General features: G+C 64.4%; 101 protein-coding genes (2 of these 101 running past the window's edge). 42 read left to right on the top strand and 59 right to left on the bottom strand.

Annotated features, from left to right (window positions below):
* On the bottom strand, nt 1-7,004 hold the 5' portion of the coding sequence (locus tag LDJ84_RS09230) for a retention module-containing protein (RefSeq protein WP_226046246.1). The gene continues 1,828 nt to the left of window position 1, outside the view; only the first 7,004 of its 8,832 coding nucleotides appear in the window; the start codon lies at nt 7,002-7,004; its stop codon lies beyond the left edge, outside the window.
* A gap of 549 nt (nt 7,005-7,553) precedes the next feature.
* Here LDJ84_RS09230 and LDJ84_RS09225 point away from each other — a divergent pair.
* From LDJ84_RS09225 to LDJ84_RS09215, 3 genes are all read left to right on the top strand, one after another.
* Nucleotides 7,554-8,843: a TolC family outer membrane protein gene (locus tag LDJ84_RS09225; protein ID WP_376784723.1), complete on the top strand. Its 1,290-nt coding sequence runs from the start codon at nt 7,554-7,556 to the stop codon at nt 8,841-8,843.
* A gap of 177 nt (nt 8,844-9,020) precedes the next feature.
* Nucleotides 9,021-11,183 (top strand): type I secretion system permease/ATPase, encoded by a 2,163-nt coding sequence (locus LDJ84_RS09220; RefSeq protein ID WP_024765252.1) that lies wholly within the window; start codon nt 9,021-9,023, stop codon nt 11,181-11,183.
* A 5-nt stretch (nt 11,184-11,188) separates the two neighbouring features.
* Nucleotides 11,189-12,541 carry an HlyD family type I secretion periplasmic adaptor subunit gene (locus LDJ84_RS09215; protein WP_024765253.1) on the top strand — a complete coding sequence of 451 codons (1,353 nt, stop codon included), beginning with the start codon at nt 11,189-11,191 and terminating at the stop codon, nt 12,539-12,541.
* Nucleotides 12,542-12,740: 199 nt separating this feature from the next.
* On the opposite strand, the gene soxR is transcribed toward LDJ84_RS09215, so the two are convergent.
* Nucleotides 12,741-13,226 (bottom strand): redox-sensitive transcriptional activator SoxR, encoded by a 486-nt coding sequence (soxR, locus tag LDJ84_RS09210; RefSeq protein ID WP_024765254.1) that lies wholly within the window; start codon nt 13,224-13,226, stop codon nt 12,741-12,743.
* A 74-nt stretch (nt 13,227-13,300) separates the two neighbouring features.
* Between soxR and LDJ84_RS09205 the strand changes: the two genes are divergently transcribed.
* A complete protein-coding gene (locus LDJ84_RS09205) occupies nt 13,301-13,657 on the top strand; it encodes a hypothetical protein (protein ID WP_024765255.1) in 357 nt (118 codons plus the stop codon).
* A gap of 51 nt (nt 13,658-13,708) precedes the next feature.
* Here LDJ84_RS09205 and LDJ84_RS09200 read toward each other — a convergent pair whose 3' ends face one another.
* From LDJ84_RS09200 to LDJ84_RS09185, 4 genes are all read right to left on the bottom strand, one after another.
* A complete protein-coding gene (locus LDJ84_RS09200; protein ID WP_024765256.1) occupies nt 13,709-14,152 on the bottom strand; it encodes an acetyltransferase in 444 nt (147 codons plus the stop codon).
* Between the two features lie 178 nt (nt 14,153-14,330).
* The gene (locus LDJ84_RS09195) at nt 14,331-15,941 is read right to left on the bottom strand and encodes an ABC-F family ATP-binding cassette domain-containing protein (RefSeq protein ID WP_226046245.1); all 1,611 of its coding nucleotides are present in this window, start codon (nt 15,939-15,941) and stop codon (nt 14,331-14,333) included.
* A gap of 363 nt (nt 15,942-16,304) precedes the next feature.
* Entirely contained in the window at nt 16,305-16,898 is a 594-nt protein-coding gene (locus tag LDJ84_RS09190; protein ID WP_193453031.1) for a tRNA-uridine aminocarboxypropyltransferase, read from the bottom strand.
* Nucleotides 16,895-17,791, bottom strand: a complete 897-nt coding sequence (locus tag LDJ84_RS09185) for a LysR family transcriptional regulator (protein ID WP_024765259.1) — start codon at nt 17,789-17,791, stop codon at nt 16,895-16,897. Before LDJ84_RS09185 ends, LDJ84_RS09190 begins: the two co-directional genes overlap by 4 nt.
* Nucleotides 17,792-18,079: 288 nt before the next feature.
* Between LDJ84_RS09185 and speB the strand changes: the two genes are divergently transcribed.
* The 6 genes from speB (at nt 18,080) to LDJ84_RS09155 (ending at nt 25,079) form a co-directional block, all read left to right on the top strand.
* A complete protein-coding gene (speB, locus tag LDJ84_RS09180) occupies nt 18,080-19,039 on the top strand; it encodes an agmatinase (protein WP_024765260.1) in 960 nt (319 codons plus the stop codon).
* A gap of 16 nt (nt 19,040-19,055) precedes the next feature.
* Nucleotides 19,056-19,466 carry a YybH family protein gene (locus tag LDJ84_RS09175; protein WP_084358897.1) on the top strand — a complete coding sequence of 137 codons (411 nt, stop codon included), beginning with the start codon at nt 19,056-19,058 and terminating at the stop codon, nt 19,464-19,466.
* Nucleotides 19,467-19,491: 25 nt separating this feature from the next.
* Entirely contained in the window at nt 19,492-21,006 is a 1,515-nt protein-coding gene (locus LDJ84_RS09170; RefSeq protein WP_024765262.1) for a purine-cytosine permease family protein, read from the top strand.
* 132 nt (nt 21,007-21,138) lie between these two features.
* Nucleotides 21,139-22,518, top strand: a complete 1,380-nt coding sequence (locus LDJ84_RS09165; RefSeq protein ID WP_024765263.1) for a sodium:solute symporter — start codon at nt 21,139-21,141, stop codon at nt 22,516-22,518.
* 97 nt (nt 22,519-22,615) lie between these two features.
* A complete protein-coding gene (locus LDJ84_RS09160) occupies nt 22,616-24,217 on the top strand; it encodes a 5-guanidino-2-oxopentanoate decarboxylase (RefSeq protein WP_226046244.1) in 1,602 nt (533 codons plus the stop codon).
* A gap of 136 nt (nt 24,218-24,353) precedes the next feature.
* On the top strand, nt 24,354-25,079 hold the full coding sequence (locus tag LDJ84_RS09155; RefSeq protein WP_196913347.1) for an MBL fold metallo-hydrolase: 726 nt from the start codon (nt 24,354-24,356) through the stop codon (nt 25,077-25,079).
* A gap of 56 nt (nt 25,080-25,135) precedes the next feature.
* Here the strand turns inward: LDJ84_RS09155 and LDJ84_RS30670 are convergent, their stop codons facing one another.
* The 4 genes from LDJ84_RS30670 to LDJ84_RS09140 all read right to left on the bottom strand — a co-directional run bounded on the left by LDJ84_RS30670 (nt 25,136) and on the right by LDJ84_RS09140 (nt 28,808).
* A complete protein-coding gene (locus tag LDJ84_RS30670) occupies nt 25,136-25,270 on the bottom strand; it encodes a PA1414 family protein (RefSeq protein WP_255302825.1) in 135 nt (44 codons plus the stop codon).
* Between the two features lie 173 nt (nt 25,271-25,443).
* Nucleotides 25,444-26,382: a DMT family transporter gene (locus LDJ84_RS09150; RefSeq protein WP_065084309.1), complete on the bottom strand. Its 939-nt coding sequence runs from the start codon at nt 26,380-26,382 to the stop codon at nt 25,444-25,446.
* 183 nt (nt 26,383-26,565) lie between these two features.
* Entirely contained in the window at nt 26,566-27,663 is a 1,098-nt protein-coding gene (locus LDJ84_RS09145) for an extracellular solute-binding protein (RefSeq protein WP_038803404.1), read from the bottom strand.
* Between the two features lie 104 nt (nt 27,664-27,767).
* Nucleotides 27,768-28,808, bottom strand: coding sequence for a histone deacetylase family protein (locus tag LDJ84_RS09140; protein WP_024765266.1), 1,041 nt, complete (start codon nt 28,806-28,808; stop codon nt 27,768-27,770).
* 251 nt (nt 28,809-29,059) lie between these two features.
* Here LDJ84_RS09140 and LDJ84_RS09135 point away from each other — a divergent pair, with 251 nt between their 5' ends.
* From LDJ84_RS09135 to LDJ84_RS09125, 3 genes are all read left to right on the top strand, one after another.
* Nucleotides 29,060-31,519 carry a DUF3772 domain-containing protein gene (locus tag LDJ84_RS09135; protein ID WP_170859921.1) on the top strand — a complete coding sequence of 820 codons (2,460 nt, stop codon included), beginning with the start codon at nt 29,060-29,062 and terminating at the stop codon, nt 31,517-31,519.
* A 199-nt stretch (nt 31,520-31,718) separates the two neighbouring features.
* Nucleotides 31,719-32,765 carry a class I SAM-dependent methyltransferase gene (locus tag LDJ84_RS09130; RefSeq protein WP_024765268.1) on the top strand — a complete coding sequence of 349 codons (1,047 nt, stop codon included), beginning with the start codon at nt 31,719-31,721 and terminating at the stop codon, nt 32,763-32,765.
* Nucleotides 32,766-32,897: 132 nt separating this feature from the next.
* Nucleotides 32,898-33,464 (top strand): hypothetical protein, encoded by a 567-nt coding sequence (locus LDJ84_RS09125; RefSeq protein WP_170859919.1) that lies wholly within the window; start codon nt 32,898-32,900, stop codon nt 33,462-33,464.
* Nucleotides 33,465-33,539: 75 nt separating this feature from the next.
* Here the strand turns inward: LDJ84_RS09125 and LDJ84_RS09120 are convergent, their stop codons facing one another.
* Complete coding sequence (locus LDJ84_RS09120) at nt 33,540-33,755, bottom strand: DUF3079 domain-containing protein (RefSeq protein WP_024765270.1); 216 nt, start codon at nt 33,753-33,755, stop codon at nt 33,540-33,542.
* 24 nt (nt 33,756-33,779) lie between these two features.
* Here LDJ84_RS09120 and LDJ84_RS09115 point away from each other — a divergent pair, with 24 nt between their 5' ends.
* Nucleotides 33,780-34,316 (top strand): hypothetical protein, encoded by a 537-nt coding sequence (locus LDJ84_RS09115; protein ID WP_226046243.1) that lies wholly within the window; start codon nt 33,780-33,782, stop codon nt 34,314-34,316.
* Nucleotides 34,303-34,869 (top strand): hypothetical protein, encoded by a 567-nt coding sequence (locus LDJ84_RS09110; RefSeq protein WP_226046242.1) that lies wholly within the window; start codon nt 34,303-34,305, stop codon nt 34,867-34,869. The genes LDJ84_RS09115 and LDJ84_RS09110 overlap by 14 nt, the downstream gene beginning before the upstream one ends.
* Before the next feature lie 24 nt (nt 34,870-34,893).
* Here LDJ84_RS09110 and LDJ84_RS09105 read toward each other — a convergent pair whose 3' ends face one another.
* The 3 genes from LDJ84_RS09105 to LDJ84_RS09095 all read right to left on the bottom strand — a co-directional run bounded on the left by LDJ84_RS09105 (nt 34,894) and on the right by LDJ84_RS09095 (nt 38,309).
* Entirely contained in the window at nt 34,894-35,913 is a 1,020-nt protein-coding gene (locus LDJ84_RS09105) for an AraC family transcriptional regulator (RefSeq protein ID WP_024765271.1), read from the bottom strand.
* A 224-nt stretch (nt 35,914-36,137) separates the two neighbouring features.
* Nucleotides 36,138-37,319 carry a vWA domain-containing protein gene (locus tag LDJ84_RS09100; RefSeq protein ID WP_226046241.1) on the bottom strand — a complete coding sequence of 394 codons (1,182 nt, stop codon included), beginning with the start codon at nt 37,317-37,319 and terminating at the stop codon, nt 36,138-36,140.
* A gap of 144 nt (nt 37,320-37,463) precedes the next feature.
* Nucleotides 37,464-38,309 (bottom strand): AAA family ATPase, encoded by an 846-nt coding sequence (locus tag LDJ84_RS09095; protein ID WP_015476360.1) that lies wholly within the window; start codon nt 38,307-38,309, stop codon nt 37,464-37,466.
* A gap of 231 nt (nt 38,310-38,540) precedes the next feature.
* Between LDJ84_RS09095 and LDJ84_RS09090 the strand changes: the two genes are divergently transcribed.
* The 5 genes from LDJ84_RS09090 (at nt 38,541) to LDJ84_RS09070 (ending at nt 42,857) form a co-directional block, all read left to right on the top strand.
* Complete coding sequence (locus LDJ84_RS09090) at nt 38,541-38,930, top strand: hypothetical protein (protein ID WP_054908188.1); 390 nt, start codon at nt 38,541-38,543, stop codon at nt 38,928-38,930.
* Between the two features lie 18 nt (nt 38,931-38,948).
* On the top strand, nt 38,949-39,149 hold the full coding sequence (locus LDJ84_RS09085) for a helix-turn-helix transcriptional regulator (RefSeq protein ID WP_226046240.1): 201 nt from the start codon (nt 38,949-38,951) through the stop codon (nt 39,147-39,149).
* Between the two features lie 80 nt (nt 39,150-39,229).
* On the top strand, nt 39,230-40,204 hold the full coding sequence (gene cysK / locus LDJ84_RS09080) for a cysteine synthase A (protein WP_226046239.1): 975 nt from the start codon (nt 39,230-39,232) through the stop codon (nt 40,202-40,204).
* A gap of 211 nt (nt 40,205-40,415) precedes the next feature.
* On the top strand, nt 40,416-41,510 hold the full coding sequence (locus tag LDJ84_RS09075) for a polyamine ABC transporter substrate-binding protein (protein WP_024765275.1): 1,095 nt from the start codon (nt 40,416-40,418) through the stop codon (nt 41,508-41,510).
* Between the two features lie 441 nt (nt 41,511-41,951).
* A complete protein-coding gene (locus LDJ84_RS09070) occupies nt 41,952-42,857 on the top strand; it encodes a DMT family transporter (RefSeq protein ID WP_037009640.1) in 906 nt (301 codons plus the stop codon).
* A gap of 101 nt (nt 42,858-42,958) precedes the next feature.
* On the opposite strand, the gene LDJ84_RS09065 is transcribed toward LDJ84_RS09070, so the two are convergent.
* On the bottom strand, nt 42,959-43,864 hold the full coding sequence (locus tag LDJ84_RS09065) for a DMT family transporter (protein WP_226046238.1): 906 nt from the start codon (nt 43,862-43,864) through the stop codon (nt 42,959-42,961).
* An 84-nt stretch (nt 43,865-43,948) separates the two neighbouring features.
* The gene (locus LDJ84_RS09060) at nt 43,949-44,446 is read right to left on the bottom strand and encodes a GNAT family N-acetyltransferase (RefSeq protein WP_226046237.1); all 498 of its coding nucleotides are present in this window, start codon (nt 44,444-44,446) and stop codon (nt 43,949-43,951) included.
* A gap of 141 nt (nt 44,447-44,587) precedes the next feature.
* Here LDJ84_RS09060 and aceK point away from each other — a divergent pair, with 141 nt between their 5' ends.
* Nucleotides 44,588-46,324 (top strand): bifunctional isocitrate dehydrogenase kinase/phosphatase, encoded by a 1,737-nt coding sequence (aceK, locus tag LDJ84_RS09055; protein ID WP_226046236.1) that lies wholly within the window; start codon nt 44,588-44,590, stop codon nt 46,322-46,324.
* A gap of 68 nt (nt 46,325-46,392) precedes the next feature.
* Here aceK and LDJ84_RS09050 read toward each other — a convergent pair whose 3' ends face one another.
* The gene (locus LDJ84_RS09050; RefSeq protein WP_024765279.1) at nt 46,393-48,297 is read right to left on the bottom strand and encodes a potassium transporter Kup; all 1,905 of its coding nucleotides are present in this window, start codon (nt 48,295-48,297) and stop codon (nt 46,393-46,395) included.
* Nucleotides 48,298-48,541: 244 nt separating this feature from the next.
* Here LDJ84_RS09050 and rimO point away from each other — a divergent pair, with 244 nt between their 5' ends.
* Genes rimO through LDJ84_RS09035 form a run of 3 tightly spaced genes read left to right on the top strand, consistent with a single transcriptional unit; the run spans nt 48,542 to nt 50,755 of the window.
* Entirely contained in the window at nt 48,542-49,864 is a 1,323-nt protein-coding gene (gene rimO, locus LDJ84_RS09045; RefSeq protein ID WP_170859918.1) for a 30S ribosomal protein S12 methylthiotransferase RimO, read from the top strand.
* 53 nt (nt 49,865-49,917) lie between these two features.
* Nucleotides 49,918-50,379 (top strand): DUF1456 family protein, encoded by a 462-nt coding sequence (locus LDJ84_RS09040; protein ID WP_024765281.1) that lies wholly within the window; start codon nt 49,918-49,920, stop codon nt 50,377-50,379.
* Nucleotides 50,380-50,386: 7 nt separating this feature from the next.
* A complete protein-coding gene (locus LDJ84_RS09035; protein WP_084358888.1) occupies nt 50,387-50,755 on the top strand; it encodes a DUF2784 domain-containing protein in 369 nt (122 codons plus the stop codon).
* Here LDJ84_RS09035 and LDJ84_RS09030 read toward each other — a convergent pair.
* Nucleotides 50,703-52,286, bottom strand: coding sequence for an ArnT family glycosyltransferase (locus LDJ84_RS09030; protein WP_226046235.1), 1,584 nt, complete (start codon nt 52,284-52,286; stop codon nt 50,703-50,705). The two genes, LDJ84_RS09035 and LDJ84_RS09030, sit on opposite strands and share 53 nt — an antisense overlap.
* Nucleotides 52,287-52,458: 172 nt before the next feature.
* Between LDJ84_RS09030 and LDJ84_RS09025 the strand changes: the two genes are divergently transcribed.
* The gene (locus tag LDJ84_RS09025) at nt 52,459-53,232 is read left to right on the top strand and encodes an SDR family oxidoreductase (protein WP_170859916.1); all 774 of its coding nucleotides are present in this window, start codon (nt 52,459-52,461) and stop codon (nt 53,230-53,232) included.
* Between the two features lie 57 nt (nt 53,233-53,289).
* Entirely contained in the window at nt 53,290-53,988 is a 699-nt protein-coding gene (tsaA, locus tag LDJ84_RS09020) for a tRNA (N6-threonylcarbamoyladenosine(37)-N6)-methyltransferase TrmO (protein WP_169887349.1), read from the top strand.
* An 8-nt stretch (nt 53,989-53,996) separates the two neighbouring features.
* Here tsaA and LDJ84_RS09015 read toward each other — a convergent pair whose 3' ends face one another.
* Entirely contained in the window at nt 53,997-54,299 is a 303-nt protein-coding gene (locus tag LDJ84_RS09015) for a putative quinol monooxygenase (protein WP_024765286.1), read from the bottom strand.
* Nucleotides 54,300-54,359: 60 nt separating this feature from the next.
* Between LDJ84_RS09015 and LDJ84_RS09010 the strand changes: the two genes are divergently transcribed.
* Nucleotides 54,360-54,773, top strand: coding sequence for a VOC family protein (locus tag LDJ84_RS09010; RefSeq protein WP_054908175.1), 414 nt, complete (start codon nt 54,360-54,362; stop codon nt 54,771-54,773).
* 172 nt (nt 54,774-54,945) lie between these two features.
* Here LDJ84_RS09010 and fpr read toward each other — a convergent pair whose 3' ends face one another.
* Nucleotides 54,946-55,722: a ferredoxin-NADP reductase gene (fpr, locus tag LDJ84_RS09005; protein ID WP_170859915.1), complete on the bottom strand. Its 777-nt coding sequence runs from the start codon at nt 55,720-55,722 to the stop codon at nt 54,946-54,948.
* A gap of 223 nt (nt 55,723-55,945) precedes the next feature.
* On the opposite strand from fpr, the gene LDJ84_RS09000 reads away from it, so the two are divergent.
* Nucleotides 55,946-56,872 (top strand): LysR family transcriptional regulator, encoded by a 927-nt coding sequence (locus LDJ84_RS09000; RefSeq protein ID WP_024765289.1) that lies wholly within the window; start codon nt 55,946-55,948, stop codon nt 56,870-56,872.
* 109 nt (nt 56,873-56,981) lie between these two features.
* Here the strand turns inward: LDJ84_RS09000 and LDJ84_RS08995 are convergent, their stop codons facing one another.
* Together LDJ84_RS08995 and erdR are read right to left on the bottom strand one after the other, a co-directional pair.
* The gene (locus LDJ84_RS08995) at nt 56,982-57,353 is read right to left on the bottom strand and encodes a diacylglycerol kinase (RefSeq protein ID WP_024765290.1); all 372 of its coding nucleotides are present in this window, start codon (nt 57,351-57,353) and stop codon (nt 56,982-56,984) included.
* Nucleotides 57,354-57,460: 107 nt separating this feature from the next.
* Nucleotides 57,461-58,111 carry a response regulator transcription factor ErdR gene (erdR, locus tag LDJ84_RS08990; RefSeq protein ID WP_024765291.1) on the bottom strand — a complete coding sequence of 217 codons (651 nt, stop codon included), beginning with the start codon at nt 58,109-58,111 and terminating at the stop codon, nt 57,461-57,463.
* Between the two features lie 266 nt (nt 58,112-58,377).
* On the opposite strand from erdR, the gene LDJ84_RS08985 reads away from it, so the two are divergent.
* A complete protein-coding gene (locus LDJ84_RS08985) occupies nt 58,378-59,262 on the top strand; it encodes a DMT family transporter (RefSeq protein ID WP_024765292.1) in 885 nt (294 codons plus the stop codon).
* A 159-nt stretch (nt 59,263-59,421) separates the two neighbouring features.
* Here LDJ84_RS08985 and LDJ84_RS08980 read toward each other — a convergent pair whose 3' ends face one another.
* Entirely contained in the window at nt 59,422-60,138 is a 717-nt protein-coding gene (locus LDJ84_RS08980; RefSeq protein ID WP_065084302.1) for a tRNA-uridine aminocarboxypropyltransferase, read from the bottom strand.
* A gap of 303 nt (nt 60,139-60,441) precedes the next feature.
* On the opposite strand from LDJ84_RS08980, the gene LDJ84_RS08975 reads away from it, so the two are divergent.
* Both LDJ84_RS08975 and LDJ84_RS08970 read left to right on the top strand, forming a co-directional pair.
* Nucleotides 60,442-60,849, top strand: coding sequence for a quorum-sensing-regulated virulence factor family protein (locus tag LDJ84_RS08975; protein ID WP_024765294.1), 408 nt, complete (start codon nt 60,442-60,444; stop codon nt 60,847-60,849).
* A 9-nt stretch (nt 60,850-60,858) separates the two neighbouring features.
* Nucleotides 60,859-61,074: a DUF3820 family protein gene (locus LDJ84_RS08970; protein ID WP_024765295.1), complete on the top strand. Its 216-nt coding sequence runs from the start codon at nt 60,859-60,861 to the stop codon at nt 61,072-61,074.
* Between the two features lie 40 nt (nt 61,075-61,114).
* Here the strand turns inward: LDJ84_RS08970 and LDJ84_RS08965 are convergent, their stop codons facing one another.
* Nucleotides 61,115-63,520, bottom strand: a complete 2,406-nt coding sequence (locus LDJ84_RS08965; RefSeq protein ID WP_065084301.1) for a xylulose 5-phosphate 3-epimerase — start codon at nt 63,518-63,520, stop codon at nt 61,115-61,117.
* Nucleotides 63,521-63,645: 125 nt separating this feature from the next.
* Here LDJ84_RS08965 and LDJ84_RS08960 point away from each other — a divergent pair, with 125 nt between their 5' ends.
* Together LDJ84_RS08960 and LDJ84_RS08955 are read left to right on the top strand one after the other, a co-directional pair.
* Entirely contained in the window at nt 63,646-65,067 is a 1,422-nt protein-coding gene (locus LDJ84_RS08960) for an MBL fold metallo-hydrolase RNA specificity domain-containing protein (RefSeq protein WP_024765297.1), read from the top strand.
* A 165-nt stretch (nt 65,068-65,232) separates the two neighbouring features.
* Nucleotides 65,233-66,306, top strand: a complete 1,074-nt coding sequence (locus tag LDJ84_RS08955) for an LOG family protein (RefSeq protein WP_226046234.1) — start codon at nt 65,233-65,235, stop codon at nt 66,304-66,306.
* A gap of 52 nt (nt 66,307-66,358) precedes the next feature.
* Here LDJ84_RS08955 and recX read toward each other — a convergent pair whose 3' ends face one another.
* From recX to LDJ84_RS08940, 3 genes are all read right to left on the bottom strand, one after another.
* The gene (gene recX / locus LDJ84_RS08950; RefSeq protein WP_037016497.1) at nt 66,359-66,823 is read right to left on the bottom strand and encodes a recombination regulator RecX; all 465 of its coding nucleotides are present in this window, start codon (nt 66,821-66,823) and stop codon (nt 66,359-66,361) included.
* Nucleotides 66,824-66,828: 5 nt separating this feature from the next.
* The gene (recA, locus tag LDJ84_RS08945; RefSeq protein ID WP_038803401.1) at nt 66,829-67,884 is read right to left on the bottom strand and encodes a recombinase RecA; all 1,056 of its coding nucleotides are present in this window, start codon (nt 67,882-67,884) and stop codon (nt 66,829-66,831) included.
* A gap of 85 nt (nt 67,885-67,969) precedes the next feature.
* A complete protein-coding gene (locus tag LDJ84_RS08940; protein WP_024765300.1) occupies nt 67,970-68,482 on the bottom strand; it encodes a CinA family protein in 513 nt (170 codons plus the stop codon).
* Between the two features lie 82 nt (nt 68,483-68,564).
* On the opposite strand from LDJ84_RS08940, the gene mutS reads away from it, so the two are divergent.
* Both mutS and fdxA read left to right on the top strand, forming a co-directional pair.
* On the top strand, nt 68,565-71,138 hold the full coding sequence (mutS, locus tag LDJ84_RS08935) for a DNA mismatch repair protein MutS (protein WP_226046233.1): 2,574 nt from the start codon (nt 68,565-68,567) through the stop codon (nt 71,136-71,138).
* 65 nt (nt 71,139-71,203) lie between these two features.
* Nucleotides 71,204-71,527, top strand: coding sequence for a ferredoxin FdxA (gene fdxA, locus LDJ84_RS08930; RefSeq protein ID WP_015476292.1), 324 nt, complete (start codon nt 71,204-71,206; stop codon nt 71,525-71,527).
* 431 nt (nt 71,528-71,958) lie between these two features.
* On the opposite strand, the gene rpoS is transcribed toward fdxA, so the two are convergent.
* The 8 genes from rpoS to LDJ84_RS08890 all read right to left on the bottom strand — a co-directional run bounded on the left by rpoS (nt 71,959) and on the right by LDJ84_RS08890 (nt 78,985).
* Entirely contained in the window at nt 71,959-72,963 is a 1,005-nt protein-coding gene (gene rpoS / locus LDJ84_RS08925) for an RNA polymerase sigma factor RpoS (protein ID WP_038803400.1), read from the bottom strand.
* Between the two features lie 95 nt (nt 72,964-73,058).
* Nucleotides 73,059-73,907 (bottom strand): peptidoglycan DD-metalloendopeptidase family protein, encoded by an 849-nt coding sequence (locus LDJ84_RS08920; RefSeq protein WP_024766057.1) that lies wholly within the window; start codon nt 73,905-73,907, stop codon nt 73,059-73,061.
* Nucleotides 73,908-73,980: 73 nt separating this feature from the next.
* Nucleotides 73,981-74,616: a protein-L-isoaspartate(D-aspartate) O-methyltransferase gene (locus tag LDJ84_RS08915; protein WP_088418250.1), complete on the bottom strand. Its 636-nt coding sequence runs from the start codon at nt 74,614-74,616 to the stop codon at nt 73,981-73,983.
* A gap of 25 nt (nt 74,617-74,641) precedes the next feature.
* Nucleotides 74,642-75,400 carry a 5'/3'-nucleotidase SurE gene (surE, locus tag LDJ84_RS08910; RefSeq protein WP_024766059.1) on the bottom strand — a complete coding sequence of 253 codons (759 nt, stop codon included), beginning with the start codon at nt 75,398-75,400 and terminating at the stop codon, nt 74,642-74,644.
* Nucleotides 75,388-76,446 carry a tRNA pseudouridine(13) synthase TruD gene (gene truD, locus LDJ84_RS08905; RefSeq protein ID WP_024766060.1) on the bottom strand — a complete coding sequence of 353 codons (1,059 nt, stop codon included), beginning with the start codon at nt 76,444-76,446 and terminating at the stop codon, nt 75,388-75,390. The genes surE and truD overlap by 13 nt, the downstream gene beginning before the upstream one ends.
* Entirely contained in the window at nt 76,443-76,916 is a 474-nt protein-coding gene (gene ispF, locus LDJ84_RS08900) for a 2-C-methyl-D-erythritol 2,4-cyclodiphosphate synthase (protein WP_024766061.1), read from the bottom strand. The genes truD and ispF overlap by 4 nt, the downstream gene beginning before the upstream one ends.
* A 59-nt stretch (nt 76,917-76,975) precedes the next feature.
* Complete coding sequence (gene fghA, locus LDJ84_RS08895; RefSeq protein ID WP_024766062.1) at nt 76,976-77,827, bottom strand: S-formylglutathione hydrolase; 852 nt, start codon at nt 77,825-77,827, stop codon at nt 76,976-76,978.
* Nucleotides 77,828-77,872: 45 nt separating this feature from the next.
* Complete coding sequence (locus tag LDJ84_RS08890) at nt 77,873-78,985, bottom strand: S-(hydroxymethyl)glutathione dehydrogenase/class III alcohol dehydrogenase (RefSeq protein WP_024766063.1); 1,113 nt, start codon at nt 78,983-78,985, stop codon at nt 77,873-77,875.
* A gap of 216 nt (nt 78,986-79,201) precedes the next feature.
* Here LDJ84_RS08890 and LDJ84_RS08885 point away from each other — a divergent pair, with 216 nt between their 5' ends.
* The 3 genes from LDJ84_RS08885 to yedF all read left to right on the top strand — a co-directional run bounded on the left by LDJ84_RS08885 (nt 79,202) and on the right by yedF (nt 81,604).
* Complete coding sequence (locus LDJ84_RS08885; protein ID WP_024766064.1) at nt 79,202-80,095, top strand: LysR substrate-binding domain-containing protein; 894 nt, start codon at nt 79,202-79,204, stop codon at nt 80,093-80,095.
* A gap of 68 nt (nt 80,096-80,163) precedes the next feature.
* Nucleotides 80,164-81,390, top strand: coding sequence for a selenium metabolism membrane protein YedE/FdhT (gene yedE, locus LDJ84_RS08880; protein WP_024766065.1), 1,227 nt, complete (start codon nt 80,164-80,166; stop codon nt 81,388-81,390).
* Nucleotides 81,356-81,604 (top strand): sulfurtransferase-like selenium metabolism protein YedF, encoded by a 249-nt coding sequence (yedF, locus tag LDJ84_RS08875; RefSeq protein ID WP_024766066.1) that lies wholly within the window; start codon nt 81,356-81,358, stop codon nt 81,602-81,604. The genes yedE and yedF overlap by 35 nt, the downstream gene beginning before the upstream one ends.
* Nucleotides 81,605-81,759: 155 nt before the next feature.
* Here the strand turns inward: yedF and ispD are convergent, their stop codons facing one another.
* The 23 genes from ispD to rpsB all read right to left on the bottom strand — a co-directional run bounded on the left by ispD (nt 81,760) and on the right by rpsB (nt 107,438).
* Entirely contained in the window at nt 81,760-82,458 is a 699-nt protein-coding gene (gene ispD / locus LDJ84_RS08870; protein WP_024766067.1) for a 2-C-methyl-D-erythritol 4-phosphate cytidylyltransferase, read from the bottom strand.
* Nucleotides 82,455-82,739, bottom strand: a complete 285-nt coding sequence (ftsB, locus tag LDJ84_RS08865; RefSeq protein WP_017521200.1) for a cell division protein FtsB — start codon at nt 82,737-82,739, stop codon at nt 82,455-82,457. The genes ispD and ftsB overlap by 4 nt, the downstream gene beginning before the upstream one ends.
* Before the next feature lie 63 nt (nt 82,740-82,802).
* Nucleotides 82,803-84,092, bottom strand: a complete 1,290-nt coding sequence (gene eno, locus LDJ84_RS08860; RefSeq protein WP_226046232.1) for a phosphopyruvate hydratase — start codon at nt 84,090-84,092, stop codon at nt 82,803-82,805.
* A gap of 104 nt (nt 84,093-84,196) precedes the next feature.
* Nucleotides 84,197-85,042: a 3-deoxy-8-phosphooctulonate synthase gene (gene kdsA / locus LDJ84_RS08855; protein ID WP_024766068.1), complete on the bottom strand. Its 846-nt coding sequence runs from the start codon at nt 85,040-85,042 to the stop codon at nt 84,197-84,199.
* Between the two features lie 2 nt (nt 85,043-85,044).
* A complete protein-coding gene (locus tag LDJ84_RS08850; RefSeq protein ID WP_024766069.1) occupies nt 85,045-86,673 on the bottom strand; it encodes a CTP synthase in 1,629 nt (542 codons plus the stop codon).
* A gap of 171 nt (nt 86,674-86,844) precedes the next feature.
* Nucleotides 86,845-88,164, bottom strand: a complete 1,320-nt coding sequence (gene tilS / locus LDJ84_RS08845; RefSeq protein ID WP_084358877.1) for a tRNA lysidine(34) synthetase TilS — start codon at nt 88,162-88,164, stop codon at nt 86,845-86,847.
* A 69-nt stretch (nt 88,165-88,233) separates the two neighbouring features.
* Entirely contained in the window at nt 88,234-89,184 is a 951-nt protein-coding gene (accA, locus tag LDJ84_RS08840) for an acetyl-CoA carboxylase carboxyl transferase subunit alpha (RefSeq protein WP_065084293.1), read from the bottom strand.
* Between the two features lie 113 nt (nt 89,185-89,297).
* Complete coding sequence (dnaE, locus tag LDJ84_RS08835; protein WP_024766072.1) at nt 89,298-92,828, bottom strand: DNA polymerase III subunit alpha; 3,531 nt, start codon at nt 92,826-92,828, stop codon at nt 89,298-89,300.
* Nucleotides 92,829-92,982: 154 nt separating this feature from the next.
* Nucleotides 92,983-93,594 carry a ribonuclease HII gene (gene rnhB, locus LDJ84_RS08830; protein ID WP_024766073.1) on the bottom strand — a complete coding sequence of 204 codons (612 nt, stop codon included), beginning with the start codon at nt 93,592-93,594 and terminating at the stop codon, nt 92,983-92,985.
* A complete protein-coding gene (gene lpxB, locus LDJ84_RS08825) occupies nt 93,594-94,736 on the bottom strand; it encodes a lipid-A-disaccharide synthase (RefSeq protein ID WP_226046231.1) in 1,143 nt (380 codons plus the stop codon). The genes rnhB and lpxB overlap by 1 nt, the downstream gene beginning before the upstream one ends.
* A gap of 2 nt (nt 94,737-94,738) precedes the next feature.
* Nucleotides 94,739-95,515 carry an acyl-ACP--UDP-N-acetylglucosamine O-acyltransferase gene (gene lpxA / locus LDJ84_RS08820; protein WP_024766075.1) on the bottom strand — a complete coding sequence of 259 codons (777 nt, stop codon included), beginning with the start codon at nt 95,513-95,515 and terminating at the stop codon, nt 94,739-94,741.
* Nucleotides 95,512-95,952 (bottom strand): 3-hydroxyacyl-ACP dehydratase FabZ, encoded by a 441-nt coding sequence (gene fabZ / locus LDJ84_RS08815; protein ID WP_024766076.1) that lies wholly within the window; start codon nt 95,950-95,952, stop codon nt 95,512-95,514. The genes lpxA and fabZ overlap by 4 nt, the downstream gene beginning before the upstream one ends.
* Nucleotides 95,953-96,000: 48 nt before the next feature.
* Nucleotides 96,001-97,062 carry a UDP-3-O-(3-hydroxymyristoyl)glucosamine N-acyltransferase gene (gene lpxD, locus LDJ84_RS08810; RefSeq protein ID WP_038803399.1) on the bottom strand — a complete coding sequence of 354 codons (1,062 nt, stop codon included), beginning with the start codon at nt 97,060-97,062 and terminating at the stop codon, nt 96,001-96,003.
* Nucleotides 97,062-97,565 (bottom strand): OmpH family outer membrane protein, encoded by a 504-nt coding sequence (locus LDJ84_RS08805; RefSeq protein ID WP_024766077.1) that lies wholly within the window; start codon nt 97,563-97,565, stop codon nt 97,062-97,064. The genes lpxD and LDJ84_RS08805 overlap by 1 nt, the downstream gene beginning before the upstream one ends.
* A 48-nt stretch (nt 97,566-97,613) precedes the next feature.
* Entirely contained in the window at nt 97,614-99,989 is a 2,376-nt protein-coding gene (gene bamA, locus LDJ84_RS08800; protein WP_024766078.1) for an outer membrane protein assembly factor BamA, read from the bottom strand.
* 73 nt (nt 99,990-100,062) lie between these two features.
* On the bottom strand, nt 100,063-101,415 hold the full coding sequence (gene rseP, locus LDJ84_RS08795; RefSeq protein ID WP_024766079.1) for a sigma E protease regulator RseP: 1,353 nt from the start codon (nt 101,413-101,415) through the stop codon (nt 100,063-100,065).
* Between the two features lie 16 nt (nt 101,416-101,431).
* Entirely contained in the window at nt 101,432-102,622 is a 1,191-nt protein-coding gene (gene ispC / locus LDJ84_RS08790) for a 1-deoxy-D-xylulose-5-phosphate reductoisomerase (RefSeq protein WP_024766080.1), read from the bottom strand.
* Nucleotides 102,619-103,434 carry a phosphatidate cytidylyltransferase gene (locus LDJ84_RS08785; RefSeq protein ID WP_024766081.1) on the bottom strand — a complete coding sequence of 272 codons (816 nt, stop codon included), beginning with the start codon at nt 103,432-103,434 and terminating at the stop codon, nt 102,619-102,621. Before LDJ84_RS08785 ends, ispC begins: the two co-directional genes overlap by 4 nt.
* A complete protein-coding gene (gene uppS, locus LDJ84_RS08780; protein ID WP_024766082.1) occupies nt 103,428-104,183 on the bottom strand; it encodes a polyprenyl diphosphate synthase in 756 nt (251 codons plus the stop codon). Before uppS ends, LDJ84_RS08785 begins: the two co-directional genes overlap by 7 nt.
* Nucleotides 104,184-104,199: 16 nt before the next feature.
* The gene (gene frr, locus LDJ84_RS08775) at nt 104,200-104,757 is read right to left on the bottom strand and encodes a ribosome recycling factor (RefSeq protein WP_024766083.1); all 558 of its coding nucleotides are present in this window, start codon (nt 104,755-104,757) and stop codon (nt 104,200-104,202) included.
* Between the two features lies 1 nt (nt 104,758).
* Entirely contained in the window at nt 104,759-105,496 is a 738-nt protein-coding gene (pyrH, locus tag LDJ84_RS08770) for a UMP kinase (protein WP_017521181.1), read from the bottom strand.
* A gap of 206 nt (nt 105,497-105,702) precedes the next feature.
* Complete coding sequence (gene tsf / locus LDJ84_RS08765; protein WP_024766084.1) at nt 105,703-106,572, bottom strand: translation elongation factor Ts; 870 nt, start codon at nt 106,570-106,572, stop codon at nt 105,703-105,705.
* A gap of 125 nt (nt 106,573-106,697) precedes the next feature.
* The gene (rpsB, locus tag LDJ84_RS08760) at nt 106,698-107,438 is read right to left on the bottom strand and encodes a 30S ribosomal protein S2 (protein ID WP_024766085.1); all 741 of its coding nucleotides are present in this window, start codon (nt 107,436-107,438) and stop codon (nt 106,698-106,700) included.
* A gap of 318 nt (nt 107,439-107,756) precedes the next feature.
* Here rpsB and map point away from each other — a divergent pair, with 318 nt between their 5' ends.
* The 3 genes from map to dapC all read left to right on the top strand — a co-directional run bounded on the left by map (nt 107,757) and on the right by dapC (nt 112,611).
* Nucleotides 107,757-108,539 (top strand): type I methionyl aminopeptidase, encoded by a 783-nt coding sequence (gene map, locus LDJ84_RS08755; protein ID WP_024766086.1) that lies wholly within the window; start codon nt 107,757-107,759, stop codon nt 108,537-108,539.
* Between the two features lie 146 nt (nt 108,540-108,685).
* The gene (locus LDJ84_RS08750; protein WP_024766087.1) at nt 108,686-111,385 is read left to right on the top strand and encodes a [protein-PII] uridylyltransferase; all 2,700 of its coding nucleotides are present in this window, start codon (nt 108,686-108,688) and stop codon (nt 111,383-111,385) included.
* A gap of 29 nt (nt 111,386-111,414) precedes the next feature.
* Complete coding sequence (gene dapC, locus LDJ84_RS08745) at nt 111,415-112,611, top strand: succinyldiaminopimelate transaminase (protein ID WP_024766088.1); 1,197 nt, start codon at nt 111,415-111,417, stop codon at nt 112,609-112,611.
* 116 nt (nt 112,612-112,727) lie between these two features.
* Here dapC and LDJ84_RS08740 read toward each other — a convergent pair whose 3' ends face one another.
* Nucleotides 112,728-114,389 carry a Na+/H+ antiporter gene (locus LDJ84_RS08740; protein WP_038803398.1) on the bottom strand — a complete coding sequence of 554 codons (1,662 nt, stop codon included), beginning with the start codon at nt 114,387-114,389 and terminating at the stop codon, nt 112,728-112,730.
* Nucleotides 114,390-114,601: 212 nt separating this feature from the next.
* Between LDJ84_RS08740 and LDJ84_RS08735 the strand changes: the two genes are divergently transcribed.
* Nucleotides 114,602-114,840: the 5' portion of an arsenate reductase gene (locus LDJ84_RS08735; RefSeq protein ID WP_051445694.1), read on the top strand. It continues 70 nt past the right edge of the window; 239 of the gene's 309 nt are visible here — the first part of the coding sequence; the start codon lies at nt 114,602-114,604; its stop codon lies off the right edge, out of view.

Below are 114,840 nucleotides of genomic sequence, written 5' to 3'. Positions count from 1 at the left end.
TTCTCGTTGGTGAGGTTGCCCGCGGCATCCACCGCGAACTTCTCGCCGCCGAACTCGACCTGGGTGATGCGCACGGTGCCATCGGCGCTGACCGGCAGGTCGTTGGCCAGCAGGTTGCCGCTCACCGAGTCGATGGTCACCAGGTTCTGCAGGGTGGCCGTCAGGTCGCTGGGCTTGGTGACGATGATCGGATCGCCAGTATTGGTCACGCCCTTGAGGTCGGCATCGGTGATCGAGGCTCCCAGACCGACGGCGTAGGCATCCACATGGTTGGTGGCGTCATTGCCGTCGCCGTCCGGGTTGGCCAGGAAGGCCTTCCACTGGGTGATTGCCGAGTTGGTGTTGCCGGTGGTCGGCTCGCCATCGGAGATGAAGTACACCCGGTTGATCGCCGCCGGATCATGGCCGCTGACGGTGATGTCGGAGGTGACATTGGTCCTGGCCAGGTCCAGGGCAGCCTGGTAGTTGGTCTCGCCGTCGGCGCTGAGGCCATTGATCTTGTTCACCAGCGCCGTGTACTGCGCGTCGGAAGTGCCGGTGAAGTTGAAGTCGCCCAGGTCCTTGGCAGTGGCCGCGAAGCTCAGCAGCGATACATGGATGGCAATCCCCATGGCCGCATACTGCTGCACCAGGTTGACCAGGGCCGCCTTGGCGTTGGTCAGCTTGTCGCCGGCCATGCTGCCGGAAACGTCGACCACCAGGGTCAGGTTCACCGCTGGCGGCGCCTGCTGCACCAGACAGCGCGGCGAGTCGTCCACCGCGGTCGGGCCGTCATCGAGGAAGCTGAGCTTGCTGCCCAGGTCGATGCTCGCTGATTTCGTGTCGCCGTCACCGTCGGTCACGCTGGCGACCAGGCCGATCTTGCCGCTGGCCAGGCTCAGCGGATCGTTCGGGTCGCTGGCGTTGGGGTGCTTGAGCGCCAGTTGCTGGTCGAGCTTGACCACGCCGGTGCCGCTGTCGAGCGTCAGGGTGAAGGCGGTCGCGCCACTGGCAGTGCCGACGTGGCCTTCCACCACGGTGGCGCTGACCTTGACCAGCACGATGTTCTGCCCGGCGGTGGTCTGCAGGCCGCTCTGGGTGCCCGTGGTCGCGCTCAGGCTGTAGGTCGTGCTGCCGCCGTCAGCGCCGGCATTGGCGGTGAAGGCCGTGCTGAAGTTGGCGGTGGCATCGACGTTCAAGTGCGTTTCATCGACGGTCAGGGTCGGCGCCGCAGCGGCATTGGCGGTGATGCTCGGGCCGTCGTCATGGAAGCTGAGCTTGCTGCCCAGGTCCAGGCTGGCGGACTTCGAATCGCCATCGCCATCGGTGATGGTGGCGGTCAGGCTGATCTTGCCGTCGGCGATGCTCAGCGCATCATCGGGGTTGCTGGCGTCGGCATGCTTGAGCGCCATCTGCTGGTCGAGGGTCACGCTGCCGTTGTTCAGCGTCAGCGTGAAGGCAACGGCGCCGTTGGCTCCGCCCACTCGACCGACGACACCATTGCCCTCGTTGTACAGGTAGATCTTGTCGCCGCTGGTGACGCGCAGGCCGCTGTCGCTGCCATCCTGCGCCGCGACCACCTTGTACACCAGCGAGCCCGCACCGTCGGCGCCATAGCTGCTGGTGAACAGACTGGTGATGTTGGCGCTGGCGTCGATACCCAGGTTGGTCTCGTCCACCACCAGAGCCGGTGCACCTTGCGCACTGGCAGTGATGCTCGGGCCGTCGTCATGGAAGCTCAGCTGGCTGCCCAGTTCGACACTGGCGCTGTGGGAGTCGCCATCGCCATCGGTGATGGTGGCCGTCAGGCTGATCTTGCCGCTGGCGATGCTCAGCGGGTCATCCGGGTTGTTGCCATCGGGATGCTTGAGCGCCAGCTGCTGGTCGAGAGTGACAGTGCCGTTGTTCACCGTCAGCGTGAAGGCGACCGCCCCACTCTGCCCGCCGACCCGGCCGACCACGCCATTGCCTTCGTTGTACAGGTAGATCTTGTCGCCATTGGTGACGCGCAGGCCGCTGTCGCTGCCATCCTGCGCAGCGACCACCTTGTACACCAGCGAACCCGCGCCATCGGCGCCGTAGTGGCTGGTGAACAGGCTGCTGACGCTGGCGCTGGCATTGGCGCCCAGGTTGCTCTCGTCCACCACCAGGGCAGGGCCATCGGCCTGGTTGGCCACGATGCTCGGCCCGTCGTCGTGGAACACCAGCTTGCTGCCCAGATCGATGGAGGCGCTGTCGCTGTCGCCATCCTTGTCGGTGATGGTGGCGGTCAGGGTGATCTTGCCGCTGGCGATGCTCAGGGCTTCATCGTCGTTGTGGGCATCGGGATGGATGAAGGCCACGCGCTGGTCCAGCGTGAGCGCACCGCCATCGGGGCGCACCACGAAGGCGATGGCGCCAGTGCCCTCGACCTTGCCCACCACGCCGTTGCCGTCATTGAACAGCAGGATGCGCGCGCCGCCGGCGGTTTCGCGCAGGCCGCTGTCGGTGCCGTCCACGGTGCTGACCTTGTACGTGACCGACCCGGCGCCGTCAGCGCCGAAGCTGGCGGTGAACAGTTCCGACACCAGCGGCGCTTCGACCCGCGCGTCACTGGCGAGGTTGCTTTCGTCCACTTCCAGGCGGATGTCGGCATCGGTGCACGGCTGGATGCTGGGACCATCGTCGAGGAAGGTCAGCTTGCCGCCCAGGTCGATGCTGGCCGATGCATGATCGCCGTCGCCATCGGTGATGGTCGCGGTGAGGGTGATCTTGTCGGCGCCGATGCTCAGCGGATCATTGGCATCGGTGGTCACCGGGTGTACCAGCGCCCGTTGCTGGTCGAGGGTAATCACCCCGTTGTGCTGGTTCACGCTGAAGGCCACCAGGTTGGTGCCCTCCACGCGCCCTTCGACACCATTGGCGGTGTTGTAGAGGAAGATCTTCCCGCCCGTGGCGGTGTCCTTCAGGCCGCTGTCGGTGCCGTCGGTGGTGGTGACCTTGTAGGTGATGCCGCCGGCGCCATCGGCGCCGAAGTGGCCGGTGAACAGTGCCGCGACATCACCCGCCGAAGCCTGCGCGTCGACACCCAGTTTGGTCTCGTCCACGGTCAGCTTGATATCGGCGTCGGTGCACGGCTCGATGCGCGGACCGTCGTCGTAGAACACCATCTTGCTGCCCAGGTCGACATGGGCCGAAGCCTTGTCGCCGTCACCATCGGTGATGGTGGCGGTCAGGGTGATCTTGCCGCTTTCCAGGCGCAGCGGATCATCGGCGTCGTTGGTGTCCGGATGCTTGAGCGCCAGGCGCTGGTCGAGCATGAGCGCGCCCTGGTCTTCGCTGACCACGAAGGCGATCGCGCCGCTGCCCTGGACCTTGCCGACCACGGTGCCGTCGACGTTGTACAGCAGGATGGATTCGCCCTGGGTGGTCTTCAGGCCACTGTCGGTGCCATCCACCGTGCTGACCTTGTAGGTGATGCTGCCCGGACCGTCGGCGCCGAAGTGCGTCTCGAACAGTAGCGAGACCAGGCTGGACTCGACGCGGGCGTCGTTGGAGAGGTCGGATTCGTCCACTTCCAGGCTGATGTCGTAGATGCTCGACGGGGCGATGCTCGGGCCGTCATCGAGGAAGGTCAGCTTGCTGCCCAGGTCGACATGGGCACTGGCACTGTCGCCGTCCTTGTCGGTGATGGTCGCTGTCAGGGTGACCTGGCCGCTGAGGTTGAGCGCATCGTTGGCGTCACTGGTATCGGGGTGCGCCAGGGCGCGCAACTGCTCCAGGGTGACCTTGCCGTCGCCGTCGATGGACACGCGGAAGGCTACGGTATTGGTGCCCTCCAGGCGCCCCTCGATGCCGTTGGCGGTGTTGTAGAGGAACACCCGGCTACCGGTCGCGGTGTCCTTCAGACCGGTATCGGTGTTGTCGGCCCCGGCCAGCTTATAGGTGATCTCGCCGGCGCCGTCCGCACCGAAGTGGGTGGTGAACAGATCGGCGACCGAGGCACTGCTGGTGTCCGGCACGCCCAGGTGGGTTTCGTCCACGCTCAGCTTGATGTCGGCGTCCTGGCACGGCGTGATGCTCGGGCCGTCGTCGAGGAAGGTCAGCTTGCCGCTCAGGTCGATGTGGGCCTGGGCACTGTCGCCGTCCTTGTCGGTGATGGTCGCCGTCAGGGTGACGCTGTTCGCGTCGAGGCTGACGCCATCGTTCGCGTCGCTGGTGTTCGGGTGAACCACCGCGCGCACCTGGTCCAGCGTGACCTTGCCGTCCGCGCCAAGGGTCACGCGGAAGGCCACGTCGGCACTGCTGCCGACCCGCCCTTCCACGCCATTGGCGGTGTTGTAAAGGAAGATCTTCTCGCCCGTGGCGGTATCGGTCAGGCCGCTGTCCTTGCCGTCCTCGGTCGTCAGCTTGTAAGTGATAGCGCCTGCGCCGTCAGCGCCGAAGTGGGAGGTGAACAGGTCGGACACGGTGATCGAGCTGGTGTCGTTCACGCCCAGGTGGGTTTCGTCCACGGTCAGCTTGATGTCGGCGTCCTGGCACGGCGTGATGCTCGGGCCGTCGTCGAGGAAGGTCAGTTTGCCCCCCAGGTCGATCTGCGCGGTGGCGCTGTCGCCATCCTTGTCGGTGATGGTGGCGGTCAGGGCGATCTTGCCGGCCAGGGTCAGCGCATCGTTGGGATCGCTGGCATCGGGATGGGCCAGGGCCCGCAGTTGCTCCAGGGTAACCTTGCCGTCACCGTCGATGGTGACGCGGAAGGCCACGGTGCTGGTGCCTTCAAGGCGCCCTTCCACACCATTGGCGGTGTTGTAGAGGAAGATCCGCTCACCGGTGGCGGTGTCTTTCAGGCCGCTATCGGTGTTGTCCGCGGCTTCGAGCTTGTAGCTGATGGAGCCGGCGCCGTCCGCACCGAACTGGCCGTTGAACAGGTCGGCGACGGAGTTGCTGGTGGCGGCCTGCCCGAGTTGGGTCTCGTCCACGGTGAGGTGGATATCGCCACCTTCCACCGGCGCGATGCGCGGGCCATCGTCGAGGAAGGTGAGCTTGCTGCCCAGATCGAGACTGGCGCTCTGATGGTCGCCGTCGGCGTCGGTCACGGTGGCAGACAGGCTGATCTTGCCGGCGCCCAGGCTCAGCGGGTCGTTGGCATCGGCAGCGTCCGGGTGCACCAGCGCACGCACCTGGTCGAGGGTGATCTTGCCGTCGCTACCCAGGGTCACGCGGAAGGCGACTTCGCCGTTCGCGCCGCCCACACGTCCTTCGACGCCGTTGGCGGTGTTGAACAGGAAGATCTTGTCGCCGGTGGCGGTGTCTTTCAGCCCGCTGTCGGTATTGTCGGTCGTACCGATCCTGTAGGTGATGGTGCCGGCGCCGTCAGCGCCGAACTGGGCGTTGAACAGATCACCCACCGCCACGCTGCTGGTGGCGTCCTGGCCGAGGTTGGTCTCGTCCACGGTCAGATGCAGGCCTTCGGTATTGCCCACGGCGACGGTCGGGCCGTCATCGGTGAAGCTCACCCGGCCGCCGAGGTCGATGGAGCTGCTGGACGAAACGCTGTCGCCGTCGCGGTCGGTGACCGTCAGGTTGCCCTGCAGTTGCACCAGGCCGGAATCGAGCACTGCGGTCTGGCTGGCATAACCGCTTTCACTGCCCGGCAGGGCATGGTCGATGGCACTGTACTGCGTCAGGGTAACCACGCCGCTGCCATTCACCGACAGCGAGAACACGGTGTTCTCGCCGGTAATGCCGGCGGCGCTGGCGGAGGTGGAGGCGACGATGGCGCCGCCGACGCTGTACAGGTAGATAGTGGCGCCGCCGCTGGTCAGGCCCGAGTTGGCGCCGTTGCCGCCGACCAGGTTCAGGCTGTAGGTCAGTTGGGTGCTGCCGGCGCCGTCGCCGCCATAGTTGGCGGTCACCTGGAAGGCCGAGCTGTAGTCGGCGGTGGAGGTGTCGAAGGCCGCGCCAGCGGTGTTGGCGTCGTGGGTCTGCAGCAGCACGTCCACGCCATTGTCGGCGGACAGGCCGGCCTGCGGTGCATCGTCGACGATGCCCACGGTCAGGGTTCCGTTGGCCGGGGTGCCGTTGCCATCGGTGATGGTGTAGGGAATCTCGAAGGTCAGGGTGTCTTCGCTGCCCTTCACCGGATGATCCACCGGCTGCAGCAAGTTCACTTCGAAGGCGCCGGTATTGATATCGGTGAGGGTCACGGTGAACACCGGCGTGCCGTTGGCGCTACCGGTCAGTACGTGGCCGTCGGGGCTGACGCTGTAGGTGATGGCGACACCGCCTGAGGTCAGGCTGGGCAGCCCTGCGGTTCCCCAGGCGAAGCTGCCGACGCCATCGCTGCCGAAGTTGTAGCCGAGGCTGCCGGTGAAGGTCGCGCCTTCGCCTGCACCATCGGGAATCCCGCCGGGCAGGCCGGCCTCGAATACGTTGGCGGTGCCAGGGCCGTTGGGGCCAGCGCTCGGCTGGCCATCCGGCGGCAGGACCTCGGGCGGCGTAACGGCCTCGGCGCGCGGCTGCGGAACGCCGTCGAACTCGCGCAGGGGCAGTGGCCCGGAGCCGATCGGCCCGGTGGGGAAGCCGATGGTCGGGTCGATATGCCCGCCGACTTCGGTCAGCAGAACAAAGGAGTGCCCGCCACCGGGTTTGCCATTGGCCGCGTTGCCCGCCTGGGGACCTGCGGCAGTGGCTTCGGCCTGCTGGGTCGGGTCGGCGCCCGCGGCGATGGCGGCCTGCAGGGCCTTGACGTCGGCAGTGTCTTTCGCGCTCGGCGGCGCAGGCTGTTGTGCTACCTGCTCGTCACCGTTCTGCGCCTGGTGCGCAGCAGCGAGCATCTGCGAGGTCAGCGGCAAGGCGCTGTCGCGGCCCAGGGTGATCTCGCCGCCGCCAGCGACTTTCAATGCCACCGCACCATTGGCGCCGGTGACCAGTTGCTCGCCTACGAAAACCTTGTCTCCCTGCTCCAAAGGACGACGCGATCCATCGGCGGCTACCGCAAACACTTCGCCGATTACCTTGCTGACGACACCCATCAAAGTAGCCATGAGTCCTTCCTCCACTGCACTGTCCGCGGCCGGTTCCACCGACACGCAAGTAACCTGAACAGGCCATGGCACGCTTGTATCCGGATGCCGCTACGAAAGCTGCGAAGGGTGCGAAAAGGACTGGTAGCGTTTGCGTATCAAAAAGCCAGCGACAATTTTCTGTCATGCTGGCCACGCGTTTTATTGTCCTTCTGCGGTGGTCCCCGCCCTAACTGCTACAAACCGTACCTGGCTTCGTTTGCAAGCGCCTTTCCCGCCCATACCCAGGAAATACGAGGGCTTGCACGTTCAAACAATGTGCGGTTTTTCACATGACTCATAAGATTTTTTCCGAATAACCCATGTGAAAAATTCTTCTGAGGTTTTCGAAAAGTTGTTCTTAGCTCTGATGTTACAGGCGTGAAACGCTTGATAAGAGAAAAAAGCCAATAAATTGGCGATCCAAGAGCATCGAAGTACGAGAACACCAGGAGCAAAGCCATGCGCAGTCGTAACGCGGCACTATGGAGCGGTGTATTTTTGGCGGTGTCAGGGGCCCATGGGCAGGCAATGACCCTGACTGAAGCTATACAAAGCACGCTGCAGTACCACCCGGAAATCAGTCAGAGCGTGAACAGTCGCCTGACTGCGGATGAAGAACTCAAGTTTGCAAGGGGAGGCTATCTGCCAACCGTCGATCTCGTGGCCGGATACGGCCGGGAGAACACCGACAGCCCGACCACTCGCGCGGCGGGCAATCACAACGATGAAACCCTGACCCGTGGTGATGCGGAAATCCGTCTGCGGCAAATGCTGTTCGACGGTTTCGGCACGCCCAACGAGGTCAAGCGCAACGAATCCAACGTCAACTCCAAGGCCTTCCGCATCCTCGGCACCTCCGAGACCGCCGCCCTGCGCACCGTCGAGGTCTACCTCGAAGTGCTCAAGCGTCGCGAAATGGTGACCCTGGCGAAGAACAACCTGCAGGCCCACGAACGCATCGGCGATCAGATTCGCCTGCGCAGCGAGCGAGGCGTCGGCAGTACCGCGGACAACGACCAGGCCATCGCGCGTCTGGCCCTGGCGCAGAACAACCTCTACACCGAGGAAGTGAACCTGGCCGACGCCGAGGCGAATTTCTACAGCGCCACCGGCAAGATGCCCGACCAGCTGGAAATGCCCACCACGATCAAGGCCGAAGTGCCGCCGGACCTGCTGAGCGCCCGCCAAAACATGCTCAGCGACAACCCGCTGCTGAAATCGGCGCAGGCCGACGTCAATGCCGCCGAATCCCAGTACGAGGCGGCCAAGGCGCCCTTCTATCCGCGCTTCGACGCGGAGCTGGCCAAGGCGGCCAACAATAACGTCGACGGCGACGAAGGCCACTACAACAGCTGGGAAGCCCAGGTAGTGATGCGCTACAACCTGTTCAACGGGATGCGCGACAAGGCTCACCTGAATGCCACCTCGCACCAGATCGGCGAGGCCCAGGACATCCGCAACAACGCGCTGCGGCTGCTCAACGAGAACCTCTCGCTGGCCTGGGACGCGATGGAAAACTCGCGCAAGCAGACCCAGCCGGCCCGTGAATACGCCGACTACACCCGCAAGGTGCGCGAGGCGTACCAGCAACAGTTCACTCTCGGCCAGCGCACCCTGCTCGACCTGCTGGACAGCGAGAACGAACTGTTCACCGCCAACCGCCGCTACACCGAAGTGCGCTACACCGAGGAGTACTCGATGTACCGCGTGCTGGGCAGCATGGGTTCGCTGCTGCGCTCCCAGCATGTGGTAGCGCCCCACGAGTCGGTGGCGCTGTCGGACGTGAAGAACGAGGCACGCCTGCCTGACCTGAAATAAGAAAGTCGCACACATTCGCCGCCTCCCCCACGCTGCCCAGCCTTGGGGAGGCGGCCGTGAAGCGATACGACGGGGCACGGAAAACCCGGCGTCCGGCGAGGGCCGGCGAGCACCTGCAAGTGCTCGCCGGCTGCTGCTGGCGTGGGCTGGCCCGGCCCGGGAGGAAGTAGCGTGACCATGATCATCCAGGAGCGCGGCGCACCCGCGCCGGGCGATCCGCGCCTGAGCCATGACGATCCCCTGCTCGACGGACTGCTGATTCTCTGCCGCCTGCACGGTTGCGCGGTGAGTCGCAACAGCCTCGCCGCCGGACTGCCGCTGCCCAACCAGCGCCTGTCCGCCAGCCTGCTGCCGCGCGCCGCCGCGCGTGCCGGGCTGCAGGGGCGACTGCTGCGCCGCGAGCTGAAGAGCATTTCCAGCCTGAACCTGCCGGTGCTGCTGCTGCTCAACGACGGCCGCAGCGCGGTGTTGCGCCAATGGCGCGACGACGGCCAGGCACTGATCCTGCCCTGCGAAACCGAAGGCGGCGAGCAGGCCGTGAGCGCCGAGGAACTGGCCGCCCAGTACAGTGGCCAGGCCCTCTTCGCCCGCCCGCGCCACGAACTGGAGGCCGCCCGCAAACCGCTGGTGCCGCGGGTCGAAGCCTGGTTCCGCGACACCCTGCGGCTCTCGCGCTGGCTTTATACCGATGCCCTGGTCGCCAGCCTGCTGATCAACCTGCTGGGCATGCTGGTGCCGCTGTTCGTCATGCAGACCTACGACCGCGTGGTGCCCAACCAGGCGATCTCGACCCTCTGGGTACTGGCGGCCGGCCTGCTGCTGGGAACGATGTTCGAACTGCTGCTGCGCGTGCTGCGCTCCAACCTGCTGGACATGGCCGGCAAGAAGACCGACGTGGTGCTGTCCGCCACCCTGTTCGAACGCATCACCGGCATGTCGCTCAAGGCCAAACCCGAGACCATCGGCGGCTTCGCCCAGAGCATCCATGACTTCCAGGGCCTGCGCGAATTCCTCACCGCGCTGACCCTCACGAGCCTGATCGACCTGCCCTTCTCGATCCTGATGATCCTGGTCATCGGCCTGCTCGGCGGCTGGCTGATCGCGATCCCACTGCTGGCCTTCCCGCTCACCATCGTCTTCGCCCTGATCATCCAGAGCCGCCTGCGCGACACGGTGCAGAAGAGCCTGACCCTGGGCGCCGAACGCCAGGCGCTGCTGATCGAAACCCTCGGCGGCCTGGAAACCCTCAAGGCCTGCGGCGCCGAGAGCGAGCGCCAGTACCGCTGGGAAGCCACCCATGGCGCGCTGGCGCGGCTGGACAACCACGCGCGCTTCCTTTCCGCCCTGGCCACCAACGGCACCCTGTTCCTCCAGCAGTTCGCCGGCATGGCGATGATCTGCGCCGGGGTCTACAGCATCCTCGACGGCAACCTCAGCGTCGGCGCCCTGGTCGCCAGCTACATGCTCAACAGCCGCGTACTCGCCCCGCTGGGGCAGATCGCCGGGCTGATCACCCGTTACCAGCAGGCGCGCCTGACCATGAAGAGCACCGACGCGCTGATGGAACTGCCCCAGGAACGCCAGGCCCGCCAGCGCCCGCTGGAGCGCACCCAGTTGCACGGCGCACTGGAGGTCCGCCAACTGAGCTTCAGTTATCCGGAGCAGACCAGCCCGGCGCTGAACCACGTCAGCCTGCGCCTGGCCCCCGGCGAGAAGATCGGCATCATCGGCAAGAGCGGCTCGGGCAAGAGCACCTTCGGCCGCCTGCTGATGGGCTTCTATCACCCGGACGAAGGACAGATCCTGCTGGACGGCCTGGACCTGCGCCAGCTCGACGTTTCCGATCTGCGCCAGCAGATCGGCTACGTCGCCCATGACCTGCCGCTGCTGGCTGGCAGCCTGCGCGACAACCTGACCCTGGGCGCGCGCTACGTCAGCGACGCGCGGATGCTCGAAGTGGCCGAACTGACCGGCGTCAGCGAACTGGCCCGGCAACACCCGGCCGGCTTCGACCGGCCGGTGGGCGAGCGCGGCCAGTTGCTCTCCGGCGGCCAGCGCCAGGCGGTGCTGATGGCCCGCGCGCTGCTGCTCGACCCGCCGATCCTGCTGCTCGACGAGCCCACCAGCGCCATGGACAACAGCAGCGAGGAGATCCTCCGCAAGCGCCTGCACGAGGCCTGCCGCGACAAGACCCTGCTGCTGGTCACCCACCGCACCTCGATGCTCAGCCTGGTCGACCGCCTGCTGGTGCTCGACAGTGGCCGCATCGTCGCCGACGGCCCGAAAGACGCGGTCATCGAAGCATTGCGCAAGGGCCACGTCGGCCCGGCAGCGGGGTAATGGCCATGCACTTTTCGCAATCGATCCGCGGCTACCTGGGCGGCAACGGCGCCCGCGACACCGAATTCATGCCCGAGGTGCAAGGCACCCTGCTGGAAGACTCGCCCAACGCCACGCGCATCACGCTCTGGGCAGCACTGGGGCTGCTGGTGGCGGCCATCACCTGGGCGTACTTCGCCGACATCGAGGAAGTCACCAAGGGCGAAGGCAAGGCCATCCCCTCCTCCAAGGTGCAGACCATCCAGAACCTGGAGGGCGGCATCGTCTCGGAAATCTTCGTCCGCGAAGGCCAGGTGGTGAACAAGGGCCAGCCGCTGCTGCGCCTGGACGACACGCGCTTCTCCTCCAACAAGGGCGAGTCCGAGGCCGACCGCAACTCGCTGGAAGCCCGCGTGGAGCGCCTGAAAGCGGAAGCGGACGGGCGTGCGCCGGACTTCACCGACGACCTGAAGAAAGCCGCGCCGCAGGTCGTGGAGGACCAGATGGCGCTCTACCAGACCCGCATGCAGCGGCAGAACAGCGAGCTGAACATTCTTCAGGAACAACTGCGGCAGAAGACCCAGGAATTGCAGGAGTTCCGCGCCAAGACCCAGCAATACCGCTCCAGCCTCGGCCTGGTGCAGCAGGAGATCAACATGTCCGAGCCGCTGGTGAAGGCCGGTGCGGTCTCCCCCGTCGAGCTGCTGCGCCTGCGCCGCAGCGCGGTGGAGATCAGCGGCGACCTCAACGCCACCAACCTCGCCATCCCCCGCGCCGAGGCGGCGGTGAACGAGATCCAGCGCAAGGTCGAGGAATCGAAGCTGGGCTTTCGCAGCGATGCGCTGAAGGAACTCAACGACGTTCGCACCGACCTCAACAAGCTCACCGCCACCAGCCGCGCCATCGACGACAAGGTCAACCGCACGCTGGTGGTCGCGCCCCTGCGCGGCATCGTCAAGCAGCTCAAGGTCAACACCATCGGCGGCGTGGTGCAGCCGGGCAACGACATGGTGGAAATCGTCCCGCTGGAGGACAACCTGCTGGTGGAAGCGCGGGTGCGCCCGCAGGACATCGCCTTCCTCCACCCCGGCCAGCCGGCCACGGTGAAGTTCACCGCCTACGACTACACCATCTACGGCGGGCTCAAGGCCAAGCTGGAAATGATCAGCGCCGACACCATCACCGACGACAAGGGCAACAGCTTCTACCTGATCCAGGTGCGCACCGACAAGAACCACCTGGGCACCGACGCCAAGCCCCTGCTGATCATCCCCGGCATGGTGGCGACGGTGGACATCATCACCGGCGAGAAGAGCGTGCTGGATTACATCTTGAAGCCGGTGTTGAAGGCGCGGTGGGAGGCACTGCGGGAGCGGTGAGTTTTTGGGTCGGGCTTCGCAGCAGGGGTTTGCCCTCTCCCCAGCCCTCTCCCTGAAGGGAGAGGGAGCTATACGAGCGAGCTTTTACACTGGCGCTTCATTCATACAACCGCGTCCGGCCAGCTCAAAAACTCCCCTCACTCGGGACAGTCCCCTCTCCCTTCAGGGAGAGGGTTAGGGAGAGGGGCTCTTCAGCTCTTCAGCTCTTCAGCTCTTCAGCCTCACTGCCCCCCTCTCGCCAATGCGCCCCCGGCCCCTCCTCTGCCAACTTGTCCCCCGGATTGCGCAGCGGGCAGGCCTCCATCGACAAACAGCCACAACCGATGCAGCCGTCGAGTTGATCGCGCAGCAGCAATAACTTCTCGATCCGCTCGTTCAGATCCTCCCGCCAGCGCGCCGACAATCGCGCCCAGTCCGCTGCCGACGGGTTGTGCCCGGTCGGCAGCGAGCCCAGTGCGTCGGCGATCTCCCCCAGGGGAATCCCTACCCGCTGCGCCACCTTGATCACCGCCACCCGGCGCAACGTGTCGCGCGAGTAGCGGCGCTGGTTGCCCGCGTTGCGAGTGCTGCTGATCAGCCCCCTGGTCTCGTAGAAGTGCAGCGCCGAGACGGCCACGCCGGCGCGCTTGGCCAGTTCGCCGACACTCAGGTCGCGGTGCAGGGAGCAGGAAGAAGATTCTTTCATGGGCTATTGACCTCAAGTTATGTTGAGGTTTTACCCTCGCCTGGCATTCGGTTCAAGACAGGGAGCCCAGGAACATGACTCAACCCAGCCCGATCACCGCCCAGGCCTGCGTGGACAATCCGCACTTCGTGCTGCAGATCGAGATCGACGTGACACCCCAGCAACGCCCGCACATCGCCGCGCGCCTGTGCGATTACCTGGCGCATCTGCAGGAGCTGTTCTATCGGCGCCCCGGCTACCTCGCCAGCGAGCTGCATGCCGAAGGCCAACCGCAGCGGCTGGTCGGCCGCCTGCACTGGCGCCGCAAGGAAGACTGGGAAGCCGCCTGGGACTGCCGTAGCACGGCCAGCGACCTGTTCGCCGACAGCCTGCTCAGGCTCGGCGCGCGAAGCATTCGCTTCGGCAGCAGCGAGACCGAGCACACAGCGTAACCCCCGGCTTTTTGTAGGACCGAGGGGAACGCCTACAGTTTCTGCCTGCGCTTACTGACTGGCCGGCAGGCTCATATGCAGCAAGGGGAACGGCCGACCTTCGCCATCCAGCGGTGAGCGCCCGGTCTGGACGAAGCCATAGTGCAGATAGAACCCCACCGCTTGAGGATTCTGTTCATTGACGTCGACACCCAGCGTACCGCGCGTTTCGCGCACGAAATCCAGCAGCGCGCGGCCAAGGCCCCGCCCCCGGCAATCCGGGTCGATGAAAAGCATTTCCACATGGTTGTCGTTGAGGCCGATGAAGCCCTGAGGGCAGTCGTCGGCATCGACCGCCACCCAGACCTCGACGGCGGGCAGGTAGACATCGCGAACCAGCGGCAGGAGCGCGTCGATGTCGGAGGGTTGCAGGAAGTCGTGGGTCGCGCGCACGGCGCCCAGCCAGATATCTAGCAGCCGCGGGTTGTCCGCAGCGATGCGTTGGCGAATGAGCATGAATTCATCCTGATTCAACAGATCACAAAGGGATAGCACGCCACGAGCGGTGACGGCCGTTGGAGCGTCGGCAGCATGAATGCCCGCTTCGCGAATCAACGCCTGGGCGGGTCACGGCAGAGGCAGCCGGAAAGAGAGGGACGCCGATCCTAACTGCCTCGCGCCGACCGGTAAAGGTTCAGCCTGCGCGCCAATGCCAGCCGTCTCGCGCGCACTCCAGGCGGCCCTCCAGCGCCAGCCGGGCAAGAAACGCTTCATCGTGGGATACCACCAGCAAGGCGCCCCGGTATTGCCGCAACAGCTCTTCCAGGGCCTCGCGGGATGGCAGGTCGAGGTGGTTTTCCGGCTCGTCCAGAAGCAGCAGCTGCGCCGGCTGCTCGGCGTAGATCTCGCAGGCCAGCGCCGCCTTCAGGCGCTCGCCGCCGCTGAGCAGCGCACTGGGCAGATCGACCCGCGCGGCCGGCAGGTCGAGTTGCGCCAGGCGTGTGCGCAGCACGGACTTGTCCACAGCCCGGTTGCGCTCCAGCAACAGCTCCAGCACCGACCGCTCCGGCGACAACGCCGCCAGATGCTGGTCCAGGTAGGCGCTGCGCACCTTCACATCGCAAAGCCCGGCGACAGGTTCGACGATGCCGGCCAGCACCTTGAGCAAGGTCGACTTGCCGCTGCCATTGCACCCGGTCACCGCCAGGCGGCGCGGCCCGTTCAGTTGCAGGTCCAGCGGAGCGGGATTGCCGAAAGGCAGGCGCAACCCGGCCAGTTGCAGTACCGCGCGCTGCTCGGGCAACTCACACGCCGGCGCATTCAATGCGACGGCGGCGTCATCACGCAGTTGGCCGAACGCGTCCCGCACGTCCTGCGCCAACTGTTCGCGGCGTTCGCCATGCTGCGTGGCCAGGCGCGCAAAGCTGGTCTGGCTGCGCTCCTTCTGCCGATCCACCAGGATCTTCGCCTGGTTGGCCTCCTGCGCATCCCTGCGTCCCTTCGCCTGACGGTGCGCCTGGCGCTCGCGCTGCTCCTGCATCGCGCGCTGCTGGCGGTCCCGCTCCTGCTTGCGCCGCTGCAGTTCGCGCAGCGCATTGTCCTGCTCCTGCTGGCGCGCCTCCCGATAGAAGGCATAGCCACCGGAGTAACTGCGCAGCCCGGCGGAAGACAGTTCGACGATGCGCTGCATGTCATCCAGCAGCAGGCGATCGTGGCTGATCAGGATCAGGCCGCCGCGCCAGCGCTGAAGCTGCTCGCGCAGCGCCTCGCGGCCGGCGCGATCCAGGTGGTTGCTCGGTTCGTCGAGGAGCAGCCAGTCCGCCTCGCTCAGCCAGGCGCCGAGCAGCGCCACGCGCATGCACTCGCCGCCGCTCAGGCGGACAGCGGGCGTATCGACGGTCAAATGCCCCAATCCTGCCGCCGACAGCATCGCCTCCAGCTGCGCGCGGATGTCCCAGCGCCCGTCCAGCAACTCGAAGTCGGCGAGGTCGACGGCGCCGGCCTCGACCCGCGCCAGCGCATCCAGCAACGGCTGCACGCCGGCAAGCTCCGCCACGCTGCGAAACGCCTGCGGCTCGATGTGTTGGGGCAGGTAATGCACGAGCCCGGAGGCCAGGCAGCGCCCGGCGCTGGGCGCCAGGACTCCCGCCATGATCCGCGCCAGCACGGACTTGCCCGCACCATTGCGCCCGACCAGCGCGGTACGGCGCTCGTCGAAGGTTTCGTTGAGGTCGCGAAACAGCGGTTCGCCCGTGGGCAATTGAAACGTGACGCCATGCAGCGCCAGGGAGACAGGGTTCGTCATACGCAAATCCATCGGATGCCGGGTAACCCCCAGGAACGGAACCTGGGACGGAAACGGGCCGTGAAACCACGGCGGCATCAATGGCGCATCGGACGAACACCTCGCGAAGGGGAATGAGGGGCGCAGTATACGCGCGTCCCCGCGATCCTGCTCCTGTAGGAGCAACTGTCTTCTCTGGATAGCCCGTCTCTGCGTCTTCCCCCTCACCCCAACCCTGGCTGCGCGCCCCGCTCCTCAGGGAGAGGGGGCAGTCCGAGCCGACTGACGCGAAGGTTTCATCCTGCACCGAACGATCCCCTCTCCCCTTGGGAGAGGGCTAGGGTGAGGGATGGCCCAAGCGCAGAGGTATCTCGTAGGAGCGGATCAGCAGCGCGTCCCGTGGTTGCGCCGGAAGGTCTCCTCCCCCATGGCGGCAATCTGCCCTTCGATCAGCGCATCGAACGGACGCAGCAGGTCGGCGTGGGATTGCGGTGCGTCCAGCGCATCGAGGGCATGCACCACGGCTTCGATGGTGGACAGAGCCCCTTCGGCCGGCGCCTTGCGCAGGCGGTAGCGCGAGGTGAGACCTTCCGGCAGCACAACACGCGGCAGCGCGGCGAGGTTCGGATTGAGGTGCAGCAGCTTGCGCGCCTTGCGCCAGGTGCCATCGGGCACCACCAGCAGGCGCGGTTTATCCACAGGCCGAGCAGCCAGTTCGCCCAGCACCAGGGCGGACTCGCCGGGAAACAGCAACCAGGCATCCCAGGCGGACAGGTCCAGGCCGCTGAAATCCTCACCGACCATCAATTCGGCATTGATCAACCCAAGAGCTGCCAGCCGCGCGGTATTCAGCGCATGGCCGGCCTCGCTCGGATGCTGCAACAACAGGACGCGGGTGCGGTTATCCACACGGGGAATCAGCGCACACAGGCAATGATCCAGCGGGCGCTGGCAGCGCGGGCAACGGGCGCGGCTCATGACTGGCTCGGCTGGGTGCGCAGCAGGTCGCGGAAGTTCTGGATCAGCGGCTCGCGGGAACGGCCGCGGCGCAGGATCAGCGAGAACGGTGCCTGGTAGCCGAAGGTCGCCGGCAGCAACGCACGCAGGCGGCCCTGCTCCACCCAGGGGTGGGCGTAGTGTTCGGGCAGGTAGCCGATATAGCCGCCGGAGAGAATCAGGATCAGCTGCGCCTCCATACTCTCCACGGTGCCGGCGCTGTGCTTGAAGCCGTGCCGCGCCAGCTCCGCCTGGCTCCAGTAGCCACGGCCGACCATGCGCTGCTGGGTGATCAGCTCGGCGGGAATGCGCCGGCCGTCGAACAGCGGGTGGCGGTCGCTGCAGTACAGCCAGTGCTGCTCTCTATAAAGAGGCTGGTAGACCAGGCCGTTCATCCGGCTGAAGAAGGAGCCGATGGCCAGGTCCAGGCGGTTGTCCAGCACCGCCAGCTGCAACTCGTAGGGGCTCTGCACCTGCAGGTGCAGGTGCACCGCCGGGTGCAGGCTGCTGAAGGAACCGATCACATCCGCCAGCGGCAGCGCCGGGTCGCTCACGGTGGAATCCAGCACGCCGAGGTTCAGGGTGCCGCGCAGCTCGCCTTTCAAGGTCGCGGCATAGCGCTCGAAGCCTTCCAGCTCGCCGAGGATGCGCAGGGTTTCCTGGTGGAACAGCTCGCCCTTGCTGGTCAGGCCGAAGCCGCCGCGACCACGGTGGCAGAGCACGATGCCCAACTGGTTCTCCAACTGGCTCATGTAGGTGCTGATCGCCGAGGTCGACAGGTTCAACTCCTGCTGGGCGGCGGCGAAGCCCTGGCTACGCACCACGCAGGCGAAAATCCGCAGCAGTTTGACGTCGGGCAATGCGCTCGCGCTCATGAAGACTCCGCAAAACCGCGGCCGGGCCGCTCTAGTTCAGTAGTTTCTATACCTGAAAAACGGATGATAGCAAGCCACCTATCTATTCAGGAACCGCAGGCCACAAGCCCGGCGAGCCGTCTGCTGCGGCAAGGTGGCGCAGTCTAGCGACCGTTATTAGTTTAGAAAACTCTGAAGTGATTATTTGTAGCCAGCGATTTTTTCCACTACCCGGCGTGGAGAGAATCCGGCCCTAAGTATCAACAAGCCTGTTTCCACGAAGACAGCGATCAGCCTGAGGCCCTCCCCATGGACAAGAAACTTCACCAGCCCCTGGGCGGTAACGAAATGCCGCGTTTCGGCGGCATTGCCACCATGATGCGCCTGCCGCATATCCAGTCCCCCGAAGAGCTCAACCAGCTCGATGCCGCCTTCGTCGGCGTACCCCTGGACATCGGCACCTCCCTGCGCTCCGGCACTCGTTTCGGGCCGCGCGAAATCCGCGCCGAGTCGGTGATGATCCGTCCGTACAACATGGCCACCGGCGCTGCGCCGTTCGACTCGCTGAACATCGCCGACATCGGTGACGTGGCGATCAACACCTTCAACCTGATGGAAGCCGTACGCATCATCGAAGAGGCGTACGACAAGATCCTCGACCACGGCATCCTCCCGCTGACCCTGGGCGGCGACCACACCATCACCCTGCCGATCCTGCGGGCCATCCACAAGAAGCACGGCAAGGTCGGCCTGGTCCACATCGACGCCCATGCCGATGTGAACGACCACATGTTCGGCGAGAAGATCGCCCACGGCACCACCTTCCGCCGCGCGGTGGAAGAAGGCCTGCTGGACTGCGACCGCGTGGTGCAGATCGGCCTGCGCGCGCAGGGCTACACCGCCGAAGACTTCAACTGGAGCCGCAAGCAGGGCTTCCGCGTGGTGCAGGCCGAAGAGTGCTGGCACAAGTCGCTGGAACCGCTGATGGCCGAAGTCCGCGAAAAGGTCGGCGGCGGCCCGGTGTACCTGTCCTTCGACATCGACGGCATCGACCCGGCCTGGGCGCCCGGTACCGGCACCCCGGAAATCGGCGGCCTGACCACCATCCAGGCGATGGAAATCGTCCGTGGCTGCCACGGCCTGGACATCATCGGCTGCGACCTGGTCGAGGTCTCCCCGCCGTACGACACCACCGGCAACACCTCGTTGCTCGGCGCCAACCTGCTCTACGAAATGCTCTGCATCCTCCCGGGCGTAGAGCGTCGCTGAGCGCACGAGCACCTACATGAATAACGACGCCTGCGTAGCACAGGTGCTGGAGGCTGCCCGCGAGCTCGTGGCAGCCTTCGCGCGCACCGACACCGAAGCCTACTTCGCCGCCTTCAGCGAAGACGCCTCCTTCATTTTCCACACCTGGCCGGTGCCGCTGCTGTCGCGCGCGGCTTATCGCGACGTGTGGGAGGGCTGGCTGCGTGACGATGGTTTCGAGGTCCTTGACTGCCTTTCGAGCAACACCTTTGTGAGCCTGCAGAGCGAAGACGTGGCGGTGTTCTGCCACGACGTCGCCACGCGGCTGCGCATCCAGGGAGAGGAAAGCCTGAACCACGAACGGGAGACCATCGTCTTCCGCCGTGATCCGAAACAGGGCCGCTGGCTGGCCACACACGAGCACCTGTCACCGTCTCCGACGCCATAAAGACAGGGCTCCCCGGGAGGAAGTCATGGATAACAAGAACAACGCACACGCAATCACAACGATCGAGACATTCGGGGTCGAACAGATCCCGGATCACGAACGCAACGCCACGCCCACCGACCTGTTCCGCATGATCTTCGGTGGCGCCAACACCTTCGCCACCGCCGTGCTGGGCAGCTTCCCGGTACTGTTCGGCCTGTCGTTCCAGGCCGGCGTCTGGGCCATCGTGCTCGGCGTGCTGGTCGGTTCGCTCATCCTCGCGCCGATGGGCCTGTTCGGCCCGCTCAACGGCACCAACAACGCGGTCTCCTCGGGCGCCCACTTCGGCGTACACGGGCGGATCGTCGGTTCGTTCCTGTCGCTGCTCACTGCGGTCGCGTTCTTCTCCCTCTCCGTGTGGAGCTCGGGCGATGCGCTGATCGGTGGCGCCAAGCGCCTGTTCGACCTGCCGGAAACCGACCTCACCCTGGGCCTGGCCTACGGTCTGTTCGCCGTGCTGGTGCTGATCGTCTGCATCTACGGCTTCCGCTTCATGCTGATGGTCAACAAGATCGCCGTATGGGCCGCGAGCCTGCTGTTCCTGCTCGGCCTGTTCGCCTTCGCAGGCCCGTTCGACGCTGGCTACGCTGGCACCGTGCAGATGGGCAGCGAAGGTTTCTGGGCCGCCTTCATCGGCGCCGCCCTGCTGGCGATGAGCAACCCGGTGTCCTTCGGCGCCTTCCTCGGTGACTGGGCGCGCTACATCCCGCGCCAGACCTCGCAGAAGCGCATCATGCTGGCCGTGATCTGCGCCCAGCTGGCCACCCTGATCCCGTTCCTGTTCGGCCTGGCCACCGCCACCATCGTTGCCGTCAACGCTCCGGACTACATCGCGCAGAACAACTACGTCGGCGGCCTGCTGGCCGTTTCGCCGAGCTGGTTCTTCCTGCCGGTGTGCCTGATCGCGGTAATCGGCGGCATGTCCACCGGCACCACCTCGCTGTACGGCACCGGCCTGGACATGTCCAGCGTGTTCCCGCGCCTGCTCAACCGCGTACAGGCGACCCTGCTGATCGGCCTGCTGTCCATCGCCTTCATCTTCATCGGTCGCTTCGCCGCGAACCTGGTACAGAGCGTGTCCACCTTCGCCGTGCTGATCATCACCTGCACCAGCCCCTGGATGGTGATCATGATCCTCGGCCTGATTATCCGTCGTGGCTTCTACCACGCCGATGACCTGCAGGTGTTCACCCGTGGCCAGGAAGGCGGCGCCTACTGGTTCCACAACGGCTGGAACTGGCGCGGCATGGGCGCGTGGATCCCGAGTGCGGCCCTGGGCCTGTGCTTCGTCAACCTGCCGGGCCAGTTCGTCGGCCCCCTCGGCAACCTGGCCGGCGGCATCGACATCAGCCTGCCGGTCACTCTCGGCATGGCCGCCCTGCTCTACGTGGCCCTGCTGCGGACCTTCCCGGAACCCGCTGGCGTGTATGGCCCCAAGGGCCCGCGCTGGGTGGCCAGCCATGATCGCCCAGTGCGCAGCATCAGCGAGCCGGCAGCCTGATCCAGGCTTCGCGGCCTGACGCGAAGCGCTCTACCTGAAAGCCCCCATCGGACCGGTCGCCGCCGGTCCGATGCCCTACCGCACGCCACAAGCGCGCGGCAACAATGACAATGCAAGTGTGAGGAGCCGACCATGGCGTTAGATCTGATCGTCGTACTGATATATGCCGCTGGCATGTTGTGGCTGGGCTGGTACGGCATGCGCCGCGCCAAGACCCACGAAGACTACCTCGTGGCCGGCCGCAACCTCGGCCCGTCGTTCTACATGGGCACCATGGCTGCCACCGTCCTGGGCGGCGCCTCCACCGTGGGCACCGTGCGTCTGGGCTACGTCCACGGCATTTCCGGCTTCTGGCTGTGCGCCGCCCTGGGCGCCGGCATCATCGCGCTGAACCTGTTCCTGGCCAAGCCACTGCTCAAGCTGCGCATCTTCACCGTCACCCAGGTCCTGGAGCGTCGCTACAACCCGATGGCCCGCCAGGCTTCGGCGGTGATCATGTTCGCCTACGCGCTGATGATCGGCGTGGTCTCCACCCTGGCCATCGGCACCGTCATGCAGGTCCTGTTCGGCCTGCCGTTCTGGGTGTCCGTGCTGCTGGGCGGCGGCGTCGTGGTGATCTACTCCACCATCGGTGGCATGTGGTCCCTGACCCTGACCGACATCGTGCAGTTCATCATCAAGACCGTCGGCCTGATGTTCATCCTGCTGCCGATCTGCCTGTACCGCGTGGGCGGCTGGGACGAACTGGTGGCGAAGCTGCCGGCGACCGCCTTCAGCTTCCACACCATCGGCTACGACACCATCATCACCTACTTCCTGATCTACTTCTTCGGCATCCTGATCGGCCAGGACATCTGGCAGCGCGTGTTCACCGCCCGCGACGAGAAGGTCACCAAGTACGCCGGCACCGCCGCGGGCGTGTACTGCGTGATCTACGGCCTGGTCGGCGCGCTGATCGGCATGTGCGCCAAGGTGCTGCTGCCCGACCTGGACAACGTCAACAACGCCTTCGCCGCCATCGTCAGCGCCGCGCTGCCGGATGGTATCCGTGGCCTGGTGATCGCCGCTGCCCTGGCCGCGATGATGTCCACCGCCAGCGCCGGCCTGCTCGCCGCCTCCACCACCATCACCGAGGACCTGCTGCCGATCGTCACCGGCCAGCGCTCCACCCGCCTGAGCCTGAACCGCATCTGCACCCTGGTTACCGGTGTCGTGGTCCTGGCCATCGCCCTGGTGGTGAACGACGTGCTCAGCGCCCTGACCCTGGCGTACAACCTGCTGGTCGGCGGCATGCTGATCCCGCTGATCGGCGCCATCTACTGGAAGCGCGCCACCACCGCCGGCGCCATCACCAGCATGGCCCTGGGCTTCGTCACCGCGCTGGTGTTCATGCTCAAGGATGGCTTCGACGCCAATACCCCGATCTACTACAGCCTGGCCATCGGCCTGGTCAGCTTCATCGTCGTCAGCCTGCTGTCGCCCCGCCCGGCAGCTGTCGCCGACGCGGCCTGACAAGACCTTGCGCTAGGCAAAAGGGCGCGGCGAGCTGATCTCCGCGCCCTTTTGCATGATTAACGACCACCTCACCCACGAACTCCAAGGAACTGCCATGACCACCTGCGGCGAATTCCTCGTCAAGCAACTCGAAGCCTGGGGCGTCGATACCGTCTTCGGCATCCCCGGCGTACACACCGTCGAGCTGTACCGCGGCCTGCCCCACAGCGGCATCCGCCACATCACCCCGCGCCACGAACAGGGCGCCGGCTTCATGTCCGACGGCTACGCGCGCGTCACCGGCAAGCCGGGCGTGTGCTTCATCATCACCGGCCCGGGCATGACCAACATCCTCACCGCCATGGGCCAGGCCTACGCCGACTCCATCCCCATGCTGGTGATCAGCAGCGTCAACGAACGCTCGCGCCTGGCCCACGGCAACGGCTACCTGCACGAGCTGCCGAACCAGCGCGCCATGGTCGCCGGCGTCAGCGCCTTCAGCCACACGCTGATGAGCGTCGAGGAACTGCCGGCCGTGCTGGCCCGCGCCTTCGCCGTGTTCGACAGCGAGCGCCCGCGCCCGGTGCATATCGAGCTGCCGCTGGACATCATCACCGCCCCGGCCGACCACATGCAGGTGCGCCCGCGCGTGCAACTGGCCCGCCCGGCCCCGGCGCGTTCGCCACTGCACGAAGCCGCCGCCAAGCTGGCCAAGGCGAAGAACCCGCTGCTGCTGCTCGGCGGCGGTTGCGTCGAGGCCCAGGCCGAAGCGCGCGCGCTAGCCATCGCGCTGGACGCGCCGACCGCGCAGACCATCAACGCCAAGGGCCTGCTGCAACCGGAACATCCGCTGCTGATCGGCAGCAACCAGTCGCTGATTCCTGTTCGTGAACTCGCGCGGGATGCGGACGTGGTCCTGGCCATCGGCACCGAGCTGGGCGAAACCGACTACGACGTGGTGTTCGACGGCAACTTCAAGATCGGCGGCGAGCTGATCCGCATCGACATCGACCCGCAGCAGCTGATGCGCAACTACGCGCCGAGCATCGCCATCCACAGCGACGCCCGCACCGCCATGCGCGCCCTGCTCGACCTGCTGCCGGCCCGCCAGGCCGACGCCAACAGCCCCGGCGCCCAGCGCGCAGCCAAGGTACGCGCACAACTGGCCGAGGACTTCAGCGGCTGGGCGCACTACCGCGAGCTGTTCGGCAAGATCCTCGAAGTACTGCCCGACGCGCGCTTCGTCGGCGACTCGACGCAGACTGTCTACAGCGGCAACCACCTGGTGGAACTGGACGGCGGTCGCCGCTGGTTCAACGCCTCCACCGGCTACGGCACCCTGGGCTACGGCCTGCCGGCCGCCATCGGCGCCAAGCTCGGCGAGCCGGGCCGCCCGGTGATCAGCCTGATGGGCGACGGCGGCCTGCAGTTCACCATGACCGAGCTGGCCAGCGCCGTGGAAGCCAAGGTGGGCATCATCGTCCTGCTGTGGAACAACCACGGCTACGGCGAGATCAAGCGCTACATGGAACGCCGCGACATCACACCGCTGGGCGTGGACATCTACACCCCGGACTTCCTCGCCATCGCCAAGGGCTTTGGTTGCGCCGCCGAGCGCGCCCGCGACCACGCGCACCTGCAGGATCTGCTGCGCAACGCCCCGAGCGATCGCCCGCTGATCGTGGAAGTGATGGAAGCGGCGCCCTTCGCACCCTGATCCATCCGCTGAGCGGGGCGGGTTGTCCAAACCCGCCCCACCCCTGCCCTCTCCCTCCGGGAGAGGTTAGGGTGAACGCACAGCCACCCGCGATCCGCGCGCTGGCGCGCCGCGCATTCCACCCGGAATCCGAGTCATGAAGATCGTCACCCGCGACCGCTGGTTCGAGGTCCGTCACTGCTACGACGGCGTCAGCCTGATCCACGAGCCGTACGTCCGCTCCTTCTACCGCTGCAACATGTGGCATATCCAGGGCCGCGCCCGCGATGTATTGGTGGACAGCGGCTCCGGCCTGGTGAGCCTGCGCGAGCAGCTTCCCTGGCTCACCGAGCGCCCGCTGCTGGCGGTAGCCAGCCACACCCACTTCGACCATATCGCCGGCCACCACGAGTTCGACGAACGCCTGGTGCACCCGGCCGAAGCCGATATCCTTGCCAGCCCCGACGGCGAGCGCACCCTGGCCACCGCCTTCGTCGACGACGAGATGTTCGACGCGCACCCGGACTGCCCACTGTGCTACGCCGAATACCGGGTGAAAGCCGCGCCGGCCACCCGCACCATCGACGAAGGCGACGTACTCGACCTGGGCGACCGTACCCTGCAGGTCCTGCATACGCCGGGGCATTCACCGGGCGGCATCAGCCTGTGGGAGGAGAAGACGCAGACGCTGTTCTCCGGCGACATCATCTACGACGGCCCGCTGATCGAGGACGCCTACCACTCCAATCTCGACGACTACGCCGCCAGCCTTTCGCGCCTGCGCGAGTTGCCGGTGCGCACCGTGCATGGCGGGCACTTCCCGAGTTTCTCCGGGGAAAGGCTGAAAAGGATGATCGACGACTGGTTCAAGGCCCACGAATGACGGACAAGAAAAAACCCGCCGGCTGGCGGGTTTTCCTTTTGCGGTAGCGGGCGCGATCAGTAGCGCCGGCGCTGCTCCATCAGGCGACGTTGCTCGTCGCTGCGGACGGGGATGGGTTGCAGACGTGGAGGCTCGATCAGGCCGAGCGTGACACCGAGTTTCCACGCAATGCTTTGCAGCCAGACTTTCATGGATACCTCCTCGTGCGAATTCAGGTCGGGCGGCCCGTTACCACCATGGGCCGCCCTAGGAAGAATAGCCCGGCGTCCCACTCTCCGCCCGTGCCACTCACTCCTTGAAACAAAGACTATCGTCTTACCCCGCCGCGACGCCTGACCTGAATCAAGAGCGCGACAGTTCCCCCTCAGCGCGAAAGCATCCGGCGAATCCACTGTTCGCTGCTCACCAGGGTAATGCCCGCCAGCACCAGCGCGGCGCCCGCGACGAAATTCAGGGTCAGCGGTTCGCCGAGGATCAGCACGCCGAAGGCGATGCCGAACATCGGCGTCATGAAGGAAAACACCGCCAGGTTCGACGCCAGATAGCGGCGCAGCAGCCAGAACCAGGTGAAGTAGCTGAAGAACGACACCACCAGCCCCTGGAACAGCACGCTGCCCACGCCGATGGCGGTGAAGCTGACATCCTGGGTCTTGCCCAGGGCCAGTGCGGCGAAAGGCAACAGCAGCGCGGCGATCAGCAGCTGGTAGAACAGTGTGAGGATCGGTTTGGCCTCGGACAGCCGCGTGGTGCGCACTGCGACGGTGGTCATGCCCCACGAAAAGCCCGCCAGCACGCCAAAGGCATCGCCCAGCAGCATGCGGCCGTCCAGGTTGGCGACGTCGAAGCCACCGCCGAAGCACATCGCGATCCCCGCGAAGCACACACCGATCCCCAGCCACTGCAAGGGCCGCAGGCGCTCGCTGGGCAGCAGGAAGTGCAGCGCCAGCGCCGAGAAGATCGGCGCCGTATAGATGAACACCGCCATGTGCGAGGCCGACGTATAGACCAGTCCCTGGGCGATGAAGAAGAACTCGGCGGCGAACAGCACGCCGGCCAGCAGACCGCCCTTGACGGTGCCATGGCGCAGGAAGCCTTCCCAGCCGCCGCGCCAGCACATCAGCAGCCCCACCACCCCGGCGGCCACCAGGTTGCGGCCGAAGGCCTGCATGATCGGCGCGATGTCGTGAGCGGCCAGTTTCACCATCACCGCCTGGAGACCCCAGATGATGCACAGGCCGGTCATGACCTGGATGGCGAAGGCATCGGCGCCCTTGCGCTCGACGATAGTGGCTTGGGTATTCATGAGCGCCTCCTGGCGAAGGCGTGTGCAGCGGTCCGGCAGGTCATGGCAAGGCTCGGCAGTTGAGGAGGGACGGGAAGCCCAATGAAAATCGGCGGACCTCCTCGAAGAAGGTCCGCCGATCATGCCAGTTCGCGGCGCCCGGCCGCCAACGGAAATCCGCTGTTCAGAGCGCCGTGGGCGACATTATTTGCCGGATTTCACCTGGGTCCAGGTGCGGGTGCGGATACGCTCCAGCTTGGGCGGCAGCATCTCCACCGAGAACAGCTTGGCCTGCACGTCCGCCGGCGGGTAGACGTTGGGGTTGTCGTGCAGCTCCTTGGAGATCAGCCCGTCCGCCGCCTGGTTGGGGTTGGCGTAGGCGACATAGTCGGAGATCGGCGCGACCACTTCCGGGCGCAGCAGGTAGTTGAGGAAGGCGTGGGCCTGCTCGACGTTCTTCGAGTCCTTCGGAATCGCCAGCACGTCGAACCACGCCGCCGCGCCTTCCTTGGGAATGCGGTACTCGATGTGGATGCCGTTATTGGCTTCCTTGGCGCGATTGGCCGCCTGCATCGCGCCACCGGACCAGGCCAGGGCTACGCAGACATCGCCGTTGGCGAGGTCGGTGACGAACTTCGAAGAGCTGAAGTAGGTGATGTGCGGACGCAGTTGCGCCAGCAGCGCCTCGGCCTTCTTGTAGTCGTCCGGGTTGTGGCTGTTCGGCGACAGGCCCAGGTAATGCAACACCTGCGGGATCACCTCGGTGGGCGAGTCGAGGAAGGCCACGCCGCAGGATTTGAGCTTGGCGAGGTTCTCCGGCTTGAACACCAGGTCCCAGGAGTCCACCGGCGCGTTGTCGCCGAGCACGGCCTTGACCTTGTCGACGTTGTAGGCGATGCCGTTGGTGCCCCACATGTAGGGCATCACGTACTGGTTGCCCGGGTCCTTGCTCTCCAGCACCTTGAGCAGGGCGGGATTGAGATTCTTCCAGTTCGGCAGCTTGCTCTTGTCCAACGGCTGGAACACGCCGGCCTTGAGGTAGTTGGGCAGGAAGCTGTCGCTGGGTACGACCACGTCATAGCCCGAGTGGCCGGACAGCAGCTTGGCTTCCAGTACTTCGTTGCTGTCGTAGACGTCGTATTGCGGTTTGATACCGGTCTCGCTCTGGAAGCCCTTGAGGGTGTCCGGGCCGATGTAGTCGAACCAGTTGTAGATGCGCACTTCCGGCGCGGCGCTGGCGGCACCGGCGGTGACGAGGGCGGCGGCGGCGAGCAGGCCGCGCAGCGCGGTATTCTTGTTCATGTCCTTCCCCAGTTGGATGCGCTCGCACTCTGACCACTACAAACGACGGGTCGCGAGCCATAAAAAGCAATCGGGCGGAAATTCATCCGCCCGATCTTCTCTACTTAGCGTGCAGCGCCTTCGTAGCCCTGCAGCACGTTCACCGCGTTGACGCCGATGGCCTCGACCGCGTAGCCCCCTTCCATGATGAACAGGGTCGGGATACCCAGTGCGGCGATGCGCTCGCCCATCTTCAGGTAGTCCGGGCTGTCCAGCTTGAACTCGGAAATCGGGTCGTCCTTATACGTATCCACGCCCAGCGATACAACCACCGCGTCCGGCGCGTAGTCGGCGATCTTGCGGCACGCATCGTCCAGCGCGGCGAACCAGCCATCCCAGCCGGTGCCGTGCGGCAACGGGTAGTTGTGGTTGTAGCCTTCGCCGGCGCCCTCGCCGTGCTCGTTGGCGTGGCCGAGGAAGTACGGGTACTCCACCAGCGGGTCGCCGTGGATCGAGGCGAACAGCACATCGTTGCGGCGGTAGAAGATGTCCTGGGTGCCGTTGCCGTGGTGATAGTCGACGTCGAGGATGGCCACGCGCTTGGCACCCTGGTCGAGGAAGGCCTGGCTGACGATGGCGGCGTTGTTCAGGAAGCAGTAGCCGCCCATGAAGTCGCTGCCGGCGTGGTGGCCCGGCGGACGGCACAGGGCGAAAGCGGTGCTGGCACCCTGGCGCATGTGGTCCTGGGCGGTCAGCGCGACCTGGGCCGAGCTGTACACGGCCTGCCAGGTGCCGGCAGTGATCGGCGCCTCGGTGTCGAAGCTGTAGTGTCCCACTTCGCCCATCAGCGCAGTCGGGATCGGACCGTCACGCAGCAGGCGGCGCCCCGGGAAGGTGGTGGAAACCAGGTCGCCGGTGTGGCCTTCGGCCGCCCAGCGCGCCCAGGCGCCCTTGAGGAATTCGACGTAGCGGGTGTTGTGCGCACGCAGGATCGGCTCCAGGCCGAAGTCCTTGGGCTCGATGATCTCGCCCAGGTTCTGCGATTTCACGCGGGCCAGCACGGTGTCCGCGCGGCTGGGCATTTCGAAGCAGGGCTGGAGTTTGCCGTCGACCAGTTCGGACTGGCCGAAATGCAGGCGGTGATCATCGCTGTACACGGTAAGCATGGGAGTACCCTCTGAAGGATTCTTGTTGTCCGTGGGGGAATTCTGCCCAGCGACTGCGCTGCACAAAACAGCGGAAGCGGCCAAAAGGGGATCGATGTGGCCAGAATTTCTGACCCTTAACCATCTGCATACACTGATTATGCGGACCAGCCGGACAAGGACCGGCCACTACGACGCTATGCTCCAGGGAATTGTGCCGGCCACTGACCGGTCGAACACCCACATGCGTTTTGACCACAGGATGGGGGAAGATGCGGGAAACCTTCATGCATGCCTGCAGCCGCGTGCTGCTGATGCTCACCTTGTCGCTGGCCGGAGCAGGCGCCGTGCTGGCCGACGAGCCGACCGACGTCCAGGCCGGCGACACCATCGAGCTGCCGGAGCTGCCGGACGACGCCAGCCTCGACCAGCTCAGCGACCGTCTCGAACTGATCCGCCAGCGGGTATCCGCCGACAGCGACGACGGCCTGCTCTCCAACCTGCGCCAGGCGGCGCTGGGCGTCCAGGCCCGTGCCGAACAGAGCGCAGCGGACATCACCACGCAACTGGCGCGCACCGAAGACCAGCTCAAGGTCCTCGGCCCGATGACGCCCAACGAAGCGTCCAGCCTCACCAATCAGCGCAACGATCTGCTGGCCGATCAGAAGCAGCAGCAGAAGCAGCAGGATCGCGCCAACCAACTGGACAAGAATGCCCAGGACCTGGCCGCACAGATCGTCAACCTGCGCCGCAGCCAGTTCAACTCGCAGATCGCCACGCGCTACCCGCCACCGCTGAGCCCGCGCTTCTGGTCCAGCCTGATCCGTCCCACCGATGATGACCTGTCCCGACTGCAAGCGATTCGCGGACAGATCGGCGACGCCTTCGCCCTGACCTGGCAACCGGAACACCGCTGGCCCTTCATCGCCTGCCTGATCGCTGGCGCGCTGCTGTGGATCCCCGGCCGGCGCCTGCTGGAGCAGCTGCTGACCAAGGCGATGATCCGCTGGATTCCGGTGGGCCGCCTGCGCCGCAGCGCGCTCGCCGTGGCGGTCAGCCTGGCCACCATCCTCACCCTGGGCGGCGGCGCCGCGCTGATTCGCGAAGGCCTGGACTGGCACGAGCAGCTCAACGGCAGTATGGCCAACCTGGGCGACCAACTGCTGACACTGGTGATCTTCTGCACTTTCACTGCCGGCCTGGGGCGCGCCCTGCTCGCCGTGCAGCGACCGTCCTGGCGCCTGCCCGACCTGCCCGACCCGGTGGCCGACGCGCTCTCCCCCTTCCCCTGGCTGATGGCCTGGCTGCTGCTGGTGCTCGGCACCCAGGAGCGGCTGAACAGCGCCAGCGGTGCCAGCCTGGCATTGACTGTCGCGGTGAACGGCATCACCGCCCTGGCAACCGCGCTGCTCTTCTCGATTGCCCTGTACCGCTACCGCCGGGCCCGCCGCGAAGCCGAAGGGCACGAGACCTCCGCGTTGGCCGGGATCATCGTGCTGGCAATGATGATCACCGTGCTGCTGATCGTCCTCGCGCTGGTCACCGGCTACCTGTCGCTGGCCTATTTCCTCGCCGGAAAATTGCTCTGGGCCAGCGTCGTCTGCGCCACCGGCTACCTGCTCACGACCCTGTTCGTCGACCTCTGCGAAGCGCTGCTGTCACCCAGGCAGAAGATCGGCGCGCGGCTGGCCGAAAACCTTGGCGTCGACCCGCGCCACCAGGCGCAGTTCGCCACCCTGCTGACCGGCGCCGGGCGCACGCTGCTGGTGTTGTCGACGATACTGATCGCCTTCTCCACCACCGGCACCAGCCCCGGCGAGCTGCTCCAGGGCCTGGTGCGGCTGGTGGAAAGCGGCCAGTCCCTGGGCCGCCTGAACATCGTCCCGCAGGACATCCTGCTCGCCCTGGGCACGCTGGCCGCCGGGCTGTTCGGCCTGCGCCTGCTCAAGCGCTGGCTGGCCGAGGAACTGCTGCCGGAAACCAGCATGGACGTGGGCATGCGCGCCTCGCTGGTGACCCTGGTGGGCTACATCGGCATGGTCATCCTGGTGCTGCTGGTGCTCTCGGCGCTGCGCATCAACCTCACCAGCCTGACCTGGGTGGTCAGCGCCCTGTCGGTGGGTATCGGCTTCGGCCTGCAGGCCATCGTGCAGAACTTCATCTCCGGCCTGATCCTGCTCACCGAGCGCCCGGTGAAGGTGGGCGACTGGGTCAGCCTCACCGGCGGCGTGGAGGGCGATATCCGCCGCATCAACGTGCGCGCCACGGAAATCCAGATGTCCGACCAGTCCACCGTCATCGTCCCCAACTCGCAGTTCATCTCGCAGAACGTGCGCAACGTGACCATGGGCAGCGCCCTGGGCGTGGTCGGCATCAACCTGACCCTGCCCTTGGATACCGATGTGCAGAAGGTCCGCGAGCTGATGCTCAAGGCCTACACCGAGCACGAGAACATCGTCGAGACGCCGGCGCCCTCGGTGACCTTCAAGGACCTCAGCGCCACCGGCCTGACCTTGGCCGCCTCGGGCAACGTCAGCAGCCCGCGGGCGGTGTACAGCACCAAGAGCGACCTGCTGTTCACCATCTTCAGTGGGCTGCGCGAGGCCGGAATCAACCTGACCGTGGCGCAGAACCTGATCCTGCAGCGGCCGCAAATGGCGCGCGAGCCACGCTCTGGCGAAGCGACAGCACCGCAAGTCGGCGACGCCGCCGCAGCGAACCCACCGCCGTAGAATGAGAACGTCACGCCGGTAGGGCTGCCGCGCTACCGGCCTTCGCGCAACAGTCCCGCGCGGGAGTTGCCGTTGCGCCCGCAGCGTCCCGTGCCCGTCGTTGGCCGGCGCCCGGCGCGGCACCCGGCCTTGCCGCCTGCCGCCTTCCTTTCTCCGTTGCCGCTGGGATTGCCCGCGGCTTCGCATGGGAGTTCGCGCGATGGACGAAGCCAGACTCAACGAATTCATGGGCAAGCTGGTCACCGACATGGGTGGCGCGGCGATGCTCGCCAACATCATCCTGGGTGAAGAACTGGGGCTCTACAAAGCCATGGCCGATGGCCAATGGCTGAGCCCGGCGCAACTGGCCGAGCGCAGCGGCTGCAATGCCCGCCTGCTGCGCGAATGGCTGAGCGCCCATGCCGCCTCCGGCTACATGGAGCACCAGGACGGCAACTTCCGCCTGCCCGAAGAGCAGGCGATGGCCCTGGCCATCGAGGACTCTCCCGTCTACGTCGCCGGCGGCGCTTCCGTGGTCGCCGCGCTCTACCACGACAAGGACAAGCTGGTCGCCGCCATGCGCGGCGACGGCGCCCTGGCCTGGGGCGATCACCACCCCTGCATGTTCTCCGGCACCGAGAAATTTTTCCGCCCTGGCTACCGCGCGCACCTGGTGGCCGAATGGCTGCCGGCCCTGGACGATGTGGTCGACAAGCTCCAGCATGGCGCGCGGGTCGCCGATGTCGGTTGCGGCCACGGCGCCTCCACCATCGTCATGGCGCAATCCTTCCCGGCCTCCTATTTCGTCGGCTTCGACTACCACCAGCCTTCGATAGAAGTGGCCAACCAGCGCGCGGATCAGGCCGAGGTCGCCGGTCGCGCCAGCTTCCAGCGTGCCAGTGCCAAGGATTACCCCGGCACCGACTACGACCTGATCTGCTTCTTCGATTGCCTGCACGACATGGGCGACCCGGTGGGCGCCGCGCAGCACGCACGCCAGGCACTCAAGGCGGATGGCACCGTGCTGCTGGTCGAGCCCTTTGCCAATGATCACCTGGACGACAACCAGAACCCGGTCGGCCGGCTGTTCTACGCCGCGTCCACCTTTATCTGCACGCCCAACTCGCTATCCCAGGAAGTCGGCCTGGGGCTCGGCGCCCAGGCAGGCGAAGCGCGCCTGCGCAAAGTGTTCGAGGAGGCCGGTTTCAGCCGCTTCCGCCGGGCAGCCGAAACACCGTTCAACCTGATCCTCGAAGCGCGCCCCTGAGTCGCCGGGAGATTGCCTGCAGCGCCCGTGAAGCGGGCGCTGCAGCTTCGAAACAATTCGTCATTTGCCCGTCATCAATCCGTTATATGGCCCATTGAAACTCGCAGGCTTTCAACCCCAGGAAGCCCCGAGATGTTCAACAACAAAGCCAACAAAGCTGCATCCCTCGCTCTGCTCGTCGCCGCCCTCGCTGGCTGCGCCGCCCAGGCTCCGGTAGCCAGCAAGGAAGCCACGCCCAACAACGACGACTGGTACCTGGTGCGTACCGACGAGACCCTGTACCTGTTCGATGACGCCGCCGTCTACCGCGACTACATCGTCACCGGCAAGACCACCTACACCAGGGAAGTGGGCGAGAAGGACAAGTTCGGCCAGAACGTCGTCCTGGTCGTCCGCGCCGAGGACAAGGACAAGGACGCGAAGAAGATCGCCTCCTACCAGTTCTACAAGCAGAGCCTGCCGCCGGCCGCCGGCTTCTACGGCGAAATCCGCCAGGAAGGCGTGATCTATGTAGCCCAGCGCTACGGCGACATGGTCGACATGAACGGCCTGGGCGAACCGATCTTCCGCCACACCGAAATCGCCAGCGGCCCCAACGGCGAGCGCGTGGTGTACCTGATGCAGAAGGAAGAAAAGAAGCCGGTCGGCCTGATCGCCCGCTTCCAGAAGATCTACGGCATCACCCCCGCCAAGGGCTGATGACGAAAAAGCGCGCATTCCGGGGAGGGAGTGCGCGCTTTTTCATGGCCGGCGCCGCAACGGCGCGGGTGTGCGCTAGCTGGAAGGCTCCAGTTGCACGGCAGAAATCGTTTTCGGCGCCTCGATACCCCAGTCACCGAATTGATACCAGTCATCGCCGAGCATCTCGGCCGGGTGCATGGTGCGGTCCGCACCGTTGCCACAGGCCAGGTTGGTGGCCGGGCAATAACGGTCGCAGCCCCAGCAGATGCGCTCGGGGTGCGGCGGGTTGAGCGGGAATTTCTTGGCCATGGTCAGGCCCTCGGAGGTTTCCTTGTGGAATCCCTGAAGACTATGGCAAAAGAATATGTCGGCATTGTTCTGAGACAAGGTTTTAGTAGAGGAGCAGAATTCCACTCATCATCTGCCCCAAGATATCAGGGCGGACAACCGAAAAAGGACTTTTCAATGAGCAAACTAGCCTGCCATTGCGGCCACATCATTCGTGATCAATCCGATCAGTTACCGTTCAAGGCAACGGTCATCAGAGACCAAGACGAGGATCGGCTACTTGAAAAGATTGGCGATGCGGTAGTCGATCTGCTTGCCGCAGCAAAGGACGGAAATATCGATCAATTAATTGAGGACAGATTCGGATCCAACTGGCGCCCCAGTTTTCGTGTTGCCGTGGAAGAAATTGTCGCTCAGCCATATATAGACGAGGTATCCATGGCTTACGAATGCGAAGCATGCGGCCGCCTCTGGCTGAATCGAAAGAGCAGCAATGCTTTCCTCTCCTACTCGCCTGATAGCCACAGATACGAAGGCGTGCTATCGCTCGTTGATATCCAAGAAGCTCATGAAGAAAAGTAACCTGAATCGATTGTTCGAGAATCGTGAGGCGTTGCGATGGTCGCTGCTCCAAGCTCCGCGGACGACATATCACATAGTCGAACTCGTGAGCAGCGATGAGTGCTTGGCAAGCGCGAATTTTTTCCTGATCGACAAAGCCAAAAAACTTGAACCAGCACAAGCATTGGTCGCGCTACTCAGTATCGAGTTACATTTCTACGAAGAGTGGGAGCTGGACGAAACCACCGAGAAGAACGTCGACCTGATCATCGATCATTGGCTACTGAAAAGCAGCGACCACTTGAAATTCCAGGAAATCTCATCGGCTAGCGCGCTGGCCGAGATCAGAGATACATCCAACGCGATAATTCGGCATTTAGCTCTACGCGACAGATCGAGACCAGCCCAGGGTGGCATCTACATCGATACAGTCAAAACAGAGGACTTCCCTCTTCATCTTCTTTCAAGCAGCACGACTTCGGCGCTAGGTATTTTCTCTCACTGGAATGAAAGAGAGATTTTCTACGAAACATCCACTCACTTCGTGTTGTTCAGTTGGAGCACCAGCGCCTGATTCAGGCGGTGCCCCACGCCAACCTTACGCACGGAAGTGGCTCGGCGGCTGGCCGCTCCAGCGCTGGAAGGCGTGGCGCAGGCTGGCGGTTTCGCTGAAGCCGAGCTCCTCGGCGATGCGGTAGATCGGCATGTCGCCGTCCTGCAGCAGTTCCTTGGCACGGGCGAAGCGTAATTCGTCGAGCAATTGCTGGTAGCTGGTCTGCTGTTGCTGCAGGTGGCGGCGCAGGCTGCGCGAGGAGCAGTTGAGGCGGCGCGCCAGTTCTTCCAGGCCCGGCGGCTCCTGCAGTCGTTCGCCGAGTATTGCGCGGACCTTGTCCAGCCAGGCGCGGCGGGCTGCCAGGTCGATGTTCTGGCGTCGGCACTGCTCCAGCATCTCACGGTGCGTCACGGCATCCGCCAGAGGCAGGCGCATGTCCAGCCAACTGGCAGGGAAACCGATGGCGCTGCGCGAGCAGTTGAAACCCAACTGGCAGCCAAACAACGTGGCGTAGGCCGCGCGGCGATCGACCGGACCTTCGTAGTCGAACTCTGCGCGCACCAGTGGCAACGGCTGGCCGAGCAGGTCGGCACAGGCCACTTTCAGCGAACCCAGGCACAACTCGGTGTTGAACGGACGCATCGCTTCTTCCTCGCCATAGCCGGTGGCGACCAGCCAGGCCATGTCGCCATCCACTTCCAGCGCCAGGTGGAAGTAGGTGCCCAGCAACACGGGGTAGCTCAGGCCGATGCGCAGCGCCTCGCCCAGGGTCGGCGCAGAGATCAGCGCATAGCCGAGCAGGCCATAGGCAGTGATCCGCGTGCGCACGCCCAGGCGCAGGCCGAGTGCGGGCTCGCCGGCGAGATTCTGCACATTGCTGAAGACCTGCTGTTCCTGCCAGGGGCTGACCAGCCGACGCAAGTCGAGCAGGTCGTCGCCGGTGATGCCGCTGCCCTCGAGGATGGACTCGCGGCTGTGCCCCTCGGACTCCATCAGCGCGACGGTCAGCGACGTCATGTGCAGGGAGTTGAGCCAGGTGGAGCGGGAGAAGGTCAGAGGATTCATTCGATGCCCATCGTAGACGCTACGGCGCCCCCGTCAGTGTTACCAGCACGGGGGCAGGTCAGGAGCAGGCAAGTTGCGTGCCGGCCACCCAGCGTGGCCGGATCGATCCCCATCTTACGGGGTCTCGGACGCGATGCGGAAGTTTCGAGCCTCGCGGCAGGGTTACCTTTGCGGACATCGGAACGGTGCGGGCGCACCGTTCCGGAGCTCAACCGCGGCAGAATTCAACCACGGGAGAGGAAGCGCATGCCCTCTTCCAGACCGCTCAGGGTCAGCGGGAACATCTGCTCCTTCACCAACTCGCGCACGAGACCGGTGGAGGCGGTGTAGTTCCAGGTGTCCTTCGGGTACGGGTTGATCCAGATGAGCTTCTTGTACTTCTCCATGAAGCGCTGCATCCAGACGTAGCCAGCCTCCTCGTTCCAGTGCTCGACGCTGCCGCCGGCCTGGGTGATCTCGTAGGGCGCCATGGCGGCGTCGCCGACGAACACCACCTTGTAGTCCGGTCCGTACTTGTGCAGCAGGTCGAAGGTGGCGGTGCGTTCGCTGGTACGGCGCAGGTTGTTTTTCCACACCGACTCGTAGATGAAGTTGTGGAAGTAGAAGTACTCGAGGTGCTTGAACTCAGTCTTACAGGCCGAGAACAGTTCCTCGCAGACCTTCACGTGGGCGTCCATCGAACCGCCGATATCCAGAAGCAGCAGGAGCTTCACGGTGTTGCGGCGCTCCGGGCGCATCTGGATGTTGAGCAGGCCGGCGTCCTTGGCGGTGTGGTCGATGGTGCCGTCGATGTCCAGCTCTTCCGCCGCGCCCTCACGGGCGAACTTGCGCAGGCGGCGCAGGGCGATCTTGATGTTGCGCGTGCCCAGCTCAACCTGGTCGTCGAGGTTCTTGTACTCGCGCTGGTCCCAGACCTTGGCCGCCTTGCCCTGGCGCTTGCCGGCGTCGCCGACGCGGATGCCCTCGGGGTTGAAGCCACCGGAGCCGAACGGGCTGGTGCCGCCGGTACCGATCCACTTGTTGCCGCCGGCGTGGCGTTCCTTCTGCTCTTCCAGGCGCTTCTTGAACTCCTCGATCAGCTTGTCCAGGCCACCCAGGGACTGGATCTGCGCACGCTCCTCGTCGGTCAGCAGGCGCTCGAATTCCTTGCGCAGCCACTCTTCGGGGATCAGCGCCTTGAGGTGGTCGTCGAGCTTTTCCAGGCCCTTGAAGTAGGCGCCGAAGGCCCGGTCGAACTTATCGAAATGGCGCTCGTCCTTCACCATGATGGTGCGGGCGAGGTAGTAGAACTCGTCCATGTCGGCGAACACGACGCGGTGCTTGAGCGCATCGATCAGGTCGAGCAGCTCGCGCACCGACACCGGCACCTTGGCCGCACGCATTTCGTTGAACAGGTTGAGCAGCATGGAGATGCCCTCGGAAATCGCAAGTAACGGTCCCCTCTCCCTTCGGAGCGGGGCGCGTAGCCAGGGTTAGAGAGAGGGCAAGCACGCCACGGGGCCATTTCCCTCTCCCCGGCCCTATCCCTGAAGGGAGAGGGAGTAAGAGCCTCAGCGACTCGCGCGGCGGCTCATGAAGGCAAGACGCTCAAGCAATTGAACGTCCTGCTCGTTCTTCACCAGGGCGCCGGCCAGCGGCGGGATGGCCTTGGTGGGATCGCGCTCGCGCAGCACGGCTTCGCCGATGTTGTCGGCCATCAGCAGCTTCAGCCAGTCCACCAGTTCGGAGGTGGAGGGCTTTTTCTTCAGGCCGGGCACCTTGCGCACGTCGAAGAAGATGTCCAGCGCCTCGCTGACCAGCGTGCCGCTGATCTTCGGGTAGTGCACGTCGACGATCTTCTGCAGGGTCTCGCGGTCGGGGAAGGCGATGTAGTGGAAGAAGCAGCGGCGCAGGAAGGCGTCCGGCAGTTCCTTCTCGTTGTTGGACGTGATGATGATGATCGGGCGCTGTTTGGCCTTGATGGTCTCGTTGGTCTCGTAAACGAAGAACTCCATCTTGTCGAGTTCCTGCAACAGGTCGTTGGGGAACTCGATGTCGGCCTTGTCGATCTCGTCGATCAGCAGGATCACGCGCTCTTCGGCCTCGAAGGCCTCCCAGAGCTTGCCCTTCTTGATGTAGTTGCGCACGTCGTGGACCTTGTCCACGCCCAGCTGCGAGTCGCGCAGGCGGCTGACCGCGTCGTACTCGTAGAGGCCCTGGTGGGCCTTGGTGGTGGACTTGATGTGCCAGGTGATCAGCTTGGCGCCGAAGGATTCCGCCAGCTGCTCGGCGAGCATGGTCTTGCCGGTACCCGGCTCGCCTTTCACCAGCAGCGGGCGCTGCAGGGTGATGGCGGCGTTGACCGCCAGCTTGAGGTCGTCGGTGGCGACGTAGGACTGGGTGCCTTCGAACTTCATCGGTGAATCCTCGAACGATAGCGGGCCGGGCGTTCTGCCGGGCCGGGCGAGTGGTCGGACAAGCTGCGACTATACCGCGCACCCAAGGCGAGTGTGAACGCAGACGCGGCATTCAGTCATTGAATGGCGGGTCAGGGGATGACTGATCGCGATTGACCTGCAGATGACAAGTTTACTTTACATCGCAGAATTCTCGATGTTAAGTTCACTTTACATCACAAGGAGACCGCGATGAATCCCGCCCTGCGCCGCTACACCCTGTCCTGTGCCGCCCTCATGTTCATCTACTCCGCCCTGGTGGCGCTGATCAGCTGGGGGCTGGACCTGCAGAAGCTGCCATATGCCCTGCGCGTCCTGGCCGCCGCCTCTCCGGCGTTGCCGCTGCTGGCGATGCTCTACGTGTTCGACCGCTACCTGCGCAGCGAGCCGGACGAATTCCTGCGATTCCTGTTGTCCCGCGCGGCGATGCTGGCCGGCGGCGTGGTGGTCGGGCTGTTCAGCGCCTGGGGCTTCCTCGAACAGTACGCCGCCTGGCCGCGCTTCCCGGTAATCCTCGCCTTCCCGCTGTTCTGGGCTGCCTACGGCGTCGCCGTGGTACTGCTGCGCCGCCGTTTCGTCTGAAGAAGCTGAGGAGCGGCCATGCACAATCGCCTCAAGGAACTGCGCGCCGAGCACGGCTGGAGCCAGCAGGACCTCGCCACGCAACTGGGGGTTTCGCGGCAGAGCGTGATCGCCATCGAGAGTGGCAAGTTCGACCCCAGCCTGCCGCTGGCCTTTCGTATAGCCCGGGTTTTCAAGCTGCCCATCGAGGCCATCTTCAGCGACGCGCAGCCCGACTGAGCCGGGCGCCCCGACTGGACTACGAAGCCCGCCGGGCATAGGCTGCTGGGTCTGCACAGCTCCAACCTAAGGAACGCATCATGAGCCGCATCTACGCCGACAACGCGCAGTCCATCGGCAATACGCCGCTGGTCCAGATCAACCGCATCGCCCCGCGCGGCGTCACCATCCTGGCCAAGATCGAAGGCCGCAACCCCGGTTACTCGGTGAAGTGCCGTATCGGTGCCAACATGATCTGGGACGCCGAATCCAGCGGCCGCCTGAAGCCGGGCATGACCATCGTCGAGCCGACCTCCGGCAACACCGGCATCGGCCTGGCCTTCGTCGCCGCCGCCCGCGGCTACAAGATGATCCTCACCATGCCCGCCTCGATGAGCCTGGAGCGCCGCAAGGTGCTCAAGGCCCTGGGCGCCGAGCTGGTGCTGACCGAGCCGGCCAAGGGCATGAAGGGCGCCATCGCCAAGGCCGAGGAAATCCTCGCCAGCGACCCGGCGAAGTACTTCATGCCGGCGCAGTTCGACAACCCGGCGAACCCGGCGATCCACGAGAAGACCACCGGCCCGGAAATCTGGAACGACACCGACGGCGCGGTGGACGTGCTGGTGGCCGGCGTCGGCACCGGCGGCACCCTCACCGGCGTGTCGCGCTACATCAAGAACACCAGGGGCAAGCCGATCCTCTCGGTGGCCGTGGAGCCTATCGGCTCGCCGGTGATCAGCCAGACCCTGGCCGGCGAAGAGGTCAAGCCCAGCCCGCACAAGATCCAGGGCATCGGTGCCGGTTTCGTGCCGAAGAACCTCGACCTGTCCCTCGTCGACCGCGTTGCCACCATCGCCGACGAAGACGCCAAGAACATGGCCCTGCGCCTGATGCAGGAAGAAGGCATCCTCTGCGGCATCTCCAGCGGTGCCGCAATGGCCGCCGCGGTGAAGCTGGCCGAAGAACCGAACATGCAGGGCAAGACCATTGTCGTGGTGCTGCCGGACTCCGGCGAACGCTACCTCTCCAGTATGCTGTTCGACGGCCTGTTCGAGGACCAGGAACTGGTCCAGTAAGCTCTATTCCGCCCCTCTGCGGGGCGGTCTCCTGCCTGCCGTGCCGACTCGGTACGGCTCGGGCCACATGCGCTGTCTGCGGACCCGCAGGCAGCCATGGCCTCTCGCCATGTTCCGGCAAAATGGTTAATTCTTGCCCAGCCCGCGACGAAGCGTCGCCCATCTTTCGCGGATGGCCCGGGCTTTCCGCACCGTTGTCAGGAACACAAGAATGAAAATTTCCGCCCCGTTGCTCTCCACCCTTGCACTCTCCCTCGCTGTCTCCGCCGGCGCCGCCCAGGCCGACAGCGTCAAGATCTACAACTGGTCCGACTACATCGCCCCGGACACCGTGCCGACCTTCACCAAGGAAACCGGCATCCAGGCGACTTACGACGTCTACGACAGCAACGAAACCCTCGATGGCAAGCTGATGACCGGCAAATCCGGTTACGACATCGTGGTGCCGTCGAACCACTTCATGGCCAAGCAGATCCAGGCCGGCGCGCTGAAGAAGCTGGACAAGAGCCAGCTGCCGAACTGGAAGAACCTCAACCCGGTGCTGATGAAGGCGCTGGAAGTGAACGACCCGGGCAACGAGCACGGCTTCCCCTACCTGTGGGGCACTACCGGCATCGGCTACAACCCGGCGAAGATCAAGGAAGTGCTGGGCGACAACGCGCCGATCGATTCCTGGGACATCTTCTTCAAGCCCGAATACATGGAAAAGCTGGCCAAGTGCGGCGTAGCGGTGCTGGATAACGGTCCGGAACTGCTGCCGATCACCCTGAACTACCTGGGCCTGCCGCATCACAGTCAGAAGCTGGATGACTACAAGAAGGCCGAGGAAGCGCTGCTCAAGGTGCGTCCGTACATCCGCTACTTCCACTCCTCCAAGTACGTCAGCGACCTGGCCAACGGCGAAATCTGCGTGGCCGTCGGCTTCTCCGGCGACATTCTGCAGGCCGCCACCCGTGCCAAGGAAGCCAAGAACGGCGTGGAAATCCAGTACTCCACCCCGAAGGAAGGCTCGCCGCTGTGGTTCGACATGGTCGCCATGCCGAACGACGCGCCGGATGAGAAAGCCGCCTACGCCTTCATGAACTACCTGCTGCGCCCCGAAGTGATGGCCGGCGTGAGCAACTACGTGCACTACGCCAACGGCAACCTGGCTGCCGACCCGCTGGTGGACAAGGCGATCAAGGCGGACCCGGCGATCTACCCGCCGCAGGACAAGATGGCCAAGCTGTTCGCCCTCGAATCCATGCCGATGAAGATCGACCGCGTACGTACCCGCACCTGGAACACCATCAAGACCGGCAAGTAAGCGTCACCCTTGCCTGACAACGCGCGGCTCCGACCGCGCGTTGTCGTTTTTCGTCGCAGGAATCGCAGATTGCCGCGCGACTCGCACAGGGCTCGCCTACTCGCGCAACGCCCGCTATAGTCAGCCCACGCAGCGCCGTTGCTGCACCACTGAACAGGTTCGCCTTCCATGTCCCGATACCCGTTGCCCGATCCGGCAATCATCGCTGCAGCCTCCCCGGCATGCGGCGCGGGTGCGGGCGCGGCCTGCCCTCCGCCCCCTCCTGTCGTCGCTGTCGCGTCGCCTCCGCCTCCCGGTGCGGCCTACCCGCCACCCGGCGTGAGCGTCTGACGCCACCCGCGTTTTCCATCGCCTGGTTTTCCGCGCCTCACTGACGCGGCCCCGGTATGTGTCCGGCCCTACGCAGGCCGGTCGTGATCTGCCTGACGACAGGTGCATTGCATGATTTCGTTCAACCGTTCGTCCCTGGCCACCCTGGCCAGTACTTCCCTGTTCGTGCTGCTGTGGAGCAGCGCCGCCATCATCAGCAAGTGGGGCCTGGCCCATGCCTCGCCGATGGTGTTTCTGATCGCTCGCTTCGGCACCGCACTGGTGGCGCTGCTGGCCATTTCCCCGCTGATCGGCCTGCGCTGGCCGCGCGAGCGCAAGCAAGTGCGCCACGCCGTGCTCACCGGCCTGGTGATGCTGGGCATCTACCCGATCTTCTACCTGATGGCGCTGGACCTGCACGTCACCCCCGGCGTCATCGCCACGGTGCTGGGTGTGCAGCCGATGCTGACCAGCTTCCTGCTCGAACGTCGACACTCGGCGCTGCGCCTGGGCGGCCTGGCGCTGGGGTTGGTCGGGCTGGTGATGGTGGTTTACCAGAGCATCGGGCTCTCGGGGCTTACGTTTGCCGGTCTGGCCTGCTGCCTGCTGGCGCTGCTGTCGATCACCGGCGGCTCGATCCTGCAGAAGAACATCCGCGAGAACCCGCTGGGCACCCTGCCCTTGCAGTACATCGCCGGACTGATGCTCTGCGTTGCCGTCGCGCCCTTCCAGCCGCTACACGTGGAATGGAATGCCGCATTCATCCTCAGCGCGCTGTGGATGGGGCTGATGGTCTCGGTGCTGGCCACCGTGCTGCTGTACCGGATGATCGCGGCGGGAAATCTGGTCAACGTCACCAGCCTGTTCTATCTGGTGCCGGCGGTGACGGCGCTGATGGATTACGCGGTGTTCGGCAATCGCCTGTCCGCCCTCGGCCTACTGGGCATGGGGCTGATCGTGGTGGGGTTGATGCTGGTGTTTCGCAAGACGGCTCCGGCGCGGGGCGCTGGAAACGCACAAGCGGTGGATAACGGGTAGTCCACCGTGGAGCCTGCTCCCTCTCCCAGCCCTCTCCCTTCAGGGAGAGGGCTGGGAGAGGGAAACCCGCCAGCACAAACTATCAGGGATATCCGTAGCTCTCACCGCGCTGCTTCCACCTTCGCCACCGGCGCCGGCCGCAGCACCAGCCACAGCGCCGCGGCGATCAGCACGCCACCCTGCAGGTGCGCCCAGGACAGCGACTCGTCCAGCAGCAGCACGCCCCAGAACACGCCGAAGGGCGGAATCAGGAAAGTCACCGTCATGGTCTTCAGCGGGCCGATGCTGGCCAGCAGGCGGAAGTACAGGACGTAGGCGAAGGACGTGCAGAGAAAACCCAACCCGGCCAGGGCCAGCAGGACTTTCGGTTCCAGCAGCGGCGCCAGCGGCATGTCCAGGCTGGTGCCGAGGAAGAACGGCAGCAGGCACAGCGTCGCGCCGGTCTGGCTGCCAAGGGCAGAAACGCCGAAATCCAGCCCGCCCTGGTCGTTGATCCAGCGCTTGGTGATGAAGCCGGCGAAGCCGTAGCAGGTGGTCGCCACCAGGCAGGCGGCAGCGCCCCAGAGCAAGCCGGCATCGAAGGGAGCCGGGCCGGCACGGGTCAGCACCGCTACGCCCGCCAACCCCAGCAGCACACCCAGCGACTTGGCGCCAGTCAGCGCCTCGCCGAAGAGCAGCGAGCCGATCAGCACCCCCATCAGCGGCGTAGTGGCGTTGAAGATCGCCGAGTAGCCGGCCGGCAGGAACTGCGCCGCCAGGCTGTACATCAGTACCGGGATGCCCGAGCTGATCACGCCGATGAGCAGGATGCGCCCGAGCTTGCCGCGAAAGTCCCAGCGCGTGCGCATCGCCAGCAGGATCACCACCAACCCGACGGCGGACAGAAAGACGCGGAAGAAGGCCGTCGGCATCACCCCGATGGCCGGCACCAGCTGGCGCATGAACAGAAAGCTGGCACCCCAGATGGCGGCCAGGGCGAGCAGGTTCAGCAGGGCGGCGGGACTCATCAAGGCAGCTCCAGGGCAGGTAAGCCACCAGACTACGCCGGTGGAAAATCACATCCATCCACAGCTGACTTTCAAAGTCCACGGTCAACTGCCCCGAAGGCGCGCCATGCTCAGCACGTCGGCGTAGATGCCGTCGCGAATGGCGTACTCGCGCAATTGCCCCTCCACTTCGAAACCGAACTTGCGGTACAGCGCGATGGCCGGAGCGTTATCGGTGTAGACAGTCAGCTCGACGCGGCGCAGGGCCATCCAGTTGTCCGCAACCTCCAGCAACTCGGCCAGCAGCCGCGTGCCGACGCCGCGGCCCTGCCAGGCAACCGCGACGCCCATGCCGATGCTGCCGCAATGGCTGCGCCGCACGCGCGGGAACTGTTCGATGCTCGCGCTGCCGATCACCTGGACCTGGTGCATCGCCATCAGCGTTACCCGGCGCTCGTCATCCAGCACCAGCCGCTTGCGCCACAGGTCCGGCGCCTGGTACGGCATCTGCAGCACCTGGCGGGCCACGGCAGGATCGTTGTAGAGGGTACACAGGCCACTGATATGCTGCTCCGTGCAGCGTTCGATGTGAAAGTCATCCATCGCTTGTCGGCTCCTTGCCTGGGGGAATGGGTCGTTCAGCATACGGCAAGTCAGCGCACGGCCGGCGGTAGGAAATCTCCCTTCCCCTCCTCCGCCCCCATGGCTAAGCTCGCTGCACAAGAACTCTGCAGAGGCGCTCCCATGGCTCAGCACTGGCCGGCGACCGAGATCGCGACCCTGATCCTCGAAGGCTTCGACGACTACCGCGCGCAGTTCCACCGGATCACCGCCGGCGCGCCGGCGCGCTTCGAACAGGCACATTGGCAGGAAGCGCAGCAGGCCTCGGCCGAGCGCATCAACCTGTACGAGGAAAAGGTCGCCGAGACCGTCGAGCGCCTGACCCGCACCATGGCCGGCATCGACCTGGTGGACGTGGAGCGCTGGCCCATCGCCAAGAGCGCCTACATCACCCTGATCGACCCGCGGCTGGACGACGAGCTGGCGGAAACCTGGTTCAACTCGATCTTCTGCGGCCTGTTCAGCCACGACAACATCAGCGACGGCACGATGTTCGTCCACACCACCCGGCCCGCGCTGCGTGCCCACTCCCGTGATCCGCACACGCGCCTATACCGCCCCGGCGGCAAGCTGCGCCAGGCGCTGGAGCGCATCTTCGACGACTACCGGTTCGCCGTGGACTACGACGACCGCGAGCGCGACCTGGAGCGTATGGACCACCTGCTGCACGCCAACCTGCCGGACTGGGTGTGCAAGGACCCGACCCTGACCATCGAGCTGATCGGTTCGGTGTTCTACCGCAACAAGGGCGCCTACCTGGTGGGCCGCCTGTTCACTCCCGAAGAGCAATGGCCGCTGGTGTTCCCGCTGGTGCACCACGAAGGGCGCGGCATCCAGTTCGACACCGTGATCACCGACGAGGCCGAGGTCTCGATCATCTTCTCCTTCACCCGCTCCTACTTCATGGTCGACGCGCCGGTGCCGGCAGAAATGGTCGCCTTTCTCAAGCGCCTGCTGCCGGGCAAGCACATCGCCGAGCTGTACACCTCCATCGGCTTCTACAAGCAGGGCAAGAGCGAGTTCTACCGCGCGCTGATCAACCACCTGGCGGCCACCGACGACCGCTTCGTCATGGCCCCCGGTGTGCGCGGCATGGTGATGAGCGTGTTCACGCTGCCGGGCTTCAACACGGTGTTCAAGATCATCAAGGACAACTTCAACCCGGCCAAGACCGTGGACCACGCCACGGTGATCCAGAAGTACCAGTTGGTGAAGAACCACGACCGCGTCGGCCGCCTGGCCGACACCCAGCAGTTCGCCGACTTCCGCTTCCCGGTGAGCAAGTTCGAACCCGACTGCCTGGCCGAGCTGCTGGACGTGGCGCCCTCCACCGTGGTGCTGGAAGGCGATGTGGTGCTGATCCGCCATTGCTGGACGGAGCGCCGCATGACCCCGCTGAACCTGTATCTGGAACAGGCCACCGAGGCCCAGGTGCACGAGGCGCTGTACGACTACGGGCTGGCGATCAAGCAACTGGCGGCGGCTAATATCTTCCCCGGCGACATGCTGCTGAAGAACTTCGGCGTCACCCGCCACGGCCGTGTGGTGTTCTACGACTACGACGAGATCAGCTACCTGACCGAGGTGCACTTCCGCCACATCCCGCCGGCGCGCTACGAGGAAGACGAGCTGTCCTCCGAGCCCTGGTACTCGGTGGGGCCGATGGACGTGTTCCCCGAGGAGTTCCCGCGCTTCCTGTTCGTCGACCTGAAGCTGCGCCGGCAATTCGCCAAGCTGCACGGCAACCTGTTCGATGCCGACTACTGGAAGGGATTACAGGAGCAGATTCGCGCAGGGAAGGTGATCGATGTGTTCCCCTACCGCCGCCATGAATCACCGGAGGAAGCGCTGACGCGCTGATCCCGCTCGCTGCCCCGGCCAACAGGAAAAACGCGCCAATCGGCGCGTTTTTCATGGGCGGCGTGCACTCAGATTTCCACCTGCGTCCCCAGTTCGATCACTCGGTTCAGCGGCAGGTTGAAGTAACGCAGGTTGCCGTTGGCGTTCTTCAGCAGGAAGGCGAACAGTGCCTCGCGCCAGCGCGCCATGCCGATCAGCTTGGACGGGATCACCGTCTCGCGGCTGAGGAAGTAGGTGGTGCGCATCGGGCTGAAGTCCAGCTCGTTGAGGTGGCACAGCTTGAGCGCCTGCGGGATGTCCGGGTCCTCGATGAAGCCGAAGTGCAGCACCACGCGGAAGAAGCCCTCGCCGTAGGCGTCCACCTCGAAGCGACGGTCCGGGGCAACCCGCGGGCTGTCTTCGTTGACCACGGTGAGCAGGACGACCTGCTCGTGCAGCACCTGGTTGTGCAGGAGGTTGTGCAACAGCGCGTGAGGCACGGCGTCAGTGCGCGCGGTGAGGAACACCGCAGTGCCCTGCACGCGGTGCGGCGGCTGCGAGCGGATGCTGGAGATGAACAACGGCAGCGGCAGCGAGCCTTCGTCGAGACGGTCCACCAGCAGTTGGCGGCCGCGCTTCCAGGTGGTCATCAGGATGAACAGGCCGATACCGGCGACCACCGGGAAGGCACCACCCTGGACGACCTTGGGCAGGTTCGCGGCGAAGAACAAGGTGTCGACGAGCAGCATCATCAGGAAGAACGGAATCGCCAGCCACAGCGGCCACTTCCACATCAGCCAGATCACCACGCCCATCAGCAGCGTGGTCATCAGCATGGTGCCGGTCACCGCGACGCCGTACGCCGAGGCCAGCGCGGCGGAGGACTCGAAGCCCAGCACCAGCAGCACCACGCCGACCATCAGTGCCCAGTTCACCATGCCGATGTAGATCTGCCCCTGCTCGTGGCTGGAGGTGTGCTGGATCACCATGCGCGGCACGTAGCCGAGCTGGATGGCCTGACGGGTCAGGGAGAAGGCGCCGGAGATCACGGCCTGCGACGCAATCACCGTGGCCGCGGTGGACAGCGCCACCAGGGGCACCAGCGCCCAGCTTGGCGCCGTCAGGTAGAAGGGGTTACGCGCGGCTTCGGCGTTGACCAGGATGGTCGCGCCCTGGCCGAAATAGTTGAGCACCAACGCCGGCAGCACCAGGGCGAACCAGGCACGGGCGATGGGCTTGCGGCCGAAGTGGCCCATGTCAGCGTACAACGCCTCGGCGCCGGTCAGCGCCAGCACGGTGGCACCGAGGATCGCCACGCCGATGCCCGGATGCGAAATGAAGAAGTTGAGCGCCCAACCCGGACTCATTGCCTTCAGCACTTCCGGTTGCTGCGCCACGCCATAGATACCCAGCGCCGCCAGCGCAAGGAACCAGGCCACCATCACCGGGCCGAAGAGGATGCCGATGCGCGCGGTACCGTGCTTCTGGATGAGGAACAGGCCGACCAGCACGATCAGCGAAAGCGGCACGACCCAGTGCTCCAGCCCGTCGAAGGCGATTTCCAGGCCCTCGATCGCGGAAAGCACCGAAATCGCCGGAGTGATCATGCTGTCGCCATAGAACAGCGCCGCGCCGATCAGCCCGGCGATCACCACCATCGCCTGCAACTTGTGGCGCCCGGTAGCGGCGCGACGGGCCAGAGCCGACAGCGCCATTACCCCGCCCTCGCCCTGGTTGTCGGCGCGTAGGACGAAGATCACGTACTTGATCGACACCACCCAGATCAGCGACCAGAAGATCAGCGACAGCACGCCCAGCACGCCGTCGTGGTTGGCCTGCACACCATAACCGCCCACGAAGACTTCCTTCAGGGTGTACAGCGGGCTGGTACCGATATCGCCATAGCACACGCCCACAGCACCGACCATCAGGCCGATCGCGGAGCTCGAGTGGGGCTGTTCATGCTCAACGGTGCCGGCGCTTGCATCGGACATGTAACAAAATTCCTCAAAAAAATTCGGCGCATCCTGCTCCGACCCATTCGTCGATGCAAGAGCCGGGTTCGAAGGTTCTGATTGACTATAGAGCCTGTTGCCCGGAATTACCGGGCGCAAGGGGTTGTCCGGCGGCGTGCGACAGCTTGTCCCAGAGAGGCTGGTCAAGTGCGCGGGACGCCGCTAGAATTGCGCACTTTTTGATCAGAGGCGCCGCCAGCGCGCCCTTCGAGGTTAGCCGCACATGTCCACCGCCACACCCAAAGTAGGATTCGTCTCGCTCGGATGCCCGAAAGCGACTGTCGACTCCGAACGTATCCTCACCCAACTGCGCATGGAAGGGTACGAAATCGTCCCCACCTACCAGGACGCGGACGTGGTGGTGGTGAACACCTGCGGCTTCATCGACAGCGCCAAGGCCGAATCCCTGGACGCCATCGGCGAAGCCATCGCCGAGAACGGCAAGGTGATCGTCACCGGTTGCATGGGCGTGGCTGAAGACAGCATTCGTGACGTGCACCCCAGCGTGCTGGCCGTGACCGGCCCGCAGCAGTACGAGCAGGTGGTCAATGCCGTCCACGAGGTGATTCCGCCCAAGGCCGAGCACAACCCGCTGATCGACCTGGTGCCACCGCAGGGCATCAAGCTGACCCCGCGCCACTACGCCTACCTGAAGATTTCCGAAGGCTGCAACCACAGCTGCAGCTTCTGCATCATCCCGTCGATGCGCGGCAAGCTGGTCAGCCGCCCGGTGGGCGACGTGCTCAGCGAAGCCCAGCGCCTGGTGAAAGCCGGTGTGAAGGAACTGCTGGTGATCTCCCAGGACACCAGCGCCTACGGTGTGGACCTGAAGTACAAGATGGACTTCTGGGATGGCCAGCCGGTGAAGACCCGCATGCTGGAGCTGTGCCAGGCGCTCTCCTCGATGGGTGTGTGGGTGCGCCTGCACTACGTCTATCCGTACCCCAACGTCGACGACGTGATCCCGCTGATGGCCGAGGGCAAGCTGCTGCCCTACCTGGACATCCCCTTCCAGCACGCCAGCCCGAGAGTGCTCAAGTCCATGAAGCGCCCCGCCTTCGAGGACAAGACCCTGGCGCGCATCAAGAAGTGGCGCGAGATCTGCCCCGAGCTGACCATCCGCTCCACCTTCATCGTCGGCTTCCCCGGCGAGACCGAGGACGACTTCCAGTACCTGCTCGACTGGCTGACCGAAGCCCAGCTCGACCGCGTCGGCTGCTTCCAGTACTCCCCGGTGGAAGGCGCCCCGGCCAACGATCTGGGCCTGGAAGTCGTCCCCGATGACGTCAAGCAGGACCGTTGGGAGCGCTTCATGGCACACCAGCAGGCCATTTCCGCCGCACGCCTGCAGTTGAAGATCGGCAAGGAAATCGACGTGCTGATCGACGAAGTGGATGACGAAGGCGCGGTCGGCCGCTCCTACGCCGACGCCCCGGAAATCGACGGCGCCGTGTACATCGACAGCTTCGATGTGAAGCCGGGCGACAAGGTGCGCGTGCGCATCACCGACGCCGACGAGTACGACCTCTGGGCCGAACTGGTCTGATCCGCAAAAGCCCCGCTGATGCGGGGCTTTTCATTTCTGCTATTGGAAAGCCCATGACCAACAACGACGTACTGCGCAGCCTGCGCTACCTGCTGGACATCCGCGATGCGCAGGTCGCCGAGATCACCGCGCTGGCCGGCTTCAACCTCAGCACCGAGGATGTCGGCGCCTTCCTCGCCCGCGACGACGAGCCGGAGTTCAAGCCCTGCAGCGACCGCGTGCTGGCGCACTTCCTCGACGGCCTGATCGTGCATCGCCGTGGCCGCGACGAATCGCGCCCGCTGCCGCCGGTGGAACTGCCGCTGACCAACAACATCACCCTGAAGAAACTGCGCGTGGCCTTCGAACTGCGCGACGACGATATCCTCGCGATCCTCGACAGCGTCAGCTTCATCGTCACCAAGACAGAACTGGGCGCGCTGTTCCGCAAACCCGGCCACAACAACTACCGACCCTGCGGCGACCAGTTGCTGCGCAACTTCCTCAAGGGCCTGACGCAGCGCCAGCAGCGCTGAGATCGACATGCTCTATCGCCTGGCCGCCGACGCCGTTGTCCTGTTCCATCTGGGCTTCATCCTCTTCGCGCTGCTCGGCGGCCTGCTGGTGCTGCGCTGGCCGCGCCTGGCGTGGCTGCACGTACCGGCGGCGGTCTGGGGCATGGCGGTGGAATTCCTCCACCTCTATTGCCCGCTCACGCCGCTGGAGAATCACTTCCGCGCCCTGGCCGGCGGCCAGGGCTACAGCGGCGGCTTCATCGAGCATTACCTGATCCCGCTGATCTACCCCGCCGGCCTGACCGAGGCAACCCAGGTCGTCCTCGGCCTCATCGTGGCCGCAGTCAATCTGCCGCCTTACCTGCTTCTGCTGCGCCGGCTGCTGCGTTCGCGCTGAGCGGCTTGTCCATCGGCAGATAGGCCAGGCTCGCCTCCTTGTTCTTCGCGTGCCCCAGGCGCTGGCCATTGTTGAGCCCGGACTCGATCAGCCGGTGATCCGCCGTCAGCCAGTTCAGCGGCTGCGTACCTTCATGGGTCACCTGGGAAACGATCAGGGTGCGCGACGGGTCCCAGTCCTCGCCGGTGCGCTGGCGCAGCCAGGCGAACAACGCGGCGCTGTCGCCCTGCGGATAATCGGAATGGATATAGAGGAAGGGATGGGCCTGCCGTTCGCCATGCTTCTGCAGATAGATCGGCAGGCGCGCGTCGTCGTCACCGAGGACCAGTACCCGCCACTGCGACCAGGGCGCCGTCTGCTCCGCCGCGGCACGCACCTCCCTGGCGAACAGCGGAACCCCGCCGCCAGCATTGCTCCATGGGTACGCCACGCCCACCACCAGCAGCATTACCACCGCTGCGGCGCCGACCGCCCGCGGCCAGGCACGCCCCAGCCCGGCCAGCTTGCGTTCCTGCCGCCACTCGATCACCCACCACGCACCCAACAGTTGCGCGAACGGCACCAGCGGAAGCACGTAGTAACTGCGCCGGCCACCGCTGGCGGTGAAAAATGCGAACAGCAATACCAGCGCCCAGACCAGCCAGCGCGCATTGGGCTCCAACTGCTTCCAGCGGCGCACGGCGAACCACAAGCCGAGTATCCACAACGGCGCCCAGGGCAGCGTGTAGGCCGGCAGATAGAGCAGGTAGGTGTAAATCGGCCCCTCGTGGTCGAAGGGCTGGAAGAAGCGCACCACGTTCTCGCGGAATACCAGCGCCAGCCCGCTCTCGCCGTAGCTGGGCTGGCCGTAGAAGTGCGACAGCACGAAGGGAATCGCATACACGCCACCGGCCACTACCAGCGCCACCAGCAACCGCAGGTTCAGGTGCCGGCGCCAGCGCCCGGCGCTGAGCAGATGCGGCAGCAGCACCAGCCCCGGCAGGACGAAACCGATCAGCCCCTTGCACAGCGACGTCAGCGAGAGGATCAGGAAGAAGCCCAGGTAGCTCCTGAATCGCGTGTCCTCCGGGTCACGCCAGTACCAGGCCAGCGCCGCCAGCACGCCGAACACCGTGAGCATGTCCGCCGTCGCCACCCGCGCCCAGAACAGGAAGTAGAAAGTGGTCCCCAGCAGCCAGCCGGCCAGCAGTCCGGTGCCCTTGCGCAGCAGGCGTTCGCCCAGCCACCAGGTGAGCCAGATGCTGCCCAGCCCGGCCAGCACGGTGCTGAGGCGCAGCGTCCAATGGTTGAGACCGAACAGGCTGGCCGGCGCGGTGATCAGCCAGTAGGACAGCAATGGTTTGTCGTAGTACGGCGCCCCACGCAGGTAGGGATCGAAGTAGTCGCCTGACTGCAGCATCTGCAACGAGATATCCGCCCAGCGCACTTCCGGGCCCCAGACCTCGCGCCAGCCCAACCCGAACAGCAACAGCAGCGCCGAGACGCCCAATAGCAGCGCCAATGCCTTCCGATCCTTGCTCCAACCCTGCATCACCTGGCCCCGACCAACCGAATGTGCGGCGGACACTAGGGCAACGAAGGTTATGCGCAGGTTAAGAAAATGCAGCCGTCGCGTAATGCGCCGCCATTTCCCGATTGGATAGTGCTCGGAGCGCCCCGCTCATCCCGCTAGGGTGAGGCGAAAAACCAGCCAGGAGAGGCTCATGCACCCGTACTTTTCCCTCGCAGGCAAGACCGCACTGGTCACCGGCGGCACCCGCGGCATTGGCCGGATGATCGCCCAGGGCCTGCTCGAAGCCGGCGCCAGCGTCATCATCTGCGCCCGCGATGGCGCCGCCTGCGCCGACACCGCCGCCGAGCTGTCGCAGTACGGCGAGTGCATCGGCCTGCCGGCCAACCTCGCCACCGAGGAAGGCGCCCGTGCCCTGGCCGCCGAGCTGAACGAGCGCCTGGATCACCTCGACATTCTGGTCAACAACGCCGGCACCACCTGGGGCGCGCCGCTGGAAAGCTACCCGGCCTCGGGCTGGGAGAAGGTCATGCAGCTCAACGTCACCGCCGTGTTCAGCTGCATCCAGCAACTGCTGCCGCTGCTGAAGAAGGCCGGCAGTGCGCAGAGTCCGGCACGGGTGATCAACATCGGCTCGGTGGCCGGCGTCACTTCCCACGGCGAGAACGCCTATGCCTACGGCCCGAGCAAGGCTGCGCTGCACCAGCTGTCGCGCATGCTCGCCCGCGAACTGGTGGGCGACCACATCAACGTCAACGTCATCGCCCCCGGCCGCTTCCCCAGCAAGATGACCCGCCACATCGCCAACGACGAGCAGGCCATGGCCGCGGACACCGCCGTCATCCCCATGCGCCGCTGGGGCCGCGAGGAAGAAATGTCCGCCCTGGCAATCAGCCTGGCGAGCGCTGCCGGCGCCTACATGACCGGCAATATCATCCCCATCGACGGCGGCTTCCACCTCGGCTGAAACCCGCTGCGAGGGGAATCGGGTACCATGGCGGCCCCTGCAACAGCCTGTGCCGCCATGTCCCACACCCTCTCGCCCATCGGCTACGTCCGCTCCTGCTTCAAGGAGAAGTTCGCCATCCCGCGCCAGCCGCAACTGGCTCCGGCCGCGACCGGTGTGCTGGAACTGCTGCCGCCGTTCGACACGGGCGATGCTGTGGCAGGCCTGGAGCAGGTCAGCCACGTCTGGCTGATCTTCCTCTTCCACCAGGCGCTGGAAGACAAGCCACGGCTGAAGGTGCGCCCGCCGCGCCTGGGCGGGAACCAGTCGATGGGCGTCTTCGCCACCCGCGCCACCCACCGCCCCAACGGCCTCGGCCAATCCGTGGTGAAACTGGAAAAGGTCGAGCCCGGCCGGCTCTGGCTGTCCGGCATCGACCTGCTCGATGGCACGCCGGTGATCGACATCAAGCCGTACGTGCCCTACGCGGACATCGTGGTCGAAGCGCGCAACGCCATCGCCGACGCCCCTCCCGCCCCCATCGCCGTGCACTGGTACGACGAAGCCCTGCGCCAGGCTCGTGAACATGGCCAGCGTCTCGGTCAGCCGGTGCGCGAGCTGATCGAGCAGTGCCTCGCCCAGGATCCCCGCCCGGCCTACCAGAAGCCGCCGCCCGAGCGCCGCTACGGCGTGCGCCTGTGGGACCTGGACGTGCACTGGCACTACCCGGCCGACGGCGAAATCTGCGTGTTGGACGTGCAGCGCGCCGCCGACTGAAACCTGCCTCAGTCCACCGGATTGAGGGCGATCACGTCGCTCTCGAAGCACTCCTGCTCGATGATCAGCGGCTCCACCAGCGGGCGGCTGTCGCGGAAGTGCGCGGTCTGCGTGTGCGCCTCGTAGGCCGCGTCGTCGCGGTAGATCTCGTAGAGGTAGATCACGTCCGGATCAAGGCGATCCTGGGACACATCGAAGACCAGGCAGCCCGGCTCGCTGGACACGGAAGCAGCGGCGTTGGCCTTGATGGCGTGGAGGAAATCCTCGGCGCTACCGGGTTTGACACGGGTCTTGATGAACAGACTGTACACAGGGCGTTCCTTTTGTTTTAAATTTAAAAATAAATTGTATACAAAAAAGGAACCGCGTCCATGTCCGATCTCCCTGCCCGCCCCGGCCGCCTCAACGGCCTGCGCCATCTCGCCCTGCTGGTGCCGAACCTGGAAGAGTGCGAACGTTTCTATGTCGATGTGCTCGGCATGGAGGTGCTGAACCGTGCCAACGAGGACCTGGTGTACCTCACCTGCGGCAACGACAACCTCTCGCTGGGGCGCGGCTTCGGTGCCGCCAACGGCCTGCAGACCATGGATCACTATGGTTTCGTGGTGGACAGCGTGGAAGAGCTGGAAGCCTGGTACCAGTACTTCAAGGCACGCGGTGTGACGCTGCTGGACCGCCCGTTCGACCATGGCGACGGCGCGCGCAGCTTCCACCTGCTGGACCCGGCGGGGAACAAGGTGCAGCCGCTGTATCACCCGGCGGTATCCGGGCAGCGGTTGGTCTGACGCCCTGATAGGAGCGAGGTTGCTCGCGAACGAGGACGCACCGTGCCTTGCAGGTTCGCGAGCAAGCTCACTCCTGCAAAGAGCTGCTACCTGGGGCGGAAATCCAGGCATAAAAAACGCCGCGTTCCCAAGGGAATCGCGGCGTTTTTTCGACTGAACCGTCGGACGCTGCTTACTTCTCGACGAAGGCGCGCTCGATCAGGTAGTCGCCGGGCTCGCCCATGCGTGGGGAAATCTGCAGGCCGAAGCTGTTCAGCACTTCGCTGGTCTCGTCGAGCATGCTCGGGCTGCCGCAGATCATGGCGCGGTCGTGCTGCGGGTTCATCGGCGGTAGGCCGATGTCGGCGAACAGCTTGCCGCTGCGCATCAGGTCGGTCTGGCGGCCCATGCTGTGGAACTCTTCACGGGTGACCAGCGGGCAATAGATCAACTTCTCTTTCACCATGTCGCCGAAGTACTCATGCTCCGGCAGGACCTTGGTGATGAAGTCCGCGTAAGCGAGCTCGCTGACCCAGCGCACGCCGTGGACCAGGATGACCTTCTCGAAGCGCTCGTAGACTTCCGGGTCCTGGATCACCGACAGGAACGGCGCCATGCCGGTGCCGGTGCTCAGCAGGTACAGGTGCTTGCCGGGCTTGAGGTCGTCCAGCACCAGGGTGCCGGTGGGCTTGCGGCTGACCATCAGTTCGTCGCCTTCCTTCAGGTGCTGCAGACGCGAAGTCAGCGGACCGTCCGGGACCTTGATGCTGAAGAACTCCAGGTGCTCTTCGTAGTTCGGGCTGGCGATGCTGTACGCGCGCATCAGCGGACGACCGTTGACTTCCAGGCCGATCATCACGAACTGGCCGGTCTTGAAGCGCAGACCCGGGTTACGGGTGGTCTTGAAGCTGAAGAGGGTGTCGTTCCAGTGGTGCACGCTGAGAACGCGCTCGGTGTACAGGTTGCTCATCAAGGACTCCTAGGAGAAACGTGGCGCACCCCAGCAGATCCCGGACGTAGCGCAATTGCGCGACATTTTATAGGCGGCGACAATATCCGCAAAATAAATTATCTGGATATTGCTAATCCAAAACGCAGATAAGGCCGCATCATGTCGCCGCAAAAGGATACCTTCCGGGCATTCCGGCACCGGGGCGACGAAATGTCGCGCAGCCTTTTCGGAGCCATCGCCCATGAAATTCACCCTGCGCCAGCTCGAAGTCTTCGTCGCCGTCGCCCAGCAGGAAAGCGTCTCCCGCGCCGCTGCAGGGCTGTCCATGTCGCAGTCGGCGACCAGCACCGCCCTGGGCGAGTTGGAGCGGCAGTTCGACTGCAAGTTGTTCGATCGTTCCGGCAAACGCCTGACCCTCAACGCCCTCGGCCGCCAGTTGCTACCCCAGGCAGTGGCCCTGCTGGACCGCGGCAGCGAGATCGAAAACATGCTCAACGGCAAGAGCGCCTTCGGCTCGCTGGACCTGGGCGCCACCCTGACCATCGGCAACTACCTGGCGACCCTGCTGATCGGCACCTTCATGCAGCGCCAGCCCGACTGCCGGGTGCGCCTGCACGTGCACAACACCGCCCACGTGGTGCAGCGCGTGGCGCACTACGAACTCGACCTCGGGCTGATCGAAGGCGACTGCCAGCACCCGGACATCGAGGTGCAGCCCTGGATGGAAGACGAACTGGTGGTGTTCTGCGCACCGCAGCACCCACTCGCCCGCGAAGGCCACGCGAGCCTGGAGCGGCTGACGGAAGAAGCCTGGATCCTGCGGGAACAGGGTTCCGGCACGCGGCTGACCTTCGACCAGGCCATGCGACACCACGTGGAACCGCTGAACGTGCGGCTGGAGCTGGAACACACCGAGGCGATCAAGCGTGCGGTGGAGTCAGGGCTGGGCATCGGCTGCATCTCGCGCCTGGCCCTGCGCGACGCCTTCCGCCGCGGTAGCCTGGTTCCGGTGGAAACCCCGGACCTGGACCTGCGCCGGCAGTTCTACTTCATCTGGCACCGGCAGAAATACCAGACCGCGACCATGCGCGAGTTCCTGGAACTGTGCCGCAGCGAAACCGCCGGGGTGACGCGCAGCGACGATATTGTCCTGCCGATGATTCCCTGAAGTGTGCTTTTTTGTAGGACCGAGGGGCGCCCAACCCTTGCTCGCGAACGCTTCAAACCTGCGACATCAGTGTCAGGCCGTTCGCGAGCAAGCTCGTTCCTACAGGCCGTCAGCCGAGCAGGATGCCCGCCCAGGTCACGGTGATGATGGTCAGCGCGACGAACTGGGCCGCACTGCCCATGTCCTTGGCGTTCTTCGACAGCGGATGACGCTCCAGGGAAACCCGGTCCACCACCGCCTCGATGGCGGAATTGAGCAGTTCGACGATCAGCGCCAGCAGGCACACGGCGATCATCAGCGCGCGCTCGCCGCGGGTCACATCGCAGAAGAACGACAGCGGGATCAGGATGACGTTGATCAGCACCAGTTGGCGGAAGGCCGCTTCACCCTTGAAGGCGGCGGCGAAGCCGGCCAGCGAGTAGCCGGCGGCGTTGAAGATGCGTTTCAGGCCGGTCTGGCCCTTGAAGGGGGAGGCGGACACGTGTGGTTCTCACAGGCAAAGGTCGCGGCACTCTATACCAGCGATCGTCAAAAAGGGGTCAAGGCCATTACAGAATGTAACGACCCCTGAGCCGGAATATGGTGGCCTCAGGCCCCCGGCACCGACTCCATCTGCGCCAGCAACAGCGCCGCCTGGGTGCGGGTGCGTACGTTCAGCTTGCGGAAGATCGCGGTGACGTGAGCCTTCACCGTGGCTTCGGAGACACTCAGCTCGAAGGCGATCTGCTTGTTCAGCAGGCCTTCGCAGACCATGGTCAGCACACGGAACTGCTGCGGCGTCAGGCTGGCCAGGCCAGCGCTGGCGGCGCGCACGTCATCGCTCATCTCGGTCACGGCATCCACCTGCGGCGGCCACCAGACGTCACCATCGAGCACCGCCCGCACGGCCTGCTGCAGCACACTCAGTTCGCTGGACTTGGGGATGAAGCCACTGGCGCCGAACTCACGGGAGCGCTGTACCACGGCGGCATCTTCCTGGGCCGAGACCATCACCACCGGGATCTGCGGGTACTGCCCGCGCAACAGCACCAGGCCGGAGAAGCCGTAGGCGCCGGGCATGTTGAGGTCCAGCAGCACCAGATCCCAGTCGGCCTTCTCGTTCAGGCGCGTCTCCAGCTCCGCGATACTCGCGGCCTCCGACAGTCGCGCCTCGGGGCCAAGACCGATGGTCAGGGCCTGGTGCAGGGCACTGCGGAACAGCGGGTGATCGTCAGCGATCAGGATCTCGTAGGAAGCCATGAATTTTCCTTGAAGGCCGCGTCGAAGTACTGCCGTGGATAACAGCCAGACTTGCGCAGGAAAGGTCGGAGCAAGGATAGAGCACTGCTTGTCGCATTGTACGCAAAGACAACCCTCGGTGTCCGCCGCGAATACATCGCCCAACGGTACATACAGCGTGGTTTCAAAGCCCCTGCCAGTGTACCCGCCGAGAAGCCGCTCCCCTTTCCAAAGGCCCGGTGTTACGGCAGAGTTCCGCTTTTTTTCCTGCCTGTTACGAGAACAAGATGAAAAGCCATGCGCTACGCGCCGATATCCTGATGCTGTTCACCGCGATGATCTGGGGGGTCTCCTTCGTCGCGCAACGCCTCGGGATGGATGCCATCGGTCCCTTCCTCTATACCGGCCTGCGCTTCACCCTCGGCGCCGTGGCACTGCTGCCGCTGCTGGCCTGGTCGAGCAAGCGTGGCGCCCAGCCGTTCAACCGGGGCCAGATCCTCGCGGGCCTGGCCATCGGCACCGCACTGACCGTGGGGATCAACCTGCAGCAGGTTGGCCTGATGTTCACCAGCGTGACCAATTCCGGCTTCATCACCGGCCTGTACGTCATCATCGTGCCGCTGCTCGGCCTGCTGATCGGCCATCGAGCCGGCATGGGCACCTGGCTGGGTGCCGCGCTGGCCGTGACCGGCATGGCCATGCTGAGCATCGGCCCGGGCTTTCACGTCGCCTCCGGTGACTGGCTGCAATTGACCGGTGCCTTCGTCTGGGGCGGCCACGTGCTGCTCGTCGGCCTGTTCGCCAGCCGCTATGACCCGATCCGTCTGGCCTTCCTGCAGTTCGTCACCTGCGCGGTGGTGAGCATGATCCTGGCCGTGGTGTTCGAAGAGATTCACTGGGACGCCATCGTCCAGGCCGCCCCCGCCCTGATCTATGGCGGCCTGTTCGGCGTCGCCACCGGCTTCACCCTGCAGGTCATCGCGCAGAAGCACGCCATCGCCTCCCACGCGGCGATCATCCTCTCGCTGGAGGCGGTGTTTGCCGCCATCGCCGGCGCGCTGTTCCTCGACGAGACCCTGCATGTGCGCGGTTACTTCGGCTGCGCGCTGATGCTGGCCGGCATGCTGGTGGCACAGCTTTGGCCGAAGAAAGCCGAGGTGAAGGCGGTCTGATCTCTACTGCATAACGGAGCGAGACTGTTCGCGAGCAAGCTCGCTCCTGCAGGCTGGGGATTCGGCGGCACGAGCGCTTTTGGTAAGAGCAAGCTTGCTAGCGAACCGCACACCTCGGCGCCCACCCTGAAAATCACATTCATGCGATGAAGAGCCGATCTAGCGCTCGGTAAACGGTCTCAACGCCTGGTGCGCCGGGCTCTGCTCGTCCAGCGGCTGCTGGCGCTTGGAGCCCAGGTAACGCTCGCTGAACACATCCAGATAAGCGTCCAGCGCATCGCCGGCGCGGCGGTCACCGGCCAGCCCGAGGCAAAGCGCAGCGACTTCGGCGGTGCACAGGTGCTCGTCGAACTTGGAGCGGCGCAGGCGATAGCGTGACAGGGCATCGGGGGTGATGCTCAGCACGGGGAAACGGTCCAGGTAGGGGCTCTTGCGGAACATCTTGCGCGCCTCATTCCAGGTGGCGTCGAGCAGGATGAACAGCGGGCGCTTGCCGGCCTGCGGCTCCACCGTGGTCACTACGCGCTCGGGCTGGACGAACTCGCCGGGGAATACCACATACGGCTGCCACTGCGGATCGTCGAGCAGCGCCAGCAGCGCCGGATCGACCTCAATACGCGACCAGCCGAACGCCCAGGTGTCGGGCACCGTCTCGGCGATCAGCCAGCCGGTATTGCTCGGTTTGAGCGGCTCGGTGTCGAACATCACCAGGCACATCGCCGCGTTGGACTCGACCTGCGGGCGCAGGCCGCACATGCAGTAGTTCGGCCGCAGGCGGCAACCGGGACAGCGTGGCGAGCGCGAGCCACGGGCCACGAAGGGCTTGAGGCAGCGGGCCAGGCGCTCATCACGCAGGCGGGCGACAGCGTGGCTCATCGGGCCACCGGGGTGCGGAAGATCGGACGGTACATCGAAGGCTCGAACGGGGCGACGGGTGCGGACCGCCGATTGTACCAGAGCTGCAACCTGCCTCCCTGTACACGGCCGAGTGGCGATGAAAGTCGCGACCGGCTTCGCGTCATCCCTCGACGAAGTTGGCCGCCTGACGTGCCGGACAGCGGGCTGCGGCAATCGAATCTCGGCAGGGAGGTCGTTTTCGGGGACAATAGGCGGCTGTAATGACCAGCGAACCCGGAAGGCTCGCCACGGTCGAATCGGCACCATTGTCAGGAGATGCCCATGCTGCGCCTCACCGCCCTCGCCCTCTGCCTCGTTCTTCCCGTCGCGCATGCCGCCTCGAAGAAGGACTTCGAACTGACCCAGACCCTGGAAAAGGTCGCCAAGGAAAGCAGCGAAGGCACCCCACGCGCGATCAACGAGGACATCCTCGACCAGGGCTACACCGTCGAGGGCCCGCAACTGATCAACCACCTGAGCGTGCGCGCCAGCCATGCCGAGCGCATGCGCGAAAACCCGGACAGCGTGCGCAGCCAGCTGGGCGACAGCGTCTGCAGTAATACCGCCTACCGCCAACTGCTGGCCGAGGGCGCGATCCTCACCTACAGCTTCACCGAGTACAAGACCAACGCCCCGGTCGCCACCGAGCGTTTCGACGCCGGCAGCTGCAAGATCAAGCTGAAGAAGTAAATCGCCTGCATGCTCGACAAGGAAATGTTGCTGAAGATCGCGCGCACGCCAATGCCCTTCGGCAAGTATCAGGGCCGCATGCTGGTGGACCTGCCGGACGAGTACCTGCTGTGGTTCCACAAGAAGGGCCAGTTCCCGGCCGGCGAACTGGGCCGATTGATGCAACTGACCTTGGAACTGAAGATCGACGGCCTCGACGGCCTGATCAAGCCACTCAAGCGCTGAAGTCCGCGCAACCGCCGGATGGCGGTTGCGCCAGCGCCGATCAACGCAGGATGGCTGGGTTTTCCTTGGCGGCCACCGCTGCCGCCTCGTCCGGTGCGAGCAAGGCGCTGCGGGGGATGTCCAGCAGTCGCGCACAGGCCGCCAGTACATGGGCCCAGCTGCAACGGTTGGCGAACAGCATGCCCGCCTCGTCCAGCGTTCCACCCTGGTTACGATATCCCAGGACCGCCGTCTTCAGCGCATCGGGCAGGATAGGCCAGAGGTGTCCACGCGCCACCTCCGGGCGCATGTGGGTGAGCAGCACGCGCCGCTCGTAGTGGTCGGGGAACAGACGCATGGCGATGGACTCGTCCGCCAGCGCTTGTAGCTCCCAATTGTCGCGCGGCGCGCGGAAGCGCCCCGGCTCCTGCAGATAAACCAGTCGATAAGGATAGCCAGCCTCCTCCAGCCGCAAGGCAGCGCGGCGCATCTCGGCCAACTGGTAACTGCCGTTGGCGATCAGCAGCAGCGGTTCGGCGCCGGGATGCTCGTCCAGCAGGATTGCGCCATCTCGCGCCAGCTGCTCGGCCTGAGCCTGGGTAAATACCGATGGCCGCTCGCGCTTGGGGGCCACGATGCAGGCCAACTGCCCGCGGCTGCGATAGATGTCCGGCAACAGCGCCAACAGGCTGTTGTGGTCGGCCGGGAAAACTACCCGCACCATGTCGTTCATCTCGCCCAGCAGCGCCTCGCAGAAGGTGGTGTCCTGGTGGGATTGCTGGTTTTTACCGTTCTCCCAGGTATGCGAGGTCGCCACCAGCGGCCAGCCGAGCCAGCCTGCCGGACGCCCTGCTTCCTTCTGCTGGCGGGCGAAGATCAGCGTCTGGCGCACCGCACCGAGCATCTTCACGCAGAAGGCTTCATAGCTGGCCACCAGGTTCAGCCCGCCCTGGTTGGCCAGGCAGGCGGAAACCACTGCCTCCTCGTTGAGCGCGGTGATAATCCGGCCATCCACGGCTTCCAGGTCGCTCTCCGGCTCGCTCACCCGGTGCCGCAGCGCCTTGAGCACGCCGCCCAGGCGGTTGCTCGCCAACTCGTCCGGATTGCCGACACGGGCGCGCAGGTCCGGGTTGGCGCCACACAGGTCGACGTAGAAGCGATCCAGAGCGGCCATGGGGGAGCATTCATCATTGCGGTAATGCAGCGGGGGAATCGAAGGCTCAATGGGCCGACGCACGGCGAGCGGGTTATCCCGTTCCAGTACTCGGCCGCTGCGCGAAGCAATGAAGAGCTGACAAGCCTCGGCAAGTTCATCGGGCTCGACCCAGAGCGGCGCCGCATGCTGGTTGAACAGGTCGCGCGCCTCGGCATCCTCGCTGGGATTGCCCGGTAGCGGCAGGTTGTGCGCGGCATTGCTGCCAGCGCCATAGAACCCATAGCCCTTGGTCGTTTCGGCGATGCCGTAAGGAATCGGTAAAGGGTAGCGAAGGATGCCGCGCTCCTTCTCATCGACGCGGTGCTGCAGCCGCTCTTCCATTTCCCACAGGGCACAGACGAAAGCTGCCGGGTCGCGGCCATCGAAGCTGATCGGATCGAATCCGCAGCGGCGCAGATGAAGCTTGAAGCCTTCCAGCCCTTCGTGGGTGCCCAGGTCGGTGCGCTGCTCGATACGCCGGCCATTGGCGATCATCACCGGCAAGGCCGTGCCACAGTCCTCGGCGCGCCACCAGCGGGGAATCCAGTCGCTACCGCGCTGCTCCTCGGCAGCGCCGTCGGAGAGGAAGGCCACCAGGGTCTCGCCCGGCAGCGGCATGTGCGCATACATCAACTCGGCGAAGCCGAGGTATCCACCTTCGGCAACCCCGCCGGCGGTGTGCGGATTGACGTGGCTGCCCAAAGGAGCGGCAACCTTGCCTTCCGGCGTCTGCGCATAGCTGTAGAAGTCCTGCACCAGCCGATCCAGACCAGCTTCGCCATTCCCGTAGGCTGCGGCCTGTTCCGGATGCAGGTTGCCGGTGAGCACGTTGAGCGCGTCGATCGCTGCCACGCAGTGCCCTTGCCCCATCAGCCAGCCGCGTGTCCTGCCGCTCAGGGCATTCAGGGCGAGGTAGCCCGCATAGGCTGGCACCATGTTCAGCGCGCCGCCGGTATGTCCTTCGGGCTGAGCCTTGAAATCTTCGGGCTGCAAGGGTGCGCCATCGAGGCGGACACGCCTGGCGTAGGTCATGTGCGCCACCAGCCAGAGGCCGGCGCAGGTCAGGCGATCCAGCGCGCCGAACAGCCGGTAGACGCTGGCCAGATCCGGCTGCCGGCCGTACTGGACCAATTGATGAGCCACACGAAAGACCGCCGCCTGGGTCTGCACGCTATGCTGAAGCGGACCACGGCCTTGCAGCCAGCGGGCATATTCCGGCTCGGCTGCCGCATGGGCGGCAAGCTCCTCGGGGCTTGGCAGGATCTGTGACATGTCGGCTCTCCCTTGGTTATGCCGGGAAGTCTAGGTCTCCAGAGATCGGACAGGCGCTGACATGCATCAACGACCGTCCCGACCATTCGAGCAAGGCTGAAAGAGAATTCCGACAAGGAGACGACATGGCGCTTCTCACCTTCATCGGCGCAATCCAGGAAGTCACCGGTTCCTGCTACCTCCTGGAAACCCGCGACGGCGTCCGCGTGCTGCTCGAATGCGGAATGCGCCAGGGGCGCAGCGGCAACAAGGGCACCCGCGACAACGAGGCGACCAACCGCACACCCTTCCCCTTCGATCCGCAGGAGCTCGACGCCGTCGTACTGTCCCACGCCCATCTGGATCACAGCGGCTTGCTGCCGCGCCTGGCAAAGGAAGGCTACAAGGGACCGATCTACGCCACCGAATCCTGCTGCGATCTGCTGGAACTGATGCTGATGGATTCGGCGCACATCCAAGAGAAGGACGCCGAGTGGGAAAACAAGTGGCGCACCCGCCTCGGCAAGCCCCCCGTCAAGCCGCTGTACACCGTCGAAGACGCTTCCCGCGCGCTGAACCAGCGCCGCCGCGTCAGCTATGGCAGCACGGTGGACGTAGCGCGCGGCATCCGCGTGACCTTCCATAACGCCGGGCACATCCTCGGCTCGGCCATCGTTGAACTGGAAATCCATGAGTTCGGCTCGACCCGCCGTCTGGTGTTCTCCGGGGACCTGGGCAGCACCTGCTCGCCCCTTATGCGCACACCCACGCCGCTATCCCGCGCCGACGTGGTGCTGCTGGAATCCACCTACGGCGACCGCGACCACCGCGATGCCAACGATACGCTACTGGAACTGGCCGGCATCCTCCAACGCGCGCAGAACGAGGGCGGCAACGTGTTGATCCCGTCCTTCGCCGTGGGCCGCACCCAGGACCTGATCTACTACCTCGGACGCTTCTACCAGGAGGGCCGCCTGCCGCAGCAGGTCGTCTATCTCGACAGCCCCATGGCCGCCCAGGCCAACAACATCTACCTGCAGCACATCGGCGAGATCGCCGACGTCGACCGCGAATACATGCGCGGCACCGGCACCGCCAAGGTCGGCGAGTGGCTGCCGATCCTGCGTACCACCCAGAGCGCGGATGAATCCATGTCGCTGAATCGCATCAAGAGCGGCGCCATCATCATCGCCGGCAGCGGCATGTGCACCGGTGGGCGCATCGTCCATCACCTCAAGCACAACCTCTGGCGCGAGGAATGCCACATCGTCTTCCCAGGCTTCCAGGCCAAGGGCACGTTGGGACGCGCCATCGTCGACGGTGCCGAATCGGTGCGCATCCTGCGCCAGCGCATCAGCGTGAAAGCACAGATCCACACCCTTGGCGGGTTTTCCGCCCATGCGGGACAATCACAATTAATTCAGTGGGTTGGCCACTTCGAACACAAACCCGAGCTATACCTGATACATGGCGAGCGGGAAAAGATGGATGTACTCAAGGGTGCACTCCAGGATCGCCTGAACTGGACGGCCAACATTCCGGAGCCTGGAGACCGGATCGCCATCTGAGATCGAGGCCTCACCGACTGTCACACCCGCGTGCCAGACTGGGCTGGCCTACTGCTGAACCCTGTGCGTGCGGCGTAGCGCCAAGGCGTAACGACCAGAGCCACCTTGTGTGGCCGGCGCCCCCATGGACAGGCGATCAGGGGTTGATGAACAAGGAGTATCAACATGCCCTACGAGCCCGACGACTACCTCTCCAGACACTTCCAGACCAGCGGCACTGACCTTGCGCAGAAGATTGAGGAACTGGCCGCACTGGCCGCTCCCGGCGACAGCCAGAACCTGCCGCTGTACCGTGAGATGCTCACCACCGTCGCCCGCATGGCCCAGGCCGACCGCAACCGCTGGGACGCCAAGATCATGCTGCAGACCCTGCGCGAGATGGAGCACGCCTTCAGCACCCTGGAGCAGTTCAAACGTCGCCGCAAAGTTACCGTATTCGGCTCGGCGCGCACGCCGGCCGATCACCCCGTCTACGCCTTGGCCCGCGAGTTGGGCGAAACCCTGGCGCGCTACGACCTGATGGTCATCACCGGCGCAGGCGGCGGCATCATGGCCGCGGCCCACGAGGGAGCCGGACTGGAGAACAGCCTGGGCTTCAACATCACCCTGCCCTTCGAGCAGCACGCCAATCGCATCGTGGATGGCACCAGCAACCTGCTGTCGTTCCACTTCTTTTTCCTGCGCAAGCTGTTCTTCGTCAAGGAAGCCGACGCACTGGTGCTCTGCCCCGGCGGCTTCGGTACTCTCGACGAGGCGCTGGAAGTGCTGACCCTGATCCAGACCGGCAAGAGCCCGCTGGTGCCGGTTGTGCTGCTTGACCAACCGGGCGGGCATTACTGGGACCACGCCCTGGAATTCATCAAGGAGCAGCTCGAAGACAACGGCTACATCCTGCCCAGCGACATGAACCTGATGAGGCTAGTGCACTCAGCCGAGGAGGCCGCCGAGGAAATCGCCCAGTTCTACAGCAACTTCCACTCCAGCCGCTGGCTCAAGGATCGCTTCGTCATCCGCCTCAACCATCCGCTGAGCGTGCGCGCGTTGCAATTGCTGGAGCGCGAGTTTGGCAGCCTCTGCGTCACGGACGGCTTCCACCAGCAACCCTACAGCGAATCGGAACTGGATGAACCGGAGTTCTCCCACCTCACCCGTCTAGCCTTCGCTTTCAACGGCCGTGACCAGGGGCGACTGCGCGAGCTGCTGAACTTCATCAACCAGCCGGAGAACTGGGAACACTGATTTCCTGGCTCCGAGAACAAACAAGGCACCCGCATGGGGTGCCTTGTTCATTTCAATCATCTGATCGTCGACCGCTCAGAAGCCGACTGATGGCTTCCATCGAGTAACCCCGATAACTCAGGAAACGCCCTTGCTGGGCTCGCTCGCGGGCATCCTGTGGCAGCCGGGCGAACTTGCGGCGCCAGACTTCACGCAGGTTTTCGCTCCAATCGACGCCGCACAAGCGCAGCGCACCGTCGATCTCACCACGTGGCAAACCCCGCTGCGACAACTCCTCGCGAATCCGCACCGGACCGTAACCTGCTCGCGCACGGCTGGCGATGTAGCTTTCCAGGTAACGGCTTTCATTGAGCAACCCCTCCTCGGCCAGACGGTCGAGGGCGGGGTCGATCAGGTCCTGCGTGGCGCCGCGTTGCCGCAGCTTGCGCGAGAGCTCTGCCCGGCCATGCTCGCGTCTTGCCAGCAGGTCCATGGCGACCCGTCGCACCGCGACGAGGTTATCGAGCTCGCTGGTCATCGCGATCAATAATCGGCTTCAGCTTCCGCTTCGGCCTCAGCCGCAGCGAGTTCGGCCTTGGTCGGCGCTGGCTGGTTGGTCAGCAGTTGTTCGCGGATGGCCTTGTCGAGGGTGTTGCAGATCTCGGCGTTGTCTTCCAGGAACTTGGCGGCGTTGGCCTTGCCCTGGCCGATCTTGCTGCCCTGGTAGCTGTACCAGGCGCCGGACTTCTCGATCAGGCCCAGCTGCACGCCCAGGTCGATGATTTCGCCGGTGCGGTAGATGCCGCGGCCGTACATGATCTGGAACTCGGCCTGACGGAACGGCGGGGCGACCTTGTTCTTCACGACCTTGACGCGGGTTTCACTACCGACCACCTCGTCGCCTTCCTTCACCGCGCCGGTCCGGCGGATGTCGAGACGAACGGAGGAGTAGAACTTCAGCGCGTTACCACCGGTGGTGGTTTCCGGGTTGCCGAACATCACACCGATCTTCATGCGGATCTGGTTGATGAAGATGACCAGGCAGTTGGCGTTCTTGATGTTGCCGGTGATCTTGCGCAGCGCCTGGGACATCAGGCGGGCCTGCAGGCCGACGTGTTGATCGCCCATCTCACCTTCGATTTCGGCCTTGGGCACCAGGGCCGCCACGGAGTCGACGATGATCACGTCAACGGCGTTGGAACGCACCAGCATGTCGGTGATTTCCAGCGCCTGTTCGCCGGTGTCCGGCTGGGATACCAGCAGGTCGTCGACGTTGACGCCCAGCTTGCCGGCGTAATCCGGGTCCAGCGCGTGCTCGGCGTCGACGAAGGCGCAGGTGGCGCCGGCTTTCTGGGCCTGGGCGATGACCGACAGGGTCAGGGTGGTCTTACCCGAGGATTCCGGACCGTAGATCTCGACGATACGGCCCTTCGGCAGACCGCCGATGCCCAGCGCAATGTCCAGACCCAGCGAGCCGGTGGAGATGGCGGGGATAGCCTGGCGCTCATGGTCGCCCATGCGCATGACCGCGCCTTTGCCGAATTGGCGTTCGATCTGTCCCAGGGCCGCGGCCAGGGCGCGCTTCTTGTTGTCGTCCATTGAAGTCCTCGCGAAGTCAGGCGGCCGGGCGGCCACGAACAACTGTATAAGTAGCCAGTATTATTCCACAGGGCAAGCCGCTCGCCTACCCCTGAATCGGATTTTCCCCGTCCGCCAGTCGCAACAGCCCTTCCAGAGCGGTCGCCACCGTCTGCCGGCGTACCGCTTCCCGATCACCGGCATATAGACGGCGTTCGCTGTACACCTTTTCACCTTTGCGCCAAGCCAGCCAGACAGTGCCTACCGGCTTCTCGGCAGAACCGCCATCCGGCCCGGCAATACCGCTCACCGCCACGGCGATATCCGCACCACTGCGAGGCAAGGCGCCAGCAACCATGGCCTCGACCACCTCTCGACTCACCGCGCCGACCCTTGGAAACAGCTCGGCCGGCACGTCCAACTGGCGGGTCTTCTGGGTATTGGAATAAGTGACGTAGCCCGCCTCGAACCAGGCGGAACTCCCGGAGACGCGCGTGATCGCCTCGGCGATGCCACCACCGGTGCAGGATTCGGCGGTGGTGACGCGTAATGTCTTGGCAGCCAATCGAGCGCCCAGTCGGGCAGAGAGGTCTGTAATAAAGGAATCGGTAACGGACACAGTGCGCTCCGGGGTTAAAGTAGACCAGGCGGATACCGTACACTAGACGCTTTTGCATGTTGAAGCCGGACAGCCAGAAGCCATGAGTCAGAGCGACCTCTCCGCCCACACACCGATGATGCAGCAGTACTGGAAGCTGAAGAACCAGCACCCGGATCAACTGATGTTCTACCGTATGGGCGACTTCTACGAGCTGTTCTACGAGGACGCCAAGAAGGCCGCCAAGCTGCTGGACATCACTCTCACCGCGCGCGGACAGTCTGCCGGCAACTCCATCCCGATGGCGGGCATCCCGTTCCACTCCGCCGAGGGCTACTTGGCCAAGCTGGTGAAGCTCGGCGAATCAGTGGTGATCTGCGAGCAGATCGGCGACCCGGCCACCAGCAAGGGGCCGGTGGAGCGCCAGGTCGTACGTATTCTCACTCCCGGCACCGTCAGCGACGAAGCGCTGCTAGATGAGCGCCGGGACAACCTGATTGCTGCCGTGCTGGGTGATGAGCGCCTGTTCGGCCTGGCCGTGCTGGACATCACCAGCGGCCGATTCAACGTCCAGGAAATCAAGGGCTGGGAAACCCTGCTCGCCGAACTGGAGCGCCTGAATCCCGCCGAGCTGCTGATCCCCGACGACTGGCCTCAGGGCCTGCCGGCGGAGAAACGCCGTGGCGCGCACCGCCGTGCGCCCTGGGACTTCGATCGCGACTCGGCGAAGAAGAGCCTGTGCCAGCAATTCGGCGTCCAGGATCTCAAGGGCTTCGGCTGCCAGGAACTGACTCTCGCCATCGGCGCCGCCGGCTGCCTGCTCGCTTACGCCAAGGAAACCCAGCGTACTGCCCTGCCACACCTGCGCAGCCTGCGTCACGAGCGCATCGACGATACCGTAATCCTCGATGGTGCCACGCGCCGCAACCTGGAACTGGACATCAACCTGGCTGGCGGCCGTGACAACACCCTGCAATCGGTGGTGGACCGCTGCCAGACCGCCATGGGCAGCCGCCTGCTGACCCGTTGGCTGAACCGTCCGTTGCGCGACCGCGCGGTGCTGGAAGCCCGCCAGGACTCGATCACCTGCCTGCTGGAGCGTTATCGCTTCGAAATCCTCCAGCCGCAGTTGAAGGAAATCGGCGACGTCGAACGTATCCTCGCCCGTATCGGCCTGCGCAATGCCCGCCCGCGCGACCTCGCTCGTCTGCGCGACGCCCTCGCGGCCCTGCCTGAACTGCAGAACGGCATGACCGAGCTGGAATCCCCGCACCTGGGCGAGTTGGCCGTCAGCATCCGCACCTACCCCGAGCTGGCCGACCTGCTGGCCCGGGCGGTGATCGAAAACCCGCCAGCAGTGATCCGCGACGGCGGCGTCATCGCCCGCGGCTACGATGCCGAGCTGGATGAACTGCAGATGCTCAGCGAGAACGCCGGCCAGTATCTGATGGACCTGGAAACCCGCGAAAAAGCCCGCACCGGCCTGCCGAACCTGAAAGTCGGCTACAACCGCATCCACGGTTACTACATCGAACTGCCGCGCGTGCAGGCCGAACAGGCCCCCGCCGATTATATTCGCCGCCAGACCCTGAAAGGCGCCGAGCGCTTCATCACCCCGGAACTGAAGGCTTTCGAAGACAAGGCGCTATCGGCCCAGAGCCGCGCCCTGGCCCGCGAGAAGCAGCTTTACGAGGAACTGCTGGAACTGCTGATCGGCCAATTGGCGCCGCTGCAGGACACCGCCGCTGCCCTGGCCGAACTGGATGTGCTGTCCAACCTCGCCGAGCGCGCGCTGAACCTCGATCTGAACTGCCCGCGCTTTGTCGAGGAATCCGGCATTCTCATCGAGCAAGGCCGCCACCCCGTGGTCGAGCAGGTACTGGATACGCCGTTCGTCGCCAACGACCTGAACCTCGATGAAGACACTCGCATGCTGGTGATAACCGGCCCAAACATGGGCGGTAAATCAACCTATATGCGGCAAACAGCGCTTATCGTGCTGCTAGCGCACATAGGTAGTTTTGTGCCGGCGGCGCGCTGCGAACTGTCGCTGGTGGACCGGATCTTCACCCGTATCGGCTCTTCCGACGACCTCGCTGGCGGTCGCTCCACCTTCATGGTGGAAATGAGCGAAACCGCGAACATCCTCCACAACGCCAGCGACCGCAGCTTGGTGCTGATGGACGAAGTGGGCCGCGGCACCAGCACCTTCGACGGCCTGTCGCTGGCCTGGTCCGCGGCTGAACACCTGGCGAAACTGCGAGCTTTCACCCTGTTCGCCACCCACTATTTCGAGCTGACCGTGCTGCCGGAAAACGAACCGGCGGTGGCGAACGTGCACCTCAACGCCACCGAACACAACGAACGCATCGTCTTCCTGCACCACGTGCTGCCTGGTCCGGCAAGTCAGAGTTACGGCCTGGCGGTGGCGCAATTGGCTGGCGTGCCGGGTGCGGTCATTCAGCGCGCCCGTGAACACTTGGCACGCCTGGAAACCACCAGCCTGCCCCACGAAGCACCACGCTCGAGCGACCCGAAAAGCCCGGCGCCGCTGCAAAGCGATCTGTTCGCCAGCCTGCCGCACCCGATCGTTGAAGAGCTGATGCATGTCAGCCCCGACGACCTGACACCACGTCAAGCTCTCGAATTGTTATATGCATGGAAGACGCGAGTCTGACGAACCGCTGGACAAGCTGCTAGAATCGCGCGCGCTTAGCCGCCCGCCTGAGGAGAAAATTAGAAATGACCTTCGTCGTCACCGACAACTGCATCAAGTGCAAATACACCGATTGCGTGGAAGTATGCCCGGTGGACTGCTTCTACGAAGGCCCGAACTTCCTGGTCATCCACCCGGATGAGTGCATTGACTGCGCCCTGTGCGAACCGGAATGTCCGGCACAGGCGATCTTCTCCGAGGACGAGGTCCCGGATGGCATGCAGGAGTTCATCGAGCTGAACAAGGATCTGGCCGATGTATGGCCGAATATCACCGAGAAGAAGGATTCCCTGCCGGACGCCGAAGAGTGGGACGGCAAGCCGAACAAGATGCAGTACCTGGAGCGCTGATCCGCGCTGCCAACCAAAACACGAAAGGCCCGCTCAGTGCGGGCCTTTCTGTATCCGGACATCACTTTCTTGCAGGCAAAAAAAGGGGCGGGATAACCCGCCCACTCTTTCTTCCTTTTTTCATCATCCTGATGAACCGCTTCCCGCGGTGCTCCTGACCGACATCCTTACCGGTCTGCGCCTTTCCGTGTACGCAGGAGTGATATTACCCGCCTGCCGGAACTCAGCAACTGGGGCACTTCCGCGCACCCAGCCGGTCTCGCAGCCGGGATAAAAATAAAATCCTTTAAAAACAATAAGATAAGAAAAATAGAAGTCACAGCTGGCGACTCTTCAAGCTGAACACTCACACGCTATGTAAGCGAATGCTTACATCAGAGCGCATAAAAAAGCCCGGATTCATCCGGGCTTGTTCATTGTCGACTTGGCAGCTACTGGAACAGCGCGTCGCTCGACAGGCCGTTTTTCTCGAGGATCTCGCGCAGACGCTTGAGGGCCTCAACCTGGATCTGCCGAACTCGCTCGCGGGTCAGGCCGATTTCCTGGCCAACCTCCTCCAGGGTGCTGCTTTCATGGCCGCGCAGGCCAAAGCGACGAATCACCACCTCGCGCTGCTTATCGGTCAGCTCCGACAACCACTGATCGATGCTCTCGCTGAGATCGTCGTCCTGCAGTAACTCACAGGGGTCGGTTGGACGATCATCGGTCAGGGTATCGAGCAGCGTCTTATCCGAGTCAGGGCCGAGAGAGACGTCCACCGAAGTGACGCGCTCGTTCAGACCGAGCATCCGCTTGACCTCTTCCACCGGCTTCTCGAGCAGGTTGGCGATTTCCTCGGGCGACGGCTCGTGGTCCAGTTTATGGGTCAGCTCGCGAGCGGCCCGCAAGTAGACGTTGAGCTCCTTCACCACGTGAATCGGCAATCGAATGGTGCGGGTCTGGTTCATGATGGCCCGCTCGATGGTCTGACGAATCCACCAGGTCGCGTAGGTGGAGAAACGGAAGCCGCGCTCCGGGTCGAATTTCTCCACCGCGCGGATCAGCCCAAGGTTGCCCTCTTCGATCAGGTCGAGCAGGGAAAGGCCGCGATTGACGTACCGTCGCGCGATCTTCACCACCAGACGCAGGTTGCTTTCGATCATCCGTCGCCGGCCGGCCGGGTCGCCCTTCTGCGCGAGTCGCGCAAAGTGGACTTCCTCTTCCGGGGTCAGAAGCGGCGAGAAACCGATTTCATTCAGATACAACTGGGTCGCGTCGAGCGCGCGGCTGTAATCGATGTGCTTGTGTTGCTTGAGAGAGGAGAGTGAGGTGGCTTTAGGAGTGACTCGAAGCGATACCTGCTCTTCGGCAAATGATTCTTCGAGGATGATGCCAGGCTCCAGGAGGAGCACTTCATCATCGACGTCAAACTCCGGCCCTTCTTTTTTAAGTGCCATGTCGTTATCCCTTGCTGAGTTCGACAACAAGTCCCGGTGCGACCTTATCCTTAGGACACCGAGGCCCGCTCACCCACGCAGGGGAACAGCTACCGTCAACGACTTGGCAAGTATTGCAGCGGATCTACAGGCTTACCCTGGCGGCGAATCTCGAAGTGCAGCTTCACCCGGTCAGTCCCTGTGGAGCCCATCTCGGCAATGTTCTGCCCGACTTTGACCTGTTGCCCTTCCCGCACCAGCAACCTGCGGTTGTGACCGTAGGCGCTTACGTAGGTATCGCTGTGCTTGATGATCACGAGTTCGCCGTAGCCCCGCAAACCACTACCGGCGTACACCACCGTGCCATTAGACGCAGCTAGGACAGGCTGGCCCAATTGCCCGGCTATATCAATCCCTTTATTCAAACTGCCGTTTGATGCAAAACGCCCAATAAGCGTGCCATTGGTTGGCCAGATCCAGCCTCCCGGCGCCCCCCCTGCAACCGCCGGAGTTCCGCCGCTGGCGGGCGGTTGTGCTGGTGCGGTGACGGCGGGCGTGGTCGGTTTGCTGGCGGTCGCCGGGGTAGATGTCGGTTTGTTGACAACAACTGGCGCGACAGGCGTAGCACCTTTGGCGACAGACGGTGCAGCCGTCGATCCGCCGTCAAAGCGAATGGCCTGGCCTGGGCGAATGGTGTAGGGCGCGGAGATGTTGTTGCGCGCAGCCAGGGCTTTCCAGTCCCAGCCATAGCGGAAGGCGATGGAGTACAACGTGTCACCGGGGCGCACCACATATTGGCCACTGGTGACAGCTGGCTTCTGCTGGGCGTTGCGGTCCACCACGGTTGTGGTACTGCGCGAAGTCGAAGAACAGGCCGCCAGCAGAGAGCAGACGGCAATGGCCACCACAGCGTGGCCCAGGCCCTTGATCCAGTTCCGTTGACACAGGGTCGCTGTCAAGCTCACCCATCCCCCTTATCCATGAATTGACGTCCAGCCTCACTGGCCGGCAGTAACCGCAGCCTTGACCGGCCTGCTCTCAGCCTAGCGGACCGTTGAGCAGCGGGACAAAGCGGACGGAGTCCAGCACCTGCCGCTGGAAGCCGTCCTCGGTGCGGACGATCAGCATCAGTTGCTGCACCTCGCCGCCGCCTACCGGAATCACCAGCCGCCCCCCGGGCGCCAGCTGGTCCAGCAATGCCTGCGGGACCTCGGCCGCAGCTGCGGTGACGATGATGCCGTTGTAAGGCGCCAGGGCGGGCCAGCCTTCCCAGCCATCGCCCCAACGAAAGACAACATTTCTCAGGTTTAGCTCCGCAAGTCGCTCCTTGGCGCGGTCCTGCAGGGCCTGGATGCGCTCGACGGAGAACACCCGCTCCACCAGTTGCGACAGCACGGCGGTCTGGTACCCGGAGCCGGTGCCGATCTCCAGTACCTTGTCCAACGGGCCTGCAGCCAGCAGCAACTCGGTCATCCGCGCCACCATGAAGGGCTGCGAAATGGTCTGGTTGTGCCCGATGGGCAGCGCGGTATCTTCGTAGGCGCGGTGCGACAGCGCTTCATCGACGAACAGATGGCGCGGGGTACGGCGGATTACTTCCAGCACGTGGGCGTTGGACAGCCCCTCTTCGTACAAACGCTGGATCAGCCGCTCACGGGTACGCTGGGAGGTCATGCCGATGCCGCCGCGGCGGGACAATTCATTGGCCATGGTCGAGCCCTCCGAGCCAGTCGCCAAGGACATTGAACGCCTCCCGGAAGGTCCGGTCCATCTGCAGTGGCGTAATCGACACGTACCCCTGCATGACGGCATGGAAATCGGTGCCCTCGCCGCCGTCTTCGGCGTCGCCGGCGGCGGCAATCCAGTAGCCTTCCTTGCCGCGCGGGTTGACCACCTTGACCGGCGGCTTGGCGCGAGCACGATGCCCCAGGCGAGTCAGTTGGATGCCCTTGATGCGCTCCAGCGGCAGGTTGGGGATATTCACGTTGAGCACGGTACGCGGCGGCAGATCGAGCTTCTCGTGGGACTCCACCAGCAGGCGGGCGAAATGCATCGCGGCCGGCAGGTTGTCCGTCAAGCGCGAACACAGCGAGAAGGCGAAGGCCGGCCGGGACAGGAAACGCCCTTCCAGGGCTGCGGCCACGGTACCCGAGTAGAGCACGTCATCGCCCAGGTTGGCGCCGAGATTGATACCCGAGACGACCATCTCCGGCACTTCTTCGAGCAGACCGTTGAGGCCCAGGTGCACGCAGTCGGTCGGAGTGCCGTTGAGGCTGATGAAACCATTGCCCAGGCGATGGGGATGCAGCGGCCGATCCAGCGTCAGCGAACTACTCGCTCCGCTACGATCGGCTTCCGGGGCGATCACGATGCAGTCCGCATAATCGGACAGCGCGTCGTGAAGCGCGGCGATACCGGGTGCAGTGACCCCGTCGTCGTTGGCAATCAATATGCGCATGGGCTTTCCGTCTGCCCTGCCGGCACGAGGTCGATCAGCTCGCGCACTACCACGGTGGCGAAGCAGCCAGCCGGCAGGACGAATTCCAGTTGCAGAATGTCAGGGGCGGGATAATGCCATGTAAGGCCCGGGATGGGGAGGCGCAGAATGCGCCGTTCGTGCGCCATGTCCGCACTGGCGAGCCACTGGCAAAGCGCCATCTCCGCTTGCTGCACGCTGCGTTCGATATCTCCCGGCCGGTTCGCCGCGGGTGAATCACCCTCGCCCCACATGGGGCCGGTGGGGTGCAGGTCGAGTGCGGCGAGACGCGGGTCGGAGCATTCCGCTTCGCCGGCGGGGAAGAAGCTGCGGCTGTCGGTGAACGCCAACAGGTCGCCGACCAGCGCCTGGTTCCAGGTGCCTTCGGCCACCCGGCGAGCCAGCACCTGATTGAAGACATAGCTGCGCGCTGCCGAGAGCAGGCGCGAGCGCATGTTGCGATGCTCCGGCAGCTTGCCGCGCTCGGCGAAGCCACGAGCATCGAAGACGTTCCCGCCACCATGGCCGAAGCGCTGGGTGCCGAAGTAGTTCGGTACGCCCTGGGCCACGATGGCCTTCAGGCGCGCTTCGAGCTGCTCGCGCTGTGCCTGCAGCTCGGTCAGGCGCAAGGTGAAGCCGTTGGCCGAATGTGCACCGCGCTGCAGTTTGCGGCGATGGCGATTGCGCTCGAGGATTCGCAGAGTGTCGTCCTCGGCGGCAGTCAGGTCCGGATCGGACTTCCCCGGCAAGTGCAGACTGAACCACTGGCGGGTCAGCGCCTGGCGGTCCTTGAGACCGGCATAGCTGATCATCTTCACCGGGACGCCCGCGGCACGGGCGAGACGGCGCGCCGCTTCCTCGGTGTTCAGGCCGCGTTTCTCCACCCACAGCCACAGATGCTCGCCATCGCCGGAGAGCGGAATATCCAGCACTTCGTCGACCTGGAAGTCTTCGGCCACCGCCTTGAGCACAGCCTGCCCGCAAGCTTCGCCATGGGCGCGCGGGCCCAGCAGTTCCAACTCGGTCATGCGCGCCCCAGCAAAGCGACGGCGTGGACCGCGATGCCCTCTTCGCGCCCGGTGAAGCCAAGTTTCTCGGTGGTGGTGGCCTTGACGTTGACCTGGTCCAGTTCGACCTTCAGGTCGGCGGCGATGGTCTCGCGCATGTTCTGGATGTGCGGCGCCATCTTCGGCGCCTGGGCGATGATGGTGGTGTCGACGTTTTCCACCTTCCAGCCCTTGGCTTCCACGAGGCTCAGCACGTGGCGCAACAGTGCGCGACTGTCGGCCCCCTTGAACTGCGGGTCGGTATCAGGGAAGTGCTTGCCGATATCGCCCAGCGCGCAGGCGCCCAGCAAGGCATCGGAAAGCGCGTGCAACAGCACGTCGCCGTCGGAGTGGGCAACGAGCCCGAACTTGTGGGGAATACGCACGCCGCCAAGGGTGATGAAGTCTCCCTCGCCGAAGCGGTGCACGTCGTAGCCATGTCCGATACGCATGAAAAAACGCCCTGTTGATGTCAGGGCGTCGATTCTACCGGATCACTGCGCTCAGGGTGTCAGCCGCAGAGCGCCGCGGCATGGTGGCGCAGGTGATCTTCGATGAAGCTCGCAATGAAGTAATAGCTGTGGTCGTAACCGGGCTGCAGGCGCAGGTCCAGCGGATGACCGACCGCAGCGGCGGCTTCGCGCAGCGCTTCGGGCTTGAGTTGTACGGCGAGGAAGTCGTCACGCTCGCCCTGGTCGACCAGGATCGGCAGGCGCTCGCTGGCGTGGGCCAGCAGTTCCACTGCATCCCACTCGCGCCAGGCGGCCGGGTCCTCACCCAGGAAGCGGCCCAAGGCCTTCTGGCCCCATGGGCAGTCACTCGGATGCGTAATGGGCGCGAAGGCCGATAGCGACAGGTAGCGCCCCGGATTTCGCAGCGCGCAGATCAATGCGCCATGGCCACCCATGGAGTGCCCGCTGATGCCGCGTTTCCGGGAAACTGGGAAGTTCGCCTCGATCAGCGCCGGCAGTTCCTGCACCACGTAGTCGTGCATGCGGTAATGGCGGGCCCAGGGTTCTTGCGTGGCATTGACGTAGAAGCCGGCACCAAGGCCGAAGTCCCACGCGCCATCCGGATCGCCCGGCACTTCCGGCCCGCGCGGGCTGGTATCCGGCGCAACGATCACAATCCCGAGTTCCGCGGCCACGCGCTGGGCGCCGGCCTTCTGCATGAAGTTCTCGTCGGTGCAGGTCAGGCCGGACAGCCAGTAAAGCACCGGAAGGCCCGCCTCTGGCTCGGCCTGCGGCGGCAGGTAGACCGCAAAGACCATCTCGCAGCCGAGCGTCTCGGAGCGATGGCGATAGCGTTGATGCCAGCCGCCAAAGCTCTTCTGGCTGCTGATCAGTTCGATGGAATCCGTCATGGAGCCTCCTGTGAGGGCGGGCGCACAAGGCGCCCGGCGGTTCGATCAGTAGTGGATGACCGAGCGGATGCTCTTGCCTTCATGCATCAGGTCGAAGGCTTCGTTGATCTTCTCCAGGCCCATGGTGTGGGTGATGAAGGTATCCAGCGGGATCTCGCCCTTCTGCGCCTTTTCCACGTAGCTCGGCAGCTCGGTGCGGCCTTTCACGCCGCCGAAGGCGGAACCGCGCCAGACGCGCCCGGTAACCAGCTGGAACGGACGGGTGCTGATTTCCTGGCCGGCACCGGCGACGCCGATGATGGTGGATTCGCCCCAGCCCTTGTGGCAGCACTCCAGCGCCGCACGCATCAGCTGGACGTTGCCTACGCATTCGAAGGAATAGTCCACGCCGCCGTCCGTCATTTCGACAATCACTTCCTGGATCGGCTTCTGGTGATCCTTCGGATTGACGAAATCGGTGGCGCCCAACTCCTTGGCGATATCGAACTTCGCCGGGTTGATGTCCACCGCAATGATGCGCGAGGCCTTGGCCATCTTCGCGCCGATGATCGCCGCCAGGCCGATGCCGCCCAGCCCGAAGATGGCGACGGTAGCGCCCTCCTCCACCTTGGCGGTATTGAGCACCGCACCGATGCCGGTGGTGACGCCGCAGCCGAGCAGGCAGACCTTCTCCAGCGGCGCTTCCTCGGGGATCTTCGCCAGGGAGATTTCTGGCAGCACGGTGTACTCGGAGAAGGTCGAGCAGCCCATGTAGTGGTAGATCGGCTCGCCCTTGTAGGAGAAGCGGCTGGTGCCATCGGGCATCAGGCCCTTGCCCTGGGTGGCACGCACGGCCTGGCAGAGATTGGTCTTGCCGGATTTGCAGAATTTGCACTCGCGGCATTCGGCGGTGTACAGCGGGATCACATGGTCACCCACTTTCAGCGAAGTCACGCCCTCGCCCACCGCTTCGACGATACCGCCACCTTCATGACCCAGGATGCACGGGAACACACCCTCGGAATCCTGGCCGGACAGGGTGTACGCGTCGGTGTGGCAGACGCCGGTGGCGACGATGCGCACCAGGACTTCACCCTTCTGCGGCGGCGCCACATCGACTTCGACGATTTCCAACGGCTTGTTGGGGGCGAAGGCAACGGCAGCACGGGACTTGATCATCTGGAAACTCCTGAACGAAGGAAACGACAACGCCCGCCTGGGGCGGACGGGTTCCGCGCGACGGCCGAGAAACCGGGACGGGCCGGAGCCCCGTCGGGGAACATTCGGGGCGGCCGACGAAAAGTGCGCCCCAAAGCCTTGGAAGTGTAGAAAACCTCCTGTCAGGGAATAATCAGGCAATAATCAAAACATTATTGCTATACAGGGACAATCCACATGCACCGCTGGGAAGGGCTGGACGAATTCGTTGCCGTCGCCGAAACCGGTCAGTTCACCGCCGCCGCCGAGCGCCTCGGCGTATCTTCATCCCACGTCAGCCGCCAGGTCGCGCGGCTGGAGGAGCGCCTGCAGACGCGCCTGCTTTACCGCAACACCCGAAAGGTGACGCTGAGCGAAGCCGGCCAGACCTTCCTGCAGCATTGCCGGCGCCTGCAGGACGCTCGCGAGGAAGCCTTGCGGGCGGTGAGCGATCTATCTGCCGAGCCCAAGGGACTGCTGCGCATGACCTGCGCGGTGGCTTACGGCGAGCGGTTCGTGGTGCCACTGGTGAACGGGTTCATGGAGCAGTTTCCACAGTTGCGCGTGGAGATAGAGCTGTCCAATCGCCAACTCGACCTGTTCCACGAAGGCTTCGACCTGGCGATCCGCCTGGGGCGCCTGAGCGACTCCCGGCTCGTGGCAACCCGTCTGGCGCCGAGGGTGATGTACCTCTGTGCAACGCCGGGCTACCTCGCCCACCACGGCGCGCCACACAGTGTGGCAGAGCTCGCGCAACACAATTGCCTGGTGGGCAGCAGCGACCAGTGGAGTTTCCTCGAGGACGGCCGCGAAACCCAGCACCGGGTGCAGGGCAACTGGCGCTGCAACAGCGGCCAGGCGGTGCTGGACGCGGCGTTGCGCGGCTTCGGCCTGTGCCAACTGCCGGATTACTATGTGTTGGAACACCTGCGCAGCGGCCGCCTGGTTTCCTTGCTGGAGCATCATCAGCCGCCCAATACCGGGGTCTGGGCGCTTTATCCGCAGCAGCGGCACCTGTCGCCCAAGGTGCGGCAACTGGTGGATCACCTCAAGGAAGGCCTACAGCATCTTCAGCCCGCTCCTTTGCCATGAAGCAAGCGGCTGAAAGTGGCCTTGGCTAGAATGGGCGGTTTCCCACCCTTCGGATCAAGGACGACGAGATGTCAGCCCTTTCTTCCTTCCGCGAGCGCTATCTACTGCGCTTCTGGTCGCCACTGCCAACCCTGGTTGCCCTGGGGGTCATCTCGGCTTACTACTTCGCCATGACCGGCACCTTCTGGGCCGTCACCGGCGAGTTCACCCGCTGGGGCGGCCACATACTGTCCTGGTTCGGCCTGCAGCCGCAGGAATGGAGCTACTTCAAGATCATCGGCCTGCAGGGCACGCCGCTGGATCGCATCGATGGCGTGATGATCATCGGCATGTTCCTCGGCGCGCTGGTCTGTGCGCTCTGGGCCGGTAACGTCAGCCTGCGCTGGCCGACCAGCAAGCGCCGCCTGCTGCAGGGCTTGATAGGCGGCGTGATTGCCGGCTTCGGCGCACGCCTGGCGATGGGCTGCAACCTGGCAGCCTTCTTCACCGGTATCCCGATGTTCTCGGTGCACGCCTGGGCCTTCATGTTCTCCACCGTGATCGGCGCCTGGTTCGGCGTGAAGATCAGCCTGCTGCCCTTCCTGCGCATTCCGTTGAAGGTTGGCGGCAAGGCGGCAGCCCTGCCGAGTGCCGAAGCCCTCGCTCGCCGCGCCAAGCTGCAATGGCGCCTGGGCATGGGCGTACTGGCGCTCGCCGCGCTGTTCGCTGCCTGGCGCTTCGAAGTCTCGCTGGTGCTGGGCATGGCCTGCCTGTTCGGCCTGCTGTTCGGCGGCCTGATCGAGCGCGCGCAGATTTGCTTCACCAGCGCCGCCCGCGACCTCTGGACCACCGGCCGGACCCAGGCCGCACTGGGCATCCTGCTGGGCATGGCCGCTGCCTGCATCGGCACTTTCGCGGCGATCCACAACGGCCTGCCACCGAAGATTTTCTGGATGGGACCGAACGCCGTGATCGGTGGCGTGCTGTTCGGCATCGGCATCGTGCTGGCCGGCGGCTGCGAGACCGGCTGGATGTACCGCTCGATGGAAGGCCAGGTGCATTTCTGGGTGGTCGGCGTCGGCAACGTGATCGGCGGCACCCTGGTCGCGGTGTTCTGGGACCAGCTCGGCACCAGCCTCGCGCTGCCTTATCCCAAGCTCAATCTGCTGCAGGAGTTCGGCCCCGGCGGCGGCCTGCTGATCACTTTCGCCGGCCTCACGCTGTGCATGCTGCTGGTGCAGCTCAACGCGCAGCGCTTTACTCGTAGACGGAAGACCAACGATGTCCGAAACCAAGACGCCGACGCTGTCGCTTGACCTGCGCGGCGAACACTGCCCGTACAACGCCATCGCCACCCTGGAAACCCTGGAGACGCTCAAGCCCGGCGACCTGCTGGAGGTAGTCACCGACTGCTCGCAGTCGGTCCATGGCATTCCGGAAGACACCCGGCGTCATGGCTATCATTGCCTGGCAGTGGAGCAGCACGGCGCGCTGTTCCGCTTCCTGATCGAAGTACCGCTACTGGGCTGAGGCTGATCTTGTAGGAGCGGACTCCGTCCGCGACGGGCTTCCGACGCGACTCGAACCTATCGCGGACAGAGCCCGCTCCAACGGTTCGGCCCAGGGCGCAGTCTGTAGAAGCGAGTCGGATATGCCGCAAACGGTCAAGGGCCGGCCAGCAGGAATCAGTGCTTGGCGAAGTTACGCTGCAGGCGCTGCAGGTCTTCCGGGGTGGTGACCTTGATGTTGTCCACCCGCCCTTCCACCATGCGCGGCGCATAGCCCGCCCACTCCATGGCAGACGCCTCATCGGTGATGGCCGCGTCGGCCACCAGCGCATCGGCGAGCGCGCGGTGCAGGGCGCCGAGACGGAACATCTGCGGGGTGTAGGCCTGCCAGACCACGCTGCGATCGATGGTTTCGACCACGCGGCCATCGGCGCCGACGCGCTTCAAGGTGTCCCGCGCGGGCACGCCGAGCAGGCCGCCTACGGCGTCGAACTCCAGCTCATCCAGCAGGCGGTCCAGGTCGGTACGCGCCAGGTTCGGGCGAGCGGCGTCGTGCACCAGTACCCAGTCGTCCGGCGTGGCGCCCAGTTCGGTCAGACGCAGCAGGCCGTTGAGCACGGAATCGGCGCGCTCGCGGCCGCCATCGGCGCACTGGATCAGCTCATTGGAAGCGCTGGGCAGGGTCGGCCACCAGGGATCGTCGGCGGCCAGGCACACCACGAGTCCCTTCAGGCGGGGATGACCGAGGAAACAGTCGAGGGTGCGCTCGAGAATGCTGCGACCGGCAAGGTCGAGGTATTGCTTGGGGCGGTCGGCGCGCATCCGCGAACCGATGCCGGCGGCCGGGATGATGGCCCAGAAGGCGGGAGTGGTCATTGCGCGAGCTGGTAGAGGGTTTCCTTGTCCTTGACCATGCCGAGTTCGTGACGGGCACGCTCCTCGACGGTCTCGGTGCCTTTCTTGAGCTCGGCGACTTCCGCCTCGAGGATGCGGTTACGTTCGAGCAGGCGCTCGTTCTCGCCCTGCTGGTCGGCGATCTGCTTCTGCAGGTCGCGCACCTGCGCCAGGCTGCCATCGCCAACCCACAGGCGATACTGCAGGCCGGCCAGCGCCAGGATCAGCACGACGAACAGCCAGTAAGGGCTACGTAACCTCAAACCTTCAGCTCCCTATACGCAAAGGGGTGGCTTCTGCCACCCCTTCACCGTACCAGACTCGGATCAGCCGCGGAATTCCGCGCGACCACGGTACGGCGCCTTGGCGCCCAGTTGCTCTTCGATACGCAGCAGCTGGTTGTACTTGGATACGCGGTCGGAGCGGCAGAGGGAGCCGGTCTTGATCTGACCAGCGGCGGTGCCGACTGCCAGGTCAGCGATGGTGCTGTCCTCGGTTTCGCCCGAACGGTGCGAGATCACCGCGGTGAAGCCGGCGGCCTTGGCCATCTGGATGGCTTCCAGGGTCTCGGTCAGCGAGCCGATCTGGTTGAACTTGATCAGGATCGAGTTGCCGATCTTCTCGTCGATGCCGCGCTTGAGGATCTTGGTGTTGGTCACGAACAGGTCGTCGCCGACCAGTTGCACCTTCTCGCCGATCTTGTCGGTCAGGACTTTCCAGCCAGCCCAGTCGGACTCGTCCATGCCGTCTTCGATGGAGATGATCGGGTAGCGCTGGGTCAGGCCCGCCAGGTAGTCGGCGAAACCTTCGGCGCTGAATACCTTGCCTTCGCCTTCGAGGTCGTACTGGCCGTCCTTGAAGAACTCGGAGGAGGCACAGTCCAGGGCCAGGGTCACGTCATCGCCCAGCTTGTAGCCGGCGTTGGCGACGGCTTCGCCGATGGCGGCCAGGGCGTCTTCGTTGGAAGCCAGGTTCGGCGCGAAGCCACCTTCGTCACCCACTGCGGTGTTCAGGCCGCGGGCCTTCAGCACGGCTTTGAGGTGGTGGAAGATCTCGGCGCCCATGCGCAGCGCGTCGGCGAAGTTCTTGGCGCCAACCGGCTGAACCATGAACTCCTGGATGTCGACGTTGTTATCGGCGTGCTCGCCGCCGTTGATGATGTTCATCATCGGAACCGGCATGGAGTACTGGCCCGGAGTGCCGTTCAGGTCGGCGATGTGCGCGTACAGCGGCACGCCCTTGGCCTGAGCGGCGGCCTTGGCGGCGGCCAGGGACACGGCGAGGATGGCGTTGGCGCCCAGCTTGCCTTTGTTCTCGGTGCCGTCGAGGTCGATCATCGCGTGATCCAGACCTTTCTGGTCAGCCGCGTCCTTGCCCAGCAGCAGGTCGCGGATCGGGCCATTGATGTTGGCCACGGCTTTCAGCACGCCCTTGCCCAGGTAACGGCTCTTGTCGCCATCGCGCAGTTCGAGCGCCTCGCGGGAACCGGTGGATGCACCGGACGGGGCGCAAGCGCTGCCGACGATGCCGTTGTCCAGGATCACGTCCGCTTCAACGGTCGGGTTGCCGCGGGAGTCCAGGACCTCACGGCCCTTGATGTCGACGATCTTTGCCATTCTTGATAACACTCCGAAGATAGAGATAAACGGGGCGGCTGGTGAGACATCAGAATCGGCTCGATGACCTGCCGTGCTCAGCGCGGCAGGCATCGAGCCGAGTCTCAGGCAGTCTCGATAATGGGGAAACTCTTGACCAGGTCGTCCAACTGCTTGAGCTGGGACAGGAAAGGCTCGAGCTTGTTCAGGCGCAGGGCGCATGGACCGTCGCACTTGGCGTTCTCGGGGTCCGGATGGGCCTCCAGGAACAGGCCAGCCAGGCCCTGGCTCATGCCGGCCTTGGCCAGGTCGGTGACCTGGGCGCGGCGGCCGCCAGCGGAATCGGCGCGACCACCCGGCATCTGCAGGGCATGGGTCACGTCGAAGAACACCGGGTACTCGAACTGCTTCATGATGCCGAAGCCGAGCATGTCCACCACCAGGTTGTTGTACCCGAAGGAGGAGCCACGCTCGCAGAGGATCAGCTGGTCGTTACCTGCTTCCTCGCACTTGCGCAGGATGTGCTTCATCTCCTGCGGTGCAAGGAACTGGGCCTTCTTGATGTTGATCACCGCATTGGTCTTGGCCATGGCCACGACCAGGTCGGTCTGCCGCGACAGGAAGGCCGGCAACTGGATGATGTCGCAGACCTCGGCCACCGGGGCGGCCTGGTAGGGCTCGTGCACGTCGGTGATGACCGGCACCTTGAAGGTCTTCTTGATCTCTTCGAAGATCTTCAGCCCTTCTTCCATGCCCGGACCACGGAACGAGGTGATCGAGGAACGGTTGGCCTTGTCGAAGCTGGCCTTGAACACATAAGGGATGCCGAGCTTCTCGGTCACCTTCACGTACTCTTCGCAGACCTGCATCGCCAGGTCGCGCGACTCCAGCACGTTCATGCCGCCAAACAGCACGAACGGCAGGTCGTTGCCGATCTGGATATCACCGACGCGGATGATCTTCTGGGTCATGTTCAGGCTTTCCCGGCTTGTTTCAGGGCGGCATTGACGAAGCCGCTGAACAGCGGGTGGCCATCACGCGGGGTGGAGGTGAATTCCGGGTGGAACTGGCAGGCGACGAACCACGGATGATCCGGAGCCTCGACCACTTCGACCAGCGCGCCGTCGCCGGAGCGGCCGGAGATCTTCAGGCCGGCAGCTTCCAGTTGCGGACGCAGGTTGTTGTTCACTTCGTAGCGGTGACGGTGACGCTCGACGATCACTTCCTTGCCGTAGCAATCGTGCACCAGGGTGCCGGCGGACAGCAGGCACTCCTGGGCGCCCAGGCGCATGGTGCCGCCCAGGTCGGAAGCCTCGGTGCGCACTTCGGTGGCGCCGGTAGCGTCCTGCCATTCGGTGATCAGGCCGACGACCGGGTGGCCGCTGGACTTGTCGAACTCGGTGGAGTTGGCATCGGTCCAGCCCAGCACGTTGCGGGCGTACTCGATGACAGCCACCTGCATGCCCAGGCAGATGCCCAGGTACGGGACCTTGTTCTCACGGGCGTACTGCACGGCGGTGATCTTGCCTTCCACGCCGCGCAGGCCGAAGCCGCCCGGAACCAGGATGGCGTCGGCGCCTTCGAGCAGGCTGGTGCCCTGCTGCTCGATGTCCTCGGAGTCGATGTAGCGCAGGTTGACCTTGGTGCGGCTCTGGATGCCGGCGTGGGTCATGGCTTCGATCAGCGACTTGTAGGCGTCGAGCAGTTCCATGTACTTGCCGACCATGGCGATGGTGACTTCACGCTCGGGGTTGAGCTTGGCGTCGACCACGCGGTCCCACTCGGACAGGTCGGCCGGGCCGCACTCGAGGCCGAAGCGCTCGACGACCAGGTCGTCCACGCCCTGGGCGTGCAGTACCGACGGAATGCGGTAGATGGTGTCGACGTCTTCCAGCGAGATGACCGCGCGCTCTTCCACGTTGGTGAACAGGGCGATCTTGCGGCGGGAGGACACGTCCACCGGGTGGTCGGAGCGGCAGATCAGGATGTCCGGCTGCAGGCCGATGGAACGCAGTTCCTTGACCGAGTGCTGAGTCGGCTTGGTCTTGGTCTCGCCGGCGGTGGCGATGTACGGGACCAGCGTCAGGTGCATCAGCATGGCGCGGCGCGAACCGATCTCCACGCGCAACTGGCGGATGGCCTCGAGGAAAGGTTGCGATTCGATATCACCCACGGTACCGCCGACTTCAACCAGGGCCACATCGGCATCGCCGGCGCCCTTGATGATGCGACGCTTGATCTCGTCGGTGATGTGCGGGATCACCTGCACGGTGGCGCCCAGATAGTCACCGCGGCGCTCCTTGCGCAGCACGTCCATGTAGACGCGGCCGGTGGTGAAGTTGTTGTTCTGGGTCATCGTGGTACGAACGAAACGCTCGTAGTGGCCCAGATCGAGGTCGGTCTCAGCGCCGTCGTGGGTGACGAACACCTCACCGTGCTGGAACGGGCTCATGGTGCCCGGGTCGACGTTGATGTAGGGGTCCAGCTTGAGCATCGTGATCTTCAGGCCACGCGCTTCCAGAATGGCAGCCAAGGAAGCCGAGGCGATGCCTTTCCCCAATGAAGAAACAACACCACCCGTGACGAAGATGTAGCGCGTCATGAAAAGCCCTGAATGTCAGCGTTTAGGCGGCTCGGCCGCCGGGGAAGCGAAGGTGTCGGGTACAAGACCCGGCTCACGACTTCGTCGTGAAAATAGCGAACTCCCACTGATTCGAAGGCGAATCAACAGGAGCGGTACAAGACGGGAGCGTAGTCTACCGGAAAGCCGCTATCAGCTCAAACCCGAGTCATTCGTCGGAGGTGTCCAGCGCAGGGTCCAGCCCTGCCCAGCCTCCACCCGCAAGCCCGGCAGCAGCGCGACACCGAGCAGTTCGTCGGCTCGCCAGAGCAGCGGCAGACGGCCGCGCAGGAAAGCCGGCACCGCTGCTTCGTTGAGCAGGCGCTTGAGGTCACGACTGCCGCGACCGACCAGCGCCATCACTTCTCCGCCCTGCCGGTAGCGAACCTCCAGCGGCCCTTTAGGCGCTTCGCCGTCAAACCGCAACTCACCATTGCCCGGCAGCGAAAGTACCTGCGAAGGGTCGCGCCAGCTCTGATTGGCCGGTACGAAACCCAGCCAGGGATTGGCCAGCCACCAGAGCCGACCGTGGGCACGGCGCAGCTCGCCATCGGCAAGGCGCCAGATCGGCTCGGCGTCTTCGCGAGCATCGCGCAGGTCCCGCCAACCGACCCAGTGGGCACTGTCCGGCAAGCGCGCCAGGGGCGCGAGCCAGTGGCGCAGGGCATTGCGCTGGCGTGGCTCGCTCAGCTGCGCCAGTGCGGCGACGGCCAGTGAGGGCAATTGCATACCGATGTATTCGTCTCGGGCTCCGGCCGACACCAGGTCGTTCTGCGCCAGTTCGGCGAGCAGCCCATCGGCCTCCGCCAGGTGCTCGGCACTGCGGGCGATGGTCTCCACCGCCGACGGCCAGCGCTGGACGATGCCCGGCACAACGTGGTTGCGCAGATAGTTGCGGTCGAAGTCGTCGCAAGCATTGGACGGATCGTCGACCCAACCCAGCCCATGGCGACGGGCGTACCTCTCCAGCTCCGCGCGACTGATGCCCAGCAACGGACGCAACAGCATCCCAGCCCCCAACGGTCGACAAGCGGCCATTCCGGACAAGCCGCGCACTCCGGCACCACGGAAAAGCCGGAAAAGAACGGTTTCGGCCTGGTCGTCACGGTGCTGCCCGGTCAGCAGGCATTCCCCCTCCCCCAGCGCCGCGGTGAAAGCCGCATAACGCGCCTCCCGCGCCGCGCGCTCTAGGCTTGCACCACCATCGACTTGCACGCGCGTCACCCGCAAGGGCACACCGATACCATCGCAGAACCGCTGACAATGTTCCGGCCAAGCGTCAGCGACGGCCTGCAGGCCGTGGTGAACGTGAATGGCGGAGAGAGGAGGCACGGGTTGCCGGCGGGCCAGCCCGGCCAGGAGATGCAGCAGGACGGTGGAATCCAGCCCGCCGGAAAAGGCAACGTGCCAAGCCGGCGCAGCACACCAGGGAGCGAGGAGACTCAGCAGTCGGGATTCGAATTCAGCAGACATGGCGCAGGTCGGCAGGGTCGGGGACGAGGCAAGGATACCTCGTCACCCGCACTGCGCCGAATGCGTTGATCAGGCGACGCCGTAGCTCATCAGGCGCTCGTAGCGGCGCGCAAGGAGCTCTTCGGTACTTAGTTGGCCCAGGGTGTCGAGCTGGCCGAGCAGGGAATTGCGGATGGTCTCGGCCATGGCGGCCGGGTCGCGGTGGGCGCTGCCCAGCGGCTCCGGGATAACGTTGTCGACGATACCCAGATCCTTCAGGCGGTTGGCGGTGATGCCCATGGCCTCGGCCGCTTCCGGTGCTTTCTCGGCGGTACGCCAGAGAATCGAGGCGCAACCTTCGGGCGAGATCACCGCATAGGTGGAGTACTGCAGCATGTTCAACTGGTCGCACACGCCGATGGCCAGCGCACCGCCCGAACCACCTTCGCCAATCACGGTAGCAATGATCGGGGTCTTCAGGCGCGCCATGACACGCAGGTTCCAGGCGATGGCCTCGCTCTGGCCACGCTCTTCGGCGTCGATGCCCGGGTAGGCGCCGGGGGTGTCGATGAAGGTCAGGATCGGCATCTTGAAGCGTTCGGCCATTTCCATCAGGCGGCAGGCCTTGCGGTAGCCTTCCGGGCGCGGCATGCCGAAGTTGCGACGGACCTTCTCGCGAACTTCGCGGCCCTTCTGGTGACCGATGATCATCACCGGCTGGTCTTCCAGGCGAGCAACGCCGCCGACGATGGCGGCGTCATCGGCGAAGTGACGATCACCGTGCAGCTCTTCGAACTCGGTGAAGATGTGCTCGATGTAGTCGAGGGTGTAGGGACGACGCGGATGGCGAGCGAGCTGGGCGATCTGCCAGCTGGACAGGTTGCCGAAGATGTTCTCGGTCAGCGCCTTGCTCTTTTCCTGAAGACGGGAGATTTCGTCGGTGATGTTCAGGGCGTTGTCGTTACCGACCAACCGCAGCTCTTCGATCTTGGCGTGCAGGTCGGCAATGGGCTGTTCGAAATCGAGAAAATTCGGGTTCATGGGCTATCCGTCGTTCTGTTGGCGGCTGGGCCTGGTCCGTAGGCGCCCTACCTTACGGTATCGGGCGCCGAGGGTCGAGACTGGCGAGCGGGCGGCGTTTGGCCACCGCCACGCTAGCGGTAGTTCAGGAAGACGTTGTCGCGGCCGAACTGGTCACGCAGCGCTTGAATCAGGTTGTCTGCCGGGTCAATCCGCCACTGCTCGCCGAACTGCAACAGGGCGCGCGCCGACTCGCCACTGTAGTCGACGGTGACCGGGCAACTGCCACGGTGGCGGGTGCACAGGTCGGCCAGCCAGCGCAGGCGATCGCCCTTGAGCGCATCGGCATGCACGCGCACGCGCAGGCTCTCGGCCAGCGACGTGCGGGCCTCTTCCAGGCCCATGACGCGCTTGGCGCGCAGGCGCAGGCCGCCGGAGAAATCGTCCTGACTGACTTCACCCTCGATCACCACCAGCGCATCGGTCTGCAGCAGCGCCTGGTTGGCGGCGAAGGCTTCGGCGAACAACGAGGCTTCGATTCGGCCGGAGCGGTCGTCCAGGGTCACGAAGCCCATCTTGTCGCCGCGCTTGTTCTTCATTACCCGCAGGTTGACGATCAGGCCGGCGACAGTCTGAGTGTCACGCGCGGGCTTGAGCTCGACGATGCGCTGGCGGGCAAAACGTCGCACCTCGCCTTCGTACTCGTCGATGGGATGGCCGGTCAGGTACAGGCCGAGGGTGTCCTTCTCGCCTTTCAGGCGCTCCTTGAGGTTGAGCTCCTTGACCTTGCGATGGTTGGCGTAAACGTCCGCCTCGGGCTCGGCGAAGACGCCGCCGAACAGGTCCATGTGGCCGCTGTCATGGCTGCGCGAGGTCTGCTCGGCGGCCTTGACGGCTTCTTCCATGGAGGCCAGCAGCACGGCGCGGTTGATGTCGACGTGGGCGTGGTAGGCCTTCTGCTCCTCAAAGAAGTGCGGGCCGAGACGGTCCAGCGCACCGGCGCGGATCAGCGCTTCCAGGGTCCGCTTGTTGACACGTTTGAGATCGATGCGATCGCAGAAGTCGAACAGGTTCTTGAACGGGCCGCCTTCGTTGCGGCACTCGGTGATGGCTTCCACCGGGCCTTCACCGACGCCCTTGATCGCGCCCAGGCCGTAGACGATCTGGTCGTCCTCATCCACGGTGAAGCGGAACTCGGAGTTGTTCACGTCCGGCGCAAGAATGCGCAGCTTCATGTGGCGGCACTCTTCGATGAGCGTCACCACCTTGTCGGTGTTCTGCATATCCGCGGTCAGTACCGCAGCCATGAACGGGGCTTTCCAGTGAGTCTTCAGCCAGGCGGTCTGGTACGACACCAGGCCGTAGGCGGCCGAGTGGGACTTGTTGAAGCCGTAGCCGGCGAACTTTTCCACCAGATCGAAGATGTTGCCCGCAAGGTTGGCGTCGATGCCGTTGCCGGCACAACCTTCGATGAAGCCGCCGCGCTGCTTGGCCATTTCCTCGGGCTTCTTCTTGCCCATGGCGCGGCGCAGCATGTCCGCACCACCGAGGCTGTAGCCCGCCATCACCTGGGCGATCTGCATCACCTGTTCCTGGTACAGGATGATGCCGTAGGTCGGCTTGAGCACCGGTTCCAGGCCAGCGTACTGGTAATCCGGGTGTGGGTAGGAAATCTCTTCGCGACCATGCTTACGGTTGATGAAGTCGTCCACCATGCCCGACTGCAGCGGACCGGGACGGAACAGCGCCACCAGTGCGATGAGGTCTTCCAGACAGTCCGGCTTGAGCTTCTTGATCAGCTCCTTCATGCCACGCGATTCAAGCTGGAAGACCGCGGTGGTTTCAGCCTTCTGCAACAGGTCGTAGGTCTTCTTGTCGTCCAGCGGAATGCGGTCGATGTCGACCAGATTCGGGTCGCCGTTCTTCTTCTGGATACGATGGATGATCTCCATCGCCCATTTGATGATGGTCAGGGTGCGCAGGCCGAGGAAGTCGAACTTCACCAGGCCGGCAGCTTCCACATCGTCCTTGTCGAACTGGGTCACCAGGCCGGCGCCCTCCTCGTCACAGGCGATGGGAGCGAAGTCGGTCAGCTTGGTCGGCGCGATCACCACGCCACCGGCGTGCTTGCCGGTACCACGGGTGACACCTTCCAGCTTGAGCGCCATGTCCCAGATTTCCTGGGCTTCCTCGTCGGACTTGAGGAAGTCGCGGAGCATTTCCTCCTGTTCGAAGGCCTTCTCCAGCGTCATGCCCACTTCGAAGGGAATCATCTTCGACAGCTTATCGGCCAGGCCGTAGGATTTTCCCTGCACCCGCGCCACGTCACGCACCACCGCCTTCGCGGCCATGGAGCCGAAGGTAATAATCTGGCTGACCGCATTGCGGCCGTAGGCGCCGGCCACGTAGTCGATCACCCGGTCGCGGCCTTCCATGCAGAAGTCGACGTCGAAGTCGGGCATGGAAATACGTTCGGGGTTCAAGAAACGCTCGAACAGCAGGTCGTAGGCCAGCGGATCGAGGTCGGTGATCTTCAGCACGTAGGCGACCAGCGAACCGGCCCCCGAACCCCGGCCGGGGCCGACAGGCACGCCGTTGTTCTTGGCCCACTTGATGAAGTCCATCACGATCAGGAAGTAGCCGGGGAACCCCATCTGGATAATGGTGCCCAGCTCGAACTCCAGACGGTCAACGTAGATCTGCCGCTTCTCTTCGTAGTTCGGCGTGGTTTCCTTCGGCCACAGCACCGCCAGGCGCTCCTCCAGGCCCTCGTAGGAGACATGGCGCAGATATTGGTTGATATCCATGTCGTCGTAGGGGATCGGGAAGTTGGGCAGGAAGTACTTGCCCAGTTGCACCTCGATATTGCAGCGCTTGGCGATCTCGACGGAGTTTTCCAGCGCTTCGGGGATATCGCTGAACAGCTCGGCCATTTCTGCCGGACTCTTCAGATACTGCTGGTCAGAGTAGTGACGCGAGCGGCGCGGATCGTCCAGCGCACGGCCTTCACCGATGCACACGCGGGTCTCATGGGCCTCGAAGTCTTCCTGCTTGATGAAGCGCACGTCGTTGGTCGCCACCAGTGGCGCGCCGCTGCGCTCAGCCAGGGCCACGGCGGCATGCACGTGTTCTTCGTCGTTGACGCGGTTGGTGCGCTGGATGTCGAGGTAAAAGCGCTCCGGGAACACTTCCAGCCACTCGGCAAGCAGCGAGTCGGCCAGGGCATCGTCGCCTTCCAGCAGGGCCAAGCCGATCTCGCCTTCCTTGGAGCCGGACAGCGCGATCAGGCCCTCGGCGGCCTCCTTTACCCACTGGCGCTCGATGATGATCTCGCCGTTGCGCTGGCCTTCCTGCCAGCCGCGGGAAATCAGCTCGGTGAGGTTGCGATAGCCCTTGGCGTTCATCGCCAGCAGGGTCAGGCGGGTCAGCGGGCCGTCCTCGTCGCGGTTGGCCAGCCAGATGTCGGCGCCGCAAATCGGCTTGATGCCGCCGCCCATGGCCGTCTTGTAGAACTTTACCAGCGAGCACATGTTGCTCAGGTCGGTCACCGCCACCGCCGGCATACCCGCCCCGCCAACCGCCTTGATCAGCGGCTTGACCCGCACCAGGCCGTCGACCAGGGAGAATTCGGTGTGCAGACGCAGGTGAACGAAGGTGGCGGTCATGGTGGTCCTTGGCAAACGCGAAAAACGGCAAGCCCCGGATTGTACCGGGGCTGTCCGCAAAGCTACAGGGATCAATGGGCCAGCCGTCGCAGCCGCTGCGTCAACGCACCGGAGAACAGCCTGCCAGGAGTATTTTCAGAGTAATAACAGGGCGTTACAGGATGCCGCCGGCGTCTTCGAGCAAAGCGCGCACCGGGCCGAACGAACGGCGATGAATGGGCGTGGGGCCCAGGCGCTTGAGAGCTTCGAGGTGCACGGGAGTGGGATAGCCCTTGTGCCCACCGATGCCGTAGCCTGGGTACTGCGCTTCCATTTCCTGCATCTCGCGGTCGCGGCTGACCTTGGCCAGGATCGAGGCGGCGGCGATGGCCGGCACCTTGGCGTCACCCTGCACCACCGGCGCCGAAGGGACTTTCAGCTTCGGGCAACGATTGCCGTCGATCAGCGCCAGTTTCGGCGTGACGCTGAGGCCTTCCACCGCGCGCTGCATGGCGAGCATGGTGGCGTGAAGGATGTTGAGCTGGTCGATCTCGTGGACGTCCGCTCGGGCGATGCACCAGGCCAGGGCTTTCTCGCGAATCTCGTCGAAGAGTTTTTCCCGCTTGGCTTCGGTGAGCTTCTTGGAATCGTTCAACCCGTTGATTGGCCGCGCCGGATCGAGAATCACCGCAGCGGTGACCACGGGACCGCACAGCGGACCACGGCCAACCTCATCGACACCGGCGACCAGCTCTTCGACAAGGGTGAAGTCCAGGCCCATCTGCATCAGCGTTTCTCCATCAGGGCGAGCACCGCCTCGGCGGCCTGCGCTGACGCATCCTGGCGCAGGGCGCGATGGATGGCGTCGAAGGGTTCGGTCTGCACGCTGCCGTCGTCGAGCAGCGGCGTCAGGGTCGCGGCCAGCGCCTCGGGCGTCGCCGCATCCTGGATCAGTTCCGGCACCAACAGTCGGCCGGCCAGCAGGTTCGGCAGCGAGATGTACGGACTCTTCACCAGGCGCTTGAGAATGCGGTAGGTCATGGGCGCCACCTTGTAGGCAACGACCATCGGCCGCTTGTACAGCAGCGCTTCCAACGTGGCAGTACCAGAGGCGATCAGCACGGCATCGCAGGCTGCGAGGGCCTCGTGGGAAGCGCCGTCGAGCAGTTGCACCGGCAAATCGCGACCGGCGAGCATCTCTTCGATCTGCAGGCGACGCTCGGGACTGGCACAGGGCAACACGAAACGCAGGCCGGGGCGATCCTGGAGCAGGCGCTGGGCAGTATCGAGGAATAGCGCACCGAGCTTGCCGACCTCCCCTCCCCGACTGCCAGGCAGAAGTGCCACGATGCTGGCGTCCTGCGGCAGGCCAAGGCGCTCGCGCGCACCAGCACGATCAGCCTCCAGGGGGATGGTATTGGCCAGCGGATGGCCGACAAAGCGCACCGGCACCGCATGCTCTTCGTAGAAGCGCGCTTCGAAGGGGAATAGCGCCAGCATCAGGTCACAGGCTTGCTTGATCTTCAGCACACGCTTCTGCCGCCAGGCCCAGACCGACGGGCTGACGTAGTGCACCGTGCGGATGCCTGCTTGGCGCAGCTTCAGTTCGATGTTCAGGTTGAAGTCCGGCGCATCGATGCCGATGAACACATCCGGCTTCGCCGCGATCAGCATCTGCACCAGGTCCTTGCGCCGGCGCAGCAGTTCGCGCAGGCGCCCGAGGACCTCGAACAGCCCCATGACAGAGAGGCGTTCCATGGGGAAGTGCGACTCCAGCCCTTCGGCCTCCATGCGCGGGCCGCCGACACCGATGAACTCGATGTCGGGGTGGCGCTGCCTGAGCGCCTGCATGAGACCGGAGCCGAGGATATCGCCGGACGCCTCGCCCGCGACCAGGGCGACGCGCAGCTTGCGTGCGGTGCTTTGCATGGTCAGCGAGTGATGCCGCGGGTGGAGCTCTGGATGGAATCGCGGAACACCGCGACTTCCGGGAACTGCGCGGAGGCTTCAGCCAGTTCGGCCAGCGCCTCGTCCACCGTCAGGCCCTGGCGGTAGACCACCTTGTAGGCCCGGCGCAGCGCCTGGATCGACTCGGCGCTGAAACCACGACGGCGCAGGCCCTCGAAGTTCATGCTGCGGGCCTCGGCGGGGTTGCCGAAGACCGTGACATAGGCCGGGACGTCCTTGCCGATGGTGGTTCCCATGCCCGAGAAGGCGTGGGCGCCGATACGGCAGAACTGATGCACCAGGGTATAACCGGAGAGGATTGCCCAGTCATCCACGTGAACATGACCCGCCAGCGCGGTGTTGTTGACCAGGATGCAATGGTTGCCGATCACACTGTCATGACCGACATGGACGTAGGCCATGAACAGGTTGTGGTCGCCAATGGTGGTTTCCGAGCGGTCCTGGATAGTGCCGCGATGGATGGTGACACCCTCGCGGATCACGTTGTGGTCGCCGATCACCAGGCGAGTCGGTTCGCCCTTGTACTTCAGGTCGGGGGTATCTTCACCCACGCTGGAGAACTGGAAAATCCGATTGTGCTTGCCGATCTTCGTGGGGCCTTTGACCACCACGTGGGGACCGATCACCGTACCTTCGCCGATCTCCACATCCGGCCCGACCATGGACCAGGGGCCCACTTCTACGTCGTCAGCCAGCTTTGCGCGCGGGTCGATGATGGCGCGAGGATCGATCAAACTCATAGTTTGCGTTCCGCACAGATGATTTCAGCCGAGCAAACCGGCTTGCCGTCCACGGTGGCGTTGCAGTCGAACTTCCAGATGCCGCGCTTGACGCTGAGGAACTGGGCGTTGAGCTGCAGCTGGTCCCCCGGCAACACCGGCTGGCGGAAGCGCAGCTTGTCGGAACCGACGAAGTAGTACAGGGTGCCATCGGCCGGCTTCACGTCGAGCATCTTGAAGCCGAGGATGCCGGCGGCCTGGGCCATGGCCTCGATGATCAGCACGCCCGGCATGATCGGATGCTGCGGGAAGTGGCCATTGAAGAACGGCTCGTTGATGCTGACATTCTTGTAGGCGCGAATGCGCTTGCCTTCGATGTCCAGCTCGACCACCCGATCCACCAGCAGGAAGGGGTAGCGATGAGGCAGGTATTCGCGAATCTCGTTGATGTCCATCATGTTCAGGGGAGCCTGTTCAGAAAAGGGAAACGCCAAAAAATGCGTGGATCACGCATCTGATGGAGCGTCTCCGCTTGGGGTCACGGCGGCCAGGCGCTTTTCCAGCTGCTGCAGACGACGGGCCATGTCATCCAGCTGACGAATGCGCGCGGCACTCTTCTTCCATTCAGCCGCAGGCTGCATGGCGGTACCGGAGGAATAGGAGCCCGGCTCGGTGATCGAGCGGGTCACCATGGTCATGCCGGTGACGAAGACGTTGTCGCAGATCTCGATGTGGCCGACCAGGCCGACACCACCGGCAAGCATGCAGTGCTTGCCGATCTTGGCGCTGCCGGAAATCCCGCAGCAGCCGGCCATGGCGGTGTGGTCACCGATCTGCACGTTGTGGGCGATCATGATCTGGTTATCCAGCTTCACGCCATTGCCCACGATGGTATCGGACAGCGCACCACGGTCGATGGTGGTGTTGGCACCGATCTCGACGTCATCACCCAGGGTGACGCCGCCGATCTGCGCGATCTTCTGCCAGACACCCTGGTGGTTGGCGAAGCCGAAGCCCTCACCTCCCAGCACGGCACCCGACTGGATCACCACGCGCTTGCCGATGCGCACGTCGTGGTAGAGCGTTACGCGGGGCGCCAACCAGCCGCCCTCGCCGATCACGCTGCGCGCGCCGACGAAGCAATGGGCACCGATGGTCACGTTGGCGCCGATCTGCGCGCCTGCCTCGATCACCGCATAGGGACCGACACTGGCGGTTGCGTCGACCTGAGCCCCTTCATCGACCAGCGCAGTGGGATGAATGCCGACCGCTGCCTTGGGCTTGCGGTCGAACTGGTGGGACAGGCCGGCATAGGCCAGGTAGGGATTGGCAACGACCAGTGCATTACCGGTGAAGCCTTCGGCATCTGCCACCGTCAGCAGGACGGCACCGGCCTGGCTGTCGGGAAGGAACTTGCGGTACTGCGGATTGGCCAGGAAGCTGAGCTGGTCAGCCCCTGCCTCTTGCAAGGTAGCCAACCCGCGAATAACCAAGGCGGGATCGCCGCGCAACTCGGCATCGAGCTGCGCGGCCAGTTCGGCGAGGGTAAAGGACAGCTCGGTCATCATCAGCGCAGTTGGTTCATGCGCTCGATGACTTGGCGGGTGATGTCGTACTGCGGCTTCACGTCGACCACGGCACCACGCTCGACCACGAGGTCAAAACCACCCTTCTTGATGGTTTCCTCCACAGCCTGGTCCAGCTTCGGCTTGAGCTTCTTCAGCATGTCGCGGTCGGCGACGGCCTTGGCTTCGTTCAGCTCCTTGGACTGGAACTGGAAGTCGCGGGCCTTCTGCTTGAAGTCGCCTTCGGCCTTTTCACGCTCGGCGTTGGACATCTTGCTGCCACCATTGACCAGCTTGTCCTGCAAGGCCTTGGCATCGGTTTCCAGGGCCTTGAGCTTGGTCAGTTGGGGGCCGAACTTCTTCTCGGCGTCCACGGCGTACTGCTTGGCCGCATCCGACTCGAGGAGTGCCATCTGATAGTTGAGCACCGCGATCTTCATGTCGGCGAACGCGGGGCTCGCTGCCAGGGCGGCGGTGATCAGGACGAACTGGGTCAACTTACGCACAATGCACTCCTGCACAAAGCATGGTTGTCATTACAACGATACGGCCAATTAGAAGGTCTGTCCCAGGGAGAACTGGAAGATCTGGGTTTCGGCGTTGTCCGGCTTCTTGATCGGGGTCGCCAGGCTGAAGCTGAGCGGGCCCAGTGCGGTAATCCAGGTCAGGCCCACACCCGCGGACATGGCCATGTCCTGGAACTTGACACCGTCACAACCCTGGGTAGTCGAGATCGGACAGTCGGTATCGAACACGTTACCGATGTCGTAGAACAGCACGGTACGCAGTTGGCGCTGATCCTTCACGAAGGGCAGCGGGAACAGCAGTTCGGCACCGCCGGTGATCATGATGTTACCACCGAAGGCTTGCGGATCCTGATCCGGGTCGGTGTAGCGGCCCTGGTCATCCGGCCCATCACCGTTATTACGAGCTTTACTGGGCGTACTGCGCGGACCGAGGGAGCTGTCCTTGAAGCCACGCACCGAGTTGAAGCCGCCGGCGTAGTAGTTCTCGTAGAACGGCAGACGATCGGTGTCGCCGTATGCGCCGCCGTAACCGAGCTCGGTGTGGAAGCGCATCGTGTAGTTTTCGGTCAGCGGCGCGAAGATCTGGCCACGGTAATCAAGCTTGTAGAACGACAGGTCGCTGCCTGGAATGGTGGTTTCCAGCACCAGGCTCTGCGAGTGACCACGGTTGGCCAGCACCCCCTTGTTCAGGGTCGATTCGGACCAGCCGATGGACGCCTTGAAGTTGGTGAAGCTGTCGCCTTCCTTCTCGATGAAGTCGAAGATCTCGTCGACGGTATAGGCGCCGGTATCGATGTCGTCGCGCTGCACGGTCAGGCCGTAGGTCAGACGCGAGGTCTCGCTGATCGGGTAGCCGATGCTGACGCCGGCACCCAGGCTGTTCACCGAGTAGCTGGAGACGTCTACGTCGAGCTGATCGTAATCGGTCTTGCGGTAGAAGGCGTTGTAGCCCAGGCTCACGCCGTCGACAGTCCAGTAGGGGTCGACGAAGCCGAAGTTGTAGCGGGTCTGGTAGTCGGACTTGGTCAAGCCGATGCTGACCTTGTTACCGGTACCCAGGAAGTTGTTCTGGCTGATCGAGCCGCCAAGGATCAGGCCGGCGCTCTGGGCGAAGCCCACGCTGGCGGTGATCGAGCCGGACGGCTGCTCTTCCACGCTGTAGTTGACGTCGACCTGGTCGTCGGTACCCGGTACGGCCGGAGTCTCGACGTTGACTTCCTTGAAGTAGCCCAGGCGCTCCAGGCGCTGCTTGGACTGGTCGATCAGGTAAGTCGACGCCCAGCCGCCTTCCATCTGGCGCATTTCGCGACGGAGTACTTCGTCCTCGGTCTTGGTATTGCCACGGAAGTTGATACGGTTGACGTAGGCGCGCTTGCCCGGATCGACCACGTAGGTGATCGAAACGGTCTTGTTCTCGTCGTTCGGCTCGGGTACGCCGTTGACGTTGGCGAAGGTGTAGCCCTCGTTACCCAGGCGGCGAGTGATCAGGTCGGAGGTAGTGGTCATCACCTTGCGGGAGAACACCTGGCCTTTCTTCACCAGCAGCAGCTTCTTCACTTCCTCTTCCGGCACCTTCAGGTCGCCGGAGAGCTTCACGTCGCTGACGGTGTACTTCTCGCCTTCGTTGACGTTGACGGTGATGTAGACGTGCTTCTTGTCCGGGGTGATGGAGACCTGGGTGGAGGCGATATCCATGTGGATGTAGCCACGGTCCAGGTAGTAGGAGCGCAGACGTTCCAGGTCGCCGGAAAGCTTCTCGCGGGAGTACTTGTCGTCGTTCTTGAAGAAGGACAGCCAGTTGGTGGTCTTGAGCTCGAACAGATCGGTCAGGTCTTCTTCGGAGAAGACGGTGTTGCCCACCACGTTGACATGGGCGATGGCCGCCACGGTGCCTTCGTTGATGTTGATCTTCAGCGCCACACGGTTGCGCGGCTGCGGCACCACTTCGGTCTCGATCTCGGCGGAGTAGCGGCCCTGGGCCACATACTGGCGCTGCAACTCGTTACGCACGCCTTCGAGGGTGGCGCGCTGGAAGATTTCGCCTTCGGAGAGGCCGGATTGCTTCAGCCCCTTCATCAGGTCTTCAGTGGTGATGGCCTTGTTGCCCTCGATCTCGATGCTGGAGATGGACGGGCGCTCCACCACGTTGACGATCAGCACATTGCCATCACGGCTGAGCTGGATGTCCTGGAAGAAACCGGTCTTGAACAGCGAGCGGGTCGCTTCGACCAGGCGGCGATCATCGATCTGCTCGCCGACGTTCAACGGCAATGCGGCGAACACGCTGCCGGCAGACACGCGCTGGAGGCCGTTGACCCGGATATCGGAAACAGTGAAGGACTCGGCGTGAACCTGGGCGATCATCAGCGCGGAAAGGGCCGCGGGAAGCAGAAAGCGTTTCATGGAGTCCTTTTATTCCAACTGACAAATAGAGAATCTGCCGCAAAAGGCGGCAGATCCGAAAATCCAATGGCGGTTACAGTCGACTCAGATCGTTGACCAGGGCCAACAACATGACCCCGACTACCAGGCTGATGCCAATCTGCATCCCCCAAGCCTGGACCCGCTCCGACAATGGGCGACCTCGCACCCACTCGACCATGTAGAACAGCAGATGCCCGCCATCGAGAACAGGAATCGGCAACAGGTTGAGAACCCCCAAGCTGATGCTCAGATAGGCGAGGAAATGCAGAAAATCCCCTACGCCGGACTGGGCTGAAGCGCCCGCCACTTTAGCAATGGTTATCGGCCCGCTCAAGTTTTTTACCGAGAGCTGCCCGAGCACCATTTTCTTTAGAGAATCCAGAGTTAGCAGGCTCATGGACCAGGTTCGGGAGAGCGCCTGCCCCACCGCGGCCACCGGCCCATAGCTCACTTCACGGAGCATTTCGGGCGGCCATTGACCACCGGCGACACCCGCGCCCAGGTAGCCGGTGCGGGCCTTGCCCTCGCCTTTGGCCGCCAGGGTCAAGGCAAGCTCCTGGTTCCGGCCGGCGCGCTCGACCTCCAGGATCACCTTGCCCTCTGGCATGGCGCGTACACGCGAGACCACTTCTTGCCAATCCGTGACCTGCCGACCGTCAAGAGTGACGATCCGATCACCGATCTGCAGGCCGGCAGCCTTGGCAGGGCCCTTTTCGTCCAGCTCGGCAATCAGCGGTGCGACAGAGGGTCGCCAGGGCTGGATCCCCAGCCCACCGATGGGATCGGGATTGTCTTCGTTCTTCAGCCAGGAACTGATTCGTACCTGGTGCACCGCGGGAACGCTCGAACCCTTCTCCAGCACCGTGACGCTCAGCTCGCCCGTTTCACCGAGGCGGCGTACCAGTTGCAGGTTTACGCTGCTCCAGCCATCGACGGCTTCGCCGTCCACGGCAACGACTTCCTGGCCGGACGCCAACCCAGCGATGGCCGCCGGGCTATCCGCCACCACAGAGCCGATGACCGGCTTGATCTGCTGGCTGCCAAGCATGGCCAGCACCCAGAAGAACAGGATGGCGAGCAGGAAGTTGGCCACCGGACCGGCCGCCACGATAGCGATGCGCTGGAACACGGTCTTGCGATTGAAGGCACGGTCGAGCAGTTCGGCAGGGACATCACCCTCACGCTCGTCCAGCATCTTCACGTAGCCGCCCAAGGGAATGGCGGCTACGACGAACTCGGTGCCATGGCGGTCATGCCAGCGCACCAGCGGCGTGCCGAAGCCCACGGAGAAACGCAGGACTTTGACCCCGCAGCGGCGGGCAACCCAGAAGTGTCCGAACTCGTGGAAGGTGACCAGTACGCCCAGGGCGACAATCAGTCCCACCACCATATAAAGGGCGCTCATCGCTACCTCCTCGGGCTCAATGCCCGCGCTCCTGCAACCACGCCTGCGCTGCACCGCGCGCACGTCGGTCAGCCATCAGCACCGCATCGAGCGATTCGACCGGCGTGCGCACCTCGCGGTTCAGCACTTCATCGATGATAACCGGGATATCCGTGAAGCGGATGCGCCGCTCGAGGAAAGCGGCAACGGCCACTTCGTTTGCCGCATTGAGCATCGCCGGCACACTGCCGCCAGCCTCAGCAGCCTGACGCGCCAGGCGCAGACAGGGAAAACGCTGTTCGTCGGGCGCACTGAAGTCCAGGCGAGCAATGGAGAACAGATCCAGCGGCGAAACCCCGGAATCGATCCGCTGCGGCCAGGCCAGAGCATGGGCGATGGGGGTGCGCATGTCCGGGTTGCCTAGCTGGGCCAGCACCGAGCCGTCAACATAGTCCACCAGCGAATGAATCACGCTCTGCGGATGGATCACCACCTCGACCTTCGATGGCGCAGCGTCGAACAGCCAGCAGGCCTCGATCAGCTCCAGGCCCTTGTTCATCATGCTGGCCGAGTCGACGGAAATCTTCCGCCCCATCGACCAATTGGGGTGGGCGCAAGCCTGCTCAGGGGAAACCTCGAGCAATTGCTTCAGCGGCGTCTCGCGGAAGGGCCCACCCGAGGCGGTCAGCAGGATACGCCGAACGCCGACCTGTCCCAGTCCGCGAGCATAATCCGCCGGCATGCACTGGAAGATCGCGTTGTGTTCGCTGTCGATGGGCAGCAGCACCGCACCACTGGCGCGCACGGCGTCCATGAACAGGGCGCCGGACATCACCAACGCCTCTTTGTTGGCCAGCAATACCCGCTTGCCCGCCTCGACGGCGGCCAGAGTGGGCTTGAGGCCGGCAGCACCGACGATGGCGGCCATCACCGCATCCACTTCAGGATGCGCGGAAACCTCGCAAAGCCCGGCCTCCCCCACCAGCACGCGAGCCTGCAAGCCAGCGGAATTCAGGCGATTCTGAAGGGCCTGCGCCTGCTCCTTCTCCGGCACCACGACAAAGCGCGGACGATGGCACACACACAGCGCTTCGAGCTCTGCCAGACGGGAAAAGCCGCTGAGGGCGAAGACGCGGTAACGATCAGGATGACGTCCGATGACGTCGAGGGTGCTGAGACCGATCGAGCCCGTCGCCCCCAGCACGGTAATCCACAGAGGATGACTCACGGAGCACCCCAGCCCACGGCCCACAACAGCGCGGTGAACACCGGAATCGCAGCGGTCAGGCTGTCGATGCGGTCCAGCACGCCGCCATGGCCAGGCAGCAGGTTGCTACTGTCCTTGAGGCCTGACTGGCGCTTGAACATGCTCTCGGTTAGATCGCCGATGACCGACAGGGCTACCACGATGGCCGCGCACGGCAGCGCCAGCAGCAGCTCACGGACGGTCCAATCGCGGTAGATGGCGACGACGACGGTGATTACCAGGCAAAGCGCCATGCCACCGAAGAAACCTTCCCAGCTCTTCCCCGGGCTGACGCGCGGAGCGAGCTTGCGCTTGCCGAAAGCCTTGCCGGAGAAGTAAGCACCGATGTCGGCGGCCCAGACCAGCACCATCACCGCAACGATCAGCCAGTTGGACAGCGGCCACTGCTTGAGCAGCACCAGGCCCTGCCAGGCCGGCAGCAGGATCAGCAGGCCGATCAGCAGGCGGCGCCAGCGGCCGCCCCAACTCGAGGCGCTGTCCGGGTAAGTCAGCACCATCACGATCGCCAGCGCCCACCACAGCAGCGCCAGAACCAGTACGGCGCCCGCCAGCTGCGGCAGCCAGGCCAGCACGAGCATCAACCCGGCAACCACCGCGGCATAGCCGACGCGGGCGGACTGCTCGTTGTAACCCGCCAGGCGCGCCCATTCCCAGGCTCCCAGGCTGACCACCAGACCAATGAACAGCGAGAACGCCGCACCGTCGAGCAGGAAGAAACCACCCAGCGCGATCGGCAACAGGACCAGCGCCGTGATGATTCGTTGTTTCAACATGAGGGAGGTGCCTCGGCCTCGACCTGCTCACTGGTCTTGCCGAAGCGGCGCTGACGAGAGGCGAAGTCCTGCAACGCAGCCTGCATGGCTTCGTGCTTGAAGTCGGGCCAGTAGAGATCGGAGAAATACAGCTCGGCGTAAGCCAGCTGCCAGAGAAGGAAGTTGCTGATGCGGTGCTCGCCACCCGTACGGATGCACAGGTCGGGCAACGGCTGGTCGCCGGTGGTCAGGCAACCCTGGATCAATTCCGGGGAAATATCGTCCGGCGCCAGATGACCCGCCTGCACTTCGCGAGCGAGGCGTTGGGCGGCCTGGGTGATGTCCCACTGGCCACCATAGTTGGCCGCCACCTGCAGCAACATGCTGGCGCCATTGGCCGTCAGCGCCTCGGCTTCGCGCATCGCCGCCTGCAATTCAGGGGCGAAGCGGCTGCGATCGCCAATGATGCGCAGGCGGATGCCATTGGCGCTGAGCTTGCGAACCTCGCGGCGGAGGGCCATGAGGAACAGCTCCATCAGCGCGCCGACCTCTTCGGCCGGGCGCTGCCAGTTCTCGCTGGAGAAGGCGAACAGCGTCAACACCTCAACGCCGGCCTCGGCGCAGGTCTTGATCACCGCACGGACGGCATCCACCCCAGCCTTGTGCCCGGCCACGCCAGGCATCAGGCGTTTCTTCGCCCAGCGGTTGTTGCCGTCCATGATGATCGCCACGTGCCGGGGCACGGGCGTCACCTGCTTGGTCTTTTCCATGACGAGAGCCCGGCCGTCAGACGGCCATCAGATCCGCTTCCTTGGCCTCGAGGGCCTTTTCGATCTCGGCGACGAACTTGTCGGTGATCTTCTGCACGTCGTCGCCGGCGCGGCGCTCTTCGTCCTCGCTGATTTCCTTCTCTTTCTGCAGGTCCTTGAGCTGTGCCAGCGCATCACGACGGATGTTGCGTACGGAAACACGGGCCTGCTCCGCCTCGGCGCGAGCCTGCTTGGTGAAGCCTTTGCGGGTCTCCTCGGTCAGGGCCGGCATCGGGACGCGAATGGTGGTGCCGGCGGTGGCCGGATTCAGGCCCAGGTCGGAGGTCATGATGGCCTTCTCGACCGCCTGGATCATGGTCTTGTCAAAGACGCTGAGGGCCAGGGTGCGGGAATCTTCCACGGTGACGTTGGCCACCTGGCGCAGCGGAGTGTCGGAACCGTAGTAGGACACCATCACGCTATCCAGGATGCTCGGGTGCGCACGGCCGGTACGAATCTTGGCGAAGGCATGTCCCAGGGCTTCCAGGGTCTTGCCCATACGATCCTGTGCTTCCTTCTTGATCTCGTTGATCATCTCAATCCTCCTCGATCAGGGTGCCTTCAGCACCACCTACAACAATATTCAGCAGCGCGCCGGGCTTGTTCATGTTGAACACGCGCAGCGGCATTTTCTGGTCCCGGCACAGGCAGATGGCAGTGAGGTCCATCACACCCAGCTTGCGATCGAGCACTTCATCGTACGTCAGACGCTCGAACTTCTCGGCATTCGGGTCCTTGAACGGATCGGCAGTGTACACGCCGTCCACCTTGGTCGCCTTGAGTACTACGTCAGCATCTATTTCGATGGCGCGCAGGCAGGCGGCGGAGTCAGTGGTAAAGAACGGGTTGCCGGTACCGGCAGAGAAAATCACCACTTCGCCGCTCTTCAGGTGGCGCATGGCCTTGCGGCGGTCGTAGTGGTCGGTCACGCCGACCATGGAAATGGCGGACATGACGATGGCGGTGATATTGGAACGCTCCAGGGCGTCGCGCATGGCCAGGCCGTTCATCACGGTGGCGAGCATGCCCATATGGTCGCCGGTGACGCGATCCATGCCCGCTGCGGACAGCGCCGCGCCGCGGAAGAGGTTGCCGCCACCGATCACCAGGCCGACCTGCACGCCGATACCGACGAGCTGGCCGATCTCCAGCGCCATGCGGTCCAGCACCTTGGGATCGATGCCGAACTCCTCCGAGCCCATCAGGGCTTCGCCGCTCAATTTTAGAAGAATGCGTTTATAGCGAGGTTGACGAGCGCTCAGCTGCTGAGCCATGACCTTTTTCTCCTGCGGCGATTGAATGCTGTGCGCCTTGTGGGCGCCTTGCGGAAAGCTTGGACCAGCCAGCCTTACGGCGCCTTTGAGCCCGCCTGGCGGGCCTGCGCCGTGGAAGCCAGCCCTTTTGGCTTCCCCAGTTTGGCAAAGAGGCCGCGCGCGTTAGCGGGCAGCCTCTTGCGGGGCGACAGTCGTGAGACTGTCTATTACTGCTTGGAAGCGGCTACTTGAGCAGCAACCTCGGCAGCAAAGTCGGCTTCGACCTTCTCGATGCCCTCGCCTACTTCGAAGCGAACGAAGGAAACGATTTCAGCGCCGGCTTTCTTGGCCAGGTCACCGACCTTGACTTCCGGGTCCTTGACGAACGCCTGCTCGACCAGGCTGGCTTCGGCCAGGAACTTCGAGATACGGCCCTTGACCATGTTCTCGACGATGTTTTCCGGCTTGCCGGCGATCTTGTCGGCGTTCAGAGCGAGGAAGATTTCCTTCTCTTTGGCAACGGCTTCTTCGGAAACCTGCGACGGATCCAGGAACTGCGGGTTGCTGGCAGCGATGTGCATGGCGATGTCGCGAGCCAGTTCAGCGTTGCCGCCCTTCAGGGTGACCAGAACGCCGATGCGGTGGCCGTGCAGGTAGGCGCCAACCACGTCACCTTCGGCGCGAGCCAGACGACGGATGTTGACGTTCTCGCCGCACTTGGCAACCAGGGCTTCACGAGCGGACTCTTGCTCGGCGATCAGCGGAGCAGCGTCGGTCAGCTTCTGAGCAACGGCCTTGTCCAGGCTGGCAGCCACGAAGTTCTTGAAGTCGTCCTGCAGGGCCAGGAAGTCGGTCTGCGAGTTGACTTCGATGATGGTAGCGGACTTGGCATCATCAGCCACTTTGGCGGCGATGGCGCCTTCGGCGGCGATGTTGCCAGCCTTCTTGGCAGCCTTGATGGCGCCGGAAGCACGCATGTCGTCGATGGCTTTTTCGATATCGCCTTCGGCGGCGACCAGTGCCTTCTTGCACTCCATCATGCCCTGGCCGGTACGCTCACGCAGTTCCTTGACCAGTGCTGCAGTAATTTCTGCCATTTCGAAATCCTCTTGAGTTGCTCTCAAAACCAGATCGCCCGGCTGCCCGGGCGGAATTTACAGGGTGGCAAAAAGGGGGCCTAGCCCCCTTTCCGCGCACCGCAGGACGTCTGGACGTCCTGGAATCAGCCTTCGGCGGATTCGGCCGGCGCTTCTTCTACGAACTCGTCAGCAGTCACGCCACCGGCGCTCTTGCCACGCAGTACGGCTTCGGCCATGGAGCCCAGGTACAGCTGTACGGCGCGAATGGCGTCGTCGTTACCCGGGATAACATAGTCAACGCCTTCCGGGCTGCTGTTGGTATCGACGACGCCAATGACCGGGATACCCAGCTTGTTGGCTTCGGTGATAGCAATGCGCTCATGGTCAACGTCGATCACGAACAGAGCGTCCGGCAGGCCGCCCATGTCCTTGATGCCGCCCAGGCTGCGATCCAGTTTTTCCAGATCACGGCTGCGCATCAGGGCTTCTTTCTTGGTCAGCTTGGCGAAAGTACCGTCCTGGGACTGAACTTCCAGCTCGCGCAGACGCTTGATCGACTGACGGATGGTCTTGTAGTTGGTGAGCATGCCGCCCAGCCAACGATGGTCGACGTACGGCATGCCGCAACGGGCAGCTTCTTCGCGAACGATCTTGCCAGCGGAACGCTTGGTGCCGACGAACAGGATCTTGTTCTTGCCCTGGGCCAGGCGCTCAACGAAGGTCAGGGCCTCGTTGAACATCGGCAGGGTTTTTTCGAGGTTGATGATGTGGATCTTGTTGCGCGCACCGAAAATGAACTTGCCCATTTTCGGGTTCCAGTAACGGGTCTGGTGGCCGAAGTGCACACCGGCCTTCAGCATATCGCGCATATTGACTTGGGACATGATAGTTCCTCGATAAGTCGGGTTAGGCCTCCATGCATCCCAACGGCCAACCCTTCGACTGTGTCGCAGGGCACCCAGGCCATCGTGTCGATGCATGTGTGGGTTAATGCCCCGGAATGGCCGTAGCCTCCGGAGCGGGGCGCTTTATACCACAACCTCGGCCAGAACAAAACCCGGAGGGACGCCCGGCATCTCCCCACCGCCTCGTCCGAACAGCCCGGTCGGCCGCCCGCCCTTAATAGAAAGGCACCGAATCTGATAGACTTGCGTATTCCTCTTATTTACCCGCGCGTACGCAGCGCCTGATAGAGAAGTCGCATGACCGTCACCATCAAGACGCCCGAAGACATCGAGAAAATGCGCGTCGCCGGCCGCCTGGCCGCCGAAGTGCTGGAAATGATCGGCGAACACGTCAAGCCCGGCGTCACCACCGATGAGCTGGACCGTCTCTGCCACGACTACATCGTCAACGTGCAGAAGGCCATTCCCGCGCCGCTGAATTACAAGGGCTTCCCCAAGTCGATCTGCACCTCGATCAACCACGTGGTGTGCCACGGCATTCCCAACGAGAAGCCGCTCAAGGAAGGCGACATCGTCAACATCGATGTCACCGTCATCAAGGACGGCTACCACGGCGACACCAGCAAGATGTTCTCGGTGGGCAAGACCCCGGAATGGGCTGACCGCCTCTGCCAGATCACCCAGGAATGCCTGTACAAGGGCATTGCGCTGGTCAAACCGGGCGCACGCCTGGGCGACATCGGCGAAGTGATCCAGAAATACGCCGAGAAGAACGGCTTCTCCGTGGTACGCGAGTATTGCGGCCACGGCATCGGCAAGGTGTTCCACGAAGAGCCGCAAGTGCTGCACTACGGCCGCGCCGGCACCGGCCTGGAACTCAAGGAAGGCATGATCTTCACCATCGAGCCGATGATCAACCAGGGCCGCGCGGAAACCCGCCTGCTCGGCGACGGCTGGACCGCCATCACCAAGGACCGCAAGCTGTCCGCGCAGTGGGAGCACACCGTGCTGGTCACCGCCGACGGCTACGAGATCCTGACCCTGCGCAACGACGAAAGCTTCCCGCGCACGCCGGCCTGACCGGAAGCGGTTTGCAATCTCGCCGACGGCTGGGTAGAACATAGAAATCCCGGCCCGGCACAGCTGCCGGGCCTGGCGCCAAGCGCCCAGGCCCGACCGCCCTCTTGCCCCTGCCCTCCCCTAAGCCATTGATCAGGAAGGCCGCCATGCCGCAGGTGGATCCCGAGTTGTTCGACCGTGGGCAGTTCCAGGCGGAACTGGCCCTCAAATCCAGCCCCATCGCCGCCTTCAAGAAGGCCATTCGTCAGGCCAACGAAGTGCTGGATAGCCGCTTCAACGGCGGCCGCGATATCCGTCGGCTGATCGAGGACCGCGCCTGGTTCGTCGACCAGATCCTGCAGCAGGCCTGGAATCGCTTCGACTGGGCCGACGACGCCGACATCGCGCTGGTCGCCGTGGGCGGCTATGGCCGCGGCGAATTGCACCCGCACTCGGACATCGACCTGCTGATCCTGCTGGACAGCGAAGACCAGGAAATCTTCCGCGAGCCCATCGAAGGCTTCCTCACCCTGCTCTGGGACATCGGCCTGGAAGTCGGCCAGAGCGTACGCTCGGTGGCCGAGTGCGCCGAGGAAGCGCGCGCGGACCTTACCGTGGTCACCAACCTGATGGAGTGCCGGACCATTTCCGGCCCGGACAGCCTGCGTCAGCGCATGCTCGAAGCCACCAGCGCCAAGCAGATGTGGCCCAGCGGCCAGTTCTACCTGGCCAAGCGCAAGGAGCAGATTCACCGCCACACCAAATACAACGACACCGAATACAACCTCGAACCCAACGTGAAGGGCTCGCCCGGCGGCCTGCGCGACATCCAGACGCTACTCTGGGTCGCCCGCCGGCATTTCGGCAGCCTCAACCTGCACGCCCTGGTGCGCGAGGGGTTTCTGGTCGAGAGCGAGTGCGCGGTGCTGGCCTCCAGCCAGGAATTCCTCTGGAAGGTCCGCTACGCCCTGCACATGCTCGCCGGCCGCGCCGAGGACCGGCTGCTGTTCGACCATCAGCGGCGCATTGCCGGGATGCTCGGTTATGAAGGCAACGACGCCAAGCTCGCCGTCGAGCGCTTCATGCAGAAGTACTACCGCGTGGTGATGGCGGTGTCCGAGCTGAACGACCTGATCATGCAGCACTTCGAGGAAGTGATACTGCGGGCCGGCGAGAACGGCCAGATCCTGCCGCTCAACAGTCGCTTCCAGCTGCGCGACGGCTACCTGGAAGTCACCCACGCCAACGTTTTCAAGCGCACCCCGTTCGCCCTGCTGGAAATCTTCGTGCTGCTCGCCCAGCACCCCGAGATCAAGGGCGTGCGCGCCGATACGATCCGTCTGCTGCGCGACAGCCGCCACCTGATCGACGACGACTTCCGCCACGACATTCGCAACACCAGCCTGTTCATCGAGCTGTTCAAGTGCAAGGAAGGCATCCACCGCAACCTGCGGCGGATGAACCGCTACGGCATCCTCGGCCGCTACCTGCCGGAGTTCGGCCTGATCGTCGGGCAGATGCAGCACGACCTGTTCCACATCTATACGGTGGATGCGCACACCCTCAACCTGATCAAGCACCTGCGCAAGCTGCGCCGCCCGGACATGGCGGAGAAGTACCCGCTGGCCAGCAAGATCATGGAGCGCCTGCCCAAGCCCGAGCTGATCTACATCGCCGGCCTCTACCATGACATCGCCAAGGGCCGCGGCGGCGACCACTCGGAACTGGGCGCGGTGGACGCCGAGCACTTCTGCCAGCGCCATCAGTTGCCGCCGTGGGACACCAACCTGGTGTCCTGGCTGGTGCAGAACCACCTGATCATGTCCACCACCGCCCAGCGCAAGGACCTGTCCGACCCGCAGGTGATCTACGACTTCGCCCAGCTGATGGGCAACCAGACCTACCTGGACTACCTCTACGTACTCACCGTGGCCGACATCAACGCCACCAACCCGACCTTGTGGAACTCCTGGCGCGCCAGCCTGCTGCGCCAGCTCTATACCGAGACCAAGCGCGCCCTGCGACGCGGCCTGGAGAACCCGGTCGACCGCGAGGAGCAGATTCGCCAGACACAGAGCGCAGCCATCGACATCCTGGTGCGCGGCGGTATCGACCAGGACGACGCCGAGCAACTCTGGAGCCAACTGGGCGACGACTATTTCCTGCGCCACAGCGCCGCCGACGTGGCCTGGCACACCGAAGCCATCCTCCAGCATCCGGACGACGGCACCCCGCTGGTGCTGATCAAGGAAACCGCCCAGCGCGAATTCGAGGGTGGCACGCAGATCTTCATCTATGCCGGCGACCAGCATGACTTCTTCGCCGTGACCGTGGCCGCGATGGACCAGCTCAACCTGAACATTCAGGACGCACGGATCATCACCTCCACCAGCCTGTTCACCCTCGACACCTACATAGTGCTCGACGCCGATGGCGGATCGATCGGCAACAATCCCAGCCGAGTCGAGGAAATTCGCGAAGGTTTGGTCAACGCGCTGAAGGACCCGGACGAGTACCCGACCATCATCCAGCGCCGGGTGCCGCGCCAGCTCAAGCACTTCGCCTTCAACCCGCAGGTGACCATTTCCACCGACGCGGCGCGCCAGGTCAGCGTGCTCGAAGTGATAGCACCGGACCGCCCCGGCCTGCTCGCGCGGATCGGCGGGCTGTTCCTGGACTTCGACCTGTCGGTGCAGAACGCCAAGATCGCCACACTGGGCGAACGCGTGGAAGACGTGTTCTTCGTCACCGATGCGCACAACCAGCCGCTCTCCGACCCCGAGCTGTGCAAGCGCATCCAGACCGCCCTGGTCGATATCCTTTCCGACGGCGGCCAGCAGAGCATGCCGGTACGCATCAGCATTTAGTCAGACTTTAGAAAGAAAGAGCCTTGCCCATGAATCCTGCCCTCGACTCGCTCCAGCCCTACCCCTTCGAGAAGCTCCGCGCCCTGCTGGCCGGCGCCCAGCCGCCGGCGGAGCTGAAGCCGATCGCGCTGTCCATCGGCGAACCCAAGCACCGCTCGCCAGAGTTCGTCGCCAAGGCCCTGGCCGATAGCCTCGACCAGTTGGCCGTCTATCCGACCACCCTGGGTATCCCCGCCCTGCGCGAAGCCATTGCCGCCTGGTGCGAGCGCCGCTTCAAGGTACCGGCCGGCTGGCTGGACGCTGCGCGCCACGTGCTGCCGGTGAACGGCACCCGCGAAGCGCTGTTCGCCTTCACCCAGACCGTGGTCGACCGCAACGCCAAGGGTCTGGTGATCAGCCCGAACCCGTTCTACCAGATCTACGAAGGCGCGGCCCTGCTGGCCGGCGCCGAGCCGCACTACCTGCCGTGCCTGGAAGACAACGGCTTCAACCCGGACTTCGACGCCGTGCCGGCCGACATCTGGGCGCGCTGCCAGATCCTCTTCCTCTGCTCGCCGGGCAACCCCACCGGTGCGCTGGTGCCGCTGGAAACCCTGAAGAAGCTGATCGCCCTGGCCGACGAGCACGACTTTGTGATCGCCGCCGACGAGTGCTACAGCGAGCTGTACTTCGACGAGCAGAACCCGCCGGCCGGCCTGCTGAGCGCCTGCGCCGAACTGGGCCGCAACGACTTCAAGCGCTGCGTGGTATTCCACAGCCTGTCCAAGCGCTCCAACCTGCCGGGCCTGCGCTCGGGCTTCGTCGCCGGCGATGCCGAGGTTCTGAAGAAATTCCTCCTGTACCGCACCTACCACGGCTGCGCGATGCCGGTTCAGACCCAACTGGCCAGCGTCGCTGCCTGGAAGGACGAGGACCACGTGCGCGCCAACCGCGACCTGTACCGCGAGAAGTTTGACGCCGTGCTGGACATCCTCGGCGGCGTGCTCGACGTGCAGCGCCCGGACGGCAGCTTCTACCTGTGGGCGAAAACACCGGTTGCCGACACCGAGTTCTGCCGCGGCCTGTTCGATGCGCAACACGTCACCGTGGTGCCGGGCTCCTACCTGTCGCGCGAAGTGAACGGCGAGAACCCCGGCGCCAACCGCGTGCGCATGGCGCTGGTGGCACCACTGGCGGAGTGCGTGGAAGCGGCCGAGCGGATCAAGCAGTACGTACAGAGCCTCTGAGGTTGCACACCCTGTAGGACCGAGGGGGCACGCCCAGTCCTTGCTCGCGAACAGAACTATCCGGCAGTTCCAGAGCCAAGCGGTTCGCGAGCAAGCTCGCTCCTACAAGAGCACCACTACACCCAGCGCCCGGCCTTGCTGGTCACCCAGGCTTCCTGGCTGTCCAGCTCGCCCAGCACCTCGCGCATGGTCTCGTCGTCGATCTCATGCTCACGACGCATGCGGTACAGCTCCAGACGTTGAGCCCGCAGCGCCTTGATGCGCAGCGCCTGATCGGCCAGTTCCAGGCTGCGAGCGCGCTCGCGGGCTTCCTGGGAGTCCGGCGCCGGGTCCAGTTCGTGGCGATACTCGGCCATCAGCCGCGCCTTCACCTCTGCCAGGCGCGCCGCTTCGTCGGCATCCGCACCGTCGCGAGTGGGCATTTCCTCGCCTTCCAGCATGTGGATGGCCGCCACCGCGGTCTTGCGCCACACCGACTGCACTTCGCGCTCGCGCTGGTCATTGCTGGCTGCCGGCAGGCCGCGCAGAAGGATCGGCAGGCCGATGGTGGCGGCGATCAGCGACACCAGGATCACCCCGGTGGCGATGAAGATGATCAGGTCGCGCTGCGGGAAGGCCGAACCATCGAGCAACAGCAGCGGTACCGAGAGCACGCCGGCCAGCGTCACCGCCCCGCGCACCCCGCCCAGCGCCGAGATTGCCGACAACCGCAGTACCGGCTCGCCCGAACGACCGCCCAGCTCTATCCCCCACCACTGCTCGAAGCGCACCGACACCTTCCAGTAACACCAGACCCAGCCGAAACGCAGCAGGATCAGCACGGCGAACACCGCCAGCACGTAGAACAGCAGCAGCGACGAGCGCCACATCACGTCATCGGCATGGTGGGAGACCGATTTCAGGATGTCCGGCAACTGCAGGCCCAGCAGCAGGAACACCACGCCGTTGAAGGCGAACTCGAGCATCGACCAGACGCTGCGGTTGAGCAGGCGCGTGTTGGTCTGCCGCGGCAGCAGGTCGGCCCAGCTCTGCATCATGCCGGCCGCCACCGCCGCCAGGATGCCGGACACCCCCAGCTCCTCGGCGATCATGTAGCAGGCGAAGGGCAACAGCAGCATCAGCACCACGTGCGTCGCCGGATCATCCCAGCCGCGACGGATCATCCAGGCGCGAATGCGCCCCAGCAGCCAGCTGATGAACACCCCGCAGGCCAGCCCGCCAACCGCCACCAGCAGGAAACTCAGGCTGGCGTCCATCAGCGAGAAGGTACCGGTCATGGCAGCGGCGATGGCGAACTTGAAGGCGACCAGGCCGGAGGCGTCGTTCATCAACGCCTCGCCCTGCAACACGTGCATCAGGCGCCTGGGAAGGCGGTCCTGGGCGATGGCCGAGACCGCCAGCGCATCGGTCGGCGACAGCACCGCCGCCAGGGCGAAGGCGGCAGCCCAGGGTATCTCGGGAATCAGCAGGTGGATGAAGACGCCACCGCCGAGCACGGTGAACAGCACCAGGGCGAAAGCCAGGGTGAGGATCGGCCAGCGCATCTTCCAGAACTCACCCTTGGGCATGCGCCAGCCATCGGCGAACAGCAGCGGCGGGATGAACAGGAACATGAACAGCTCGGGATCGAGCGCCACGTGCAGCCCCAGGCTCGGCCAGGCGAGCATGGCGCCGGCAACGATCTGGATCAGCGGCAGGGGCAGCGGGATCAGTTGAGCGGCGAGCCGGGTTCCCCCCACGACCAGCAACAGGATCAACACGGTGTAAACGGTTTGCATCGTCGAACTCCAACACAGCCATCCATTGAAGCACCCATCGCGGCGCGGATCAGCCACGCTTCGGGCAAAAAACTGTTGCAATACGCCGGCCTCCCGGCGGCGTCCCGCAAGGCGCTGGGAAATGGCATAATCCCGCGCCTGAAAAAAGCATCGAAAAGGAGTAGCGCCCCGTGAGCGAGCGGACGCTGTATGGAATCAAAGCCTGCGACACCATGAAGAAGGCCCGTACCTGGCTGGAAGAACATGGCGTCGACTACGCCTTCCACGACTACAAGACTAGCGGAATAGACCGCGCGCACCTGGAGCAATGGTGCAACGAGCATGGCTGGGAGACTGTGCTGAACCGTGCCGGCACCACGTTCCGCAAGCTCGACGACGCGCAGAAGGCCGATATCGACCAGGCCAAAGCCATCGAACTGATGGTGGCGCAGCCGTCGATGATCAAGCGCCC

Source organism: Pseudomonas sp. HS-18 (assembly GCF_020401845.1).
GTDB lineage: Bacteria > Pseudomonadota > Gammaproteobacteria > Pseudomonadales > Pseudomonadaceae > Pseudomonas > Pseudomonas nitroreducens.
The sequence above is the reverse complement of the archived record's forward strand: the minus strand, read 5'-3'. Positions and strand labels throughout refer to the sequence as shown.

Coding starts and splice junctions, on each gene's coding strand:
- LDJ84_RS09000 (WP_024765289.1), top strand. CDS start 55,946: ATGAAATTCACCCTGCGCCAGCTCGAAGTCTTCGTCGCCGTCGCCCAG.
- LDJ84_RS09135 (WP_170859921.1), top strand. CDS start 29,060: ATGCGGGAAACCTTCATGCATGCCTGCAGCCGCGTGCTGCTGATGCTC.
- LDJ84_RS08965 (WP_065084301.1), bottom strand. CDS start 63,520: ATGTCACAGATCCTGCCAAGCCCCGAGGAGCTTGCCGCCCATGCGGCA.
- LDJ84_RS08960 (WP_024765297.1), top strand. CDS start 63,646: ATGGCGCTTCTCACCTTCATCGGCGCAATCCAGGAAGTCACCGGTTCC.
- LDJ84_RS09130 (WP_024765268.1), top strand. CDS start 31,719: ATGGACGAAGCCAGACTCAACGAATTCATGGGCAAGCTGGTCACCGAC.
- LDJ84_RS09085 (WP_226046240.1), top strand. CDS start 38,949: ATGCACAATCGCCTCAAGGAACTGCGCGCCGAGCACGGCTGGAGCCAG.
- uppS (WP_024766082.1), bottom strand. CDS start 104,183: ATGGAAAAGACCAAGCAGGTGACGCCCGTGCCCCGGCACGTGGCGATC.
- LDJ84_RS08890 (WP_024766063.1), bottom strand. CDS start 78,985: ATGATCAAGTCCCGTGCTGCCGTTGCCTTCGCCCCCAACAAGCCGTTG.
- lpxD (WP_038803399.1), bottom strand. CDS start 97,062: ATGATGACCGAGCTGTCCTTTACCCTCGCCGAACTGGCCGCGCAGCTC.
- bamA (WP_024766078.1), bottom strand. CDS start 99,989: ATGAAACGCTTTCTGCTTCCCGCGGCCCTTTCCGCGCTGATGATCGCC.
- LDJ84_RS09040 (WP_024765281.1), top strand. CDS start 49,918: ATGACCAACAACGACGTACTGCGCAGCCTGCGCTACCTGCTGGACATC.
- fdxA (WP_015476292.1), top strand. CDS start 71,204: ATGACCTTCGTCGTCACCGACAACTGCATCAAGTGCAAATACACCGAT.
- LDJ84_RS09070 (WP_037009640.1), top strand. CDS start 41,952: ATGATTTCGTTCAACCGTTCGTCCCTGGCCACCCTGGCCAGTACTTCC.
- LDJ84_RS08750 (WP_024766087.1), top strand. CDS start 108,686: ATGCCGCAGGTGGATCCCGAGTTGTTCGACCGTGGGCAGTTCCAGGCG.
- LDJ84_RS09060 (WP_226046237.1), bottom strand. CDS start 44,446: ATGGATGACTTTCACATCGAACGCTGCACGGAGCAGCATATCAGTGGC.
- LDJ84_RS09030 (WP_226046235.1), bottom strand. CDS start 52,286: ATGCAGGGTTGGAGCAAGGATCGGAAGGCATTGGCGCTGCTATTGGGC.
- LDJ84_RS08970 (WP_024765295.1), top strand. CDS start 60,859: ATGCTCGACAAGGAAATGTTGCTGAAGATCGCGCGCACGCCAATGCCC.
- LDJ84_RS09065 (WP_226046238.1), bottom strand. CDS start 43,864: ATGAGTCCCGCCGCCCTGCTGAACCTGCTCGCCCTGGCCGCCATCTGG.
- LDJ84_RS08785 (WP_024766081.1), bottom strand. CDS start 103,434: ATGTTGAAACAACGAATCATCACGGCGCTGGTCCTGTTGCCGATCGCG.
- tsf (WP_024766084.1), bottom strand. CDS start 106,572: ATGGCAGAAATTACTGCAGCACTGGTCAAGGAACTGCGTGAGCGTACC.
- LDJ84_RS09100 (WP_226046241.1), bottom strand. CDS start 37,319: ATGCTGCTCAACCTGTTCAACGAAATGCGTGCGGCCAAGGTGCCGGTG.
- dnaE (WP_024766072.1), bottom strand. CDS start 92,828: ATGACCGCCACCTTCGTTCACCTGCGTCTGCACACCGAATTCTCCCTG.
- fpr (WP_170859915.1), bottom strand. CDS start 55,722: ATGAGCAACCTGTACACCGAGCGCGTTCTCAGCGTGCACCACTGGAAC.
- LDJ84_RS09025 (WP_170859916.1), top strand. CDS start 52,459: ATGCACCCGTACTTTTCCCTCGCAGGCAAGACCGCACTGGTCACCGGC.
- LDJ84_RS08975 (WP_024765294.1), top strand. CDS start 60,442: ATGCTGCGCCTCACCGCCCTCGCCCTCTGCCTCGTTCTTCCCGTCGCG.
- rimO (WP_170859918.1), top strand. CDS start 48,542: ATGTCCACCGCCACACCCAAAGTAGGATTCGTCTCGCTCGGATGCCCG.
- LDJ84_RS09175 (WP_084358897.1), top strand. CDS start 19,056: ATGAATAACGACGCCTGCGTAGCACAGGTGCTGGAGGCTGCCCGCGAG.
- eno (WP_226046232.1), bottom strand. CDS start 84,092: ATGGCAAAGATCGTCGACATCAAGGGCCGTGAGGTCCTGGACTCCCGC.
- fabZ (WP_024766076.1), bottom strand. CDS start 95,952: ATGATGGACATCAACGAGATTCGCGAATACCTGCCTCATCGCTACCCC.
- cysK (WP_226046239.1), top strand. CDS start 39,230: ATGAGCCGCATCTACGCCGACAACGCGCAGTCCATCGGCAATACGCCG.
- LDJ84_RS09090 (WP_054908188.1), top strand. CDS start 38,541: ATGAATCCCGCCCTGCGCCGCTACACCCTGTCCTGTGCCGCCCTCATG.
- LDJ84_RS09050 (WP_024765279.1), bottom strand. CDS start 48,297: ATGTCCGATGCAAGCGCCGGCACCGTTGAGCATGAACAGCCCCACTCG.
- LDJ84_RS09075 (WP_024765275.1), top strand. CDS start 40,416: ATGAAAATTTCCGCCCCGTTGCTCTCCACCCTTGCACTCTCCCTCGCT.
- surE (WP_024766059.1), bottom strand. CDS start 75,400: ATGCGCATATTGATTGCCAACGACGACGGGGTCACTGCACCCGGTATC.
- lpxA (WP_024766075.1), bottom strand. CDS start 95,515: ATGAGTTTGATCGATCCTCGCGCCATCATCGACCCGCGCGCAAAGCTG.
- ispD (WP_024766067.1), bottom strand. CDS start 82,458: ATGACCACTCCCGCCTTCTGGGCCATCATCCCGGCCGCCGGCATCGGT.
- LDJ84_RS08915 (WP_088418250.1), bottom strand. CDS start 74,616: ATGACCTCCCAGCGTACCCGTGAGCGGCTGATCCAGCGTTTGTACGAA.
- speB (WP_024765260.1), top strand. CDS start 18,080: ATGGACAAGAAACTTCACCAGCCCCTGGGCGGTAACGAAATGCCGCGT.
- lpxB (WP_226046231.1), bottom strand. CDS start 94,736: ATGCAAAGCACCGCACGCAAGCTGCGCGTCGCCCTGGTCGCGGGCGAG.
- LDJ84_RS09205 (WP_024765255.1), top strand. CDS start 13,301: ATGACTCAACCCAGCCCGATCACCGCCCAGGCCTGCGTGGACAATCCG.
- LDJ84_RS08740 (WP_038803398.1), bottom strand. CDS start 114,389: ATGCAAACCGTTTACACCGTGTTGATCCTGTTGCTGGTCGTGGGGGGA.
- LDJ84_RS09110 (WP_226046242.1), top strand. CDS start 34,303: ATGAAGAAAAGTAACCTGAATCGATTGTTCGAGAATCGTGAGGCGTTG.
- tilS (WP_084358877.1), bottom strand. CDS start 88,164: ATGTCTGCTGAATTCGAATCCCGACTGCTGAGTCTCCTCGCTCCCTGG.
- rpsB (WP_024766085.1), bottom strand. CDS start 107,438: ATGTCCCAAGTCAATATGCGCGATATGCTGAAGGCCGGTGTGCACTTC.
- LDJ84_RS09165 (WP_024765263.1), top strand. CDS start 21,139: ATGGCGTTAGATCTGATCGTCGTACTGATATATGCCGCTGGCATGTTG.
- LDJ84_RS09170 (WP_024765262.1), top strand. CDS start 19,492: ATGGATAACAAGAACAACGCACACGCAATCACAACGATCGAGACATTC.
- LDJ84_RS30670 (WP_255302825.1), bottom strand. CDS start 25,270: ATGAAAGTCTGGCTGCAAAGCATTGCGTGGAAACTCGGTGTCACGCTC.
- recA (WP_038803401.1), bottom strand. CDS start 67,884: ATGGACGACAACAAGAAGCGCGCCCTGGCCGCGGCCCTGGGACAGATC.
- frr (WP_024766083.1), bottom strand. CDS start 104,757: ATGATCAACGAGATCAAGAAGGAAGCACAGGATCGTATGGGCAAGACC.
- LDJ84_RS09120 (WP_024765270.1), bottom strand. CDS start 33,755: ATGGCCAAGAAATTCCCGCTCAACCCGCCGCACCCCGAGCGCATCTGC.
- LDJ84_RS08985 (WP_024765292.1), top strand. CDS start 58,378: ATGAAAAGCCATGCGCTACGCGCCGATATCCTGATGCTGTTCACCGCG.
- LDJ84_RS08980 (WP_065084302.1), bottom strand. CDS start 60,138: ATGAGCCACGCTGTCGCCCGCCTGCGTGATGAGCGCCTGGCCCGCTGC.
- LDJ84_RS09125 (WP_170859919.1), top strand. CDS start 32,898: ATGTTCAACAACAAAGCCAACAAAGCTGCATCCCTCGCTCTGCTCGTC.
- truD (WP_024766060.1), bottom strand. CDS start 76,446: ATGACCGAGTTGGAACTGCTGGGCCCGCGCGCCCATGGCGAAGCTTGC.
- erdR (WP_024765291.1), bottom strand. CDS start 58,111: ATGGCTTCCTACGAGATCCTGATCGCTGACGATCACCCGCTGTTCCGC.
- rpoS (WP_038803400.1), bottom strand. CDS start 72,963: ATGGCACTTAAAAAAGAAGGGCCGGAGTTTGACGTCGATGATGAAGTG.
- soxR (WP_024765254.1), bottom strand. CDS start 13,226: ATGAAAGAATCTTCTTCCTGCTCCCTGCACCGCGACCTGAGTGTCGGC.
- LDJ84_RS09220 (WP_024765252.1), top strand. CDS start 9,021: ATGATCATCCAGGAGCGCGGCGCACCCGCGCCGGGCGATCCGCGCCTG.
- recX (WP_037016497.1), bottom strand. CDS start 66,823: ATGACCAGCGAGCTCGATAACCTCGTCGCGGTGCGACGGGTCGCCATG.
- LDJ84_RS09200 (WP_024765256.1), bottom strand. CDS start 14,152: ATGCTCATTCGCCAACGCATCGCTGCGGACAACCCGCGGCTGCTAGAT.
- LDJ84_RS09150 (WP_065084309.1), bottom strand. CDS start 26,382: ATGAATACCCAAGCCACTATCGTCGAGCGCAAGGGCGCCGATGCCTTC.
- LDJ84_RS08850 (WP_024766069.1), bottom strand. CDS start 86,673: ATGACGCGCTACATCTTCGTCACGGGTGGTGTTGTTTCTTCATTGGGG.
- LDJ84_RS09225 (WP_376784723.1), top strand. CDS start 7,554: ATGACCCTGACTGAAGCTATACAAAGCACGCTGCAGTACCACCCGGAA.
- yedF (WP_024766066.1), top strand. CDS start 81,356: ATGTCCGAAACCAAGACGCCGACGCTGTCGCTTGACCTGCGCGGCGAA.
- yedE (WP_024766065.1), top strand. CDS start 80,164: ATGTCAGCCCTTTCTTCCTTCCGCGAGCGCTATCTACTGCGCTTCTGG.
- mutS (WP_226046233.1), top strand. CDS start 68,565: ATGAGTCAGAGCGACCTCTCCGCCCACACACCGATGATGCAGCAGTAC.
- map (WP_024766086.1), top strand. CDS start 107,757: ATGACCGTCACCATCAAGACGCCCGAAGACATCGAGAAAATGCGCGTC.
- accA (WP_065084293.1), bottom strand. CDS start 89,184: ATGAACCCGAATTTTCTCGATTTCGAACAGCCCATTGCCGACCTGCAC.
- LDJ84_RS09215 (WP_024765253.1), top strand. CDS start 11,189: ATGCACTTTTCGCAATCGATCCGCGGCTACCTGGGCGGCAACGGCGCC.
- rnhB (WP_024766073.1), bottom strand. CDS start 93,594: ATGCAGATGGGCCTGGACTTCACCCTTGTCGAAGAGCTGGTCGCCGGT.
- LDJ84_RS09155 (WP_196913347.1), top strand. CDS start 24,354: ATGAAGATCGTCACCCGCGACCGCTGGTTCGAGGTCCGTCACTGCTAC.
- dapC (WP_024766088.1), top strand. CDS start 111,415: ATGAATCCTGCCCTCGACTCGCTCCAGCCCTACCCCTTCGAGAAGCTC.
- pyrH (WP_017521181.1), bottom strand. CDS start 105,496: ATGGCTCAGCAGCTGAGCGCTCGTCAACCTCGCTATAAACGCATTCTT.
- LDJ84_RS09035 (WP_084358888.1), top strand. CDS start 50,387: ATGCTCTATCGCCTGGCCGCCGACGCCGTTGTCCTGTTCCATCTGGGC.
- LDJ84_RS08955 (WP_226046234.1), top strand. CDS start 65,233: ATGCCCTACGAGCCCGACGACTACCTCTCCAGACACTTCCAGACCAGC.
- aceK (WP_226046236.1), top strand. CDS start 44,588: ATGGCTCAGCACTGGCCGGCGACCGAGATCGCGACCCTGATCCTCGAA.
- LDJ84_RS09105 (WP_024765271.1), bottom strand. CDS start 35,913: ATGAATCCTCTGACCTTCTCCCGCTCCACCTGGCTCAACTCCCTGCAC.
- fghA (WP_024766062.1), bottom strand. CDS start 77,827: ATGACGGATTCCATCGAACTGATCAGCAGCCAGAAGAGCTTTGGCGGC.
- rseP (WP_024766079.1), bottom strand. CDS start 101,415: ATGAGCGCCCTTTATATGGTGGTGGGACTGATTGTCGCCCTGGGCGTA.
- LDJ84_RS09140 (WP_024765266.1), bottom strand. CDS start 28,808: ATGCTTACCGTGTACAGCGATGATCACCGCCTGCATTTCGGCCAGTCC.
- LDJ84_RS09095 (WP_015476360.1), bottom strand. CDS start 38,309: ATGAAGTTCGAAGGCACCCAGTCCTACGTCGCCACCGACGACCTCAAG.
- LDJ84_RS09195 (WP_226046245.1), bottom strand. CDS start 15,941: ATGACGAACCCTGTCTCCCTGGCGCTGCATGGCGTCACGTTTCAATTG.
- tsaA (WP_169887349.1), top strand. CDS start 53,290: ATGTCCCACACCCTCTCGCCCATCGGCTACGTCCGCTCCTGCTTCAAG.
- LDJ84_RS09145 (WP_038803404.1), bottom strand. CDS start 27,663: ATGAACAAGAATACCGCGCTGCGCGGCCTGCTCGCCGCCGCCGCCCTC.
- LDJ84_RS09185 (WP_024765259.1), bottom strand. CDS start 17,791: ATGAGCGCGAGCGCATTGCCCGACGTCAAACTGCTGCGGATTTTCGCC.
- LDJ84_RS09190 (WP_193453031.1), bottom strand. CDS start 16,898: ATGAGCCGCGCCCGTTGCCCGCGCTGCCAGCGCCCGCTGGATCATTGC.
- LDJ84_RS08885 (WP_024766064.1), top strand. CDS start 79,202: ATGCACCGCTGGGAAGGGCTGGACGAATTCGTTGCCGTCGCCGAAACC.
- LDJ84_RS09160 (WP_226046244.1), top strand. CDS start 22,616: ATGACCACCTGCGGCGAATTCCTCGTCAAGCAACTCGAAGCCTGGGGC.
- kdsA (WP_024766068.1), bottom strand. CDS start 85,042: ATGACCCAGAAGATCATCCGCGTCGGTGATATCCAGATCGGCAACGAC.
- ispF (WP_024766061.1), bottom strand. CDS start 76,916: ATGCGTATCGGACATGGCTACGACGTGCACCGCTTCGGCGAGGGAGAC.
- LDJ84_RS09010 (WP_054908175.1), top strand. CDS start 54,360: ATGTCCGATCTCCCTGCCCGCCCCGGCCGCCTCAACGGCCTGCGCCAT.